Raw genomic sequence first — 115343 nt, 5'->3', positions numbered from 1 at the left:
GAATTTTTACCAGAAGACATATTAAGAGAAAATAATCTGTGTGATAGAATATTTGCAATAGAAAATATACATTTTCCTAAAGATAATAAAAGTTTTTTTATGGCAAGAAAAAGACTAGTTTTTGAAGAATTATTTTTACTACAAACAAAACTTTTACAACTAAAAGGTATTGTAGAGCATAAAAAATGTAATGTAAGTATAAAAAATACAAATATTAATGCTATTTTAGATGTACTACCTTTTAAACTTACAGATTCTCAAGATAAAGTTTTAAAAGATATAATAGAAGATTTAAATAAAAATAAGGCTATGAATAGGCTAATACAAGGAGATGTAGGTTCAGGTAAAACAGTTATTGCCCAAATATTAGCCTATATAACTGTAAATAATGGTTATCAGGCAGCTATAATGGCTCCAACAGATGTTTTAGCAAGCCAACATTTTGAAAGCTTTAAAAATATATTTGATAAGCTAAATATAAAATGTGTATTCTTATCTGGTAGTCAAAAAGCTAAAGAAAAAAAAGAAAACTATGAACTAATACAATCTGGCGAAGCCAAAATAATAATAGGAACTCACGCTATTATACAAGACAAAGTAATATTTAATAATTTAGGAACAGTTATAACAGATGAGCAACATAGATTTGGTGTTAAACAGCGAGAATTTCTATCAAAAAAAGGAGAAACTCCTCATACATTGGTTATGACAGCAACGCCTATTCCTCGAACATTAGCTCTTATTTTATATGGTGATTTAGATATATCTATTATAGATAAACTGCCTCCTGGTAGACAAAAAATAGATACTATTTTTGTAAATTCCACATATTATCCTAGGATATATAATTTTATTAAAAAAAATGCCGATGAAAAAAGGCAATCTTATATTATATGCCCTATGATAGAAGAAAATGAGAAAATGGAGCTTAAAGCCGTTTTATCGTACACACAACAATTAAAAGAAGAGGTATTTTTAAATTATAATATAGAATGTATACACGGTAAAATGAAAAACAATGAAAAACAAGAAATAATGGAAAAATTTTATAAAGGTGAAATAGATGTCTTAGTATCTACAACTGTTATAGAGGTTGGTATAAATGTGCCTAATGCTACAATAATGATTATAGAAAACGCCGAAAGATTTGGTATATCACAGCTTCATCAGCTTAGAGGTCGTGTTGGACGAGGTAGTGATAAATCATATTGTGTATTAATAAGTGATACTAAAAATAAACAGTCTAAAGAAAGATTAGATACTTTAGTAAAATATAGTGATGGATTTGTACTAAGTGAAAAAGACTTACAACTTAGAGGTACAGGTGACTTTTTTGGTACAAGGCAACACGGTTTGCCAGATATGAAAATAGCTAATCTCTATAAAGATATAGAAATCTTAAAACAAGTGCAAAAAGCCTCTATAAATCTATATAAAAAAGACCCTATGCTTTTAAGCGATAAAAATAAGCTTTTAAAAGAAAAAATTGAGCAATTTTTTAATAATATTGAAAATAATATTTCATTGTAGAAAATTAACATAAATTTACATTTGCTATATTGTATTTTTTTGTCTATTTTTTATAAAAATTGTAATTATTTTTATATTTTTTCACTTTACTAATACATAGAAATTAGTTATAATTAAAAAAGAATAATTTATGTTGAAAGGAAAATATATATGAGAGTTATTTCTGGCTCTGCTAGAGGTTTAAAGCTTAAATCTCCACAAGGTTTAAATACTAGACCAACTACTGACAGAATAAAAGAGTCTTTATTTAATATAATTGCTCCTTATCTTTACGATTGTTCTTTTTTAGATTTATTTAGTGGTAGTGGTGCTATAGGTATAGAAGCACTATCTAGAGGGGCAAAAGATGCTAGCTTTGTAGATTCTGACAAAGATAGTATAAATTTAATAAAACAAAATATATCTTTAGCAAAGTTTGAAAAAAAATCTACAATTTACAATTTAACTGCTTTAGATGCAATAAATAAATTTTCTATTAATAATAAAAAATTTGATATAATTTTTTTAGACCCACCCTATGATAAAGGTCTTTTATTACCTGTTTTAAAAAAAATAGAAGATAATGAAATTTTAAAAAATGATGGTTTTATTATTTGTGAACAACATATAAACGAACCAGAAATTATTTTACAAAAACTATATACATATAGAATAAAAGAATATAAAACGACTAAAATGGTTTTTTTAGAGTATAAATGATAAAAGGAGGATAATTTTTTGAACGCTGTTTATCCCGGTAGCTTTGACCCACCTACAAATGGACATTTAGATATAATAACTAGAGCTAGTAAACTAACAGATACACTTATTGTAGCTGTTTTAAACAATCATTCAAAAAATCCAATGTTTTCTACACAAGAAAAAATTGAAATGTTAAAAGAATTAACTAAAAATATACCTAATGTAAGGGTAGAAAGTTTTTCTGGCCTATTGGTAGATTTTTGCAAAAAAATGGATTGTAAAATAGTAATAAGAGGTTTACGAGCATTAACAGATTTTGAATACGAATTTCAAATAGCACTTACTAATAAAACAATGAATAAAGAAATAGAAACTTTGTTTATGCCAACAGATACTCAAAATTTATGGTTAAGTTCTAGTGTAGTTAAAGAAATAGCTATATTTGGTGGTCAATATGATGATATGGTACCAAAAATTGTAAAAGATAAATTAGAAGAAAAAGTCAATAAAGGAGAGTATTAATATGCAAGAATATGCAAAAGTAGATGACTTAATAGATGAATTATTTACATTAATAAACGAAAGTAAAAGTGGTAGTCTTTTTGGTGGAAAAGGTATAGATAAAGATGAAGCTTTTAATATATTAGAAGATATTAGATATAATCTTCCAAGAGAGCTAAAAGAAGCTAAAAAAATAATAGATAATGCTGATAAAATTTTACAAGATGCAAATTTAGAGGCAAATAAAATTATAAAAATGGCAGAAGAAGAAGCTCAAAATATGGTTAGTGAACATAACATAACAAAGCTTGCCAAAATAATGGAAGAAAATAAAAGAAAAGAAATGAAAGAATATGTTACTGAAATGAGAGATGGTGCTATAAGCTATGCCGATAGTTGCCTTTTAGATGTAGAAAAAATTTTACAAGAATCATTAAAAGAAATAAATTATATTAGCAAAAATATAGAAGAAAGATTATCTCAAGAGCTAGAAAGAATTTATCAAAATAGACAAGAAATAAAAATGGAAGATTTATATAATAATTAAAATAGGAGCATAAAAGTATAATAAAAATGGAAAAATATCTTAAAAATAATAAAAAAATAGCACATATAATTACATTAACATTAGTAATAATATCTGCAATATTGCAAACTTTTGTAATACAATCATTTATACAACCTTCTGGATTATTATCAAGTGGTTTTACTGGTATTGCTTTGTTAATAAATAAAATATCTACATCTTTTTTTGGTCACTCTATCTCTGTATCATTTTTGTTAGTAGCTTTAAATATACCTGTTGCTCTTTTATGCTACAGAGCTATTAGTAAACGTTTTGTTTTTTATTCTTTGCTACAAGTATTTATTAGTAGTATGTTATTAAAAGTAGTAAATTTTAAACCATTTTTTGAAAAAAATGACCCTATATTAAATGTTATATTTGGTGGTTTTTTATTTGGTATATCTATTGTACTAGCTTTAAAAGGACGTGCCTCTACTGGTGGTACAGACTTTATTGCATTATATGTATCTAATAAAAAAGGACAATCTATATGGAACTATGTTTTTATGTTTAACGTAGTATTATTATGTATATTTGGTATTTTATTTGGCTGGTCCAAGGCTGGATATTCTATATTATTTCAATATGTAACAACTAGAACTATATCAACATTCCATCAAAGATATGTACGTGTTACATTACAAATGACTACTTGTAAACCAAAAGAAGTAATAGAAGCATATATTAAAAACTTTAGACACGGTCTGTCTTGTGTAGATGCTATTGGTGGCTATAGCAAAAAAAATGTTACAGTAATACACACTGTTGTATCTGCTTATGAAGTACCAGAAATAGTAGAAACTATGCAAATGGTAGACCCATATATAATAATTAACAGCTTTAAAACAGAACAATTTTATGGAAGGTTTTATCAAGCTCCTATCGATTAGATAAATATATTGTTCTATACAATAAAATAAAAAGTATAAAAGTCTTTAAAAGAAAGATTTTTATACTTTTTATTTTTGATTTTATACTCTGTATAAAAATTTTAATAACAAAATATGGCTTTGGCTTAAATTATATAAAAAGCTAGATTTATATAACTTTGTCCTTATGCAAAAATCAACTTTTTTAAAAGGGTGTAGACAAATTCTACACCCTAAAGTCATAAAAAAATATATAAGTTATTTTATTCTATTTTTATTCATTTACATTTTTCTTAAAAATACCTAATAATATAGCTCCAACAATAGAACCAACTATTAAAGCAACTAGATACATAAGAGGGTTGCCAACCACTGGAAAAACAAATATACCACCATGTGGAGCTCTTAAAGAACAATCAAATAACATAGATAATGCTCCAGCAACACCAGAACCTATAGCACAAGCTGGTATAACTCTTAATGGGTCTGATGCTGCAAAAGGAATTGCTCCTTCTGTGATAAAAGATAACCCCATAACAAAGTTAGTAATGCCAGATTCTCTTTCTTTTTTTGTAAATTTATTTTTAAATATAAAAGTAGCTATTGCTATTGCTAAAGGAGGTACCATACCACCAATCATAACTGGAGCCATAATATGATAGTTTCCTTCTGCAATTTGAGCTGTTCCAAAAACATAAGCAGCTTTATTTATAGGCCCACCAAAATCAATTGCCATCATAAGCCCAAGAACTGCTCCAAGTAATACTTTACTACTATTTCCCATATTGCTAAGTAAATTGCTAAGAGAAATGTTAAACCAAGAAACTGGAGGATTAACAATAAATGTTATAATAGCACCCATTAAAAGTATACCTAATACTGGATATAACAAAATAGATTTTATACCATCTAAAGCTTGAGGTAATATATTTAAAGCCTTTTTTAAGAATATTATTAAATATCCTGCAATAAATCCTGATAATAAAGCACCTAAAAATCCTGAACCACCTATGCTAGCTAAATATCCTCCAACAAACCCTACTACAAGAGCTGGTCTATCTCCAATACTCATTGCAATATATCCAGAAAGAACAGGTAACATAAAGGCAAATGCGGCATCACCAGTCTTTTTAAGAAAAGCTGCAAAAGGAGTATTAGAACCAAAATTACTTGGGTCTATTTCAAAATTATCAAATAAAAATGCTAAAGCAATTAATATACCTCCACCAATAACAAATAGCAACATATGAGAAACACCATTCATTAAATCTTTGTATATTTTTCTACCAACTGTTTCTTTTTCTATTTCTTCGCTATTATTTACAACATTTGATGCGTTAAATATAGGTGCATCTCCTGCCATTGCTTTGTCAAGTAATTTTTCAGGATTTTTAATACCTTCAGAAACTCTAACTTGTATTACTTTTTTACCATTAAATCTGTTCATTTCAACTTTTTTATCGGCTGCAACAATAATACATTTTGCATTTTTTATTTCTTCTTCAGTTAAAATATTTTTAGCTCCAGAAGACCCATTTGTTTCTACTTTAACTTTAATTCCCTTTTCTTTAGCCTTATTTTCAAGAGCTTCTGCCGCCATAAAAGTATGTGCTATTCCTGTTGGACAAGCAGTAACACAAAGAACTTCATAATCTCCTAAACTTTGATTATTTTCTTCTTTTTCTTCAAATTTTTCTTGTTCAAATTTATTTATAATATCTAAAATCTCTTGTGGAGATTTAGCAGATAAAATACTATCTTTAAAATTTGGTGTCATAATAAGTGTTGAAAGTTTGCTTAAAACTTGTAAATGTGTATCTCCACCACTAGCTGGAGCCCCTATCATAAATAACAGTTTTGTTTTTTGCCCATCTAAAGCTTCATAATCAACTCCGTCTTTAACAACCATTACAGCAACACCCGCATTTGAAATAGCTTCTGTTTTAGCATGTGGAATAGCTATTTCATCTCCTATACCTGTTGTTGAGCTTTCTTCTCTTTGTAAAATAGCTTGTTTATAGGCTTCTTTGTCTTTAACATTTCCACCTTTAGCCATTAAATTTACGAGCATATCTATAGCATCTATTTTGCTATTTACAGAAGCATTAAGGTCTATAGATTTAATGTTTATTAAACTTGTAATTTTCATAAAAAGTACCTCCTTTATAATTTATTAAATATACTATTTATTGTTTCACTTTCTGCAAGCCATTTAGAAAAGGCCGTTGCACTTCCTGTAGCCACAGAATATTTAAAGGCTTTTTCATAGTCATTATATTTTATAAACCCATATATAAAGCCAGCAACCATAGAATCTCCTGCCCCAACTGAATTTATCAATACTCCCTCAGGTGCATTTAATCTATAAACTTTGTCATTTTCATCTAATAAAAATGCTCCATCTTTGCCTAAAGATACAATAACATTTTTTGCACCATATTCTTTTAGCTTTTTAGAATATGTTAATAAATCATTATCATCTTTTATTTCTACATTAAATATTTCACTAAGTTCATCTTTATTAGGCTTAACTAAAAATGGCTTATATTTTAACGAATTTAGAAGTAAATTTTTAGTTGCATCTACAACTATTTTTATATCTTTATTTTTTAATCTTTCTTGAATTTTTTCATATATATCTGAAGGTAAAGTATTAGGTATAGAACCTGCTAAAACAAGTATACTCCCCTCTTTAATATTATCTAATTTTAAAAATAATTCATCTATCTTATCTTGTGAAATATTAGGTCCTTGAGCATTTATTTCTGTTTCTTCGTTAGATTTAATTTTTATATTTATTCTACTATTTTGTTCTACTTCTATAAAATCACAGTTACAACCCATTTCTTCTAAAGTTTTTGATATTTCTTTTCCTACAAATCCACCACAAAACCCTAAACATTTGCTATCAATTCCTAAATTTTTTAGTACAATAGAAACATTTATACCTTTCCCGCCAATATACATTTCTTCTTTTAAACTTCTATTTGTTTTTCCAAACTCTATATTTTCTATGTTTAATACATAATCAATAGCAGGGTTAAAAGTTACAGTATAAATCATTTTCACACCTCCAAAATTTTAGTTTTATCTTTAAAACTTTTTAAAAAACTAACATCATCAAATTTATTTGTTATAATACAAGCATCTTCTATATTTGCAAATGTAATAGAAGAAACTAAATTAAATTTAGAACTATCACAAAGAACAAAGACCTTATTAGATTTGTTAATTGCTATTTTCTTTATATCGGCTTCTTCTATATCTGGTGTTGTATATGAATTTTTTAAAGAAATTCCATTTGTTCCAAAAAAACCAATAGTAAAATTAAAATTTTTTATACATTCCTTTGCAAATGACCCAACTATAGCTTGGGTGTTAGGCTTTATTTTTCCACCTAATATAAATACATTAAAATTTTTTTCAATCATATTTTGTGCTATAGGAATACTGTTTGTAACATATGTTGCAGATTTTTCTGTTATAAAATTAGTCATTTCATATGTTGTTGTTCCAGAGTCTATATATACAAAATCATTAGGCTTTATTAAAGTAGATGCTTTTTTTGCTATTTCTTTTTTCTCATCTTGATTAATAAATTTTTTATGGTTTAGGCTTTCTTCTTGTGTAACATAAATACTTTTATTAGATATAGCACCACCATGAACTTTTATAAGTTTTTTTTCTTTATCAAGAGTATTTAAATCTCTCCTAACTGTAGATTCTGAAATGTTTAATAAATCTACAATTTCATTAATTGTAATAGACCCTTTACTATTTAATAAATTTAAAATTTTCAAATATCTTTCATTAGCAATCATAACTACACCTCTTTATCTATATAATAGCATAAATTTAATTCAAATTCAATCAAAATACTTCAAAATAAATCAATTTCTTCAATTTAACTGAAATTTAAGGTTAAATTTATATATTTTAAACAAATAAATAATTAAATATATATACAAGCTATATTATAAAAATAAAGTATTATTTAAATATTTAACTTTTAATATATTAAATATTTTGTATAATAATAAAAAATAGTAAAAAAATTTAATATAAAGGTTGATTTTAAGTAAAAAATCTGTTATAATTTGAAATGATGATTTTTAACCTATTAAGGAGGTGTAGTCAATGGCTAAATGTGAAATTTGTGAAAAATCAGTTCGTACTGGACATAGAATTAGCATTAACCGTAGCCAAGTTTCTCGTCGTGCTAATAGAACTTGGAAACCTAATGTTAAAAAAATTAAAATAATTGAAAATGGGACTGTAAAATCTATCAATATTTGTACAAGATGTTTACGTTCTAATAAAGTTACTCGTGCGATATAATATTTAGGCTTTTTGTCAATTGTTTTTACTCTTGACAAAAAGCCTTTTCACTTACTTATATAATATAAAGAGGTATAATATGAAAAAATCACTTATAGTTATTGCCGGACCTACGGCTTGTGGCAAGACAGAATCATCTGTTTTATTAGCTAAAAAAATAAACGGTGAAATAATATCGGCAGATAGTATGCAAGTATATAAATATATGGATATAGGTACGGCCAAAATAAATTCAGATGAAACACAAGGTATAAAACATTATCTTATAAACGAGTTTTATCCAGATGAAGATTTTTCTATTGCTATATTTAAAGAAAAAGCAACTAAGTATATACAAGAAATACAAAGTAAAGGTAAAATACCTATTTTAGTAGGTGGTACTGGATTTTATATAAATTCTGTTATATATAATAATAATTTTACAGAAACTAAAAAAGATGATAAATATAGAAAAGAGTTAGAAGAAATAGCAATAAATAATGGAAATGATTTTCTGCATAATATGTTAAAAAATATAGATGAAAAATCTGCAAATGCTATACATAAAAATAATGTAAAAAAGGTTATTAGAGCATTAGAATATTATAAACTAACTGGAGAAAAAATTTCCACACATAATGAAAATGAAAAAGCAAGAGAGCAAGTATATGATACAACATTTTTTGTTTTAAATATGGATAGAGAAAAACTATATAATAGGATAAATTTAAGAGTAGATATGATGATACAAAATGGTCTTGTAGAAGAAGTTAAATCTTTATTAAATAAAGGCTACTCAAAAAATCTTGTATCTATGCAAGGTCTAGGCTATAAAGAAATTATAAAATATTTAGAAGGAGAATATAGCTTAGATTATGCAATAGAAATAATAAAAAGAGATACAAGACATTTTGCTAAAAGACAAATAACTTGGTTTAAACATCAAACAGAAAATGCTATTTGGATAGATACTAATAATTTTGATAATGCACAAGATTTATCAAATTATATGAAAGATATATTTATAAACAAAGGAGAATAAAATGGATATAGCATATAACTATATAAAAGAAAATTTTAATGTAAATGAAAAAGTTTTAAATTTTTGTAAAAATGCAGAAGATAGTATTAAAGATATATTTGATACAATAGATAAAAATGCAGAAATAAATCAATATAAAGTTTTAAGAGCTATGCAAAAAAATAAACTTAGTGATAGTCATTTTGGTGTAACAACAGGATATGGATATGATGATTTAGGTAGAGATACTTTAGAAGAAATATATAAAGATGTTTTTAATGCTGAAAGTTCTTTAGTAAGACCTCAAATAATATCTGGTACTCACGCTTTAACAATTGCTTTATTTGGGAATTTAAAATATGGAGATGAACTATTCTCTCCAGTAGGTAAACCTTACGACACTTTAGAAGGTGTAATAGGCCACGCTAGAGAAACAAAAGGCTCTTTAAAAGAACACGGAGTATTATATAAAGAGTTAGATTTATTAGAAGATGGTAAAGTAGATTTTGATAATATAGCAAAAAATATAACAAATAAAACAAAAATGGTTACTATACAACGTTCTAAAGGATATAGTTATCGCCCTAGCCTAACGTTAGATGAAATTAAAAAAATAATAAAAATAGTAAAAGAAGTAAGAAAAGATATTATATGTATGGTAGATAATTGTTATGGTGAATTTGTAGACATTATAGAGCCAACAGAAGTAGGAGCCGATTTAGTGGTAGGTTCTTTAATAAAAAATCCAGGTGGTGGGCTTGCTCCTGTAGGAGGATATATAGTAGGTAAAAAAGATTATGTAGATAATTGTGCATATAGGCTAACTGCTCCAGGGCTTGGCAAAGAAGTTGGTCCATCATTAGGTATTAGTGGAGCTTTAATACAAGGGTTATTTTTAGCTCCAACAGTTGTTGCATCTAGCCTAAAAGGTGCTGTATTTTGTTCTAAAATATTTGATGATTTAGGATATGATGTTATGCCTAAACCTTTTGAAAAACGTAGTGATATAGTTCAGGCTATTAAAATGAATGACGCCAATAAAGTTATAGCATTTTGTCAAGGTATACAAAAAGGTGCTCCTGTTGATAGCTTTGTTGTGCCTGAGCCTTGGGATATGCCAGGATATGACTGTCCTGTTATAATGGCTGCTGGTGCTTTTGTTCAAGGTTCTTCCATAGAGCTTAGTGCAGATGCTCCTATAAAACCTCCTTATACGGTTTATATGCAAGGTGGTCTTACGTGGTTTCATAGTAAAATTGGTATAATACTTGCAATAGATGAAATGTATAAAAAAGGTATAAATTTAGGTTTATAAATTTATTTAACAAATATCTTCTTTAATATTAAAACTTTCTAAAATATTTAACTTACACAAATATATACTTAATAAGTTATTTTTATTGTTTATTAAATTTTAAGTAATGCAAATATTAGAATAATTTTATTAATAAAAAATTACTCAAAAAAAGATTAAGTTCTAAAAAATGAATGTTAACTACTATCTAATAAAAAATATGGTTGTTTACTGTTTTTAGTGCTATAAAAAATAGAAAATTACTACTAAAAAATTATAAATTGTATATATGTTTTTATAATAAATATATAAATAAAATACTTAGATACTTATAAATTAAATTATCGTTTAGTTATATTTATAAATTTAAAAAAATTATTACTAATTTTGACAATAAACATTTATACTATAAAAATCATAGAAAAATAATTAATTTTAAGTCTTGGCGTACACTAATAACTTGCTATTAACAAATAATAAAAATAAAACTCTATTGAAATAATTTCAATAGAGTTTTATTTTTATTAGATAAGTTCTATAATAACTTCTTCTGCACCATCACCACGTCTAGTTCCAAGTTTAACTATACGAGTATAACCACCTGGTCTACCAACATATTTTGGAGCAATTTCTTCAAACATTTTTTTAGGCATATCAACAACTTTAGTGTTGTTTCTTTTCTTTCTACCATCTGCCGGTACTTCTGTTACAGGATAAAGTACACTAAGCATTTTTCTTCTAGCATTTAATCTTGAAGGAAGGTCTTTTTTGATAGTTTTATCAACTTCATCAAAAACAGTAACTTTTTTACCGTTTACAACTTCCTTAATTCTTCTACCTTCAGAATCTTTTTTAGCTATTTTAGCTTTAACAGTAACTTCTTCAAAGTTATCTTTTTCTTTAATAGCAAGAGTTATTAACTTTTCAGCTATTCTTCTAATTTCTTTAGCTTTGGCTTCAGTAGTTTTAATTTTGCCGTGATATAAAAGGTTAGTTACTTGATTACGAAGTAACGCCTTACGTTGGCTTGATGTACGCCCAAGTTTTCTGTATCCAGCCATTACTAATCCTCCTTAATAATAAATTATTCATCACTAGGACTTAAAGCAAGTCCAAGCTCTGCCATTTTTCCAAGAACTTCTTCTAAAGACTTACGTCCTAGATTACGCACTTTCATCATATCATCTTCAGTTTTATTTGCAAGGTCTTCAACTGTGTTAATACCTGCACGTTTAAGACAGTTATAAGAACGAACAGAAAGGTCAAGCTCTTCTATACTAAGCTCAAGAACCTTTTCTTTCTTGCCTTCTTCTTTTTCGACCATAATCTCAGTGTTTTTAGCATTATCAGATAAATCAATAAATAAAGCTAAATGTTCATTAAGTACTTTAGCAGCTAAACTTACAGCATCATCTGGGCTAATAGTACCATTAGTCCAAACTTCAAAAGTAAGTTTATCATAGTCTGTTATTTGTCCTACACGAGTATCTTCTACAAGGAAATTAACTCTTTGTACTGGTGTGTATAAAGAATCCACAGGTATTATTCTAACAGATTGGTCTGGTTTTTTATTTTTAGCAGCTTCTACATATCCTCTACCTCTTGTGATAGTCATTTCCATAAAAAGTTTACTTTCACTACCACCACTTAAAGTAGCAATGTGTAAATCTGGATTTACAATTTCAATGTCAGAATCTACCTTAATGTCTGAAGCTTTAACTTCACCTTCACCAGTAAAATCTATATAAGCCATCTTAGGTTCATCACTTGTGCTATTACATTTAATAGCTAAGTTTTTAAGATTTAATATAATTTCTGTAACATCTTCTTTAACACCAGGGATAACACTAAATTCGTGAGGAACACCTTCAATTTTAATATTGCTAATAGCAGCACCTGGTAAAGTAGATAAAAGTATTCTTCTTAAAGAGTTACCAAGTGTAGTTCCATATCCTCTTTCCAAAGGTTGAACAATAAATTTGCCATATCTTTTATCTTCTGATATTTCAGCAATTTCAATGCGAGGTTTTTCAAATCCTAACACTAATTTTAACCTCCCTTATAAATATCTTAAACTATTAATATTTTTTAGGAAAGAAAAAACTCTCCTAAAAAATATTAAATAATTATTTAGAATATAACTCAACGATAAGTGTTTCGTTAACAGGTAAATCAAGTTGTTCTCTAGAAGGCATAGTAACAACATTACCTTTAAGATTTTCTACATCTGCGCTTAACCAAGCAGGTACAACTCTTGAACCTGTAACCTCAAGTACATCTTTAAATCTTTGTAAATCTTTTTTGTTTTCTTTAACTTCGATAACATCACCAACTTTAACTTGATAAGAAGGGATATTAACTTTTTTACCATTTACACGAATTAAATTATGACGAACAATTTGTCTAGCTTCTTTTCTAGTACGACCAAGACCTAATCTATAAACAACGTTATCAAGTCTAAGTTCAAGAAGCATAAGAAGGTTTTCACCAGTAATACCGTGCATATTATCTGCTACTTTATAGTAGTTTCTAAATTGTTTTTCTAAAACACCGTATATAAATTTAACTTTTTGTTTTTCTTTTAATTGAACACCATATTCACTTAATTTTCTCATTGTTCTTTTACGTTTACTAGGTTTTTTAGTAACACCAAGAACAATAGGGTCGATACCAAGGTATCTGCATCTTTTAAGAACAGGACCCATATCTCTAGCCATTCTAAATAGCACCTCCTAATATATAGTAATGATTAAACTCTTCTTCTTTTTGGTGGTCTACAACCATTGTGTGGTACAGGAGTAACGTCTTTAATCATAGTTACATCAAGACCAGCTGCTTGTAAAGCACGAATAGCAGCTTCTCTACCACTACCAGGACCTTTTACAAAAACTTCAACTGTTTTTAAGCCATAATCTTTAGCAGCAAGAGCAGCTTTGTCTGCAGCCATTTGTGCAGCATAAGGAGTAGATTTTCTAGAGCCTCTAAACCCTAATTCACCAGCACTTGCCCAAGAAAGAGCATTACCAGAAGCATCTGTAATAGTTACAATTGTATTATTAAAAGTTGATTGAATATGTGCTTGACCACGCTCAACAACTTTTCTGTCGCGACGTCTACGGCCTGTAGATTTTTTTACTGTCTTTTTAGCCATTTAACTCTAAACCTCCTTCAAAAGATTATTTTTTCTTATTAGCAACAGTTCTTCTAGGACCTTTTCTAGTTCTAGCATTAGTTTTAGTTTTTTGTCCTCTAACAGGAAGACCTTTTCTATGACGGATACCTCTGTAGCATCCAATCTCAACAAGGCGTTTAATGTTAAGAGCTATTTCTCTTCTTAAATCACCTTCAACAGTTTGAGTAGCATCAATTACTTCACGAATTTTAGCTACTTCATCGTCAGATAAATCTCTTACTCTAGTGTTTGGGTCAATACCAGCTTCAGCTAATATTCTGTTAGAGCTAGCTCTACCGATACCATATACATAAGTAAGGCCGATTTCTATACGTTTTTCTCTTGGTAAGTCAACACCCGCAATACGAGCCATTAATTCTTGCACCTCCTGAAAATTAGGTTATAATAACCTCTACAATTTTTATTTATTTTCTCTATCAATATTTATAATATATACTTTAGATATACTAAAGTACTAATACACAGTTTGACTGATTTTTAAAGGTTCTCGTACCTTCAAACACCATATTAACCTTGTTTTTGTTTGTGTTTAGGGTTTTCGCAGATAACTCTGATAGCCCCTTTTCTTTTAATTATTCTGCATTTTTCACACATAGGTTTAACAGATGGTCTAACTTTCATTTTTTAAACTCCTTTCATCATTTATCTCTCCAAGTAATTCTACCTTTAGTCAAATCATAAGGAGACATTTCTATCATAACTTTATCTCCTGGTATAATTCTAATAAAGTTCATACGTAGCTTACCTGATATATGAGCTAGGATTTGATGTCCGTTTTCAAGCTCCACTTTAAAAGTAGCGTTAGGAAGCTTTTCAAGGACAGTACCTTCCACTTCGATAACATCGTTTTTAGACAAGGTATAAAACCTCCTTAATACTATTACAATTAAATTTTAAAAGGCTCTAATGCTTTTCTAATATCTGCATCAAGCAGATAAAGATTTTCATCAAGCTTCTTTTTTATATTATAATCTATTTTGTTAACAATTTGAACATGTTTTTTCTTTTTTTTCTTAGGTTTTTCTAATTTTCTTAGTTCACCATCAACCAAGTATAAAAATTCGTCATCAAGACCAAAAATTATAAAAGGTCGTCTTTTATCACGTCCACATTTAGAATAAACAACTTGACCTTTGGTATACAACCTAATTCACCTCAATATAAAAATCTTAAAGTGTGAGTATATCTGGTTCATCTTCTGTAATAAGAACAGTATTTTCATAATGTGCTGAGAGAGAACCATCTTTTGTAACAACTGTCCAACCATCTTGAAGCACTTTTATATCTCTTGCTCCAACATTTACCATAGGCTCAATAGCTAAAGTCATACCTTTTATAAGTTTAGGTCCTTTTTTATTAAAAGGCCTATAATTAGGTATTTGAGGGTCTTCGTGTAAATTTTTACCTATTCCATGTCCCACATAATCTCTAACTATAGAAAAGCCGTTATCTTCAACATATTTTTGTATGGCACTAGATATATCGTATAAATAATATCCAACTTTTGCAAATTTTATGCCTTCAAAAAAAGACTGTTTAGTAATATCTATTAACTTTTTAGCCTCATCTGATATATTTCCAACTGCAAAAGTTCTAGCTGCATCTGCGTGAAATTTATTTTTATAAGTTCCCACATCTATACTGATAATATCCCCTTCTTTAAGAAGAATATCTGAAGGTATACCATGTATTAATTGATTATTAACAGATGCACATATAGTAGCTGGAAACCCACCATAACCTTTAAATGAAGGTATTGCATCTTTAGATTTAATAAAATCAAAAGCTATTTTGTCAAGCTCTTTTGTAGAAATACCAGGTTTTATATAACTTTCCAAAAGATTTAATACTTCTGAATTTATTTTACCTGCTTCTTTCATATAGTCTATATGCTTTTCATTTTTTATTGTAATAGCCATTATTTAGCCCCTTCTAAAGCATCAATTAATTGCTTACTTATATCATCAATGTTACCCACACCGTTTATCTCTAAAAGGAGTCCTTTATTTTTATAATAATCAATTATAGGTGATGTAGATGTATGGTAAACAAGAAGTCTGTTTTTAACAGTTTCTTCATTATCGTCTTTACGTTGAACAAGCTTTTCACCACATTCATCACAAACGCTCTCTTCTTTAGGTGGATTATATTTTATGTGATACATTTGACCACATTTAGGACAACCACGTCTACCAACCATACGTTCTATAATAAGGTCATCATCAACACTTATTAATACAACTTTATCAATATCACCAACAATAGAAGATAAACCTTCTGCTTGTTCTACATTACGTGGATATCCATCTAATATAAATCCATTTTTACAATCATCTTTTTTGATTCTATTGGAAAGAAGCGACTCTACAATATCATCTGAAACAAGTTTACCAGCATTCATTATATCAATAATTTTTAAACCAAGTTCAGTTTTAAGGTTAATTTCTTCTCTTAATAAATCACCAGTAGAAATGTGTGCTATGTTAAAATGCTTTGATAAAACTTTAGCCTGAGTGCCTTTGCCGGCTCCAGGGCTTCCTATAAGTACAAGTTTCATATTTTACCCTTCTTTCAAATAACGTTTGTTATTTGGTTAATATAGAGAAAGTGCAATGCACTCCCTCGAAATTACCAAATTTTATTAACCTAAAAATCCTTTATAGTTTCTCATTAAAAGTTGAGAATCAAGTTGTTTAACAACCTCTAAAGCAACACCTGTTACAATAAGAAGTGTTGTTCCACCAAAGCCAATATTAATTTTAAAAATCCATTCAAATAATACTGGTACAATAGCTATAAAAGCATAGAAACAAGCACCTATTAAAGAGATTTTATTTACAACATTTTGTATAAAATCGGAAGTAGGTTTTCCTGGTCTAATACCTGGTATAAATCCACCATTTTTCTTCATATTTTCTGCAACCTCAATAGGATTGAATGAAAATGATGTATAGAAAGACGTAAAGCAAAAAATTAAAATAATATATAATATCGCACCTACAGGATTAGTTATATTTAAAATACGTACAACTTCTTGTAACCAACTAGGTGGTGTTTGCCAAAGTTGAGCAATAGTTTGTGGAAATTGAAGTATAGATATTGCAAAGATAATAGACATAACTCCTGCAATATTAACTTTAATAGGTATAAATGTTGATTGTCCACCATACATTTTTCTACCAACCATTTTTTTAGAATATTGTACAGGTATTCTTCTTTCACCGTCTTGAACAAGAATAACAAAAGCAATAAGAAGAACAAATAAAACAACAATAATACCTGCTTTTACATAAGCTGATGTACCACCACCTACTGTATCTACATATATAGTTTTAATAGATTGTGGTAAACTAGCTAAGATATTAGCAAAAATGATAAAAGATGTACCATTACCAATACCTTTTTCTGTAAGTCTTTCACCAAGCCACATAACAAACATAGTACCTGCTACCATAGATAATGCTGCTACAAAATAAACAAAAGCATTTTGATAAACAAAAGCACCTCTTAAAAATAAAATTTGTCCTATTGCTTGCATAAAAGCTAATACAACTGCTAAAACACGTGTATATTTATTTATTATATTTCTACCTTGTTCGCCTTCTTTATTAAGCTGTTCAAGCTTAGGTATAGCAACTGTTAATAGCTGCATAATGATAGATGAAGTAATGTATGGTCCTATACCTAAAGCAAAAATTGTTCCAAAAGCACCACCAGTAATAATACTATATAGTGTACTATTAGTGTTTGTACCTAAATCTGCAATATTAATACCTGGAACTGTAACTTTTGTACCTATTCTTATGACTAAAATCATAAGAACCATAAAAATTATTCTTTTACGAAGTTCTGGTACTTTCCAAGCATTCCTAAAGGTTGAAAACATTAAATCACCTCAGCTTTTCCGCCTGCTGCTTCAATTTTTTCAATAGCTGTTTTGCTAAATAAATTTACTTTTACAGTAATGTTTTTGATACTTAATTCGCCATTACCAAGAATTTTTACACCATCTCTAGGGTTACTTACTAAACCTTTTGATTTAAGAGCATCAATATCAATAGTAGCTCCATCTTCAAAAACATTTAAAAGATTTACGTTAATAGCAACGATTTCTTTATGGTTTCTACAATGGAATCCTCTTTTAGGAATTCTTCTGTAAAGAGGCATTTGTCCACCTTCAAAGCCTGGTCTTACGCCACCACCAGAACGTGCATTTTGACCTTTATGTCCTCTACCTGCAGTTTTACCATTACCAGAACCGTGTCCTCTACCTTTACGAAATACTTTACCTTTTGAACCTTCAGCTGGTCTTAATTCATTTAAATTCATTATAAGGGACACCTCCTTCTACTAGATTTCTTCAACTTTAACTAAATGTTTAACTTGTTGAATCATACCTCTAATAGCTACGTTATCTTCTTTAATAACAAAACTATTAGTTTTTTTAAGTCCTAAAGCTTCAACAGTTTTTTTATGTTTAGGGATAGCACCAATTTTAGATTTAACTAAAGTAATTTTTAAACTCATTTATATGCCCTCCTTAACCTAAAATTTCTTCAACTGTTTTACCACGAAGTCTAGCAACACGCTCAGGAGTAGTAACTCTACTTAAACCTTCAATAGTTGCATTAACAACATTTTTCTTATTATTAGAACCTAAAGATTTTGTTCTAATATTTCTAATACCTGCAAGCTCTAAAACGGCACGAGCAGGACCACCAGCGATTACACCAGTACCTTCTGGAGCTGGTTTTAATAATACAGTTGCACTTCCAAATTTACCTAACATTTCGTGGTAAATACTATCATCTTTATTACGTTCAACATAAATAAGGTTTTTCATAGCATCTTCTTTGCCTTTTCTAATAGCATCTGGTATTTCCATAGCTTTACCAAGACCAACGCCAACGTGTCCGTTTTCATCACCAACTACTACTAATGCTGCAAAACGGAAAGTACGACCACCTTTAACAACCTTAGTAACACGTTTGATAGTAACAACCTTATCTTTTAAATCAAGCGTACTCGCATTAATTTTGTTTCTCAAGATTTTCCCTCCTTACTAAAATTGTAAGCCAGCTTCTCTAGCTGCTTCAGCTAAAGCCATAACTTTGCCTTGATATATATAACCGCCACGGTCAAATACTACTGTATTAATACCTTTAGCGATAGCTTTTTTAGCAACCTCAGTACCAACTACTTTAGCTGCTTCAACATCAGATGTTTTAGAAAGCTTACCTTTAATGTCCGCCTCCATAGTAGATGCAGAAACTATTGTATTACCTACTGTATCATCTATGATTTGAGCATAGATATGTTTATTGCTTCTAAATACTGCCAATCTAGGTTTTTGTGCTGTACCACTTACTTTATTACGGATTCTTAAGTGACGTTTTTCTCTAGCTTCAGCACGTGATGGCTTTCTTATCATAGTGTCCTCACCCCTTTATTATTTTTTACCTGTTTTACCAACTTTACGTCTAATATGTTCAGTAGCATATTTAATACCTTTACCTTTATAAGGTTCTGGTGGACGTTTAGCTCTAATTTCCGCTGCAAACTGTCCAACTTTTTCTTTATCAATACCAGAAACGATAATTTTGTTACTTCCTTCAACAGTAGTAGTAACGCCTTCTGGGTCAATCATTTCAACCGGGTGAGAATAACCTAAAGTAAGATTTAATTTATTACCAGCTTTTGCAGCTCTGTAACCAACCCCGTTTATTTCAAGTTCTTTAGTGTAGCCTTCTGTAACACCTACAACCATATTAAATATAAGTGTTCTAGTAAGACCGTGTAAAGATTTATATCTTTTTAAATCACTAGGTCTAGTAACAACTACTTCGTTGTTTTCAACTGTGATAGTTAAATCGTCAACTAATTTACGAGTTAAAGTACCTTTAGGACCTTTAACAGTAATAACATTGCCTTCCTCAAGCTTTACATCTACACCAGCTGGGATAGCAATAGGTAATCTACCTATACGTGACATTTATTGCACCTCCTGTTTTTTTAATTACCAAACAAAAGCGATAATTTCTCCGCCAACACCAAGTTTTCTAGCTTCTTTATCTGTAACAATACCTTTGTTAGTTGAGATAATAGCAGTACCAAGACCACCTAATACTTTAGGTAACTCTTCTCTGTTAGCATAAACTCTAAGACCAGGCTTAGAAATTCTTTTTATACCAGAAATAACCTTTTCGTTTTTATCTTTTCCATATTTTAACGTGATACGCATAGTCTTTTTCACGCCATCTTCAATTAATTCAAAACCTTGTACGTAACCTTCATTTACTAAAATGTTAGCAATAGCTTCTTTCATTTTAGAAGAAGGTACATCAACAGTATTATGTTTTGCAGTATTTGCATTTCTAATTCTTGTAAGCATATCTGCAATAGGATCACTCATTGACATTGTAAAAATCCTCCTTTCCCAAAATTACCAACTAGCTTTTTTTACTCCCGGGATTTGACCTTTATAGGCTAATTCACGGAAACAAATACGACATATACCAAATTTTCTTAAATAACCATGTGGTCTACCGCAAATTCTACAACGAGTATATGCTTGTGTTGAATGTTTTGGTTTTCTTTGTTGCTTCACGACCATAGATTTTTTAGCCATATCCTTGCTCCTCCCTTATTTTTTAAACGGCATACCGAATAATCTTAATAATTCTCTAGCTTCTTCATCTGTTTTAGCAGTAGTAACAAAAACGATATCCATACCTCTAATTTTATCGATTTTATCGTATCTAATTTCTGGGAACATAAGTTGTTCTTTAACACCTAAAGTGTAGTTACCTCTACCGTCAAATGAGTTAGCACTAACCCCACGGAAGTCACGTACACGAGGTAAAGCTAAATTTATTAATCTATTAGCAAAGCTGTACATTTTTTCGCCTCTAAGTGTAACTTTACAACCAATAGGCATACCTGCACGAAGTTTAAAAGCTGCGATAGATTTTTTAGCTTTAGTAACAACTGGCTTTTGACCTGCTATAATAGCTAAATCTGCAGCAGCGCTTTCAATAGCTTTAGCATTTTCTTTTGCTTCACCAAGACCCATATTAATAACTATTTTTTCAATTTTTGGAACTTCCATTTTATTTTTGTATGAAAACTTTTTCATCATAGCATCAACGATTTCATTTTCATAGTATTCTCTTAAAGCGTTCACAGTAAAATGTACCTCCTTTCTTAATCAATAACTTCTCCAGTTTTTTTGATTATTCTCTTTTTAACTCTTTTACCATTTACTTCTTCAATTTTGTAGCCAAGTCTGCTAGCTTTACCATTGTGTGAGTACATTACGTTAGAAGCATCAATAGGAGCTTCTTTAGTAATTATACCACCAGCATGGTTGATAGCATTAGGTTTTTGGTGTTTTTTAATTTGGTTAACACCTTCAACTACAACTTTGTTATTTTTTCTATCTACAAGAAGAACTTTACCTTCTTTATCTTTATCTTTACCAGCAATAACAACTACCTTGTCGCCTCTTTTAATCTTCACAGTTACACCTCCTTATAATACTTCAGGTGCAAGAGATAATATTTTCATAAATTGTTTTTCTCTAAGCTCTCTAGCAACTGGTCCAAATATACGAGTACCTCTAGGGTTTTTGTCATCTTTAATGATAACAGCAGCGTTTTCATCAAATTTAATGTAAGAACCATCAGGTCTTGAAGCACCTTTCACAGTTCTAACTACAACAGCCTTAACAACGTCACCTTTTTTAACAACGCCACCAGGTGTTGCATCTTTTACAGTAGCAACAATAACGTCACCTATATTTGCATATCTTCTAGTTGAACCGCCTAATACTCTGATACATAATAATTCTTTAGCACCTGAGTTATCGGCAACAACTAATCTTGATTCTTGTTGTATCAACGTAGTTACCTCCTTTCATACAGGAACTATTTAGCTTTTTCTACAATATTAACAAGTCTCCATCTTTTATCTTTTGATAAAGGTCTTGTTTCCATAACTTTAACACGATCACCAATTTTACATTCATTATTTTCATCGTGAGCTTTTAATTTATAAGTAGTCTTCACAATTTTTTTGTATAATGGGTGTCTAACATTGTTTTCAACAGCAACAACGATAGTTTTGTCCATTTTGTCGCTTACAACTTTACCAATTCTTGTTTTACGAAGATTTCTTTCCACTAAGGTTACCTCCTTCCATTATACTAATTACATACCTTTTTGCTTTTGAGTGATTACAGTTTGAATACGAGCAATATTTCTGCGAACTTCTCTAATTCTAGCAGTATTATTTAATTGATTTGTAGCATTTTGAAATCTTAAATTAAATAATTCTTTTTTAGCAGAAACTAATTCAACGTTCAACTCATCAGCAGATTTATTTTTAAGCTCTAATAAATAATCCTTAGTTTTCACTGTTATCACCTTCCATTTCTTGGTCAGCACGTGACACAATTTTACATTTAATAGGTAATTTGTGAATAGCAAGACGAAGAGCTTCACGAGCAACTTCCTCACTTACGCCAGCTATTTCAAACATAATTCTACCTGGTTTAACAACAGCTACCCAATATTCAGGTGAACCTTTACCAGAACCCATCCTTGTTTCAGCAGGTTTTTCAGTAATAGGTTTGTCTGGGAAAATTTTTATCCAAACTTTACCACCACGTTTGATGTATCTAGTCATAGCGATACGGGCAGCTTCTATTTGATTAGAAGTAATCCAGCTTGGTTCACAAGCTTGTATACCAAACTCACCATAAGTAATCTTATTACCACGAGTAGCTTTACCTTTTAAACGTCCTCTAAATTGTTTACGTCTTTTAACTCTTTTAGGCATTAACATTACTCTTCACTCCCTTCCTTAGTAGCTCTTTGAGGAAGAACTTCTCCTTTATATATCCAAACTTTAACACCAATTTTACCATAAGTTGTATCTGCTTCAGCAAATCCATAGTCAATATCAGCTCTTAAAGTTTGAAGAGGAATAGTACCTTCATGATAATGTTCAGTACGAGCCATTTCAGCACCGCCTAAACGTCCAGAACAAGCAGTTTTAATACCTTTAGCACCTAATCTCATTGTTCTTGTCATAGCTTGTTTCATAGCTCTTCTAAATGTTACACGATTTTCTAATTGACGTGCAATATCTTCTGCTACTAATTGAGAATCAAGCTCAGGTTTTTTAATTTCTTCTATGTTAATTAAAACTTTTTGAGAAGTCATTTTTTGAAGCTCATTGCTTAAAGCTTGGATAGCTTCACCTTTTCTACCAATAACATTACCTGGTTTAGCAGTGTGAATAGTTATTTTAACTTTAGCATTATCGTTAGCTCCGTTAACTCTTTCTATTTGAATTTTAGAAACGCTAGAGTCTTTTAATTTATTTTTAATACAAGTTCTAAGTGCGTTATCTTCTACTAAATAGTCAGCATAGTTATGTTTATCTGCATACCATACAGAATCCCAGTCTTTGATAACACCCACTCTTAAACCGTGTGGATTTACTTTTTGACCCATCGTGAACCTCCTTATCTTTCTTTAAGATATATTGAAATATGAGCAGTACGTTTGTTAATTCTATAAGCTCTACCTTGAGCTCTTGGGCGAATTCTTTTAAAAGTTGGCCCTTGATTAGCAACTACCTCATCAACATATAATTTATCAACATCAAATCCTAAGTTATGCTCTGCATTAGCAATAGCAGATTTTAAAACTTTTTCTATAAGTTCAGCAGCATATCTTGGTGAGTAAGCAAGAATTGCTAAAGCTTCAGAAACATTTTTGCCTTTAATTTGGTCTAAAACTATTCTAGCTTTAGTGTTAGAAATTCTAGCATAATTGTGATGAGCTTCAGCTCTTTGTCTTTTAAGCTCTCTAGTAGCCGCATTTCTAACTTTTCTTTTAAACTTACTTCTACTTTTAATCTGTTCAGACATTAAATTAACCTCCTTCCAAAGCCGATTAACGTACTCTTGATTTTTTCTCTGCGTCTTTTCCGTGTCCTCTGTAAGTTCTAGTTAAAGCGAACTCTCCTAATTTGTGTCCAACCATATCTTCAGTAATGTATACAGGCACATGTTTTCTACCATCGTGAACAGCAATTGTGTGTCCAATCATTTCTGGGAAAATAGTAGAACGACGAGACCAAGTTTTTATAACATTTTTTGTATTTACCGCATTTTGAGCATCTACCTTTTTAAGAAGGTGTGCATCACAAAATGGTCCTTTTTTAAGCGATCTAGCCATTTAAACAGCCCTCCTTTTATTTATTTCTACCACGGATAATATATTTATTACTTGCTTTATGTTTCTTTCTAGTTTTGTATCCAAGAGCTGGTTTACCCCAAGGAGTACAAGGAGCTGGTCTACCGATAGGTGCTCTACCTTCACCACCACCGTGAGGGTGATCATTAGGGTTCATAACAGAACCACGAACAGTAGGACGGATACCCATATGACGTTTTTTACCAGCTTTACCAATGTTAATAAGTTCGTGATCAATATTACCAACTTGACCAATTGTAGCTCTACAATCGATAGGTAATAATCTCATTTCACCAGAAGGAAGTCTAACAGTAGCATATTTACCTTCTTTAGCCATTAATTGAGCTACGTTACCAGCAGCACGAACTAATTGTCCACCTGCGCCTGGTTTCATTTCAATATTGTGAATTTCAGAACCAACTGGAATATTTCTCATAGGTAATGCATTACCAATTCTGATTTCTGCATCTGGACCATTTGATAAAACATCTCCAACTTTTAATCCATTAGGTGCAATGATGTAAGATTTAACACCGTCTGCATAGCAGATTAAAGCTATATTAGAAGTTCTGTTTGGGTCATATTCGATAGCAACAACTTTAGCATTGATACCATCTTTATTTCTTTTAAAGTCAATAATTCTATATTTTTTCTTGTGTCCACCACCGTGATGACGAACAGTTATTTTACCCTGATTATTACGCCCAGAAGTTTTTTTGATATGAACAACTAAGCTTTTTTCAGGAGTTTTTTTAGTAATTTCTGAGAAGTCAGAAACAGTCATCTGTCTTCTTGAAGGTGTATAAGGTTTAAATCTCTTAATACCCATTAATTACACTCCTTTCGATTTTCATTACAACGTTTCCGTGTGTTTCATCAATATTAAAACATTATTTAGATTATACTACATTCCTTGGAAGATTTCAATATCTTTGCTATCTTCTTTTAATGTAACAATTGCTTTTTTTCTGTTATTAGTTTTACCAAAAGTATAACCACGTCTTTTAGTTTTACCTGTTAAATTCATAGTATTAACTGAGTCTACTTTAACGCCTTCAAACATTTTTTCTACAGCTTGTTTGATTTGCACTTTAGTAGCTTCAGGGTGTACATAAAAAGCATATTTTCTATCAGCCATAAGCCCCATACTTTTTTCAGTAACAACAGGTTTTAAAATAACGTCATAGTATTTAATATCAGCCATTATTTGTACACCTCCTCAATTTTAGCTAAAGCTTCTTTTGTTACAACAAAGCTTTCATATTTTAATATGTCATATACATTAATTGTATTAACACCAGCAGTTTTTACATTAGGTATGTTTCTAGCAGATAATAATACATTTTTATTATTTTCTTCTAAAACAACTAAACCTTTGTTTACATTTAAGTTATCAAGAACTTTTTTCATTTCTTTAGTTTTAATTTCGTTTAATTTAAGCTCATCTACAACGATAAATTTTTCGTTATTTACTTTAGTAGTAAGAGCAGATTTAAGAGCTAATCTTTTAACTTTTTTATTTAATTTAAAAGAAAAATCTCTTGGTTTTGGAGCGAATACAACGCCACCACCAGTCCATTGAGGAGAACGGATAGAGCCTTGTCTAGCACGACCAGTACCTTTTTGTCTCCAAGGTTTTCTACCACCGCCACGAACTTCAGCACGTGTTTTAGCGCTTTTAGTACCTTGTCTTTGGTTAGCTAAGTATTGAACAACAGCTTGATGCATAACGTGTTCGTTTACTTCAACACCAAATATATTTTCATTTAATTCAATAGAGCCTACTTCGCTTCCGCTCATATTTAAAACTTTTACAGTTATTGCCATTTAGGTTTTCCTCCTTTCGTAAAGATTAATTAAGCCTTTACGCTTTCTTTAATAACAAGAATTGAACCTTTGTTGCCAGGAACAGCACCTTTAACAAGAATTAAATTCTTTTCAGCATCTACTCTAACAACCTCAAGGTTTTGAATAGTAACATTTTCTGCACCCATATGACCAGGCATTTTTTTACCTTTTTTAACTTTACCAGGAGTAGTTGCAGAAGATAAAGAACCAACACCTCTGTGGTATTTAGAACCGTGAGCCATAGGACCTCTGTGTTGATTATGTCTTTTAATAGCGCCTTGGAACCCTTTTCCTTTAGATACGCCACTAACGTCAATTTTGTCACCAGCTTCAAATATGTCTGCTTTGATTAATGCTCCAAGCTCATATTCAGAAGCGTTTTCAAATTTAAATTCTTTTAATAATTTTGTAGCAGCAACACATGCTTTTTCAAAGTGTCCTTTTGTAGGTTTGTTCACTTTGCTTTCTTTAATTTCACCGAAACCTACTTGTATAGCTTCGTATCCATCATTTTCCATTGTTTTCTTTTGAGTAACAACACAAGGACCTGCTTCTAAAACAGTAACTGGAATAAGTATACCATTTTCTGCAAATATTTGTGTCATACCAATTTTTTTAGCAATAATGCCTTTTTTCATAATTAAATTACACCTCCGTAGTCTACAGCGGATTACCCCACTAAATATTTGAGTAATCATTCTAGGCAAATATAAGGCGAACTTATATAAACCAAATTGGATTAATTACATTTATAATTGTTGTAATTATTATTTACGTTATAACCATTTCATAAACAATATTATTGATATTTATTACTAAAAATTATAACATTTTTAAAGTAATATCAACGCCAGCTGGTAAATCAAGACGGCTTAAGCTATCCATAGTTTTTTGAGTTGGCATTAAAATATCAATCAATCTTTTATGAGTTCTAAGCTCAAATTGTTCTCTAGAATCTTTGTACTTATGAACCGCTCTTAAGATAGTAACAACTTCCTTTTTAGTAGGAAGTGGTATAGGACCACTCACTTGAGCACCTGTTTTTTTAGCAGTTTCAATAATTTGTACAGCAGATTGGTCGATTAACTTATGGTCATAAGCTTTAAGACTGATTCTAAGCTTTTGATTAGCCATAAAAAAAGTCCCCTCCTTTTCGCACTTTTAAATTCGTAGTACGACAAGCGGTGACTGCACACATCAATAACACAATAGGCATAATATACCTATTGATAAGTATTTATACAAATAAAAATACTTACAAATATTCGATATACACAGTGACTTGTCGCCCGGTTTCTTGAACTGGACATCGCTCCATAGAAAAACTTACCAATTAAGGTAACAACCTTCTATTTCTTCGCTCTTATGTCACAACAATCAAATTATAGCATATACTAAATATATTTGCAAGTATTTTTTTAAATTTTGTAAAAATTTTAATTTTAATTAAAACTTACTTTATAAAAGGTGCTGTAGGTAATAAAAATAAATAAGGACAAGTTATTATTGCTAATGCTAGTGATACTATTTTCTTTTGTTTATTACTAAGGTTAGTTTCAGTTAAAGTTATCTTTGTGTTATATACGTAAATAAAAATTGAAGATATTATCATACATATTACAACATATGTGAAGCTAAATATATTATCAAATGGATTATAAAATACATTTGAAGTAAATTTATAAACAAAATCCCTATATTTACTTTCAGGTGATACATTAATACTATAACCTAAAATCATAAATATCCCACCTATAATATCTGATATAAATCCAAATATCCAAACTTTATATATAGAAATTTTATAGTTTTTAAATATATCTTCTACTTTTAAAAATTTCATAGCTAATAAAACTACTATTGAGTCTACAATAAAATTTCCTATTGCTGTCGGAATTAAAATTGGTGGAAATATTAACATTAACCAAAACGGAAATATTAAATTATAAAGTATAATATTTTTATTTTTCATAAGTTTTTCTACTTTCTATAATCTTTCTTAACTTTAAAGTATTATTTATATTATATTCTTATAAATTTACTATAATAAATTATTAATAGTTTATTATAAAAATTAAATTACATTAAATGTGTTTCTTCTAATTTTTCTTCAAAAAATTCATTTACTTTTATAAGAGGTTTTCTTAAAAATAAACCTAATATTAATGAAAAAGGTAAAAAGCTAAGTAGCTTTATAATATCTAATTTATAAGCATTTTCATAAATGCCTGCAATAGTTTCTCTCATAGCATTTATTGCATATGTAAATGGTAGATATGGATTTATTTTTTGGAAAAAGTCTGGAGTTACTTCTATTGGGAATGTACCACCGGCTCCCGCTACTTGTATAACAAGTAAAAATACACACATTGCCTTACCAACATCACCAAAAGAAACGACTAATGTATATATTATGTTTATAAATACAATACTTGCAACTATACCAGCTAAAATAAATAATATAGGATTTAAACACTGTACCTTTAGTATTAATAAATCTCCTACACAAACAATTATAGCCTGTATAATTCCTATTGTCATAAATAAAAAATATCTTCCTATATAAGCTTGATATGGTTTTACATTTTTTATTTTATCATCTTCATAAACCCTTGTTTTTAAAAGAGATACTAATAATACTCCACCTACCCAAAATGATAATATAGTATAAAAAGGTGTCATAGCAGAGCCATAATTAGATATTTCATAAAAAGGTATATTTTCTATTTGTACTGGTGCAGATATAAATTTACCTACAACACTTGGGTCATTTTCTAAAATTTTCCCTAGTTCTTTTAACTTTTCATCTGCTTTTATATCTTCAATTTTATTTTTAAGGCTATTAATATCTTTTTGGCTTAATTCTATAGTTTTTGTAGTACTTTCTATAGCTTTTTGTGCCGATTCCAAAGTTTTATATATTCCGTCTAAAATTTTATCTAATTGAGATATTGTTGCTGATGCGTTTTTAGATAATATATTAAAGTCTACTAATGTTTTATACATTTTTTCTGCTTCATAATCTATGCTAGGCTTTATATTATCTCTATATAAATCTTTAGTATTTATTATATCTTTCTTTGCTTGGTCTATTTGATTAGACATACTAGCTCTTAAACTATCTGATATTTCATTTCCACTATTTATTATAGTCTCTATATTTTCACTAGTTGATATAACATTGTTTAAGCCTTTATTAACTGTTTTTAACCTTTCAATAAATTCATCTACTTTTTTTATTCTTATAGGCAATTTATCATTTATATCTGTTAATATTCTAGAAATATCATTATTAATATCAATTATTTTTCTAGCTCTTTTAGATATAAAATCTAATTGAGACTTAATTATATCAATATTTTTTTCATTAACATTAGATATATCTTCCCATGTGTTAATTATATCATTGGCTAAATATTCTGATGATAATAAAAAGTTTTCTACTGTATCAACAATGCTGTTAAAAACTTGACTAGTAGCGTGTATTAATCCATTTATATCATTTGATATGTCTTCTCCATTTTGTGCAATAGATTTACCTGCGGGTAAAACAAGCTTTGTTGTATCAATAAGAACTTTTGTAGAGTTTAACCCTTCATCAAAGCTTTTACCTAAAGTTTTATATTGCTCTAAAGTTTGATTAGCTTGATTTAATGTAGATATCATTCTATCGGCCACTGTCTTTTCTTGTTCTCCAATTTTTTCATATGCAACTTTTAATGCACCTTCAATACCTTTGCTTGCCGTATCTAAAAAGGCTTCATTTACTTGTTGTTGTACAACAGATACACCTTTATCTGTTATTTTTGGAGCAATTGCATTTTTCTTTTGATTAACATAATATTTAAGTTTTGGTGTTTGTATATTATCTGTTAATATACTTGAAAAATTTTCACTAAAATTTTCTGGTATAACAACACCTGCATAATAAGCTCCACCTTTTACCCCTTCTATAGCCTTTTTTTCATCTACAAATTCCCAACCTATGTTGTTATTTCCTTTTAGCTCTTCTACTATTTTTTCTCCTAAGTTTAATTCAGTATCCAATATTTCTGTGCCAATATCATTGTTAGCAACCGCTACTTTTAAGCCATTTGTACTTCCATACGGGTCCCAACTAGCCTTTATATTAAACCATGCATATAAAGCTGGTATAAAACAAGCCCCCAATATAACTGCCAATGCTATTGGATTTTTAATAATATTTTTAAAATCTCTATATGTTATTTTAAAAATATTTTTCATTGATATCACCTTCTTATTTTAAATATAATTATGCACATATATAAATTATACCTAAAAATAAAATTAAATCAATATTAAAAAATAACTGAACAAATTTTTAATAAGATAATAAAATATTGAAGATAATCTTCAATCTAATAATGAAGACAAATTAAAATTTATAAATAAAAGCAAAGACTATAATAATAAATATTTATCATCTTAAATAGTATAAAGGGCTTTGCATATTATACATAAAGCTAGCTTTTTATACAGTAACTCTTATCGCTATAATCTTATTATTGCTAAAAAAGGGTATAGATTTTATCTATACCCTCTAATATTTTAGTATTTTGTTATTTTAAGCCATATACTTCTATTTCATATATCCTTGCTGTAGAATCTGAAGTTTGAGTTGGTTTTAAAGTAGTAAATTTCACATATCTAGCATTAACTGGCTTAAATGCATCTGAGGTAGTTCCTAAAGTATTTTTTTCAACTTCTAATACTTTAGTAAAGTTAACACCATCTTCACTTACTTCAAGCATATATTCTTCTGTGTTCATATCTGGACTTTCTCCTCCAGCCTCTGCGTGATATACATCTAGTCTAGCTATTTGTATTACTTCACCTAAATCTATTGTTATATTATGTTTATCTTGCCCAACTGCACACCATTTTTTAGTTTTATCACCATCTACGGCAAATTGAGGAGCTTCATTTTCATTAACAAAACTAGAAGCCTCTGTTTTAGCATTTAATGCAAAATTTTCTAACCCTTGGCTTGCCTTTGATGTAACAGTAATAAGCTTTTCTGCTACAAATTCATCTTCACCTTTAGAATTTTTAGCTTTTAATTTTACAGTATATGTTCCTTCTTTTTCATATTTAACAACTGGATTTTCATCTGTACTTGTTTCTATATTAGCTCCTTCAAAAGTCCATTCAAAGCTTTCAGATAACTTATTACTCATATTTGTAAATTGCACTTCTTCATTTGGAGCTATTAAAGTTTTATCTGCTTTAAATTTTGCTTTAGGCACAGTATTGTCTGGCCACGTTAATTTTGTGGAAGCACTTTTTCCTCTTATATCATCTTTATTTACTGCCATAACAACAAATTCTGTTTCCATAGTTTCTGGTGTTCTTTGCAAGCTATTTACAAAAAATCTATTATTTAACGTAGCGCCTAATAATGATAAACTACCGTCTGCATTTTTTCTATATATTTCATATGCTTTTAAATCTTTACTGTCTGTAGCCTCCCAAGATAAGTTAACACCTGCTAAAGTATCTTCTTCTTCAAATAAACTATCATCTATTTTAACAGATGTAACATCTGTAACTACTGCTTTTTGTGTGCCATCTTTTATACTTATTCCACCTAGATTGATAGCTACATTTTTATCTTCTGTTGAAGAAATTTTATAGCTAATAGTTTTTATACTTTTACCAACATAAGGAGATAAGTCATAAGAGATAGTTTGCCAATTTTCATTAAGAGTTTTATCCGGCTGAAAAACTGCCTCTTCTTCACCATCATGGAAAGTTAATTTGAGTTCTAGGTTTACTTCACTATCTGCCTTTGCATAAGTTAAAAATTCTGTATTTTCTTCTATTTTTAAATCGGCACTAAATAATTTTATAGTAGAATATTCGTTAGCTTTTAAATCACTTAAAAGTTTAATAGAGTTTCCACTATAATAAGCCGTAGAATAATCTATACTAGCTTTAGTACTGTTTTTATCTTCCTCTATTATCCATCTATATGTTGGCATAACATCTGCTAAGCTTCTATTATTCCAGTCAAGAGAAGATACCTTCTCACCATTTATAAAATAGTTGTATCCATTACCCATACTAAAGTTTGTGTTAAATGGTAAAGAGTTTAATACTGTTTTTTCTGTTATAAATTTAGACATACCTCTCCACTCTGTTCCAGTAGCCTGACTATCTTTAGAAGGGTCTGAAAATTCATTTACATATATTCTAGCTTCTTTATTTTGAAATTGGTCTAAATCGCCATTAGATGAAAAAAATGACCAGCTAGGACAATATAGCCCAATAGATGTTTGAGTATCTTTACCATTTTCTAATAAATCCCATTTAATAGGAGTTGTTGTACCATTAGCTTGCATATCAATACCTGCTAACAAGTTTTTATTTTCATATCCAATAGTTTTTGCATATTCATTAGATTTTTTAAGTAGTTGCTCTGGAGCCAATTTATCTGTCGTCCACCAAAAGTTTAAAAACATATCATCAGAAATTTTATTACCTTTTTCATCTATTATAAAATCTTTATTTTTCTCATTTAATTGGTTTTGCCACTCTACCTTACCTTCATTTGTCATTGCATCATACCATATAATATCAATAGAATTATTAGATTTTTGTTTAAACTGAACTAAAAATTCTTTAAAAAGTGTAGCATATTGTTCTGGTTTCATAGTCTTACTTTGTGCTGGGTCTGTTTCTTGGTTTATAAACCATCCCTCAAAGCCAAATTCAGTAGAAACTTCTATTAATTTATCTATAATAATAAAGTTTCCTTGTTCGTCTTTTTGTAAAAATTGGTCTAACCATTCTACCTTGCCACCATATTCTAAAGGTGGAAAAAATATAGTACCTAATACAGGTACACCATTTTTATGTGCCGAATCTACAACGTCTGGCGTTGGTGGTACAATAATACCTTCTCCAGCAGACCCTCCCCAATATACAAGTTTATCTAAATATTGCCAATAAGAAAATGTATTGGCGTTAAAGTTATTACTGCCATGAGGTATGTTTCCGCTTGTGTTACTGTTCATAATAGACAATGCTACTAATCTTGTGTCTTTATTTTGAGTAGAATTTACAGGGTATATTCTATCTTTGCTAACTCTGTCTTTTAAAGGTATTAAACTTTTGTTATATAAGGCTTTTTCTTTTATATCTTCTTGTAAAAGTTGTTCTGGTGTCCAAGCTGGTGTTGTTGGAGCATTAGGCATTTTAAAATCTACGCCTTCTTCTGTAATAGTGTATGTAATATTATTTTCTACATTTGCAGTATTATTATTTTGATTTTTACACCCAACTAAAGTTGATGATGCTATAAACATTATTGCAATAGTTAAAGCCATAGTTTTTTTAAGATTTAATTTATACTTCATTTTACCCCTCCAAAATATATATAGTAAATTTAAATAAATTTATGCTATTAATATTCTATATTTAATATAAAAATACCAACTTTTTAAATTTATGTCAATATTGTTTTATATATTTTTATTACTTATACTATAATTTTTCCATTATATATATAATTAGTTCACTATATAATAAAATTATTATAATTTCTTAAGTATATATAAAAACTAATTTCTTATACAAATTGCTAAAATCTTTAAAAATCTATCTTTTTACACAATCCAATGTAAATTTGAATATTGTAATTAAATTTTTTATACAAAGTATAAATATGAAAAAATTAATCATAAAATATTTTATCTTCATTATATAAAATTATTATAATTTTTTATATTTTTCTATAATTTTTATTTTATACCTATAAATATTCACCTTTACACTATATTTTAATTAAACTATAATAAGCTTATAAAAATATAAAGTATATTTTATTTTAGGAGTGTGATTATGATGAAATATATAGGCGTAGACTTAGGTGGAACAAATATAGTAGTTGGTCTTATAGACATTGATGGTAATATTATAAAATCTTACACTAGACCAACTTTATCTACTAGAAAAACAGAAGAAATATTTGATGATATTATAGATATGTGTCAAATATTAATAGAAGAATTTAAGCTAGATAAATCATCTTTAAAAGGTATAGGTATGGGTATACCTGGAGAGGTAGATAGTAAAAACGGTATTATAAATTATTCTAATAATATTCCTATAAAAAATTTTAATGTTAAATCTTATATGCAAAATTTATGTAAAAAAGTAAATATGAATATACCTTTCTTTTTTGCTAATGATGCCGACTGTGCTGCCTTAGGAGAATTAGTAGCTGGAGCTGGTAAAGGCTATAGCGATTTAATAATATTAACTTTAGGCACTGGAGTTGGTGGTGGTATAATAATAAATAATAAAATATATTCTGGCTTTTATGCTGGTGGCGCCGAACTAGGTCACCAAACTATCGTCCATAATGGCGAACTTTGTACTTGTGGTAATAAAGGTTGCTTAGAGGCCTATGCTTCTGCTACTGCTCTTATTAGAGATGCTAAAAATGCCGCAAAACAAACCCCTTCTTCTCTTTTAAATAGCCTAACAGAAAATAATTTAGAAAATATGACTGCAAAAATTGTTTTTGATGCCAAAAATCAAAATGATGATGTTGCTATAAAACTAGTAGATGATTATATAGAATATTTATCTGTTGGTGTTGCAAATTTAATTAATATATTTAAACCACAAGTTATACTTCTTAGCGGTGGAATATCTAAACAAGGCGAAAAATTAATAATACCTTTAAAAGAAAAAGTTATGTCTAAAGTTTTTGGTAAAGATTTAAAAACTAAAATAGATATAGCCACTCTTGGCAACAATGCTGGATTAATAGGTGCTGCAATGCTTTCAAAATAATATTTAATAATTGTTAGGGAGATTTATTATGGAAAAACAAATACCACAATCTATGAAAGATTTATTAAATGATGTTTATAAAAAATTAGGCAATGATGAAAAATTAAAAAAAATGTTCGAAAACTGTTACACCAACACATTAGATACTACTGTTAAAAAAATGCCTGATAAAACTACTTATGTAATAACAGGTGATATACCTGCTATGTGGTTAAGAGATTCTGTTTGTCAGTTAAGACCTTATTATTTTTTAGCCGAAAAAGATGAAGAAATAGCTGACCTTATAGAAGGCTTAGTAAAACGTCAAATGCAATATATTTTATTAGACCCATACGCTAATGCATTTAACGAAACTGATAATGGTAAATGTTGGGAAAAAGATGTTACAGAAATGTCTGGTTGGATTTGGGAAAGAAAATATGAAATAGATTCTCTTTGTTTTCCTATTCAAATGGCTTATCTACTTTGGAAAAATACTGGAAAAACATCTCACTTTGACGATACATTTAAAAAAGCTGCTTTTAAAATTATAGAAGTTTGGAGAACAGAGCAAAATCACGAAGAAAACTCTCCTTATTCTTTCATTAGAAAAGACTGCTATTATACAGATACCCTTTCTAGAGATGGCAAAGGTGCTTTGGTTAAATCTAATATAGGTTTAACTTGGTCTGGGTTTAGACCTAGTGATGATGCTTGTCAATATGGATATTTAATACCTTCTAATATGTTTGCAGTAGTAGTATTAAAATATTTAAATGAAATATCTTTAGAAATTCTTAAAGATGAAAAATTGGCAGAAGAAAGTATTAAACTTGCCAAAGAAATAGAAGATGCTATCGAAACTTATGGTGTTATAGAACATTATAAATATGGTAGAATATATGCCTATGAAGTAGATGGTTTTGGACAATATAACCTTATGGATGATGCAAACTTACCAAGCTTACTTTCTATTCCTTATATTGGTTATAGAGATGAAAATGACCAAACTTATAAAAATACAAGAGATTTTATTTTAAGTAATGGTAACCCTTATTATTATGAAGGTGAAAAAGCAAAAGGTATTGGTAGCCCTCACACTCCTATAAACTATATTTGGCATATTTCTTTAGCTATGCAAGGTTTAACAAGTAGCGATAAGGAATATAAAAAACAAATTATAGACTTAATGAAAGCTACTGATGGTAACACAAACTTAATGCACGAAGGCTTTAATGTAAACAACCCTAATGAATTTACTAGAGAATGGTTTTCTTGGGCAAATGCTATGTTTTGCGAATTAGTTTTAGACTATTGTGGTTATAGTGTAAAGAGAAAATAAAAAATAAATATTAAAAAAAAATATTAAAAAAAAATACATCTTAAGCTTGTTTGTTTAAGGTGTATTTTTTATAAATAAATTAAGCTAAAGTTTATAAATTATTATAATTTTTTATTAATTTAGTAATTTTTAATAAAAATCTAGATAAACTTTTAATATATTTTAATAATTGATTAATTTTTCAAAAAGTAGTACACTATTAATTAATAATAATATTTAAAGGAGATGTATTTATGAAAAGTATAAAAATAAAAAGTATTATATTATTATTAATTACTATATTATACATATTTTTAATGCCTAATAAATATAATATTACTACTATAATAGTTAATTTTTATGATTTACCTTCCCTATTAATTGCTATTATTGTTCCTTTAGTATTAATATTAATAAAAAAACAATCTAATAGTTTTATAGAAAATATAAACATACCTATTTCTATACTTTTTGCTATTTATTGGAGTTTTTCTTTATCAAAAGAAAACTTATTTTTAACATTATTACCTATAATATATGGTTTAGCAGTTAGTATATTAATATCTATTATAAATTTACAAAAACATAAATTATCATTTACATTAAAAATAGGACATAGATAAATCTATGTCCTTAATTTATATTCAAAGCCTATAACATTTTTTCATAATAAAATAAGCTATATTTTATATGTTGATAAAATCCTTTAATATACAATTTATATAAAAATTTTAATTGTTTTATTCTTCTGATATATCATTGGCTAAAAGCTCTATCTCCAAAGCATCTTCATCAAAATCTGCTTTAAATTCTGTATCCTCCATAGCTATTTTAACTTCATCATCATCAATAGGTTTAGCCTCTGTGTTAGCTATGCTTTCTTTTATTTCTTCAAGCTCTGGCATTTCATAATGCTTTCTCACGGCATTTTCAATAGTTCTTAATAAATGTGGATTTTCTAAAAGAAACTTTTTAGCGTTTTCTCTACCTTGACCTAATCTAGTTTCTTCATAAGAATACCATGCTCCACCTTTTGTAATAATACCAAGGTCTGCTCCAAGGTCTAAAACATCTCCTACGTGTGATATACCTTGACCATAAATAATATCAAATTCGGCAGTTCTAAAAGGAGGTGCAATTTTATTTTTTGCTATTTTAGCTTTTGTTCTAGCTCCTATTATATCTGTACCATTTTTTATAGGTTCACCTTTTCTAATATCTATCCTAACGCTTGCATAAAATTTTAATGCACGCCCACCTGTTGTTGTTTCTGGGCTACCATAAGATATTCCTATTTTTTCTCTAAGCTGGTTAATAAATACAACTATACATTTGCTTTTTGCTGTAATTGCCGTAAGTTTTCTAAGGGCTTGACTCATTAATCTAGCCTGTACGCCCATATGAGAATCTCCCATTTCGCCATCTATTTCTGATTTTGGCACCAATGCTGCAACAGAGTCTACTATAATAATGTCTATAGCACCAGAACGAACCATTGTTTCTGTAATGTCAAGAGCTTGTTCTCCATCATCTGGTTGAGATATATATAACTCATCTATATTAACTCCTATTTTTTGAGCATATACTGGGTCTAATGCGTGCTCTGCATCTACAAATCCAGCTATACCTCCCGCTTTTTGAACTTCTGCCACCATATGTAATGCCACAGTGGTTTTACCACTAGATTCTGGGCCAAATATTTCTATAATTCTACCTTTTGGAACACCACCAGCACCAAGAGCAACATCTAAGCTTAAAGACCCTGTTGGTATAACCTCCACTGTTTTGTTTGTTGTTTCTCCAAGCTTCATAACAGCACCTTTACCAAATTGTTTTTCAATTTGAGCAATAGCATTTTTTAAGGCTGTTTCTCTTCCTTTAGCTATATTATCCATAACGCTATCTTTAGATTTTTTATCTGCCATCTTAATCCTCCTTTATATCTTTTATTAATTTTAACAAATTAGCTAAACAAATATGAACTGTTTTTTCTCTTATTTTTTGTCTATCACCTTTTAAATTAAGCTTTTTACAAATGGTTTCTTTTCCTTCCATAGATATAGCTATATATACAAGTCCTATTGGCTTATCTTTTGTTCCACCTGTAGGTCCTGCTATACCTGTTGTAGATATACCTATACTAGTATTAGATTTTTTTCTAATACCTTCTGCCATTTGGATAGCTATTTGCTCACTAACAGCACCATATTTTTCTAAATCATCTTTACAAACATTAAGTTCATATAACTTACTTTCATTAGAATAAGATATAACACCATTTAAAAATACTTTAGAAGAAGAGGATACATTTATTATTGTAGATGCTAACAAACCGCCTGTACAAGATTCTGCTGTTGATATTGTCATATTATATTTTATAAGCTTATCTACTAATACACTTTGTAATGTATCGGTATCTTCTCCATATATATAGTCTTTAAAAATATTATATAAATTTTCTACTGTTGGATTTAAAATTTTTATAGCCTCTTCTTGTGTTTTGCCACTAGCTGTAACTCTAAACCTCATTTCATTGTTGCTTGCATATGGAGCTATTGTAGGGTTTTTTGATTGTAACATTAAATCTCTTATTTTCTCAGAGGCCTCGCTTTCCCCTATTCCACAAAGATTAAGACTTTTAGATATTAATATTTTATTTCCCATTTTTTGCAACATAGGTTTTACTTGTTTATCAAACATAGGTATACATTCTTTAGGTGGCCCTGGTAAAATTACTGCTATTTTACCTTTTTCTTCTATAATACAACCTGATGCTGTACCATTTTCATTTAATAAAACTTTACAACCTTCTGGCATATCTGCTTGCTTTAAATTAGATAATGGCATTTTTTCATCTGAAAAATATGTTTTTAAATTTTCTAAACTTTTTTTATCTGTTATTAATTTTTTATTAAAATATTTAGCAAAAGTTTCTTTAGTTAAATCATCATCTGTAGGTCCAAGCCCTCCAGTAGATATTATTATATCTGCTCTTTTATAAGCGTTATCAATTGCCTCTAATATTCTTTGTTCGTTATCTCCAACAGAAGTTTTATAAAAAACATCTATTCCTATATTGGCTAATTCACTAGCTATATATTTTGCATTAGTATCTAATATTTCTCCCAATAAAATTTCTGTACCTACTGAAAAAATTTCTGCGTTCATAAAGACACCTCTTTTAATGTTAAATATATAATTATTTTAACCTTTTATCATTTTTTTAAACTCATCTAAAGGTATAGGCTTACTAAAATAATAGCCCTGTAAATAATCTATACCCATATTTTTTATTATTTCAAATTGTTCTTCTGTCTCTAAGCCTTCTGCTACAACTTCCATATTTAATAAATGGGCTAATTCTTTTATTTGATTTATAATATCAAAATCTAATTTTTTATTTGATTGTAAAAAGCTTTTATCTATCTTTAAAATATCTAATTTATAATTTCTTAAATAATTAAAAGATGAATAGCCTGTTCCAAAATCATCTAAAGCTATTTCTATACCTAAATCTCTAAGTTTATTAATATTTTCTAAAACAAACTCTTTATTATCTAAAAGTACTGTTTCTGTTATTTCAAAACATAATTGCTTGTAATCTATACTATATTTATCTACTATTTCTATTACATTACTTACAAAATCTTTTAACATTAATTGTAATGGTGAAATATTTATACTTATTTGAATTTCTTTTTTTTCAAATTCAAGTTCTTTAATATCTTGACATACTTTTTCTATAATCCAATAACCTACTTCTATAATTTGTCTAGTTTCTTCTAGCTGTTTAATAAATTTATCTGGAGGTATAAACCCTAAATTTCTGTTATTCCAACGTATTAGTGCTTCACATTTTAATATGTTATGGTTTTTATCTATAATAGGTTGATAATTTAAATAAAATTCATTATTGTCTAAAGCTTGTTTAAGCTCCGCCTTTATCTTTTCGTTATATAATAAGTTTTCATATATTTTTTCATTAAAAAAAGTAATTTTTTTACTTACAAAATTCTTTTTATTAATATACATTATAAAATCACTTTTATTAATCAATTCTTCAAAACTTATAGCATCTTTAGGATATATAGCAACACCAGCCGAAAATCCTATTTCTGTTGTCAATTCTTCATTTATCTTTATAGGGCTTGCAAATGCTTTTATAAATTTATTGTTATAAAAATCTAAAAATTCCTTATTATCAGTATATTTTTCATATACAATAATAAATTCATCTCCAGAATATCTTGTAACTATCCCTTTTTCTTTCATTAATTCACTTACTATATTACTAAACTTAATTAAATATTCATCACCTATCATATGTCCAAATATATCATTAATGTATTTAAATCTATTAAGGTCTATAAATACAAGTGCAAATGGTTTATTATCCACAATAAGTTGATTGCAAGTATATTCTAACATTTTTCTATTTGGTAGCCCAGTAAGTTCATCATAATATATTAATTCTTGTATTTTATCATCAAAAGATTTATTAAGTGTATCTGCCAATATTTCTAACTGTCTAAATTCATTTTTATCTTCTATAAAGTAACTATTATTGTTTAACTTTTCTAATATAGATTTTAGCTTATTAATAGACATTAAAGCCGATTTAAAACAAACTCTAATAGCTATAAATAGTAAAATACCAATTGCTATCCCTACTATAGTTAATACATGTTTCATCTTTTTTAAAGATATTTCTGTTACAGACATATTAACTAATGCAGATTTATCAAATATAAAAACTAAATATTCTCCATTATTTAGTATTTCTTTATTTATATAAATATTATATTTACTTTTATCATACTTTAATTTTTTAGTATCTGTATTTGACTTATATATTTCTGTTTTTAATACACCATCATAAAAAGAATTATTAATATAATTTATTAAATCGTCTATATATATATCTAATATAGAAGCACCTATAGGTTTGTTGTCTTTAGCACCATCTTCATTATAAATTAAAGATACTACTGATATTGCTTTTTTGCCAGTATTACTATCAATGTGCTTATTTGTAATTTGTGAGTCTTCATTATAGCCAGAAAAATACTCTTTATCATACCAAGGTGCTTTTGTTAAGTCAAAATTTTCTATTAATTTGCCTTTATAAAATAGCTCTTGTTTTTTTAAATCTACTATACTTATAGAATCTGCAAAACTTATCGTTCCTAATAATTTATCTAATTCATTAATTTCATTTAATACTTTATCTATTCCTTCTAAATTTTTTTCATTGTCATTTGTATCTTCTTTTAAATACTTAATAATAACTTCATTTTCAGTTAAATATTCATTTAAAGATTTTAATAATACTACGTCATTTTTTATCTTAGAAGATACTTGTTCATAATAAACATCACAAACCAATTTCATATTAGAATCTAGTATATACTCTATCATTATACTAAAAAATAAATAAAATATACAAGTAAAACTTATAGATACTAAAATCAATTTTAAGTATGTTTTATTAAAAACATTCATAAAATATTTACTTTTTCCCTTTCAATTTTATCTCTATTAATTTTAATCTTTTAAAACACTTTTATTTTTAATAACATATTCTACTAAAGAATATATAGTTAAAAACACAGATATAGCTATTAAAACATTGCTAATAAATATAAATACTTTATTATCTATATTTAATAATAAAAATATTATCATAAACATTTGAAAAATAGTTTTTAATTTGCCAGAATTACCTGCTGCTATAACTACATTTTTTTCCATAGCAATTGTTCTAAAGCCTGTCATAAAAAATTCTCTTGCTATTATTAATATAACAACCCACGCTTTTAAAGGTACTATTGCATCTTGCATAGATATTAATGCTATCATGGTAGAAGTTACTAAAAGTTTATCTGCAAGAGGGTCCATAAATTTTCCAAAATTAGTAATCAAATTATACTTTCTAGCTATATGCCCATCTAAAGCATCTGTTAAAGATGCTGTTATAAATATAGCTGTTGCTATATATCGTCTTATTTGTATATCTAATGGTATAAAATCAAATAGTATAAATATTAATAAAAAAGGTATTAATATTATTCTAAAAATAGTTAATTTGTTTGGTAAGTTCATTTTATCCCTCCAAATCTTATATTTGTATTTCTCCTATAAGGTCATATTCATATGCATCTGTAATTTTTATATTATAAAAATCACCTGCTATAATTTCCATATCTTCTGGAGCTTTAAAAAATACAAATCCATCTATTTCATAGCAATCTCTGTAGCTTCTTCCACAATAAATATTATCTTCGCCTTCTATTTTGCCTTCCACTATAACTTCTAAGATATTTCCTATAAATTTTCTACATACATTTGAAGAAATATCTTTTTGTAATAACATAAGTTTTTCTTTTCTTTCTTCTTTTATATCTTCATCTATTTGATTATCCATATTATATGCAGGCGTTCCTTCTTCTCTAGAATATGTAAATATACCCAGCCTATCAAATTTCATTTTTTCTGTAAATTCATAAAGATTATTAAAAGCTTCTTCTGTTTCATTAGGAAACCCAACTATAAATGTAGTTCTTATACATATATCTGGCATTTTATTTCTAAGTTTGCTAATAGTTTCTTCCAATTTATCTCTTGTGCTTCGTCTACCCATAAGTTTTAATATTTTATCATCTGCGTGTTGTATAGGCATATCTATATATTTGCAAACTTTTTCATTATTAGCCATTTCTTCTATAAGGTTATCATCTATATGCTCTGGATAACAGTATAAAATTCTTATCCACTTTATATCTTCTATTTCAGATAATTTTTTTAATAATTCTGGTAATTTTTTTTCTCCATATAAATCTGTTCCATATAAAGAAGAGTCTTGAGCAACAAGTATAATTTCTCTAATATCTTGACTAGCTAATAGCTTTGCTTCTTCTACAAGGCTTTCTATGCTACGGCTTCTAAATTTACCTTTTATAGAAGGTATAGTGCAATATGTACATCTTTTATCACAACCCTCTGCTATTTTAAGATAAGCAAATCCACCAGTTGTTGTTACCACTCTTTTAAGAGAATTTTTTTCATCTAAAGGCTTATTATTATCTGTTATAAGTTGTACCTTTTTATGTCCTTGTAATATTTCTTTTATAACATTACCTATATTTTCAAAATCTCCTGTACCTACAACAGCATCAACCTCTGGTAAAGAATCAAATATTTCTTCTTTATATCTTTGAGCCATACACCCTGTAACAATTATTCCTTTACAATTTCCTGTTTCTTTATAGTCTGCTACTCTTAATATATTTTCTATACCCTCTTCACTAGCATCTATCTTAAATCCACAACTATTTATTATTATAATATCTGCTGTTTCTTCTTTTTCTGTTACTATATAGCCTTCTTCTTTTATAAGACCTAACATTATTTCACTGTCCATAAGGTTTTTATCACAGCCTAAAGAAACAAAGGCTATTTTTACTTTATTATCCAAATTAATCCTCCTTTGTATTTATATTATTTTGTATTTTATATGCTATTAAACAATTTTTTATAAGCATTGTTATTGTCATAGGTCCAACACCACCAGGTACTGGTGTAATAAAACTAGCTTTTTTACTACATTCAAAATCTATGTCTCCACATAAGCTTCCGTCTTTTTTTCTATTTATACCAACATCTATAAGTACAACACCATCTTTTATCATATTAGGCTTTAAAAAGTTTGCAACACCTATTGCAACTATAATAATGTCTGCTTGTTTTGTTAAATGTTCTAAATTTTTAGTTTTAGTATGTGCTGTTGTAACTGTTGCATCTTCATTTAAAAGCATCATAGCTAATGGCTTACCTACAATATTGCTTCTTCCTATTATAAGTGCATTTTTACCTTGTATTTCTATATTATTTCTTTTTAAAAGTTCTATACAGCCAGAGGGAGTACAAGATTTTAACTTAGCATTATTGGTAGATAACATACCTATGTTATAAGGGTGAAATCCATCTACATCTTTTAAGGGATTTATTTTTAAGAGTATATTTTTTTCATTTATATGATTTGGTAAAGGTAATTGTACTAATATTCCATTTACATTATTATCATTATTTAATTTTTCTATTAAATTTATTAACTCATTTTCTGTTGTATTAGTATCTAAAAAATATGTATCACTTTTTATACCAACATAATCACAAGCTTTGTTTTTATTTTTAATATATATTTTGCTAGCTTCATTATCACCTACCATAATAACAGCAAGACAAGGCTTTTTACCTTGTATTTTTTCTATATCTTTTTTTATTTCATCTTTTATAATTCTAGCTATTTCAGTACCATTTATTATATTGTTCATACTATACCTTTCTAAATTTTTAAAATTTTTAATAGCTTAATTTATTATATAATTAATAATATTCTTTGTCAAATAAAATAGATTTGTTTTATTTTTCACAAAATTATACTAAAATTAAAGTAAAAAGTCTTATCCATTTTTTAATTATGTATAGTTTTTTTACAAGTATAAATAGTTGTATAAATACAAAACATATTAAAGAATATAAAATAAAATTATTAATATTTATATGTACCTAAATAAAAATAACGTATAGAAAAGAGGTTTTTATATGAAATTAAATAAAAATAAAATAGCTAAAATAATTGGATTGACAGGTATGGCTGTGGTAGCAGGTGCTATTGCTAAAAAGAATTATGATAAAAATAAGCCTGAAAAAACATTAAATCCTCCTTTAGATACAGATAGAAAAGTATATTTTGTTGGTGGTGGTATAGGGTCTTTAGCTGGTGCTGTTTATCTTATAAGAGATTGTAAAATGGACGGCAAAAATATTAACATAATAGAAGGCTTACCTATCATTGGTGGTAGTAATGATGGTAGCGGAGATGTTGAAAATGGATTTTTATGCCGTGGTGGTAGAATGTTAAATGAAGAAACATACGAAAACTTTTGGGAGCTTTTATCTACCATACCTTCTTTAGAGCAAGAAGGTATTAGCGTTACTGAAGAAATCTTAAATTTTGATAAGCACCACCCTACTTGTTCTCAAGCAAGACTTGTTGATAAAGATGGTCATATCTTAAATGTAAAATCTATGGGCTTTAACAATAGTGATAGATTAGCTTTAGCAAAACTTATGAAAACACCTGAAAAAACTTTAGATAACCTTACTATAGAAGATTGGTTTAAAGATACACCTCATTTTTTTGAAACAAACTTTTGGTATATGTGGCAAACTACATTTGCTTTTCAAAAATGGTCTAGCTTGTTCGAATTTAAAAGATATATGGATAGAATGATATTTGAATTTTCTAGAATAGAAACTTTAGAAGGTGTTACAAGAACTAGATATAATCAATATGAATCTGTAATACTACCTTTAAAAAAATATTTAAAAGATAAAGGTGTAAATTTTATAAAAAATCAAATAGTTGTTGATATAGACTTTGAAGATTCTGAAAAAACTATAGCAAAAACAATTTATATAAAAGAAAATAATGAGGATAAACAAATACAACTAACAGAAAAAGATTTATGTATAATAACAAATGGATGTATGACAGATAATGCTACTATTGGTGATTTTAACACTGCTCCAACATATGAACCTAAAAATCCTATGTCTGGTGAGCTTTGGAAAAAAATATCACAAAAAAGAAAAGGTTTTGGTAACCCAAGTCCATTTTTTGATAAACCAGAAGAAACAAATTGGGAAAGTTTCACTGTTACTATGAAAGGTAATAAACTTTTAAAAATGATAGAAAACTTTTCTGGCAATATACCAGGTAGTGGTGCTTTAATGACTTTTAAAGATTCTAATTGGCTTATGAGTATAGTTGTTGCTGCACAACCTCATTTTAAAAATCAACCTATGGATACTACTATATTTTGGGGCTATGGGCTATACACAGACAAGGTAGGTAATTATATTAAAAAACCTATGAGAGAATGTAGTGGTAAAGAAATATTAGAAGAACTTTTATATCATTTACACTTTTTAAATGAAAAAGATGAAATATTAGATACTGTTGTAAATGTTATTCCTTGTATGATGCCTTATATAGATTCTCAATTCCAACCACGAAAAATGTCTGATAGACCTAGTGTTGTACCTAAAAATTCTGTAAATGTGGCTTTTGTAAGTCAGTTTGTAGAAATACCAGAAGATATGGTATTTACAGAAGAATACTCTGTTAGAGCTGCAAGAATAGCTATATATACTCTTATGGGATATAAAGGCAAAAAGATTTGTCCTGTAACACCTTATAAAAAAGACCCTATTGTTATAAAAAATGCTATTAAAACCTCTTTTAGATAATAGCTACAATATTATATAATTATTAAAATAATAGGAGGTATTTTTATGGAAAAAACTATATACTTTGGCGGAGATATAATAACTTTAGAAGATAATCTTTATGTTGAATCGGTATTAGTAGAAGATGGTATTATAAAAGATTTAGGCAAATTTGATGATATTATTAAAAATAATAAAGATGCTACTTTAATTAATCTAGAGGGTAACACTATGTTACCTGCATTTTTAGATTCTCATAGTCATTTATCTGGTTTAGCTTTAACAACAAACTTTGCTAAATTACAAGAGGCTAAAAGTTTTGATGATATAAAAAATATCATACTAAATTTTGTAAAAGAAAATAATATTTCTAAAAATGAATGGATTATTGGTTTTGGATATGACCACAATCATCTTAAAGAAAAAAAACATCCAGATAAATTTGTGTTAGATAGCCTTAAATTAGACAATCCTATTTTATTAACTCATACATCTGGACATATGGGTATTGTAAATCAAAAGGGACTCGATTTATTTAATATAACAGAAAATACTGAGGAAAAACCTGGTGGAAAAATAGGTCGTGTAAAAGATTCTAACGAACCTAATGGATATTTAGAAGAAAATGCTTTTATATCAAAATGTGCAAAAGTATATAAACCTACACCAGATAATACAAAAAAAATGATAAATAAAGCACAAAATATTTATGCAAGTTATGGTATTACTACCGCTCAAGAAGGGCTTTTAACAAATAAAGAACTTAATATGTTACAGTGTGGAGATAATATAATAGATATAATAGGTTATGTTGATATAAAAAATTGTCCAGACTTATTAAAAGATAATCCTAACTATTTTAAAAAATATACTAATGGTATAAAACTTTTAGGGTATAAAGCATTTTTAGATGGTAGCCCTCAAGGAAAAACTGCTTGGCTTACAAAACCATATGAAGATGAAGAAAAATATAAAGGATATCCTATATATGAAGATAAAGTATTAACTAACTTTTTTAAAAAAGCTCTTGTAGAAAATGTACAAATATTAGTTCATTGTAATGGAGATGCAGCTTGTGAACAATTTTTAAGGTGCTATAAACAAGCTAAAGAAGAAACTAACTATAACCAAAATATAAGACCTGTTATGATACACGCTCAAATGCTTAGAAAAGACTTATTACCTATAGTTAAAGAACTTGATATTATTCCATCATATTTTGTAGCTCATACTTTTTATTGGGGAGATATTCATATAAAAAATTTAGGAAAGCGAGCATATAGCATAAGTCCTTTAAATTCTTCTAAAAAGTTAAATATCAAATACACCCTACATCAAGATAGTCCTGTTATTATGCCAAATATGATAGAAACTATTTGGTGTGCTACAAATCGTATTACTAAAAATGGTATATGTCTTGGTGAAGATGAAATAATAGAACCTATAGATGCAATAAAAGCTATTACTATTAATGCTAGTTATCAATATTTTGAAGAAGATATAAAAGGCTCTATAAAAATAGGTAAACAAGCTAATTTTGTAATCTTATCTAAAAATCCATTAAAAATACCTAAAAATGAAATTAAAGATATAAAAATATTAAAAACTATAAAATTAAATAAAATTATTTTTGAAACTTAATATACAAAACGTTGCTTATAAATAAGCAACGTTTTGTATATTAAGTTTTTTTAAATTGTATTTTATTATTGTATACTTTTAACAATTTGTTAGTGTGAGCTTACCAGCAATTTGTATAAAATAAAAGAGCTTTATTATTGTTATTAATTTATTATTTACAAATAAAAAAATATATGTTAGTATTCAAGTATGCTAAATATTGTAAAAATTTGGAAATTATTTAGCATTTAAAACAATAGATTATTTAATATATTTTAGGATTGGAGTGTCTAAAATGAAAAAGAAATTATTTTTACTTATTAGCGGTTTTACATTATGTTTTACTTCTAATACTTATGCCTCTAGGTATAACTATAATGATAGCTTTGGATTATATCAAGGTGAAGTAATACCTTTAAACGTTCATGATACACCTTTAGAAAGTAAAATTCATCAAGTTTACCCTTACCCTTATCCACCCGATACTCATCATGTGGATTATAGAGTTTATAATACCAATGAAGAAAAAGATGATTCTTTTGCTTATTCTATCCAATTTAAACCAAAATCTTATTTAAAAAAAAATAGTCAATTAAAAATTGGATCACTTTCACCAATTGACCCAGATAGTATAAAAATTGTTCAAGGTGGTCAGATTGGAGAAAATAAAACAGTAACATCTCCTCCAGAAATTCTTTATGAAAATGGTAAACTTACTGAGTTAGGAGAAAAATTTTTAGACGTTAATATTTCAAATGAAATAAACCCTGATAGTAAAGATATTAGAACAATTAATATTAAAACTAAAGATTATTTTACATCATTTTTTGTAGATAGGGATAATATAAATTTGCTTAACGCATCAGAAACTAACTTATATGTAATTTTTAAAACTAAGTTTAAACCTGAAGATAAACCTTTTGATTTAGTTTCTATTCAAGCAAAAACCATAAATTTTAATGATAGACAAGTTATAAAAATAGATAAATCAAGGCAAAATTAATGTTAGGTATTTAATATTATTAGAGATAGGAGTGTCTAAAATGAAAAAGAAATTATTTTTACTTATTAGCGGTTTTACATTATGTTTTACTTCTAATGCTTATGCCTCTAGGTATAACTATAATGATAGCTTTGGGCTATATCAAGGTGAAGTAATACCTTTAAATGTTCATGATTTACCTTTAGAAAGTAAAATTCATGAAGTTCACCCTTACCCTTATCCAGCTGGTACTCATCACGTAGATTATAAAGTTTATAACACAAATGAAGAAAATGATAATTCTTTCGCTTATTCTATACAGTTTAAACCAAAAGCTTATTTTAGAAAAAGTAACCAATTAAAAATTAAATCACTTTCAGGAATTGACCCAGATAGTATAAAAATTATTCAAGGTGGTCATGTTGGAAAAGATAAAACAGTAATATCTCCTCCAGAAATTCTCTATGAAAATGGTAAACTTACTGAGTTAGGAGAAAAATTTTTAGAGGTAGAAGTTTCAAACAAAACAAATGGATCCAATGAAAACGAAATTAAAACAATCGATATTAAAATTAAAGATTTTTTTACATCAGTTTTTCTAAATAGAGATAATATGAGTTGGGCTAATGTGTCAGAAGATAAACTATATGTAATTTTTAAAACTAAGTTTAATCATAATAATAAATTTTTTGATTCAGTTCATATTCAAGCAAAAACGATAAATTTTGATGATAGACAAGAAATAGATATAGATAAATCAAGACAAAATTAATGTTAAGTATTTAATATTATTAGAGATGGGAGTGTTTAAAATGAAAAAGAAATTATTTTTACTTATCAGTACATTTACACTATGCTTTACATCTAATGTTTATGCCGATTGGTATCATTATAATACTAAATATAACATGTATGAAGAACAGGTATTACCTTTAAATATAGTTACTGTCCCTATAGAAAGTAGAAAACATGAACTTTCAGCAAATACTACTATTTATGCAGATTATAAAGTTTTTAATACCCTAGAAAAAAATGATGATTCTTTTGCTTACTCTATTCAGTTTAAAGCAAGATCTTATTTTAAAAAAGATAGGTTATTAAAAATTTCAACTCTCTCAAAGTTTGATCCAAAAAGTATAAAAATTATTCAAGGTAGATATGTTGGAAAGGGTAAAAATATCTACTCTACTCCAGAGATTCTTTATGAAAATGGTGAACTTACTCCTTTAGGAAAAGAATTTTTAGATGTAAACTTATCCACTAAAGGAGGAGATGGCCACTACTTACAAGAATTAAAAATTAAAGTGAAAAAAGATTTTGAATTTACCTTTTTTGATAAAGAAAGATTAAATTTATTAAAATTTAATGATATCCCATTACATTCTCGTGATATGGCAGAAGAAAAATTATATGTTATATTTAATACAGATTTTAAAGAACAAAAAGGTAAAGAGACCACAGTTTTTATAGACTCAACTGCAAATTATTGTAAAGATAAACAAACAATAAATTTACCTAAATCAAAACAAAATTAATAATAAATAGGAGTGATTAAAATGAAAAAGAAATTATTTTTACTTATTAGTGGTTTTACATTATGTTTTACTTCTAATGCTTATGCCTCTAGGTATAACTATAATGATAGCTTTGGATTATATCAAAATGATGTAATACCTTTAAATGTTGAGGATTCACCTTTAGAAAGTAAAATTCATGAAGTTCACCCTTACCCTTATCCAGCTGGTACTCATCACGTAGACTATAAAGTTTTTAACACAAATGAAAAAAATGATAATTCTTTTGCTTATTCTATTCAGTTTAAACCAAAAGCTTACTTTAGAAAAAGTAACCAATTAAAAATTAAATCATTTTCAGGAATTGACACAGATAGTATAAAAATTGTTCAAGGTGAACATGTTGGGGAAGGTAAAGTATCACCCTTTACTCCAGAAATTCTTTATGAAAATGGTAAACTTACTGAGTTAGGAGAAAAATTTTTAGACGTAAATGTTATAAATAAATCAGATACGTTCAATAAAGATAATATTACAACAATTAATATTAAAGTTAAAAACTTTTTTACATCAGATTATCTATCTGGGGGTAATATACAGTGGGCTAATGCACCAGAAGATAAACTATATGTAATTTTTAAAACTAAGTTTAATCCTAATAGTAAATCTTTTGATTCAGTTCATATTCAAGCAAAAACGATAAATTTTGATGATAGACAAGAAATAGATATAGATAAATCAAGACAAAATTAATGTTAAGTATTTAATATTATTAGAGATGGGAGTGTTTAAAATGAAAAAGAAACTATTTTTACTTATTAGTGGTTTTACATTATGCTTAACTTCTAACGCTTATGCTAACAATAGCTTTGATAAATATCATGGAGATGTCATACCTTTAAATATAATTAAAACTCCTTTAGAGGATGTAATACACCCAGTAAATCCCCCTTCAAATCGCTATATTGACTATAAAGTTTTTAATACTGTAAAAAGTAAAGATAATGCTTTTGCATATTCAATTCAATTAAGACCAAAAACTTATAGATATAAAAATAGTAATATAAAGATAACTTCATTCGATGAATTTAATCTAGATAGTGTTAAAATTGTTCAAGGTGGACATGTTGGGGAAGATAAAGAAGTAGGTTCTGATCCAGAAATTCTTTACGAAAATGGTAAACTTACTCCTTTAGGAGAACAAATGATAGAAGTAGATTCTTATTTTAGATATTTTCCTAGAAGTACTGAAAAATATCAAGTAATAGATATTCAAGTAAAAAAAGATTTTAAATTTACTTATTTACCTGAAAATGATCCATATTATAATGCTGATGAAGACAAATTATATGTAATATTTGAAAGTAAATTTGAAGAAAATAAAGATTCTCATCATATAATTTCTGTTGAAACAGAATCAAATGGTTTTAAAGATAAACAAAACATAAAAATACTTAAATCAAAACAAAATTAATAATAAATATTTAAGATATATAAATTAATATTTTTAGTCCTAAAATAAATGTGTGTAGAGTTGTTGTTAAATTTATTTTAGGGCTAATTTTTATATAAAAAATATACATAGTAACATTTATATAGTATATAGTTTTAAATTATTAACTAATTTTTTTAATTTTTTAATAATTTCTTCTTCATTGTCTTTCATACCATTTTTTATCCAGTCTAATATAATATCACATAGACCATGAGAAAAATAAACAGAAAAAAATTCTATATATTTTATATCTATTTTTTTATCTCTATCTATTTTATTTATACCTTTAAAAAAAAGATTTTTCACAATATTAAAAAAATAAGATTTAAAATATTTTTCATCACATTTTACTATACATACATAAAAATGCTTTTGTTTTTTCAAAATTTTTAAAGCCTCTAAAAGCTTTTTATCCCAGTTATATAAGGTAGTCTCATTGCTTATATGTAATAAATCATTATCATATATCCATTTTACAAGTTCAAATTTATCTTCAAAATGATAATAAAAAGTTTGTCTATTTAATCCACTTTTTTTGGTTATATCTAATACTTTTATTTTATTAAATGGTTTCTCATATAATAATTGTTTTAAGCTCTTTGACAAAATATTCTTTGTTATGGTAGACGTTGTCATATTATCTCCCCCTTTTTGTAGTATACTATAAATATATTTTTTTGTAAAGTAACCTTGAAAATTCTAATATATAAATATATAATATATTTATTAAAAGTGTAAGGAGATATAAATATGTCTATTTATGAAAATTTTGCAGAAGTGTATGACACTTTTATGGAAAATATACCATATAATGATTGGATTGTATACATACAAAAAATATGGGACAAGTTTGAGCTAAATCCAAAATTAATAGCTGACATTGGTTGCGGTACAGGAAATATAGCTATACCACTAGCAAAAAAAGGCTATGATTTAATAGGAATAGATTCTTCTTTTCAAATGCTTACAAAGGCAAAACAAAAATCTTTAAAAGAAAATGTTAACATTCTGTATCTAGAACAAGATATGAGAGAATTTGAACTATATGGTACAGTAGATTGTATACTTAGTATATGTGACAGTATAAACTATATATTAGAAGAAGATGAATTATTACAAGTTTTTAAATTAGTAAATAACTATTTAGACCCTAAAGGACTTTTTATATTTGATATAAATACTTTATATAAATTTAAAAATATTTTAGCTGATAATACTTTTTGTCAAACTAATGATACTTCGGCCTACACATTAGAAAATTATTTTGATGATGAAGAAATGATAAATGAATTTTATACAAACTTTTTTATACAAGATAAAAAAACAAAACTTTATCATAGATTCGAAGAAATTCACTATGAAAAAGCTTATACTATAAAAAAAATAGAAGAGCTTATAAAAAAATCTGGTCTTGAGCTTTTGGCTGTTTATGATGAGCTTACTTTTGATACACCAAAAGAAAATAGCCAAAGAGTTTTTTTTGTAGCTCGTGAAAATGGAAAATAATATTAATATAAAGGAGATAAAAATGGATTATATTTTAAGAGCAACTGCTGGAGAAGGTAGTGTTAGAGTATTTATAGCTAACACAAAAGAAACTGTACAACAAGCATTTTTACACCATAAGACATCACCTGTTATGTCTGCTGCTTTAGGTAGAGCTTTAACTGCTGTATCAATTATGGGTAGTATGCTAAAATCTGATAATGACCTTATCACTATAAAAATAAATGGTGATGGTATGGGTAAAGGACTATTAGTTACTGGAGATAGCAAGGCTAGAGTTAAAGGCTATCCTTTTAACCCTGTTGTAGACATACCTTTAAAACCTAATGGTAAATTAGATGTACAAGGTGCTTTAGGTGAAGGTAGCCTTACTGTAATAAAAGATATGGGACTTAAGGAGCCTTATGTAGGACAAATACCTCTTGTTTCTGGTGAAATAGCAGAAGATTTAACTTATTATTTTGCAAAATCTGAACAAACACCATCGGCTGTTGGGCTTGGTGTCTTAGTAGATAAAGATTATTCTATAAAACAATCTGGTGGATTTATAATACAAGTTATGCCAGATGCCGATAAGGAAATAATAAATAGTTTAGAAAATAAGCTTGCAACTATGAAGCCTTTTACAACTCTTTTAGAAGAAGGCAATACAATAGAAGATATTTTAAATATCCTTTTAGGAGATTTTGGCGTTAATATATTAGATAAAATACCTGTACAGTTTTATTGTAATTGTTCTAAAGAACGTGTAGAAAAAGCTTTAATAAGTATAGGTAAAAATGAACTAAAAGCAATAATAGAAGAAGATAAAAAAGCAACTTTACATTGTCATTTTTGTAATAAAGACTATCTATTTGATGAAAATGATTTAAAAAGACTTTTAAATGATTGTACAAATTAATTATTAAGTTTTTAATATAATAAAAAGATATAAGTCATATTAAAAGTAAATTCAATATAGCTTATATCTTTTATTTATAATTATCTTTAACTATTTAAAATATTATTAATATTATTATAATTTTCTATAATTTTATTAATTATATTTTTATCTTTAATTTCTGTAATTTTTTTTATAGTATTTTCTAATCCTAAATCTTTAATACAATTTTGTAAAGTTACACTTTGTTCATCACTTTTATTAAAGTAATGTAATGCTCCAGAAATTCCAATTAATAAATTATCAACACTTATATTATATAAAATAGCTGTATTAAGTGGTTTAATTAACCTATCTTGAGAACTTAATTTTCTTAAAGGTTCTCTACCAACTCTTATTAAGTCATCTTCTAAATATTTGTTTTTAAATCTATTTATAATTTTTTCTATGTATTTAAAATGTTCATCTAAATTTAAATTATACTTTAAACAAATTGCTTTACCACTTTCTTGCATAGCACTTCTTACAATTTTTTGAATATTTTCATCTAATATGGCTTCATCAATAGTATTATATCCTTTTATACTACCTAGATATGCTACCATAGCATGTCCTGTATTTAAAGTGAATAATTTTCTTTCTAAAAAAGCTTGCAAATTATCTACAAGGTTCATACCATATATTTTAGGTATTTCTTTTTTAAATTTACCTTTTTCTACATTCCACTCAAAAAACTTTTCAACTGTTACATCTAGTATATTATTATTCTTTATAGGTGGGACAATCCTATCTACTGAGCAATTTGGAAAAGATATAAATTTTTCTATGTACTCTTTCATATCATTATCTGCTAGTTTTAAAATTTCATCTTTAAGAAAATCGGTAGCACCAATCATATTTTCACAAGCAATAATAGTTAAATTTGTATTTATGTTATTTTCTTTTTTTAATTGTAATCCTTTTAAAATACTATTAGTAATTTTAGATAAAACGGTTGGTCCAACAGCTGTTGTTATTATATCACACTCGCTAATAGCCTTTATTACCTCATCACTTAAAGAGTTTAAAGCTAAAATGTTATCAACGCTTTCTTCAAAAGACTCTACATCTCTAATAAATATTTTATACGTCTTATCTTTATTAATAGCATTTAAAATTTCATCATTTATATCTACAAATGTTACCTCGTATCCAGATTTATGCAATAAATATCCTATAAATCCTCTTCCTATATTCCCAGCTCCAAATTGAATTGCTTTTTTCATTTAAAAGCCCCCTTTTATCTAAAAGTATCTACAAATATTTCTTTATTAGTTTCATTTTTTAATCTATCTGTTAGTTCATCATCTAACAAAATTGCAATTTTAGATAATATTTCTAAATGTTCATCTCCAACACCACATATACCTATAACTATATAAGCTTTTTCTCCGTCAAAATCTACCCCTTCTGGGAATTGAAGTAAAACTATAGCCGATTTTTTAACAAATTTTTTTCCTTCATTTGTTCCATGAGGTATTGCAACACCCATTCCCATAAAAGTTGTCATTAACTTTTCTCTTTCTAACATAGTTTCAATATACTCTTTTTCAATATACCCCTTTTCAAATAGCTTTTCTCCTGCAAGTTTAATTGCTTCCTCTTTAGACTTTACTTTTAAATTTAAAAAAATATTTTCTTGTTTTAACATAATATTTATTTTTCTCCTTTTATTAATAGCTTTAAAATGTTAGTTTATTTCTTAAAAAATTTAACATTATATTTTTAAAAAAATTTAAAGTTTTATATTTGTCAGCAAACTTTATTGTATTTATAAAATCTTTATTATTTATTAAATTACAACTTATTTCACTTAAAAGTTCTCTTTTAATGCTGCTAGAATTTTCTGGTAATATTATTACTAAAATATGTTTAATTTTTTTATTTTTATGTTCCACTTCATTTTTTAAATTTATAATACCTATCTCTATGTTTAAAACACTTTTGGATTGACAGTGTAAAAGAAGTAAGTTAATTTCATTAAAATATGGAAAATTTACTTCTAATCTATTTTTAAAGTCATTATATAATGTTTCTTGTTTTAAAATATCATCTACATAAAGTTGTATAACAAAGTTTAATAAACTTTCAAAAGACTTTAAGCTTATGTCTTTAGTAAATTTAAAATTTTTTAAAATATATGATATATCATTTGATAAATCTAATATAGAATATATATCTTCACTATCTTTTTCAGAATAATATTTACTATCTATGTTATTTAATTTATTGTTATAAGCTAACTTTTCTTTAGATATAGAAAATATGAACTTTTTTAAAATTTTTTCAGATTCAAAATCAAATATAGGGTTTAACTTTACAAATTTTAAATTAGTTTCTATATTAGCTGTTGATATAATCAAATCTACATCATTATTTTTTAATAGATAATCATTAATTTTTATTGTAGGTATAATATTTAAAATATTTATATTTTGAAATTTTTGTAATATCTTTTCTGCCAAAACTTTAGATGTACCTATACCTGTTTGACAACATAAAATTACATTAATTTTAATATTTTTGTATAAAAATCTTTCATATGCCACTATAAAATGTAATGTTATATAGGCTATTTCTGCATCTGGAATAAAATCTAAGTTAAACTTATTTTTTATACATGACATATGATTATAAACAATATTATATACATCACTATATTCATTTTTTATATCTTCAAAAAATGGGTTTCTTATTTTCATTCCTATTTTCATTCTATGAATTGATGTATCTAAATGATTTAATAAATCATTAAAAAATGTACTATCTTCTAATAAATTGACATTTAAATCATTTTCAACTAATTTTATTAACTCAGTAACTATTTCTATTATTCTTATATTGTCTATAATATTAAAATTTTGTATTTGTTTTAGTGCTTTAAAATGATTTGAAATAAATATTATTTCATCAAAAGTTATATCTAATTTAAAGTTATTTTGAAGTTCTAAACAAATAGTTTCTATAAATTTAAATTGTTCTATGTTTTTAATGCTATATTTACTATTATTTTTATAAACTATATATTCATTTTGCATAATTCTTTTCATAGATATAATAATTAAAAATATAAACTCCATATAAGACTCATCAGATAAAAATAAATTAAAATAATCAATATTTTTATTAACTATTTCTATAATTTTTATTATTGTATCTTTATTTATAAGCTTCAATATTATATTTGTAACATTATTTTGAAAATTATTTTCCTTTAAAATATCTGTTTTTAATATTTTTATAAAATCTTGGTCTTTATAATACTCAAAAATTAAATTTAAATAAGCATTTCGTAAATTTTGTTCTTCTCCTACTAAATAACAACCTAAACCTTGTTTTTTTATTATTTCAATATTATAATTTTTTAAATAACTTAAAAGCTCATTAAAATCGCTATTAAAAACTGTTTCTGTTATGTTAAAACTTTTTATAAAATAACTAGATTTAATAGGAGAATTTAATAATATTAAATTTGTTAATATTAAAACTTTTCTTTCTAATAGAGAATAGCTATTATCAATATTTATATCTAATAGTTCTATAATATATAGTTTTATATTTTTATCTTCATTTAACATTACACCTATTCCAGGCTTAATGGTAAATGAAAAATCATTTTCTAAAAACCAATTTTCTATCTGCTTAAATTCCCTAACAATAGTTCTTATGCTTAAACTTAATGTATTAGCAATATCTTTCATAGTTATAGGAACTTCACCAGAAGAGCTTGCTATAATATGTATAATTCTTTTTTGTCTTTCAGTTAAAGTTATCATTTTTTATACCTTATATAAACTAATTTTATTGGTTACTTATTCTATGATAAAGTTCATCTAGCAAAGGGTCTTTAAGAAAATTTGAAATAGGAACAATCTCAACATTATTATTTTTCTTCAAAACTCTATCTACTAGATTTTTGTGAGTAACAACTACTTGAGCATCATTTGGTATACTATCAACAGAAGTATTTGTAACACTTATATTTTGGTTTAAACTTTTAATTCTTTCTTTGAATCTTGAAGCCCCCATAGCGCTAGACCCCATACCTGCATCACAAGCAAATATTATATTAGTAATAGTGTTTTTTATTTTTTGTTTATTTATACTATCTGCATTATTTATAATATTTGTATTTTTTAGATTTTTTACTTTTTCCTTACTTTTTTCAAGAGAATCTTCATCATCTTTAGATTTTTTTATTATCGGTATAGATATTAATAAAGACACAACAGTTGCAACAAATATACCTGCAATAACTGGGATTAAACCACCTTTAGGAGCTAATGCTAAAATAGCAAACACACTACCAGGAGATGGTGCTGCTACAAGCCCTGTATTTAATAAAGAAAATGTAAAAACACCTGAGGCTCCACCTAATATTGCCGCTATAATAAGTAAAGGTTTCATTAAAATATAAGGGAAATATATTTCGTGTATACCTCCTAAAAAATGTATAATAACTGCACCTGGAGCAGATTGTTTACTAGAACCTTTTCCAACTAAACAATAAGCTAATAAAATACCTAAACCAGGACCAGGGTTAGATTCTAATAAAAACATAATAGATTTACCAGCTTGCTCTGCTTGAGATATACCAATAGGAGTTAATACTCCGTGGTTAACTGCATTATTTAAAAATAAAACTTTTGCTGGCTCTATAAATACAGAAACTAATGGTAAAATATTTTTTTCAACAATAATTTGAACACATTGTTCAATAAATTGTGTTGCTGTTTGAATAGCTGGTCCTATTGTGTAAAAACCTAAAATAGCTAATATCATACCTAATATACCAATAGAAAAGTTGTTTACAAGCATTTCAAATCCTGTAGGTATCTTTCCATCAACAGCTTTATCAAAAAATTTAATTATTAATCCACCAATAGGTCCCATAATCATACCACCTATTAACATTGGTATATCTGCACCAACTATAACACCCATAGTTGCTATAGCCCCCATAACAGAACCTCTTTTTCCAGCTACAACTCCACCACCAGTATATCCAATTAAAACCGGTAGTAAGTATTTTAATATAGGGTCAACTAAACTTACTAATTGTTCGTTGGGAAACCAACCATCTGGTATAAAAAAACAAGTTATAAATCCCCAAGCTATAAAAGCCCCTATATTAGGCATAACCATACCACTTAAAAATTTTCCAAAATTTTGAATATTATTCTTAAGATTGCTCATATAATAACTTCCTTTCATTAATATTTTTATAACATCTTTTGTTAATCTCATTTTAAGGTAAAGAAGTATATTATACAACAAAAAATAAACCAATTTTTGTCATAATAGATAATGAAATTTTATTAAATCAATTTTTTCGTTTTTAAATTTATTCAATTTTAACAATTTTTTTATCTCTATTTATTTGTTAAAAATGCATAAAAAAGCTATATTGAAAATCTATTCAATATAGCTTTTTAAGTTAAACTTATTTATTTTTTTTAAATAGCGGAAGAGGGATTTGAACCCCCGACACCACGGGTATGAACCGTGTGCTCTAGCCAACTGAGCTATTCCGCCACATATTAAATGGGAACAACAGGGCTCGAACCTGTGACCCCCTGCTTGTAAGGCAGGTGCTCTCCCAGCTGAGCTATGTTCCCATAACATAGCGGAAGAGGGATTTGAACCCCCGACACCACGGGTATGAACCGTGTGCTCTAGCCAACTGAGCTATTCCGCCACATATTAAATGGGAACAACAGGGCTCGAACCTGTGACCCCCTGCTTGTAAGGCAGGTGCTCTCCCAGCTGAGCTATGCTCCCATAATTTAGGAATATCTAACGACAAGATATATTATAGCAATATATTTAAAATATGTCAAGCATTTTATTATAAAAAATAATTTTATGTTAAATTTAATAATTTAATAACTAATATATAATAATTTAATTAAAAGGCTATTTAGTTTTTGTCCCAACTAGCCTTTTAATTGTTATAATTATAAACTATCCATTATATCTTGCATATTATATTTACCTGCTGGCTTATTTACTAAAAATTTACCAGCTTTTAATGCACCTATTGCAAAAACTTCTTTAGAATGTGCAAAATGAGTAAACTCTATTATTTCATCTTTTCCTGCGTATATAACAGAATGTTCTCCTACAATATTTCCACCTCTAATGGAAGATATACCTATTTCTTTATTACTTCTCTTTTCTCTTGTTTTACTTCTATCGTATATATACTCAAACTTATTATCCATAGATTCATTTATGGCATCTGCAAGTAATAATGCTGTACCGCTAGGAGCATCTATTTTTTGGTTATGATGTTTTTCTATTATTTCAATATCAAACCCATTTTCATCTAATATAGCAGAGGCTTTTTTTAACAAACTAGCTATAAGGTTAATACCAAGGCTCATATTAGCCGATTTAAAAACAGGTATATGTTTTGATACTTCATCTATTTTATTAATACTTTGTTCATTAAGTCCCGTTGTACATACAACAACTGGAATTTTTTTATTTAAACAATATTCCATAAGTCTATCTACAGCTATTGCCGTTGAAAAATCTATAACAACATCTGCCTCTATATTGCAATCATTTATATCTGTAAAAGTAGGAAATTTAGCATTTATAGGATTTATATCTACTCCTGCTACAATTTCACAGCTATTGTCTTTTTCTACTAAATTACAAATAGCCTGACCCATCTTACCATTACAACCGTGCATTATTATTTTTATCATATTATCACCTTTTCATTAGTTATTTTATATTTTACTTGATTTATAAAAATTAATAATTCTAATTAAAAATACACCCCAAATATTAAATTTCAAACATTTAGAGTGCACTTCAAAATCTTTAACAAATAAAAATATTTTTTATCTATTTTTTCTTAAAAATGTAGGTATATTTAATTTACCGCCTTCGTGTTCATTGTTATTTTGTCTATTTAAACCATAATTATTATTTTCCTGATTTGTAAAAATAGGTTCTTGAGTATGATTTATCATAGGTTGTTGTTCTGGTTGCACTGTATTAGAAAATCCATTTTGTAAGTGCTGTGGTTGAATATTATATTGTTGATTGTTTATCACTGGATTAATATTTTGATTCATATTACTATTTAATAAAGGTTGTTGCTCTACTTGATTATCACAAACATCTTTAAGATCTGTTGCAACAATAGTAATAATAACTCTATCTTTAAGATTTTCTTCTATAGAAGAACCATATATGATATTAGCAGACACATCAAGCATATCTGTTATACTAGATACACCTCTGTTTATTTCTTTAAGTGCTAAATCTGGGCCACCAGCAACGTTAATAAGAAGACTTTTAGCTCCTTCAATAGATGTTTCTAACAATGGGCTATTTATAGCTTCATTAACAGCATCTTGAATTTTATTTTTACCACTACCCTCACCTACACCAAGATGAGCATATCCTTTGTCTTTCATAATAGTAGTAACATCTGCAAAGTCTACATTTATTTCAGCCGGATTTTTTATAATATTAGCAATACCAGTAACACCTTGTCTTAAAACTTCATCTACTTTATGGAATGCTTCTATCTGAGTAGCATCATCTTCTATAATATCTAATATGCGCTCATTAGGTATAACTATTAATGTATCTACGCTTTCTCTTAATTTTTCTATACCTTCCATAGCATTTAAAGCTCTTTTTTTACCTTCAAAATTAAAAGGTTTTGTAACAACAGCAACAGTTAAAACTCCTTGGCTTTTGGCAATATTTGCTACAACAGCAGCAGCTCCTGTACCTGTTCCACCGCCCATACCAGCAGTTACAAATACCATATCTGCACCTTGTATAGCTTGTGCTATATCATCTTTAGATTCTTCTGCTGCTATTCTACCAACTTCTGGGTTACCACCTGCTCCAAGTCCACGTGTAGATTTTTCACCTATTACAATAGTTTTTTGTGCTAAACTTTTATTAAGCGCTTGTCTATCTGTATTTATAGCAATAAAGTCTATATCTATCGATCCACATTCTACCATTCTATTGACAGCATTGTTACCAGCTCCACCTACGCCTATTACAATTATTTTTTCTTCTTCGTTATTTATATTTTCTAACCCTATCAAATTATAACCCTCCTACGTGATATTCTGTCCTTATTTTTTCTATTATACACTATGTATGTTAATAATTCAAATTTTTTATAATATTATTCTATAACTATAAGTATATCTATTTTAAAAAATTTTTCAAGTGTATTCTTAAATTTATTATTACAATTTTTTAATATAATATATACTAAAAAAGTATTAATACTATTTATTTTTATATTTTAAGTTATATATTTAAAAATTGGTGCCTTATTTACATCATCTATATATAAAAATCCTTTTTCTTGTGGTGTAAAATTTTCAAGTATTTCATTTAATGTATTCATTTTTATATTTAATGTTTCTTTATCTCCTAAAATAATATCTAACTTTTCCATATATAACTGTATATTTTCCAAATCTGATACATCTATTCTTAATATTCCTTTTAAATTTTCTTTATCTTTTATAACATTAGTAATTTCCATAACAACATTAAATGCTTCATCATTTTCAGTTTTTAATTTTTTACCCACTATAAAATTATCAAATTCTAAACCATAAATAAGCGGTAAAGGTTCTTTATAAGTAGAGTTAATATCTACAACTAATCCTGTTTTGTCAATATATATATATTCACTTATATATGGTATATATCCAGCTATTTCACGCTCTTTAATACTAATATTCACAGTATTTGGAAATATCCTATCAACCTCTACACTTTCTATAAAATAATCATACTTTAACCTCATTTTGGCTATAAAACTGTTAAAACTTAGTATATTCGTTGTTTTATCTAATTTTAATTCTCTTATTATATCTGATTTTTCTAATGTTTTAAGCCCTTCTATATGTATATTAGTTATATTAAGCCAAGGTGAGAGCATTAATAGCATAAAAATTAAAACTATTAATGCTACCCCCATTAGAATATAATTATATATTTTTTTCATTAGCTTCACCTAATCTTCTATATATTTTATATCCGCACCTAAAATATTTAGTTTTTTATCTATATTTTCATATCCCCTATTTATATAACAAGCCCCTTCTACAGTGGTTTTACCATTTGCAAAAAGCCCTGCTAATATAAGAGATGCTCCTCCTCTTAAATCTTTTGCAAAGACAGTTTTCCCTTCTAAAGTATCTACTCCATTTATAATAAAAGTGTCATTATCTTCTGCAATATTAGCTCCTAGCTTATTAAGTTCTTTTATATGTTTATTTCTTGCTTCAAATATATTTTCTTTTATAACACTTATGCCTTGAGCAACTGATAAAACACTCATAAGTTGTGGTTGTAAATCTGTTGGAAAATATGGATAAGGTTTTGTTTCTAAAAAGTCTATAGATTTTAAATTTTTTGTTCCTTTTATTTTTATAGAATTATTAGTTTCTATTATGTTACAACCAGTTTTTTCTAAAATCTCAGTTAAAGATTTTAAATAATTAGGATTTATTCCTTTTATTTCTGTATGACCATTAGTTATTGCTGTCATACATAAAAAAGTTCCTGCCTCTATTCTATCTGGCATTATAGTATATTCCACAATATTATTTAATTTTTCTACTCCTGTTATAGTTATCGTTTCTGTTCCTTCTCCAAATATATTAGCACCCATTTTTCTTAAAAATTTTACCATATCTATTATTTCTGGTTCTTTGGCACAATTTTTTATAATAACGCTTCCTTTAACAAAAATAGATGCAAGAATAATGTTTTGAGTAGCTCCAACACTTGCAAAAGGTAATTCTATAATTATAGGTTTTATTTCATTAACACTTGCTTTTATAATATTACTATCATCTTCTATATTTATACCCATTTTTTTAAAAGCCGTCAAATGAAAATCTATTGGTCTTTTTCCAAGGTTACACCCACCTGGATAACATATACTAGCCTCTTTAAACCTAGCTATTATAGCTCCTAAAAATATTATAGATGAACGCATTTTTTTTACTAAATCTTCTTTAACATTTGTTTTATCCATATTTTTGGAATTTACAATTACTGTATTTTCTCCATAGCTAACTTCACAACCTAAGTCTTTTAATATATCTATAGCTACAAATGTATCTAAAAGCATTGGTACATTTTTTAAAATAGATATGCCACCGTTTAAAACTGTTGATGCAAGTATAGGCAAAACAGCATTTTTAGCTCCATTTACAAAAATTTGTCCGTTTAATTTATTTTTGCCTTGTATTATATATTTTCCCATATATAACCCTCCAAAAATTCATATTTTATACTATGAATGGTTATATATTTTGGTTACAATTTTTGCTATGCTTTTTTAAGCTTAGATAAATTTGCCATTAATTTCTTTTCTCCAAAGTTATCAAAATTTATAGTAACTTCATAATCGGCTCCTGCTGGGTCTATTTTTAAAACAGTACCTTGTCCAAACTTAAAGTGTCTAACTTTATCACCTATTTCAAAATCTAAAGATATATTTTTAGGTGTTGGCATTTCTTTTTTTAGATATGCTAAAGGATTAGGCTTATATGTTGGTTTTGGTCTATATTTTCCATTATTTTCTTCTGTATTAAATGAAATTGTTGGTGTTTTTTCTACCTTTTCTTTAATATGTATTAAATTTTTAGGTAACTCTTTAAAAAATGATGATGTAATAGACCCTTCATATCTTCCTTGCTTTAGTCTAGATTTAGCATTTGTTATATAGAGCTTGTTTTTTGCCCTTGTTATACCTACATATAAAAGCCTTCTTTCTTCTTCTACAGCAGATGCATCTTCGCTCATTAAAGCACGATATGACGGAAAAATTCCATCTTCAAATCCTACAATAAATACAATAGGAAACTCTAATCCCTTAGAGCTATGTAAAGTCATTAATGTAACCACATCTTCTTCGTCTTCCATAGAATCTATATCTGCTACTAAAGATATTTCTTCTAAAAATCTTGTAAGAGATTTTTCTTCGTCTTCATTATTTTCATACTCTACTGCTTTATTAATAAATTCTTCTAAATTTGATATTCTTCCTTGTGCTTCGTCTGTACCTTCTTTTTCAAGTTCTTCAATATATCCTGTTTTATCTAAAATATATTTTATTAAATTTGTTACTGCTACTTCTTCACTTTTTTCAATAAAATCTAATATAAGGTTATAAAAATCTATTATAGTTTTAGTTTTTCTTCCCAACTCTGTTATTTCGTCTGCTTTAGATAAAGCTTCAAAAAAAGTTATATTATTTTTATTAGCATATTCACTAATTTTTGAAACACTGGTATCTCCTATACCTCTTTTAGGTACATTTATTATTCTTTTTAATGATATTTCGTCACTAGGGTTTTCTAATATTTTTAAATAACTTATAATATCTTTTATCTCTCTTCTACCATAAAAATTTATTCCTCCATATAGCTTATATGGTATAGATAAAAATACTAACTGTTCTTCTATTACCCTAGATAAATTATTAGCTCTGTACAATATAGCAAAATCTTTGTAGCTGTAACCTTCTTTTATTTTATTTAAAATTTCATTAGCTACAAAAACAGCCTCTTTTCTATCTGAATCACATTTTTCATAGCTAATAAGTCCACCTTGTTCATTTTCTGTCCATAATCTCTTTTCTTTTCTTCCAAAGTTATTTTTTATAACATAATTTGCTGCATCTAATATAGTTTTTGTTGAGCGATAATTTTGCTCTAACTTTATAACTTTTGTATCTTTAAAATCTTTTTCAAAATCTAATATGTTATTTATATCTGCTCCACGCCAACCATATATGCTTTGGTCATCATCTCCTACAACACAAATATTTTTATATTTATTAGATAGCATTTTTATTAATGTATATTGGCTAGTGCTTGTATCTTGATATTCATCTACCATAATATATTTAAAACGCTCTTGATATTTTTCTAAAACGTCTATATGATTTGCAAAAAGTTGAACTGTTTTAAAAATAAGGTCATCAAAATCTAATGCATTGTTAATTTTTAATAGTTTTTCATATTCTAAATATATATCAGATATATTTTTTTTCCTAAAATCTGAACCCACATTTTGAGAATAAATTGTAGCTGTTATAAGCTTATCTTTTTGTCTTCCTATAGTATTTAAAACAGTCTTTGGGCTTAATTTTTCATCATTTATCTTATATTCTTTCATTATTTCTTTTATAAGACGTTCTGCATCATCTGCATCATATATAGTAAATTTATTTGTATATCCTAATTTTTCTATCTCTACTCTTAATATACGAACACACAAAGAATGAAATGTAGATACTAAAACTTGGTTTCCTTCTTGACAAATAGAAGAAACTCTTTCTCTCATTTCTTTCGCCGCTTTATTTGTAAAAGTAATAGCAAGTATATTAAATGGTCTTATACCCTTTTCAATAAGATATGCTATCCTATGCGTTAACACTCTTGTTTTACCAGACCCTGCTCCTGCCAAAAGCAACAAAGCTCCTTCTGTTGTTAAAACGGCCTCTTTTTGCATAGGGTTTAGCTTATTTAATAATTCTTCCATTTTTGTATCTCCTAACCATAAACTTTAAATAAAAATTATAAATATTAAGCTTTTTAATATATTAATTTATATTTTTTTAATATATTTATTTTTAATTGTAAAATAAACACATACTATACTTATCCCCACTGTAGCTCCAAAAAAATCTAGTAAAACATCTTTTACAGAAGATGACCTACCATTAGAATATATTTGTATATACTCATCTATAACAGGTATAAATATAGCAAAAAATAGAGGAAATCCTATTATGCTAAATATTTTATTTGTAAATGCTTCAAAAGTAAGCATAATAAAAAATCCAAATATAAAAAACTCAACAAAATGTGCTAATTTTCTTATAAAATATCCTTCTAGTTTAAAATCTAACCCTATGTTAGCTATTATATCGTTTATAAAATTTAAAACAATTGCACTAGCATTAGATGAGCTTGTTCCATTTTGCATAGAGTTATAAAATATAAATATTACAACTAATACAGTACATATTAAATACACTATTTTTTTTAAGTTTAGTTGCATAGAGCCTCCTTAAAAGTCTTTTTATATTATATTTAAAACTATCATACTTGTAAATATTTTAATATATCTATCTTCATTATATTAATTTTTTATTTTGTATTTTATTAATATCAAATTTATATATTAAAATTAAAAGGTCTAGTTACAAATACTTCTCTTATCCTCATAGTTTTTTCTAAACTTCTTTTAGCTATAATAGCTTGTCTTTTATCTTTAAATATACCAAAAACTGCCGACCCACTACCACTCATAAGACTACCTAAAGCCCCATTTTTTATCATATTCTCTTTTATATCGGCTATAATAGGATATTTTTTTATAGAAACTTCTTCTAAAACGTTACATAAATTTTTACTAATACCCTCTAAATCTTGTTTATTTAAATAATAAATAAATTTTTCTATATCTGGTCGGTTATTGATATTAGCTAAATCCATACTTTGAAAAATAGAAGCTGTAGATATGCTAACATGAGGCTTTGCTATTAATATATGGCAATGTGGAAAAGGTTTTAAAGGTGTTAATTTTTCACCTATACCCTCAGCTAAATAAGTTCCTCTTTTTATACAAAAAGGTACATCTGCTCCAAAATCTTGTCCTATCTTTAATAGTTCTTTGTTAGATATTGGTAAATTAAATAAATTTCTTATACCTATTAATGTTGCTGCACAGTCTGTACTACCACCTGCAAGCCCTGCACATATTGGTATTTTTTTTATAAGCTTTATATCTATGCCATACTTAATGTTATATTCATTTTTTAGATATTCAGCTACTTTATATACTAAATTTTTTTCATCTGTTGGTAACCAGTAAATATTTGTTTCTAGGTTTATGTTATTATTAAAAGTTTTTCTAATATAAATAGTATCTATTAAATTTATAGTTTGCATAACCATTTGTAAGCTATGGTATCCATTTTCTAATTTTCCTACAACATCTAAAATAGGGTTTATCTTTGCCCTTGCATAAAGCTTTATTTTTTCCATATTTTATCCTCTTATATATATTTTCTTTTTATATATTTTAACATATAAATTATAAAATAAAAACAGATTTTAACAAAATTTTAAAGAAAATATATAAAAAAATAGACTAAAAATACTTGACGTTTTTATAAACTAATAATATACTTTGATTATCAAAAGATTTTTTAATCTTTATATATACGGAGGCTATATTATGAAAAAAACTTTAGATACTATTAGCGGTCTTATATCTAGTGTTTTTTATGATATAATAAAGCTAGAAGAATCCTTTTTAAAAAATCATAAATATAAAGACGTGTCTTCTAAAGAGGTAAGGACTATAGAAGCAATAGGTATAAATAAGACAAAAAATATGGGCTATATAGCTAAAACTCTTGATATAACTGTTGGTACTTTAACTGTTTCTATAACAAACCTTGAAAAAAAAGGATATGTTATAAGAGAAAAATGTATTAATGATAAAAGAGTTGTAAATGTTATACTCACAGAAAAAGGCAAAAAACTTTTTAAACTACACAAAAAATTTAAAGAAAATATTATGAAAACAATAGTTATAGACCTTTCTAACCAAGAAAGAGAAATTTTTAATGGTGCTTTAAATAGAGTTAGCCAAATATTACATAAACAATATATAAATATTTAAAAGGAGAAATATATGTTTAGTTCAAAAATAATTGGGTTTGAAAGCTATCTACCAGAAAATATTATAACAAATGACCAGCTTTCAAACATTGTAGAAACGTCTGATGAATGGATATATACACGAACAGGTATATCAAAAAGACATATATCTACAAAAGAAAACACCTCAGATTTTGCAATAAACGTAGGTAAAAAATTAATAGAAAAAAATAACATTTCACCAGAAGATATAGACATAGTTATTGTAGCAACTATCACACCAGACTATTTAACACCTTCTACAGCTTGTATAGTTCAAGGTGCAATAGGTGCTAAAAATGCTTTAGCTTTTGATATAAATGTAGCTTGCTCTGGCTTTGTATACGCTTTATCTATTGCCGATAAATTTTTAAAATCTGGACTATATAAAAATGCTCTTGTTATAGGTTCAGAAACTTTATCAAAAATAATAGATTGGACCGATAGAGGCACTTGTGTATTATTTGGAGATGGTGCTGGTGGAGTTTTATTAACATCTAATAACGACTATAATAGTATTTTAGCAGAAGATTTAAAAGCAGATGGTATGTCTTGGCAGGCTATAACTGGTGGTAAATTAAATTTAAACAATCCTTTTACAGAAAATAAGGAAGAAAATTCTTTTTATCTTCAAATGAATGGTAGAGATGTATTTAATTTTGCTACAAAGACTGTGCCAAAAAGTATAAACCAAGTTTTAGAAAAAGCTAATATTACATTAGACGATATAAAGTATATCGTTCCTCATCAGGCTAATTTACGTATTGTTGAGGTTGTAGCAAAAAAATTAAATGTAAATTTAGATAAATTTTATTTAAATCTACAAAACTATGGCAACACCTCAGCTGCTAGTATCTCAATAGCCTTAGCAGAAATGTCAAAAAATAATTTACTACAAAAAGGTGATAAAATAATAATAACAGGTTTTGGTGCTGGTCTTACTTGGGCTTCTATGCTAATTCAAATATAGGTATATTATGAAAGATAATGATAAAATAAAATTGTTAGTCTTTATTATGGTTGGTATGGCTTTAGGTAGCATATTAGCTATAATATTATATAAATATTTTCATTAAAGTATAAAATAATAAAAATTAAAACTAAAGGTTAAAATGGTGATAAATATGAAATCAAATTTATGTGATATATTAGGTATAAAATATCCTATTTTTCAAGGTGCTATGGCTTGGATATCTGATGGAGAGCTTGCTGCTAGTGTATCTAATGCTGGTGGGCTTGGAATAATTGCTGGTGGCAATGCTCCAGGAGAAGTTGTAAGAGAAGAAATAAAAAAAGCAAAAGCATTAACAGACAAACCTTTTGCCGTAAATATTATGCTTTTATCTCCTTTTGCAGAAGAAGTGGTAAAAGTTGTATGTGAAGAAGGCGTTAAAGTAGTAACAACTGGTGCTGGTAATCCTGCTAAATATATGGACTTATTTAACGAACATAATATTGCAGTAATACCTGTTATCCCATCTGTTGCTCTTGCTCAAAAAATGGAGAAAATAGGTGCAAAAGCTGTTGTTGCTGAAGGTATGGAAGCTGGTGGACATATAGGCAAACTTACTACTATGGCTCTTGTTCCACAAGTAGTAGATGCTGTTAATATCCCTGTTATAGCCGCAGGTGGTATAGCAGATGGTAGAGGTTGTGCGGCAGCTTTTATGCTTGGTGCAGAAGGTGTTCAAGTTGGTACAAGATTTTTATTATCAAACGAATGTAATATACACGAAAACTATAAAGAAAAGGTAGCAAAAGCTAAAGATATAGATACAGTTATTACAGGTCAAATAACAGGACATCCTGTTCGTGTTTTAAGAAATAAACTAGCTAGACTTTATGATACAGTAGAAAAAGAAGAGCTAAAAAAAGATACACCAGACATAGAAAGAATTGAAAAATTAGGTTCTGGTGCTTTACAAAAAGCTGTTAAAGATGGTGATGTAGAAAATGGTTCTGTTATGGCAGGTCAAATTGCTGGTATGGTATCTAAAAGGCAAAGTAGCCACGAAATTATACAAGAACTTGTTAGCGAATTTGATGCTTTAATGGGCAATAAATAATTATTAGTTATATAGGAGAAATAATATGAAAATATGTTTTATATTTAGCGGACAAGGTGCTCAATATAACGGTATGGGTAAAGAGCTTTATGATAATTTTTCTGTATGCAAACAAGTATTTGAAGATGCAAACAATGCTTTAGGCTTTAATATAACAGATATATGTTTTAATGAAGATGAAAAACTTAATCAAACAGAGTATACTCAACCTGCTATATTAACGACAAGTTATGCTATTTTTAAACTTATGGAAGAAAAAGGTGTAAAAGCAGATTATATGGCTGGTCTTAGCCTTGGAGAATATTCTGCTCTTTGTGCTAGTGGTGCTATAAGCTTTAAAGAAGGTGTAGCTCTAGTTAGAAAAAGAGGAAAATATATGACAGAAGCCGTTCCTGTTGGTGTTGGAGCTATGTCTGCCGTTATGAACGCTGATGAAAATATTATAAATGAAGCTTTAAAAGAAGCCTCTACAGATACAGAACTTGCTATGATTGCAAACTATAACGCTCCTGGCCAAATAGTTATAGCAGGGCATACACCTGCAATAGAACGAGCAGAAATAATACTTAAAGAAAAAGGTATAAAAAAGGTAATAAGACTTAACGTAAGCGGACCTTTCCACACTTCTTTATTAAAACCTGCTAGTGATAAATTAGCAACTGAACTTGAAAATATTAGTATAAATACACCTAGTATAGATGTTTTTACAAATCTAACTGGTGAAAAAATAGAAAATATAAAAGATACTTTAATACAACAAGTAATGAGCCCTGTTAAATGGGAACAAACTATAAAAAATCTTATTAATCTTGGTGTAGATACTTTTATAGAGCTAGGACCAGGTAAAACATTATCATCTTTTGTTAAAAAAGTTAGTAAAGAAGTTAATGTTTACAATGTAGAAGACTTATCTAGCTTAGAAAAAACTTGTAAAGGAATAGGTATAGAATAATGTTAAAAGAAAAAACAGTAATTGTTACAGGTGGTGCTAAAGGTATCGGAAAAGCAATAGCAATAGCTTTTGCTAAAGAAGGAGCAAATATAGTTTTAAACTATAGAAGCACAAATCCAGAAGAAGTAGTTAAAGAAATAGAAAGCTTAGGTGTAAAATGCTTAACTGTTCAAGCCGATATAGGCAATTTTGAACAAGCAAAACAATTAGTAGATAAAGCTGTAGAAGAGTTTAAAACTATTGATGTTTTAGTAAATAATGCAGGTATTACTAAAGATAATCTTCTTTTAAAAATGTCTGAAGAAGATTTTGATACAGTTATAAACACAAACCTTAAAGGTGCTTTTAATATGATAAAACACACTAGCAAAATAATGCTTAAGCAAAAAAGTGGAACTATTATAAATATGAGTAGTGTTGTAGGGCTTACTGGTAATATTGGTCAAGTAAATTATTCTGCTAGTAAAGCAGGTATGATAGGTATGACTTTCTCTACTGCTAGAGAGCTTGCATCTCGTGGTATCACTTGTAATGCTATTGCTCCTGGGTTTATAACAACAGATATGACAGATGTTTTATCTGATACTATAAAAGAAAATGTACTTAACACAATACCTTTAAAAAGATTTGGTACAACAGATGAAATAGCTAGTACGGCAATATTTTTAGCTAAAAATAAATATATAACAGGTCAAGTAGTTACCGTAGATGGCGGTATGGTAATGGCCTAAGGAGGTTAATATGGAAAGAAGAGTAGTTGTAACAGGTATGGGCGTAGTAACTCCTGTTGGTAACAATGTAAATGAATTTTGGGAGAGTATAAAAAACGGAAAACACGGTATAGCTCCTATAACTCATTTTGATACATCAGATTCTAAAGTAAAAATTGCTGCAGAACTTAAAAATTTTGAGCCTGAAAAAGTTTTAGATAAAAAAGAAATAAGAAGATTAGAACAATTTAGTATATATGCTTTATATGCAGCTCAAGAGGCAGTGGATAATAGTGGACTTGATTTAGATAAAATAGACCCTTATAGATTTGGTACAATAATAGGCTCTGGTATGGGCGGTATTGGTATGATTGAAGACCAAATGATAAAAATGGTAGACAAAGGTCCTTCAAGACTTGCTCCTTTATTTATCCCAAGTGTTATATCAAATATAGCATCTGGCCACGTAGCTATACGTTTTGGTGCTAAAAGCTCTTGCGAAACAGTTGTAACTGCTTGTGCTACTAGTACAAGTTGTATTGGTATGGCTTATAGAAATATAAAATTTGGCTATGAAGATGTTATTCTTGCCGGTGGTACAGAAAGTACAATTACAAAAGCTGGTATTGGTGGATTTGCGGCATTAAAAGCATTATCTACTTCAGAAGATGTGGACAGAGCTTCTATACCTTTTGATAAAGAAAGAAATGGCTTTGTTATGGGCGAAGGTGCTGGTGTTCTTGTTTTAGAAGAATTAGAACATGCTAAAGCTCGTGGTGCTAAAATATTAGCAGAAATTGTTGGATACGGTGCTACTTGTGATGCTTATCATATGACTGCTCCTTGTGAAGATGGTGATGGTGCTGCTCGTGCTATGATTAAAGCTATGGAAGAAGGCAATGTAAACCCTAACGATATTACATACATAAATGCTCACGGAACTAGCACTCCTGCAAATGATGTGGGCGAAACAAAAGCTATAAAAACAGCGCTTAAAGAAAACGCCTACAATGTTTCTATTAGCTCTACAAAATCTATGACTGGTCATCTTTTAGGTGCAACTGGTGCTGTTGAGGCAATAGCATCTATATTAGCATTAGAAAATAACTTTGTACCTCCAACAATAGGCTATAAAGTTAAAGATGAAGAGTGTGATTTAGACTATACACCAAATGTTGGTAAAGCTCGTGAGATGAAATATGCTTTATCTAATACACTTGGATTTGGTGGACATAATGCCGTGTTATGTCTTAAAAAATGGGAGGACTAATTAAAATGGATTTTGAAAAAATTAAAGATCTTATGCAAAGTCTAGACAATTCTAACCTTATGGACTTTGAGCTTAAGCTAAATGAAGGTTTTTACCTTAGAATGAACAAATATAATAGTCAACCTACTACACAAAATATAAATATTAGCGAACAACCTAATAATACTCAATTACCTACTATAAATAATATTGCAGAAAATATCTCTGAACCTATAACAATTATACCAGAGGCAAAACAAGAAATAAAAGAAGGTAATGTTATAACTAGCCCTATTGTAGGTACATTTTATTCTAGTAGCTCCCCTACTAAACCTGCCTATGTAAAAGTTGGCGACAAGGTAAAAAAAGGTGATGTTTTATGTATTATTGAGGCTATGAAAGTTATGAACGAGATAAAAAGTCAATATGATGGTGAAATAGTTGAAATAATGGTTGAAAATGAAGCTATGGTTGAATATAACCAACCTTTATTTAGAATAGTATAATTATTAGTCTTAATATAAATATACTAAAAATTTAAATATAACTAAAATAATAAAAGTTATTTAAATAATATACTAAACTTTAATTTGTATATATAAAGGTAGGTTTTAACAAAGATTTAGTCTTTTTTTAAACCTACCTTTTTACCATAACAATATTTATATGGTAAAATTTGTAACTCAAAAAATATTTTTAAATTTTATTAATATATAAGGAGATTATTATGAATATTAAAGAAATAATGGAAATTATACCTCATAGATACCCTTTTCTTTTAATAGATAAAGTAGTTGAAATAGAAGAAGGTAAAAAAATAGTAGCTATAAAAAATGTAACAATGAATGAACAGTTTTTTCAAGGTCATTTTCCTGTTGAACCTGTTATGCCTGGGGTATTAATAATAGAAGCTATGGCTCAAGCCGGTGCTTGTGCTATTTTATCTATGGACGAATATAAAGGTAAAATTGCATACTTTGGCGCTATAAATAATGCAAAATTTAGAGATAAAGTAGTGCCTGGAGATACTTTAAGGCTAGAGGTTGAGCTTTTAAAGCTAAAAAAAGTTGCCGGTATTGGCAAAGGCATTGCATATGTTGGTGATAAAAAAGTAGCCGAAGCAGAGTTTACTTTTATGATTGGATAGAGGTGAATTTATGTTTAATAAAATATTAATAGCAAATCGTGGAGAAATAGCCGTTAGAATCATTAAAGCTTGTAGAGAGCTTGGTATATCTACTGTTGCCGTATATTCTGAGGCAGATAAAAATGCTTTACATACTCAACTAGCTGATGAAGCAATTTGTATAGGTGGCAACAAAAGTGCTACTAGCTACCTTAATATGAATAATATTATTAGTGCTGCTTGTCTTACTGGTGCTAATGCTATACACCCTGGATTTGGATTTTTATCTGAAAATTCAAAATTTGCCGATATGTGTAAAGAATGTAACATTAAATTTATAGGTCCAGATGCTAAAACTATTGACCTTATGGGAAATAAAGCTAACGCTAGAAAATTAATGATAGAAGCCGGTGTACCTGTTACTCCAGGTAGTGATGGTATCGTAGAAGATTTTGAAAAAGCTAAAGCTCTTGCTAAAGATTTTGGCTATCCTGTTATGATAAAAGCCTCTGCCGGTGGTGGTGGCCGTGGTATAAGAATTGTTAGAGAAGAAAAAGATTTAGAAGAAGCTTACAACTCAGCAAAAAGTGAGGCAAAAGTTGCTTTTGGTGATGATAGTATCTATATGGAAAAAGTAATAGAAAATGCTAGACATATAGAAATACAAGTATTAGCCGACGAACACGGTAATGCTATCCATTTAGGTGAACGTGATTGCTCTTTACAAAGAAGAAACCAAAAAGTATTAGAAGAAGCTCCATCTGTAGCCCTTGATGAAAAAACAAGAAAAGCTATGGGCGAAGCTGCTTTACGTGCCGTTAAAGCCTCTAACTATAAAAATGCTGGTACAATAGAATTTTTATATGGAAAAGATAATAAATTTTATTTTATGGAAATGAACACACGTATACAAGTAGAACACCCTGTTACTGAAATGATAACAGATATAGATATAGTAAAAGAACAAATAAGAATAGCTTATGGTAAAAAACTTAAATATACTCAAGATAATGTAACTTTTAATGGACATAGTATAGAATGTAGGATAAATGCAGAAGACCCTTATAATAATTTTGCACCTTCTCCTGGTAAAATAGATTACCTTTTCTTACCTAGTGGTTGTAATGGGCTTAGGGTTGATTCTGCGGTATATGCAGGATACACTATACCTACTTTTTATGATTCTATGATAGCTAAAGTTATAACAAAAGGCAAAACAAGAGAAGAAGCTATACAAAAAATGAAAAGAGCTTTAAACGAATTTGTTATAGAAGGTATTAAAACTAACATAGATTTTCATATGGAGCTTTTAGACAATGAAGATTATTTAAAAGGTAATTTTGATACTTCATTTATAGCTAATAAAATTTTAAAATAGCTTTTGAAAGGGAGATGTAAATGGATTTATTTAAAAATAAAAAAAGTCCTAATAATTTAAATAAAAAAACAAATAAACAAAAGCTTTTTACTAAACCAGAGGTACCAACAGGATTATGTGTAAAATGCAGTGGTTGTGGTACTACTATATACCATAAAGAAATTGGGATATATAATATTTGTCCAGAATGTAACTTTTATTTTAGGTTATCGGCTAGAGATAGAATAAAAACTATTGCAGATAAAAATATATTTGTAGAATTTGATAAAGATATGAAAGCTAAAAATCCTCTAAATTATCCAAACTATAACGAAAAAATAGAAGATTTAAAAGAAAAAACTGGGCTAAATGATGCAGTTGTTACTGGAAAATGCCAAATATATGGTAAAGACTGTGTTTTATGTGTAATGGATGCTAACTTTATAATGGGTAGTATGGGGTCTGTTGTAGGTGAAAAAATAACAAGAGCCTTTGAATATGCAACAGAAAATAAATTACCTATAATAATATTTACGGCCTCTGGTGGAGCTAGAATGCAAGAAGGTATAGTATCTTTAATGCAAATGGCAAAAGTTAGTTGTGCCGCCTCTAAACACTCTGAGGCAGGACTTTTATACGTAACAGTTTTAACAGACCCTACAACAGGTGGTGTTACGGCTAGTTTTGCTATGCTTGGAGACATCATACTTGCAGAACCTAACACTCTTATAGGATTTGCCGGCCCTCGAGTTATAGAGCAAACTATAAAACAAAAATTACCAGAAGGATTTCAAAGAGCAGAATTTTTGTTAGAACACGGATTTGTAGATGCAATAGTAGAAAGACAAAATCTTAAAAAGACTTTATCTACTATACTAAAAATACACAAAAAATAAATTTATTATAAGGAGGGGCTAAAATGTCAACTGCTTTTGAAACAGTAAAGTTAGCAAGAAGAGTAACTAGACCAAATGCTAAAGAATATATAGACTATATATTTACAAACTTTATAGAGCTACACGGTGATAGAGCATATAAAGATGATAAGGCCGTTATAGGTGGTATAGCTCTTTTAGACCATCAACCAGTTACTGTTGTTGGTATACAAAAAGGGTCTACAATAGAAGAAAATATAGAACGTAATTTTGGCTCACCACACCCAGAAGGATATAGAAAAGCTTTAAGGCTTATGAAACAAGCAGAAAAATTTAATCGCCCTATTATCACTTTTATTAATACCTCTGGTGCATATTGTGGCATAGGTGCCGAAGAGCGTGGTCAAGGTGAAGCAATAGCTAGAAATCTTTTTGAAATGGCTAATTTAAAAGTTCCTATTATTGCTATTGTTATAGGTGAAGGTGGTAGCGGTGGTGCTTTAGCTCTTGGTGTTGCGGATAAAGTTTGGATGCTTGAAAATTCTGTTTATTCTATCCTATCGCCAGAAGGATTTGCTAGCATTTTATGGAAAGATGCAACAAAAGCACCAGATGCTGCAGAGCTTATGAAAATAACGGCTAAAGACCTTTTATCTCTTGGTATTATAGAAAAAGTTATACCAGAGGTAGATGGTGGCGTTGAAATGGACTTTATGTATACGGCACATATTTTAAAAGAATCACTTATAAAAGAGGTAAATAACCTTTTAAATATAAATAAAATTAAACTTTTAGAAGATAGATATAATCGTTTTAGAAAGTTTGGGGAATTTGAAGAATTTTAATTAAAAAATAAATTATATTGAGGTGGTTTTATGAAAAATCTACTAATTATTGTAGATTATCAATATGATTTTGTTGCAGATGATGGACTTTTAACGGCAGGGGTTCAAGCTCAAAATATAGAAAATAATATATATAATTTGTCTAATATATATATTAAAAATAATGATGATATCATATTTACATTAGATTCTCATATTAGCCAAGAATGGAATATACACCCAGAGAGTAAAAGCTTTAATATACATTGTGAAAAAAGTACTAAAGGATATGAGCCTTTTGGCAAAACAAAAAATATTTTATCATATAAAAATTGTAAAACTTTAGAAAAAAAAGGCTATTGTCCTACAATTAACGATATAAATAATATAATAAACAACTATAAAAATATAGAAATTTGTGGTGTTGTTACAGATATATGTGTTTTACAAACGGCTATATCACTTTATAATGCTTGTGTTAATAGTGGGAAAAAAATTAACTTTAAAGTAAATAGTAATGCTTGTGCTTCTTTTAATTTAGAGGGTCATAAATTTGCCATAGATTATATGAAAAATATACTTGGTTTTGAAGTTATTTAAAATTTTTACAATATATAAATAGAAGAGATAAATATGGAAAATACAAATCAAACAAATGGTAACTTACCTGTATGTAATGGTAACTGTAAAAATTGTACTTGTAAATATAAAGAACAAGGTGAAATTATAAGATATGGTGTAAAAAATGGTATATTAGATGCTTCTTTAAAAATTGCTATTATAGTAATAATACTTTCTTTAATCTTAACTGGTATATCTATTGGTAGTGTATTTTTATCTTTAAAAATATTTTTTAATAGTCTAGTAGATAGCTTTAAAGATATGTTACCTTTTTTGTATTAATACAAAAAGTTCGTTTTATTTTTTAAAACGAACTTTTTTAATGTATTATCCTAATTTTTCTTCTATTAGCTTAGCTAATTTTTTTGCCTCTTCATCTAGTACCTTTTGGTCGTCTCCTTCTATCATAACTCTTACTAAAGGCTCTGTACCAGAAGGTCTAATTAAAACACGACCTTTACCATCAAACATTTTTTCTAGTTTATCTATTGCCTGTTTTATTTCTTCATTTTCAAGATAATTATATTTATTTTTGTTATCTACTTTAGCGTTAACTAATGCTTGAGGTAAAACTTTTATAATTGTTCTAAGCTCAGACAATGACTTTCCTGTTTTTTTCATAACCTCTAAAAGCTTAATAGCTGTAAGTATACCATCACCTGTTGTGTTATAATCTAAATATATAATATGGCCAGACTGTTCTCCACCAAAATTTAAACCTTTTAAAAGCATTTCTTCTAAAACATATCTGTCCCCTACTTTTGTTTTTAAAATATTTATATCGTTCTTTTCACCCATTATAAAAAGACCTAAATTACTCATAATGGTAGCAACTATAGTATTGTCTTTAAGCTTACCTTCTTCTTTAAGATAAGCTCCACATATAGCCATTATTTCATCTCCATCTACTATACTTCCATTTTCATCTACAACAAGACATCTATCTCCATCACCATCAAAAGCTATACCTATATTAGATTTATTAGCTAAAACTTCTTCACATAGTTTTTCCATATGTGTTGAACCACAATTGTCATTTATGTTTGTTCCATTAGGCTCTCTAAAAATAACATTTGTATTAACTTTTAATTGTTCAAAAAGAATTGGTGCAACTTGATATGTAGCCCCATTAGCACAGTCTATTGTAGCACTTATTCCATCAAAAGTTGTACCTACAGCAGATTTTAAAAAGTCAACATAATCTTCTATAGCTTCTTCTTTTATTTCTTTATATCCTATATCTTCACCTATTGCATAAGGTATTTTATCATAGTTATTATCGATATAATTTTCTATTTCTTCTTCTATATTATCACTAAGCTTAAATCCTTTATTATTAAAAAATTTTATACCATTATCTTTAAAGGGATTATGACTAGCGCTAATCATAACACCAGCATCTGCATTATATTTTTTTACAAGATAAGCAACAGCTGAAGTTGGTATAATACCTAGAGATATAACTTTAGCACCAACAGAACACATACCAGATATAAGGCTTGCTTCTAACATATCACCAGATATTCTTGTATCCATACCTACTATTATTGTAGGCTTATGGTTATTTTCTTTATTTAAAACATATGCACCAGCTCTACCTACCTTATAAGCAAGCTCTGGTGTAAGTTCTAAATTGGCAACACCTCTAATACCATCTGTACCAAAATATTTTCCCATTATCTATCCTCCTGATAAATAGCTTTTTTGTTTATTATAACATTTAACTTATTTTTATTCAATAATTATGTTTTTATATTCCGATAAAATCTTATTTTTAAAATTTATTTTATATGTAATATCTATAACTATATTTTGCCATATTTCTTGTGCTTTTAACGCTTGATATATCAACATATTAAATCCATTTACATTTTTAATATAATTATTTTCTGCTATTTGTAAAAGTTTAGTTCTAAAAGGAGTATATATAATATCAAATACAAAATCTATATTATTTATTTTAAAAAAACTATCTTTTAAAGGTGATTTTTCTATATTTTCTCCAAATCCAATAGTTGTTGTATTTATTATTATATTAATATTTTGTAAGTTATCTATATGTTGTAAAGGAACAATCTCTATATTTGCATATTTATAATATTTTAATATATGTTCTTTTAATTTTATACTATTTTCAATAGTTCTATTAGCTATTACTAATTTTTTAGCTTTATTTTTTAAAGCCATAAAACAAGCGGTATATCCACTACCACCTGCCCCTATTATCAATACTTCTTTATCTTTAATGGGTATATCATTTTCTAATAATGTATCTTCCATACCATTTATATCTGTGTTATATCCTATATATCCTTTATCTGTATATTTTAAAGTATTTACTGCACCTATCATTTTAGCTTGTTTATCTATTTTGTATAAATATTTCATTATATCTTTTTTATATGGTGTTGTAACATTTAGTCCTAATATTTTTTTATTTAAAAACTCATCTATAACACAGTTATTTAAATTTTTAACTAACACCTTATCATATTCATTTTTATCTTGTTGCATATCTTTAAAAAATATATTATGTATTAATGGAGAAATGCTATGGTCAACTGGATTACCTATCAAAATATATTTGTTAATATATATCACCTCTTTTAATATTTAATTACTTATTATATCAAAAATTTATTAAAAAATATACTTTATAAATTATTTTTACAACTAAATAAGGATTGAAGAAAATATCTTCAACCCTTATTTTTTTCCGTTCAAGTATTACCCTTAACAAATCACATAAATTATTAACATATTATAAGTCCCCAAATAATAATATATTAATTTTTAATACCTTTTATTAATTGCTAGCAAAAAATTTATAAACCCCAAAATTGAAGGTAGCCTTAAATTTGCATAAAAAAAGTTCTGTATGGCTACCAAACAGAACTTATAAATCGTTTATTAACATACCTATACCTTAGGCATATTAATATTAAAATATATGTCATAATTCAACTTTGGTAACCCAGCCGTCATATGTAAAACATTTAGACCTGTGGCTTTGCGTCCTTATTTTTCAATAAGTTTGCCTTTTTCAATTTTCATTTAAAAAACTACGTTTATAATAAATACTATAATCAACTAAAATTCCCCGTGTTGATTGCTATATAATAATAGCACAAAAAAATGTTTTAGTCAAGAAAAATTTTTACCAATTTTAGTCTTTTTATATTTATTTTTTTGTACAAATTATTCAAAATTTATTAAAAAGCTGGTATTAATGCTCCTTTATAATTATCTTCTATAAACTGTTTTACTTCATCACTTGTTAAAGCACTATATAAAGCTTGTATTTCTGGTTTTGTTTCATCTCCTTGTTTTACTACTAATATATTGCTAAATAAAGAATCATTACCTTCCATAGCTATTGCATCTGACATAGGATTAAATCCTGCTTCAAGCGCATAATTTGTATTTATAACTGACATTTTTACATCATCTAATGCTCTTGGTAAAGCCGCTGCATCCATTTCTATTATATCTACATTTTTTAAATTTTCTTGTATATCAAATATAGTAGCTTTATCTCCCACACCCTCTTTTAGCTTTATAATACCATTTTTTTCTAAAAGAAGTAATGCTCTTGCCCCATTTGTAGCATCATTAGGTATAGCTATTTTATCTCCTTCTGTAAGCTCATCTAAAGATTTAGCTTTTTTAGAATATATTCCCATTGGTTCTGTGTGTATTGGCCCAACAGAAACTAAATTTTCTCCTGTCTCTTCAACATAATTATTTAAATATGACGTATGTTGGAAAAAGTTTGCATCAATTTCACCTGCAGATAAACTTGGGTTTAAAACAGTATATTCAGAAAATTCTTTTATCTCTAAATTAATACCTTCTTCTGCTAAATTATCTACAACATGATTTAATATTTCTGCGTGTGGTACACTTGTAGCACCTACTTTAAGTGTTTTGTCTCCATCATTTTTAGTGTCCGATTTAGGTAAGCCACAAGCTGAAAGCCCAACGCAAACTGTTATGGCTAATAATGTTGTTTTTAAAAATTTCTTCATAATACATCACTCCTTTTATAGTATTATAATATTTATTTTTTATTTAATTTTTTGCTTAATATATTACCGATAGTTTGTACTATTTGCACTAATATAACCATTAATAATACACTTATTATTAATATATCATCTCTATATCTTTGATAACCATATGTAATAGCTACACTACCAAGTCCACCACCACCAATAGTTCCTGCCATTGCAGAATATCCTATAATGCTTATAATAGTTGTAGTAATGGTTGATATAATAGCAGACATACTTTCTGGTATCAAAACTTTATATATAATTTGCCATTCCGTAGCTCCCATAGATATTGATGCTTCTATAACACCTTTATCTATTTCTTTTAAACAAGCTTCTATCATTCTAGCTACAAATGGTATTGCTGCCACTGTTAATGGGACTATTGCTGCCTTAGAGCCTAATGTTGTTCCAACTATAAATTTTGATAATGGAAAAACTGCAATCATTAATATTATAAAAGGTACACTTCTACCAATATTTATTATTAAGCCTAAGATTTTATTTATAATCTTATTTTCTAATATTCCACCTTTTTCTGTTATATATAATATAATACCAATAAATATCCCTAATATAATAGAAAATAAACTAGAAAAAAATACCATATATAAAGTTTCATTAAAAGCAGGTAAAACTATCTTTTTTAATTGCATTAAGTATTCTGTATTAATATTCATAGTGTACCTCCTCTACTAAAACATTATTTTCTTTTAAATAGTTTATTGCATTATTAATATTTTCATCTTCACCAGTTATTTTTATAACAAGAGTACCTATTAATGTGTCATCCATATGTTGAATATTACCAAGTAAGATAGATGCTTCTACGTTATATTTAGTTATCATTTTAGATATATAAGGAGCCGTAGACGTTTCTCCTATAAATATTCCTTTTATAACGATACCGTTACCATCTAATGCCTTTTGATAAATGTCATTTTCTAGCTTAACGTCTACCGAATCAAAAAAGCTTTTTGCTATTTGTGTTTTTGGATTTACAAATACTTCTGATACTAAGCCACATTCGGCTATTTTACCTTTTTCTAATATAGCTACTCTATTGCAAATATGCTTTATAACGTCCATTTCATGAGTTATTATAATAATTGTAATACCTAATTTTTTGTTTATATCTTTTAAAAGGCTTAATATAGCTTTTGTCGTTTCAGGGTCTAAAGCACTTGTTGCTTCATCACATATAATAATATTAGGGTTATTAGCTATTGCTCTAGCTATACCAACTCTTTGTTTTTGCCCACCAGATAACATAGACGGATACATATCTTTTTTATCTAAGAGTCCTACAAGGTCTAAAAGCTCTTTCACTCTTTTATCAATATAATCTTTAGGTTTATTATCTATACGCATTGGAAAAGCTACATTTTCATAAATAGTAGAGTTCATTAAAAGGTTGAAGTGTTGAAAAACCATACCGATTTTTTTTCTAGATTGTCTAAGTTGCTTTTTAGATAGTTTTATTATGTCTTCGCCATCTATTTTTATGCTACCACTTGTAGGTTTTTCTAATAGATTTAAACATCTTACAAGAGAGCTTTTGCCTGCTCCACTAAGTCCTATTATGCCAAAAATTTCTCCTTTTTCTATGTGTAAATCTATTCCTTTTAGTGCATTTACAGCATTTTCTCCCTCACCATATGTTTTAACAAGCTGTTCTATTAAAACCATTTTATCACCTCACTATTTATTTTTTCCATAAATCTAAAAAATTATTTTTTATTATATCATTATATATTTTTTTGTCAAGTTAAACATCATTTTTTCTATTTTGTGATTTAATCACAGATAAAATTAATATATTTTATTATAATATACTCAATCTATATTTCAAGGAGTGTTTTTATGATTAAAAAAAAGGCTAAAGTTTTAAAAGAAGAATGTGTAGCTTGCGGACGTTGCAAAAAAGTTTGCCCCCGAGGTGCTATTTCTATAAAAAGAGGTATGTATTCTCAAGTTGATGAAAATTTATGTGTAGGGTGTAAAAAATGTATTTTTATTTGCCCTGCAAATGTTATAGAATTAATAGAAGTGGAGGTTTAAAAATGAATAAAAGTAAAAAATGGTATGATTATTTATGGATTGTATCTGTTATTTATTTAATTCTAGGATTTTTTAATATTTTATTTGCTTGGTTTGGATTGTTATGTTTTTTTATACCGTTATTAATGTCTATTTTTGGAAAAGAAAAAGGCTATTGCAACAATTATTGTGGTAGAGGACAATTATTTAACCTTTTAGGTACAAAATTAAAATTATCAAGAAATAAACCTATTCCTAAGTTTTTACGTAAAAAATGGTTTAGATACGGCTTTTTAACATTTTTTATGCTAATGTTTATTAATATGTTATTTACAACTTATCTAGTGTTTTCTGGTGCTAATAGTCTAAAACAGTTTGTAACATTGCTCTGGACTATTAAGCTTCCGTGGCACTGGGCTTATAATGCTAATGTTTCTCCTTGGATAGCACAATTTGCATTTGGGTTTTATAGCGTTATGCTAACTTCCTCTGTATTAGGATTTATTACAATGATATTATTTAAGCCTAATTCTTGGTGTGTTTATTGCCCTATGGGGACTATGACACAGCTTATATGTAAAATAAAATATAAAAATGAAGCTTAAATAATTTTAAATCAATTTTTTTAATTTTTCTTTATCAATAATTTTTATAGTGCCACGAGATAATTTTACAATATCTTCTTGTTCAAAATACTTTAACATACGAGATACTACCTCTCTGGCACTTCCAATATATTTTGCTATTTGTTGATGAGTAATTTTTATGTTATTTGTACCTAATTTTGTTGATTCATCTAATAAAAATATAGCAAGACGAGTATCAAATTTCATAAATAAAATTTGTTCTATTGTCCACATTACATTAGAAAATTTATCTACTGTATTTTTTAATATAAAATTTTCTACATATACATTTTTATTTACTAATTCTGAAAATAAAATAGAATTTATAATAATTACCTCTGTATTTTTCTCACAATCGATATAAACATCAAATGTTATATTATTTAGTATACAAGATGATGAAAGAACACAAATATCACCCTCTTTTAAACGATATAATGTTACTTCTTTTCCTTCTTCAGATAAAATATAAGACCTAAGCTCTCCCTTTTTTATTAAAATAATGCCTAAACATTCTTTAGTTGGATTATATATATTTTCATCTTTTTTATATTTTTTATTTATTGATTCTTTTAATATTTGTTCTTGCTCTTCTGGGGTAATTTTACTCCAAAAACTTAATTTTTTTTCTAAATAATTAAAATCATCTTGCTTTAACATATTACACCTCAAAAAATAAATATTAAATACTACATGCTGAAAACAAAATATTTTTGATTAATTTTTTTCATTTTTATACTTTATATAAAAATTTTAATCACAAAACTAGACTTTGCCTGAAATTATGTAAAAAGCTAGATTTCTAGGTTATTTATCCTTTGTATAAATAAACAATCTTTTTTCATACGTTATTTCAAATATTATTTTATGATATTAATAAATGTTTATTACTAAATAAATAGTGATATTTAACACTATTAATAATGCTAAATACCACTAATATATAAATTAATTAAAGTTTTTAATTTCTGTACCAATAAGCTTACCGTCTATATAAAGCTCAAACTGTGCTGGTTTATCTCCTGTTACAGTAATAGATAATGGAAAACTACTTACATTATGGTTGCTAGACCATATAGTAATAGATTGTCCATCAACTATTTTTACAACTTTAACTTCTACATTTTCCACACCTTCTGGTAATGTAGGGTTTATAACTAAGTTTTCAGATTTTAAAACTGGTTGATAAGTTGTTGTTTCTTTATATTCTGACATAGCTTGGGTTGTAATTTCTGTTGATGTATCTTGAACAATTGCTTGAGTTGTACTTTCTGTTGTTTGTTTTTTACCTTTGCTTATAACAATACTTATAGCTGTTCCTTCTGGCACTTCTTTGCCATAGCTTATGCTTTGTTCTATAACATTACCTTCTGGTACAGTATCATTTTCTACTTTGCTAACTTTACCAACAGATAGTCCTTCTTTTTTTATTTTACTCTTAGCTTCGCTTTCGCTAAGTCCTATTAAATATGGCACTGCTACACTTGTTTCATCTTCTTCTTTACCTTTGCTTATATATAATGTTAAATTATCTCCAGGGTTTAAGCTAGTTCCACCTTCTGGTCTTTGTTTTACAACTTTACCTATTGGAATATTGTTATCATATATATATTCTTCTTTAAGCTCTACGCTTAAGTTTTCAACTTTTTTATATACTTCTGATATATCAAGTCCTACAAAATTTTCTACTTCAAATCTTCCGCTACCTAAGCTAAGAGTAACATTTATATTACTACCTTTTTTAACTTTTTGACCGGCTTTTATATCTTGGTCTATAATAGCTCCTTCTTTTATGTTTGGGTCATATTCTTCTTTTGTATTTGTTATATATATTTCTTTATTTTTTGCAATTTCTACGGCTTCTTCCCACGTTTTTCCCTTAAAATCTGGAACTTTAGAGTTGCCATCCGATAATAACCAAACAATTAAAAATCCAGATATTACACCTATAATTAATAAAGATGTTATAATAGCCCATATAGTAACTTTTTTATCTAACGATTTATCGTCTTCTTTATTTATTTTTGGCATAGATATATTTTTAGTGCTTTGCTTTGGAGCTTTTTCCATATTTTTTGCTGGTTGATTAATTTTATCAACTGCTTTATCTTCTTTTACTTTATTATCTATGTTTTTTGACATATTTTTTATTTGCTCTATTTCTTCTGGTTTTATAACAATAGTTGGGCTATCTTCGTCAATACTATTTTCTGTTACAAATTTTCCACTTTCATCTGATAAAGCTTTTTTTAAATCTAAATTAAGCTCTTTAGTAGAAGAATATCTATTGTCTGAATTTTTATTAGTAGCTTTTAAAATAATTTTTTCTAAACTGCTAGATATTTTAGGGTTTAACTCCTTCATATCTGGTAAAGGCTCATTTATATGTTTCATAGCAAGCTGAACAACACCATCACCATCAAAAGGTAGTTTACCTGTTATCATTTCAAACATTATTATACCAAGAGAATATATATCACTTTTAAAGTCTACATATCCTCCTCTTGCTTGCTCTGGCGAAAAATAATGTACACTACCCATTGTGTCTGTTGTTATTGTATTAGAGGTAGTAGCTCTTGCTATACCAAAGTCGGTAACTTTTATTCCACCATCTTTTGTTACTAATATATTTTGTGGCTTTATATCTCTGTGTACAATATTATTGCTATGTGCAACTTCTAAAGCATTTGCTATTTGTATGGATATACCCAAAACTTCTTCATTAGTAAAAGGAGCTTTTGTTTTTATAATATCCTTTAAAGTATAACCATCTACATACTCCATAACAATATAATATATATTACCATCATTACCAACATCATATACATTTGCTATGTTAATATGAGATATTCTTGCTGCAGCTCTAGCCTCTTTACTAAACTTTCCTATAAATTCTTCATCTATAAATTCTTCCTTTAACACTTTAAAGCTAACTTTTCTATCTAGTTTTAAATCTTTAGCGCAGTATACATTTGCCATACCACCCACACCTATTAGCTCTAAAATTTCATATCTATCGCTAACAACTGTTTTTGGCTCTAGTTTCATATTATCACCTCTGTTTCTCTATAACAATAACGGCTATATTGTCTTTTCCGCCATTTTCATTAGCTTTTTGTATAAGGTATTCCACTTTATCTTCTGTTTCTATATCTTTAGATGATATTTCAAAAATTTCATCGTTAGATACCATATCACTTAGACCGTCTGAACACATTATAAATATATCATCTTCAAATACATCACAAAATAAAGCATCTGCTTTTACATTTTTTTCTGTACCTATAGCTCTTGTTAAAATATTAGAATCTTTTGATTGTTCCGCCTCTTCTTTTGATATAATACCTGCTTTAAAAAGGTCCATAGCATAAGTATGGTCTGAGGTCATTTGAACTATTTTATTATTTCTTATTCCATATAACCTACAATCACCTACATGTACTATAAATATTTTATTATTTTTTATAGTTACAGCAAGTAAAGTTGTACCCATATTTTCATATTGCTTGTTTGTCTTTGATAGTTTAAATACTTGTTCATTTGCATAAGCTAATGCAGACACTAATAAATCTAATACTTCATCATCTTCAGTTTCATATATAAACTTTTCAAAAAAATCTATTGCAGATTCACTAGCAACTTCTCCAGCATTATGCCCACCAACTCCGTCTGCAATAATATATAAATTATCGAGGCTACCTATTGGTTCATTATTTATATATACATAATCTTGATTTGTCTTTCTAGTTTTACCCACATTAGTGTTACCAAAGCCTATCATAAAAACACCTCTTTTCTAATATTTATAACTTATTCTAAGTTGGCCACAAGCCGCATTTATATCGCTACCTAACTCTCTTCTTATAGTTGTTTCTATCCCTGCTTTTATAAGTGTGTCTGCAAACTTTCTTATTTGATTTTTAGAACTTTTAATATAGTTTCTTTCTTTAACATCATTTACTGGTATAAGGTTTATATGAGAAAGACTACCTTTTAAAAGTTTTATTATCTCTTTAGCATCTTGCTCCGAATCATTAACACCTGCTATAAGTGCATATTCATATGTTACTCGCCTTTTTGTAGTATTAGCAAAATATTTACAAGCCTCTATTATTTCTTTAATACTATATTTTTTAGCAATAGGCATAATGTTTTTTCTTCCTTCATCTGTTGGTGAATGTAAAGATAACGCAAGATTTATTTGCATTTTTTTATCTGCAAGCTCATATATTTTAGGTACAATACCACAAGTAGAAACAGTTATATGCCTTTGCCCTATATTTAAACCATCTTTATGGTTTATTATTTCTATAAATTTTAAAAAGTTGTCAAAGTTATCAAATGGTTCTCCACTGCCCATAAGCACAATACTTCTTATTTTTTCTTTGCTATCTTTTTGTATCTCATATATTTGAGACAACATTTCAGCTGTTGTTAAGCTTCTTTCAAGTCCATCTAATGTAGAAGCGCAAAAAGTACAACCCATTCTACAACCTACTTGAGAAGATATACAAACAGCATTTCCATAGCTGTATTTCATTAATACACTTTCTATAATGTGATTATTTTCTAACTTAAATAAATATTTGGTAGTTTTATCTATACTAGATATAAGTTTGTCTACAATCTCAATTTTTGTTATTTTAAATCTATCATTTAATTTTTGTTTAAATTCTTTAGATAAGTTGGTCATTTCATCAAATGAAAAAACATTTTTTTTATGCAACCATTCAAAAATTTGCTTTGCTCTAAACTTTGCTTCACCTATATTTATTATTTCTTGTTCTAGCTCTTCTAAGCTAAGGTTTTTTATATCTATTTTTTCCATAAATTACCTTTCTAATTTATTCTTTTTAACTTTGCAATAAAAAATCCGTCTGTATTAAACATATTAGGTAAAATAGTTATATATCCCTTTTGTAAATATTCTATTTTTAAATTTGTATTAATATTACAAAGTTCAAATCCATAATTTTTACAAAACCATTTTATGTTTTCTTCGTTTTCTTCTTTAAATAATGTACAGGTACTATATATAAGTGTACCACCTTTTTTAACATATTTATAAGATGATTTTAATATATCTCTTTGTATTTCTACAAGCTCTTTTATATCATCTTCTGTTTTAGTATATTTTATGTCTGGTTTTTTTCTTACTATACCAAACCCCGAACAAGTAGCATCTATAATTAATTTATCTGCTATCTCCTCATTTTCTTTATAAAATTTTGTAGCATCTTTTAGCTCTAATGTTATATTTTTTATATTAAGTCTTTTTACAGAATCTTTCATAATATCTATTTTATGGTTGTGTATATCTCTAGAAAAAATTTGTCCTGTATTTTTCATAAGATATGAACAATAAAAAGACTTACCTCCTGGTGCTGAGCATACATCTATTATGGTTTCATTTTCTTTAGGATTTAATATATCTACTAACAACATAGAGCTTTCGTCCATAATATGAAAAAGACCATTTTTAAAGGCATTGCTTTCTGCTATATTTTTTGTTTTTGTTATATATAAACTATTGTTTGTTATTTTACCTTCTTCTACGTTCATACCTTCATTTTTAAGTAAATCTTTTAATTCATTTTTTGTAGTTTTATTTGTGTTTATACATATACATACTTTAGGAGATAATATATTTGTTTCACATATTTTCTTTGTTTGTTCATAGCCAAATTGTGCTATCCATTTTTCAATTACCCATTTTTGATAAGAATATTTTATAGCTAAAAATTCTATTGGCTCATTTTTTTCATCTGGCAAAACTATATTATCTATATTTCTTGCAATATTTCTTAAAACACCATTTACAAATCCAGTAAGACCATTAAATTTTTTCTTTTTAGTAAATATTACCGCCTCATTACATATTGCAGAAACAGGTATTTTATCCATAAATTTCATTTGATATACAGATATTCTTAATATATTTAATATAAGTGGTTTCATTTTTTTAGTTTTTGTATTAGAAAAACTATTTATTATATAGTCTATATAAATAATATTTCTTAATGTACCATTTACAAGTTCTGTTATAAAAGCTCTGTCTTGTGGGCTTATATTTTTATTATCATTAAAAAGTTTTTTTAATGTTAAATTATTATAAGATTGTTGTTCCAATATATCTATAAGTGCATATACTGCAATTTCTCTAGCGTTCATTTTTTCACCTAAACTTTTATTTTTATCTATATTTATACAAAATATAACATTATAATTTTATATTAAAAAAGAATAATTTTCAAGCATTTTTAAATGTTCTACAATAAATATTATAGAACATTTACAAAAACACTTGAAAATTATAAGATATTATAATAGGTTGTAGACAAAATCTACAACCTTTCAAAAAAAATAACAATATTATTTTTTGAAATAATATATAAAAAATCTAGTTTCTTGGTACAAAAGCTAAACCATCTAAAATCTATTTTATATAATTTAAGACAAAGCTATATGTTGCAACTAGAATTTTTATAACTTTCATAATTTTTTATGTAATACATAAAAATTAAAAAAATTAGTCTAAAATATAGTATATTTAGTCTACATTATACATTATTAATTATTGAAATTTTTCCCAATATTCTTCTATATTATTACTATCTACTGCATAATAATATTCATCTGCTATATCAAATATTTCGCTTTCATCATCTATTAAATAAAATGTATTACCTTTTTCTACTTTTAAATTTTTCTTTTTTATTTTATCATCTTTAAGCCAAGCTAAAAATCTTTCTTCCCATTTTTTTGCATGTTCTTCTCCTAGCTCTTCATAGCTTAAAATTTCATCTTTTACTTCAAATATAAAATCTTCTATATCAAGTTTTATCATAAATAGTTTCTCCTTTTATAATGTTTAGATATAAACATACCAATTATTATACCGCAAATACCACCTATAATATGCGTTAATTGTGATATATTATCATTAATAAAAATACCGTAATATATCTCTTTTCCTATATACATTGTAGCAATAAGCACTGTAGTTATAGGTATTCTACCATCTTCAACATTAGTAAAAGATGTTAAAATAATAAGCATAAAAGCTATCCCACTAGCTCCTAAAAGTGCATCTTTTGATATAACTATTTGTACAATTCCTGTTATAAAAGCTGTTATAACAATAAGTAATAATATTAGCTTACTTCCATATTTTTCTTCTAGCATAGGTCCTACTATAAGTATTATTAAAAAGTTATTAAAAAAATGTTGAAAATTAAAATGCCCTAATATATGAGTAAAAACTCTTATATATGATAATGGGTCTACAAGGCTTGAACGATATACACAAAAAAACTTTGTTGTAGTATATCCACTTGTTACATAACCTAATACTAATATTACTAAACATATTAAAGCAAAAGTTAATATAACTGGTGAATTATATTTTAATTTCTTTAAATATTGCATATTTATTAAAATCTATTCATATCTAAGTGCTTCTATTGGGTTTAGCTTAGCTGCCTTGCCTGCTGGATAAACACCAAATATAACACCAACTATTGTAGAAATAAGCATAGCTCCTATAGCTACTGGCATAGATATAGACGGTGTTACAAGCTCTACTCCTAATATTTTAGTAAAATGATCTTTTAAAGCACTTCCTAAAATAATACTAGCTAAATATCCTATCACTATACCAAAAATTCCTCCTAAAGTACATATAAATATAGATTCTATTAAAAACTGTATTTTTATGCTACTATTAGTTGCACCTAATGATTTTCTTATACCTATCTCTCTTGTTCTTTCTGTTACTGTTACAAGCATTATATTCATAACACCTATACCACCTACTAAAAGAGAAATACCTGCTACAAAACCTATAAATACTGTAAACATTTTTATAACTTTTTCTATATTTTTAACTTGTTCAATATTAGCTATAGCCATATATTTATCATCTGTTGTATTGTGATTAGCTGCTAATATTCTTATTATTTCATTTTTAGATCTAGTTAAATTTTCTGTATTATTTAGCTCTACATATATTAAATCTATTTGTTTAGTATCATATATATCTAAAGCTGTATTAATAGGTATAGGTATAATAGTTCCCATTTGCTTAGCATTTTTGTTATCTGTTACCCCTACAACTTTAAACTTATAATCTTTTTTATTTATATATAATTTTACTTCTTCACCCACAACATCTGCTCTACCAAAAACTTTTCTAGCCATATCTTCATCTATAATACAAACTCTAGCTTTATTTCTATTTTCTTGTTCAGTAAAAACTCGACCATATTTTATCCTAAAAAAGTTTTTTTGCATACGAGAAAAGTCTACATCTGACCCAAACATAGATACAACTTCTTGTTCTTCAGGATTTTTTAAAGTTATGCTACCTCTTACCTCTTTATAGCCAGATATATATTTTATGTTAGGGTGTTTTCCTACAACTTCTACATCACCTATAACAACTTTATCTTTTGGTGTAGTACTAGCACTCCAATTTTGCATAACTTGTATAGACTTAGAATTTAATACATCAAAAACACTTTTAATAGTTTTTTCAACACCTTTACCAAGTGCTGTTATTGTTATAACAGATGATACTCCTATTATAATTCCTATCATAGTAAGAAATGTTCTCATTTTGTTAGAAAAAACACTAGATATAGCAGCAGATATATTTTCAAATATACTCATATTATCACACTCCTTTATTCATATCTAAGCGCTTCTATTGGGTCTAACTTTGCTGCCTTACCAGCTGGATAAACACCAAATATTATACCTATCATACTAGATGTTATAACTGCACCTAAAACAACTGGGATAGAAACATCTGGTTTTAGTTTAGCTCCTACTATAGTAGCTATTTTACCTATAGAAAAACTACCTAAATATCCAAATAGTATTCCTATAACCCCACCTAATAAAGCAACAGTTATAGCCTCTATTAAAAACTGCATTTTTATATTATTATTAGTAGCCCCTAATGACTTTCTTATTCCTATTTCTCTTGTTCTTTCTGTTACTGTTACAAGCATTATGTTCATAACACCTATACCACCTACTAAAAGAGAAATACCTGCTACAAGACCAATAAATAATGTAAATATTTGAACAGTACCTGACATAGACTTAACTAACTCAAGATTACCTTGCACTCCATATTTTTTTTCTTCATTGTTATGATTTGCATTTAAAACTTTTATTATTTCTCTTTTAGTCTGTTCAAACTTATTACTATTTACAAGCTTTAAATCAATGCCTTCAAATGTTTGTGAAGGGTTATCTAAAAACTCCATAGCTGTTTCTACTGGATAATATATATTAGGTGTATAAAATCCTGTATTTTCTACTGAATTTATACCTATTATTTCTAAATTTGTACTTTTTATTTTTCCAACAACAGTTTCTATAGATATTGTTTCTCCTACTGCATCTTCTCTCCCAAATATTTCTCTTGCAAGATTATTATCTATAACACAAACTTTAGCTTTTGATTGTCTATCTTTTTCATCTATAAATCTTCCATATTTCATTTTTATTTTTTTTAAATTTTTTGCATCTTCATTTACACCATAAATAAAACAACTTTTTAAATTAGATGGGTCTTTTAACTTTACAGATACATTAGTAGAATATGATGGCATAACTGTATCTACATTTTTAATATCTTTTAGCCTATCTAAATCTTTTAAGACAAATTTATCTTTATCTCTTATTGTTTCGTCATATGCTGTAGTTACTGATATAGTACCTGTATCTATATCTGAAAATGTACTATTTACATTATTTTTAAACCCTTTACCTATGGCTGTTATAATAATAACTGACGTTATACCTATAATTATACCAAGCGTTGTAAGAAAAGTTCTCATTTTACTAGAAAGAATATTAAATATAGCCGACTTAAAATTCTCTATAATATTCATTAGTCTTCACCTACAATCTTTTGTGGTTGATTAAAATAATCTTCTAAAACAACTCCATCTTTAAAGCGAATTATTCTTTTTGTATATTCTGCAACATCTGGTTCGTGAGTAACCATAACTATTGTTACACCATTATTATTTAATTTTTGAAAAATTTCTATAATTTCAAATGTAGACTTAGAGTCTAAGTTACCTGTCGGTTCATCTGCCAATATTATAGCTGGGTCGTTTACAAGACTTCTAGCTATAGCAACTCTTTGCCTTTGCCCACCAGACATTTCGTTTGGCTTATGATGTTCTCGTCCTGATAAACCTACTATCTCTAAAGAATGTAGTGCTTTTTTTCTTCTTTCTTCTCTGCCAATACCAGCATATACCATAGGTAACTCTACATTTTGTAACGCCGATAATTTAGGTAAAAGATTAAAAGATTGAAAAACAAACCCTATTTTTTTATTTCTAACAAAAGCAAGGCGTTTGCCAGATATTTTGCTAACATCTTCACCATCTAATATGTAACTTCCTGATGTAAGTGTGTCTAAACACCCTAATATATTCATCATTGTAGATTTACCACATCCAGAAGACCCCATTATAGAAACAAATTCGCCTTTTTCAACACTAAAATTTATTCCTTTTAAAGCTTCTACCTCTATCTTACCATTTCTGTATACTTTTTTTACATCTTTTATTTCTAATATACTCATAAACTAGCACCTCCATTACATAATAATAGGACTAGCACCTTGTTCAGATTTACCTTGTGGTTGTACTGGTTGGTCTGTTGGTATAATTTTCATACCTTCTTTCATATTTTCTGTTGGCGAAAATACAACTTTTTCTCCTTCAGAAAGACCTTCTACTGATGCAACAGAGTTTTTAATAGTTTTTACTTTTACAGTTCTTTTTTCTAACGTTCCATCTTCTTTAACAACAAATACATATTCAGAGTTTTTATCATTTACTTTTTCTGACATATAAGACATAATAGGTATAACTAAGGCATTATCATCTATTTTTGTTGTAATAGTTAGATTTGTTGTATATCCTGTTTTTAAAGGTGTATTATTTGGCATAGATATTTCTACTTTTACTACACTTTTTTCACTACCGCCAATATTTTTAAGCTCTGCTAAAGGATATATTTTTGTTATTTTCCCTTTATATTCACCTTCTATACTTTCACTTTTTATAAGCACATCTTGACCTACTGCTACGCCTTCCATATCATATTCTGGTATGTTAGCTTCTATAATAACATCATTTAAATTTCCTACTTCCGCAACTATTTTACCTTCTGTTACCGCCTCACCATCTACAACGTGTAATTTTACTAATGTACCTGTTATAGGAGATATAGAAGCTGTTTCAAAATCATTTATATCTTTTGTAAGTTGATTTACTTTTAACTGTGCTTGTTCTACCATAACTTTTTGGCTATCTATTTTATTTTTTGTATTAGGGTCTGAAGCTTTATTTTTAGTGTTTTCATATTGAGCCTTATTTGCCTCTAATTGTTTTTTTGCAGCATCTAAGCTATTTTGATACCCTATTTTTTGATTTTTTAAAGTAGTAAGAGAAGTTTCAAATTTATCAAACTCAGACTTAGATATAGCTCCTTGAGAATATAATATATTAGCTCCATCTAAATCTGTTTGGGCTTTATTTATATCTTTATCTACTTGTATAAGATTATTTTCTAAATCTAATATATTTTTTTCAGATTGACTAATTTGAGATTCTAATTGTTTTAATTGACTTTCATCTGCTGGTAACATAAGCCCTTGTAATGTTAAGTTAGCCGATTGTAAAGAAAGCTTTGCATCTTCTAATTGTCTTTTTAATGTTTTTAAAGATGATTGGTCATACTGAACTAAAACATCACCTTTATTTACTGGGTCTCCCTCTTTTATAGGTCTACTGCTTACTTTACCTGAATTTTTAGCATACACTGATACTTTATCTCTAAAAGCAACTGTACCTTTCGCTTCTACAGTTGTTATCATTTGTTGAGTTTTAACATTATCCACTTGCACTGTTGGAATTGTTTCTACTTTTTTAGGCTTGATAACTGATTTTCCAACAGTTATCCCTGCTATACCTAGTATTATAACTCCCGCTATTATAGCAACTTTCTTTTTCATATTTCTGTCCTCCTAAATCTTCCTAAATCTTTTATATTATAATAATACGAGTGTTTTTTAAAAAAGTATTATTATTTGTCAAATTTTATCCCAAAATGTTTGTAACCTGTTTTTGTTATCTCTCTTCCTCGTGGTGTTCTTTTTATAAACCCTAATTGTATAAGGTATGGTTCATACACTTCTTCTATTGTATCACTTTCTTCACCAATAGACACTGCAAGGTTGTCTATCCCAACTGGTCCCCCTGAAAATTTTTCTATAATAGTTTTTAATATTTTTTGGTCTATCGGGTCAAGTCCTAGCTTATCCACATCTAATAAATTTAGTGTTTCATCTGCAACAAGCTTAGTTATTTTTCCGTCATATCTAACTTGTGCAAAATCTCTTACCCTTTTTAAAAGTCTATTAGCTATCCTTGGTGTACCTCTAGAGCGTCTAGCTATTTCTAATGCTCCTTCATCATCTATTTCTATGCCTAAAACATTAGCCGAACGTTTTATTATATGCTTTAGTTCTTCTTCATTATACATTTCCAAACGACTTATAACACCAAATCTATCTCTTAATGGATTTGTTAAAAGTCCTATTCTTGTTGTTGCTCCTATAAGAGTAAATTTAGGCAAATCTACCCTTATACTTTTACTTGTTGGTCCTTTGCCTATCATTATATCAAGAGAAAAATCTTCCATAGCTGGATATAACACTTCTTCTATTGTCCTATTAAGCCTATGTATCTCATCTATAAATAAAATATCTCCTTCATTTAAAGAATTTAATATAGCCGCCATATCTCCTGCTCTTTCTATTGCTGGTCCTGAGGTTGTTTTTATATTAACGCCCATTTCATTTGCTATAATATTAGACAATGTTGTTTTACCAAGCCCTGGTGGGCCATATAATAAAACGTGGTCTAAAGGTTCATTTCTCATTTTAGAAGCCTCTATATATACTTTTAAAGTTTCTTTTACCTTTTTTTGCCCTATATATGTATCTATAGATTGTGGACGGAGTTTTGTTTCTATCTCTATGTCTTCTTGCTTAAAATCTGATGTAATTATCCTATCTTTTATATTAATCACTCCCTCCTACTTAGATAATATTTTAAGACATAAACTTATCATTTTATCTACAGATATGTTTTTATCTTCTACATTATTTATTGCCTTTAATATTTCTTGTTTTGTAAATCCAAGTGCCGATAAAGCCTCTAATGTTTCTTTTGTAGTATCATTTTCTTCTATATCACTTACTACTTGTGGTTCTATGTTTATAGCCTCTAATATATCAACTTTATCTTTAAGCTCTAAAGCTATTCTCTGTGCTATTTTTTTTCCTATACCTTGTCCACTAGATAAAGCTTTTATATCTGATGTTATAATAGCTGATACTATTTCTTGTGGGCTCATTATGCTTAAAAGAGCTATTGCTCCTTTTGGCCCTACTCCAGATACTGTTATAAGTTTTTCAAAAATTTCTAACTCTTCTAAGGTTAAAAATCCAAAAAGAGAAATATCTCCCTCTTTTACATTCATAAATATATATAATTTTATATTTTCTCTATTTTTATATAGATAACTATATAATTTTTCAGAAACATTTATTTTATAGCCTATTCCATTATTTTCTATTATTATTAAGCCTTCTCTTAATATTTCTATATTTCCTTTTATAAAATTAATCATTTTTACACCTAAGCCTTAAACTGATTTTCATTAGCTATATATTTATAACCTATGTTAAAAAGTTTTTCTTCTATTTCTTGTTTGTCTACGTTATAGCTTTCACAAAAACTATCTAAGCTATCAAAATCATCTCTTAATTTTGTATTTATAAAGCTTAATAACATATATGGTTCTTTTGGTATATTCATAATTATTGCTCCTTAAAATGTTTTATATTTAATCTTCTTCTAAAATAGGTAAAATAGAATATCCTTTATCTTCTATTTTATCTCCTAGTTTAAATTTTACTTTTTCTTTAAATATAGGACCATCAGATGCAAAAGTATGATATTCTCCATTTTCGCCACATACATCTGCACCTTCTTTTTCTATTTCTTCACATACCTCTTTTGTCATAGTCATACCTAAAAATCTATCATCTAATAGTTTAGTATTTATAACAGTAAAAGTTGATGTAAACCCACTTTCTAAAAATTCATATACTAATTTTTTTCTATCTTCTAACCAAAGTGGAAAACAAGCTTCAAGCCCTACATTTTCACATCTTTCAGAACACCAGTCAAAATGTCCTTGTAAATCTATATCTCCAAATATACAAACCTCTGCACCTTCTTGTTTTGCTCTTGTAAGTGCTGTTTCAAAATTTTTAGCATATTCTTCTCCTGTTGTTTCTATAAGCCATACTGGTATATCTAAAGAATTAGAAACACTATCTAACACACCTTTAGGCACTCCGTGAAACCAAGATACATTTTTATCTTTATTATATGTTATTATCAAACATACTGGTTTAAGCCCTGCTTTTATAGCTCTATATATAGATAACATACTATCTTTACCACCACTATAAGATGCTACGAACTTTTTGCCTTTTAATTGCTCTTTTATCATTTTATCACCTTTCCTATTTTTTCTATTGCACTTATTAATTTTTTATTTTGTTCTTCTTTATATATTCCTATTCTAAAATATTCATCTGTAAGATTAGTATAATTATTACAATTTCTTATACAAATATTATATTCTTCATATAATATTTTATCAAAACCTTTATATGCCTTAAAAAATATATAATTTGCATTACTTCCTATTATCTTAACCCCTATTTTTATAAGACTATTTATTATTTTTTCTTTTTCTTTTTGTATATATGCTAAACTTTTTTGTAAATAAATACCACAATCTTTAATACAATATATACCCATTTCTTGTGCAAATATAGAAACAGGCCAGTCTGCCCCATAAAAATATAAGTTATCTATTGTTTTTAGATTAGATGTAAGACAATATCCTAACCTAAATCCTGCTAGTGCAAATATTTTCGTAAAAGCCTTTAAAATAATTAAATTTTTATAAGTTTCTATAAATTTTTTACTTGAATATTCATCATTTTTTTCTATAAAATCCATAAAACATTCGTCTATAAAAACATAACCTTTAGTAGATTTTAAAATTTCTTCTATAATGTTATTTTTTATTAATTGTCCTGTTGGATTATTAGGGTTACATAAAAATATTATGTCAAAATTTTCTTTTTTTACAATATCTATTATATTGTCTTTTAAATTAAATTCATCTTTTTCTAATAAAATATGCTTATATATTTCACAATCAACTGTTTTTAATGCTCTTTCGTAATCGGAAAAGGTTGGAGCTAATATTAAAGCTTTTTTAGGCTTTAAATATGATACTATTCTAAAAATTATATCTGATGCACCATTACTACAAAAAATATAATCTTTTTTTACATTTTCATATTGCTCAATAGCTATTCTTAGTCTTGTAGAAAAATTATCTGGATAAAAAATACTTTTATCTAAAGCATTTTTTAATATATCTAAGCTATTTTCTTTTAATCCCAAAGGATTTATATTTGCTGAAAAATCTATTATATCTTTATTTTTAAAAATTTCATTTCCACCGTGTTCATATTTATACATATTATCACCATATTAAAAATATTATTATTAACCCCAAAATACAAATTATTGTTGAAATATACATAAGTTTATTTGCTAAAACTATATCATACATATTTGCTTCTTTAATGCTATCACCTATTGTCTTTTTTTCTACAACCTTACCTTTGTATGTGCTTGTCCCACCTAGCTGTATACCTAAAGCTCCAGCACATACTGCCTCTGTATGCGCAGAATTTGGGCTTAAATGGTTATATCTATCTCTTATATAAATTTTTATTGCATTTTTAAAATCTAACCTAGCTATAAAACTTGCTATTATCATTAATATAGCAGATATTCTAGCTGGTATAAAGTTTACAACATCATCTAACTTTGCAGAAAATCTTCCAAAATATATAAATTTTTCATTTTTATAGCCTATCATAGAATCTAAAGTATTAATAGCTTTATATAACATACCTAAAGGGACTCCACCTAAAGCTAAAAATATTAAAGGTGCTATTACGCCATCAGATAAATTTTCAGATATAGTTTCTATAGTTGCCTTAACTATCTTTTCTTCAGATAAATTTTCTGTATCTCTCCCAACTATGTAAGATAAATATAATCTTGCATTTTGTATGTTGTCGTTTTTTAATTCTCTATATATTTTCATACTTTCTGTATAAAGACATTTTGGGGCAATTATAAAATAACACATTATAGCTTCAAATATAAATCCTAAATAAAAATTTATATTATAAAAAGTTTCAACTAAAAATTTAAACAATAAAAATACAAAAGAAACTATAAATATATTCATAATCATACCATATAAAAATTGTATTTTAGGTTTATTTATATTTAATTTATCATATATTTTTATACCTATATTATTTAAATATCCTAAAAACCTTATAGGGTGAAAAGGATTTTGTGGGTCACCCAAAATACAATCTATTACAAACCCAAGTATTATAGCATAGTTAACAACCATATCCACCTCTTATAATAAGCTATTTAAAAAATTATATACTTCTTTATCATCATAAAAAACATAATCTGCACTAGCTATTATTTTATCACTTAAACTTCTACATCCTCCAAATGCTATACCAACATTTGCTATTTTTAACATTTCTATATCATTATCTCCATCACCAATAGCTACAAATTTAAAATTAAAATTTTCAACTACATTTTTTTTATTAATAATGTTAGTTATTTTATATATTTTATCATTTTTAACTATTGCTTTACTAGAAAAATAGTTTTTTTCCATATTAAGTCTTTTTAAAATAGGCTTTATTATTATATCTAAGTTACTTGTTACAATAAAACATTTTTCTTTATTTTCTAAAATAAATTTTTCTATATATTCATTTAATTTAATATTTTCTACTATTTTATTAATAATGGGTATAGGGACACTTTTTAACATATTAATTCTATTTATAAAATTTTCTTCAAAATTTTCTTCACCTTTCATAGCTTTTTCTGTTAAAATTTGGATTTGTTCATATATCCCTATTTCATTAGCTATTATAGGTAAAATTTCTTGTTTTGTTATAGTAGAATCTAAATCAAATATAAATCTATAATCTGACATAAAGCTTACTTATTTTTCTATTCCAACACGAGCCATAACACCTTGTTTATAATAATGCTTTATTTCTTTCATTTCTGTAACTAAATCTGCTTTTTCTTTTACACTATCTAAAGCATATCTACCTGTTAATATAAGCTCAGCATTGGTAGGTTTTATATCTATTAAGTCTAATATTTGTTTTTCTGTTAAAATTTCCATATATACAGCTACATTTATTTCATCAAATATATAAATATCATATTCATTTTGTTTTAAAACTTCTATTGCTCTGTCATATCCATTATTTCCACAAGTTATATCATATTCTTTTAAGTTACCTTTTTTTGCAAATCCTTTTCCTGTTCCATATTGTTCAACAGTAACATTAGGTAAAAATTCTCTTATTGCTTTTATTTCGCTATATTCATCATCTTTCATAAATTGACCTATATATATTTTTTTGCCTGCTCCAGATGCTCTTAAAGTTAAGCCTAACATACAAGTTGTTTTACCTTTTCCATTTCCTGTATAAACTTGTAAATATCCTCTTTCCATAATTCTCCTCCTTTATTATCAATTTTATCTTTTTAAAAGGTTATAGACAAAATATTTTATGTGTAATTTTTTTATTTTTATGCTTTGCATAAAAAATTTATGCAAGGCATAAAATTTCTAATCACAATATGGGGCTTTGCCTCGTATTGTGTAAAAAGCTAGATTTATAGGAGCTTTAGCCCTTATGCGAATAAATCAGCTTTTTTTCATACAGTATTTCAAAAAAATAACAAGATTATTTTTTTGAAAGGTTGTAGACTTTGTCTACAACCTAAGGCTGTAGATAAAATCTACAGCCTCAGACAAGAATATTATCTTGACTTATATACTTTATTTTAATTCTCAATTGTTATATTTATACCATTTTTTTTGAAAAACTTTAAAATAATATCCTCCCATATTTTATCTTCTTTTTTATCTAAAGAAAATATCTTTTGACTAGTGCCTGTTGTACCAGTTATTGTGTTATTTTGATATATAATATTCAAAAACATAGCATTAGCATTCTCACAAAGTCCATTTACACTATTATCGTCTAAAGAAAATACTATTTTAAAGAATTTCGGCTTAATATTGCCCTTTATAAGACTTACAATATATGGTTTTAGCTCTTTCCATTTAACAAAATATCTTTCTTCATCTTCTTTTAAATAATCTTTATTTATATTTCCTAAAATATCATATTTTACAATAGTTTCTAAAGATATATTTCTAACTTCTAGTTTATCAAAACTATCTTCTTTTAAAAGTTTTTGCATAAAAATTTTTACTTCATCATTTTCAATAGAAAAAACTAACATATATTTCACCTCTAAACTATTATAGCAAAAAATAGCATATATAACAAGTATATATACTATTTTAATTGGTATTATCCTTCTAATAATTTTATTGCTTTAAAAGCCGCTTCTTGCTCTGCGTCCTTTTTACTTTTGCCTTGTCCTATTCCAAGTTGTTTATTGTTATGTGTTACTTTAACAGTAAAAATTTTATTATGAGCTGGTCCTTCTTCGTTTATTATCTCATATTTTATAGGCTCCGTACTATTTTTTTGTATAATTTCTTGTAAATATGTTTTACAATCGTTCATTTCAAATGTTTTTCTTTTTTCTGTTATTATATCTTCCATTTGTGTTAAAATAAATTTTTGCGCTTCTAATATATCATCTGAATCTATATATATAGCACCTATAATAGCTTCAAAAGCATCTGCTAATATAGAATCTCGTTCTCTACCACCTGTGAGCTCTTCGCCTTTACCAATCATAATATTTTGTCCTATATTTATATCTCTAGCTTTTTTAGCTAAAGACCCTTCACATACTATACTTGCTCTAAGTTTAGTAAGCTCTCCTTCAGATAATTCGCTAAATCTTGTAAAAATATGTTTGCTTATAACTACCTCTAAAACAGCATCTCCTAAAAATTCTAATCTTTCGTTGTTTTCTATTTTGTATTTTTTTTCGTGGCTAAATGATGTATGTGTTAATGCTGTTTTTAATAAATTTTTATCTTTAAAATCATACCCTATCTTTAAATCCATTTCTCCTCCTGTAATAAATCTTTCTTAAAAATAAATACACTATAAACTTTCATTAATAAACCTATAAAATATATTATTATTATTTATATTTAACAAAAATTTATTCTTTTATTATTACATAATTAAAGTGAGCCTAAACCATAAAAATTTAAGGTATAGCTCACCATTAAAATAATAAAATTATTTTGCAGCTTCTATATAATTCACTGCATCTCCAACTGTTTTGATTTTTTCTGCATCTTCGTTTTGAAACTCAATACCAAAGCTATCTTCTAAATCTGATATAATTTGGAATAAGTCTAAAGAATCCGCACCTAAATCATCAGCAAAAGTAGTTTCTAAAGTGATTTCATCTTCAGATATACTCATTTGTTCTGCAATGATTTCTCTAACTTTTTCAAATACCATATTGCATTTACCTCCTTATATTTTTTAACACATATAAATATACTAAATAAAATTAAATTTTACAAGTGTTTTTTTAAAAAAATTTTTTTAATTATTATCGTCTTCAATAGCTTTTTCTATTTTTTGAACAATATCTGATTGTATAAACTTATAGCATTGGTTAATAGCACTTTTAATTGCCTTTGCGTTAGAGCTACCATGTGCTTTAACAACAAGGGATTTAAGACCTAAAAATGGTGCTCCCCCAACCTCTGCATAATCAAACTTTTTCTTAACATTTTTAAAAGCTCCTTTAGATAAAGCCCCTCCAATAGAATATAAAATATTAGATGTTATTTCTTTTTTTACTATTTTTGAAAATGTTTTAACAATACCTTCAGATAATTTTAATATAACATTGCCAACAAATCCATCACATACAACTACGTCCGCATCACCTTCTGGTATTTCTCTTCCCTCTATATTGCCAATAAAATTTATATTTTTAGTTTGTTCTAAAAGCTCATATGCTTCTTTTGTAAATGTATCACCTTTTTCTTTTTCTTCTCCAACATTTACAATAGCAACTTTAGGATTAGATATATTCATTATATTTTCCATATATATTTTACCCATCTTAGCAAAATTAGGAAGATAACTAGGTTTACAATCCATATTAGCTCCTGCATCTATTAAAAAAGTATAACCATTATTAGCATTTGGTATAAGAGTAGCTAAAGCTGGCCTTTCAATACCTTTTATACGTTTTATAATAACTGTTGCACCTGTAAGTAAAGCTCCAGTGCTACCAGCAGATACAAAAGCACTAGCTTTTCCTTCTTTTAAAAGCTTTAAGCCCACAACAATTGAAGAATCTTTCTTTTCTCTAATAGCAGATGTAGGGCTTTCTGTTGTTTGTATCACTTGTGTTGCATTTTGTATCATTATTTGTTCTTTGTTATATTGATATTTAGAAAGCTCACTATTAATAATATCTTCTTTACCTACTAATATAAGTTTTATATCTTTATTATCATTAATAGCATCTATGCTACCTTTTATTATATCTTGAGGAGCATTATCTCCTCCCATTGCATCTATAGCTATTATATAATCTTTCATATTATCACCCAATATCCTTGTACTTTATTAACTATCAATATAAATTATACATTTTTAAATATAAAATATCAAGTATTAAGTTTTTATTATACTATAATATATTTTTCTAATAAGACTAAGTTTTAAATATAACCTACATAAAACTATTTACCACTCTCTTTTAAGCTCTAAGTTCCAATCTATATTGTAAATACTATCTGGTTGACTTTTTAGGTCTAGATATATTTTTATACGTTGGCTAGCATCTGATAATGGGTTACACATAAGCTCTTGGCTCCAATATTGATAGCCATCTAAATAGTTAAAAATTAGCTCATCCCAATTATTAAATTTAGCTTGTAACTTTTTACAAAGTTCTAATGCCATACTTAAAGCCTCTTCATAAGAAAGATAATCTACTACATATCCCTCGTGACATAAATATATTGCTCTAGAAAAATCCCAAGCAATAATAGGCTCATCACCATATTTTTTATTTTTTTGCCAAATATCATACATTATTAAAAATAAATTATGACTTTCTTCTTTATATTGTGGTAATATTTTTAAAATAAATTCATCTTTTGATTTACACTCTTTAATGCCCAACTGTTCAATAGTTTCTAAAAAATCATTATTATGTAAGCCATTTTTTAATTTTTCTATCATTTCTAATAAATCTTTACGGTTATATATACCCCACCATTTTTCAATAAGATCTTTTACTATTTTTTTATTTTTATCATTTTTTTCATAACCACTTATTACTCTTACATCTTGATGGTTTATCGTTGTTAAAATAGCATATGTTGCATTTTGCCAATATATAACATCAGAGATATTTTTTTCATTATAGTTGCTTTTATTATTATTTCTTTTAAAGTTAAATAATTTTTTAAATAAAGACATAAAGACCTCCTATTAATAATATACTGTTATATTTTATCATAGTCACTTTTAGCATTTTCTTCATCACCCAAAATTTCATAAACCCCTCCTCTAGCTTTATAAAATTCTGCATTATTAGGACTTAGCTCTATTGCTTTAGTAAAATCTTCTATTGCCTTATCATATTTCTCTATTTCAGTATAAACAATCCCTCTTTTATAATAATAAATTTCTTTATCACTTGGTATCATTTCTATTACTTTTGTAAGGTCTTCTATGGCTTTTTCATATTCTCCTAACCTTTTATACATAACGGACCTATTAATATATGCGTTATAGTCGTCCTTCATATCCATAAATTTTGTGTAATCTTCTATGGCTTTTTCCTCAAACCCATCTAGTGCATAATAACAATTTCCCCTCACAAAATAAAATTCTGCATTATTAGGGTTTAATTCTATTGCTTTAGTACAACTTTCAATTGCTTCTTCATATTTTCCTTGATTTAGATAAAAATTACCACTTTTAAAATAAACATATTCATCTAAATTTAGTTTTTTGGCTTTTTCATAATATTCTAAAACCTTAGAATACTCTCCTTTTTTATAATAGACATACCCTATGCTATAATAAACTTGTCCATTATTAGGATTTAAATCTATAGCTTTTTCATAGTCTTGTATAGCTTTTTCAAACTCGTTTCTTTCATTGTAAATATCTGCTCTTTTTATATAAGATTCTACGTCATTAGGATTTTTATTTAAAATTTCTGTATATTTTTTAATATCATCTTTTTGTTCTTGTATTTTTAAATACATTTTTATTTTTGGATAACAGTTTTCTTCATTTTCTCGGTCTAACTCTATTACCTTTAAATAATCTTTTCTAGCATTTTCATAATCATCTAAATTTTCATAACAAATTGCCCTCAAATGATAAAAAGTTTTACTTTTGTCATACATATTAATAGCAGATGTTAAACTTTTTATAGCTTCTTCATATTTATCTATATTAAAATATGTAACTCCTAATAAGTAATATACATCTGGACGTTCTTGTTTGCTTAAATATGTTTTTAAATCTTCAATAGACTTTTCATATTCACTGTTAAAAAAATAACTTTTGGCTCTATAATAATAACTTTCTTCATCATTAGGCTCAATCTGGATAGATTTTGTTAAATATTCTATACTTTCGTCATATTTTTCTAACATTTGATAAATATTACCTATCATATAATGGGTTGAATAGCTCTCGAAATTTAAACTTATTGCTTTTTTATAATACTTTAAACTTTCTTCATACTCTTCTAATTCATAATATGCACTTCCTATCATATGATATGTTAAATAATTATTAGGATTTAATTTTATAGCTTTTGTATAATTATCTATAGCTTCTTCATATTCTTCTCTATCAAAATACATATTACCTACATTGTAATAATCTTCATCATTAAAACTTGTACCCATAAATTACTCCTTTAATTATAATATAGTAAATTTTTAAATACACTATAAAACAAATTCACAATATAATATTAATTTTAATAAAAATACTTATCTTTTAATTAAATATATATAAAAATAAAACTAGATCTTAATTATATTTACTAAAAAGGCTAAAGACAATAAAGTCTTTAGCCTTAAAATATTAAGCTTCAATTATAGTTCTTTTATTGTAAGAACCACAAGATTTACATACTCTGTGACGTAACATTAAATCTCCACATTTTCCACATTTTACTAATGTTGGAGTAGAAATTTTCCAGCTTTGAGCTCTTCTTTTATCTCTTTTAGATTTAGACATTTTCCCTTTAGGACAAATAGACATAATTATACCTCCTTATTTTTAAAAAGATGTAAAAATTTTTCAAACCTAGGGTCAATATAATCCCTATCGCAACCACAGTCGCTATCATTAAGGTTATGTCCACATATATGACATAAGCCTTTACAGTTCTCGGAACATAAAGCTTTCATAGGTAAATTGAGCAAAAGATTTACTTTGATAGGTTCTTCTAGGCTTATGATGTTATCCTTGCTAGAAAACTGCCAAATTTCATCATCTTTTGTATCTTTACAAAAAATTTCTACCATATCAAACTCTATTTTTTTATGAAATTCTTTAAGACAAGAATTACAATTAAATGTTACTTTAGCTACAATACTACCTTCAAATGTATATTTACCATATGAATTAGTAATAGTACCTTTGCCTTGTACATATGCCTCTTGGTGATAGACTAAAGACTTAGGTAAGGTAATATTACCATCAAATTCAACCTCTTTGCTAAACCCATTATTAAGACTATCAACATTAATATTCATAAAAACACTCCTGTTCCATAACGAACAATAAAGATGGTTAAAAATAACCATTTATCAATAAAACACAACCTATATTATAAATGTTTATTTATTATTTGTCAAGAAGTTCTTTTGTATCTCTAGCTATAACAAGCTCTTCATTTGTAGGAATAACTAACACTTTAATTTTAGAATTAGGTACAGATATTACTAACTCTTGACCTCTTTTAGAATTTTGTTCTTCATCAAGCTCTATACCAAGCCAAGATAAATAGCTACAAATTTCTTTTCTACTATCTTTACTATTTTCACCAAGACCAGCTGTAAATACTATTGCATCTACACCATTTAAAGTAGATGTATATTCACCAATATATTTTGCTACTTTATAGTGGAATGTATCTAAAGCTATTTGTGCTCTTTTATTTCCTTGCTCTGCTGCACCTTCTATGTCTCTAAAGTCACTAGAAACTCCAGATAAACCAAGTACACCAGATTTTTTATTCATAAGCTCATCTACTTGTTTGTTGTTTAAACCTTCTTTTTCCATAATAAAAGATACAACAGCTGGGTCTATATCTCCACATCTAGTACCCATAACAAGACCTTCTAAAGGTGTAAAGCCCATACTAGTGTCCATACATTTACCACCATTTATAGCTGCAACACTACCACCATTACCTAAATGGCAAGTAATTATTTTAAGGTCTTTTATATCTTTGCCTAAAACACTTGCTGCTCTTTCAGATACATATTTGTGGCTTGTACCGTGGAAGCCATATCTACGGATTTTATATTTTTCATATAATTCATAAGGTATACCATAAAGATATGCTTTTTCTGGCATAGTTTGATGGAATGCTGTATCAAAAACTGCTACTTGAGAAACACCAGGTATTAAACTTTCACAAGCTCTAATACCCATAAGATTAGCTGGATTATGAAGAGGTGCTAAATCTATACAATCTTCAATAGCTTTAATAACTTCATCTGTTATAATAACAGATTTTGCAAAGTGTTCACCACCGTGAACAACACGATGACCTACTGCATTTATTTCTTTAATATCTGATATAACACCGTGTTTTTCATCTAATAAAGCATCTATAACCATTTTGATTGCATCTTCGTGGTTTTTCATCTCTTTTTCTACTTCATATACTTCTTTACCTTTATGTTTAAGTCTACCATCAATTCCTATTCTTTCACATAAACCAGATGCTAAAGGAGTTTCTGTCGTCATATCAATTAATTGATATTTTAAAGATGAACTCCCACAATTTAATACTAAAACTTTCATTTTTATACCTCCAAAATATTAATTATTATTTTTGTTGTTGTGCTTGAACAGCTGTAAGTGCAACAACCCCAACTATATCTTTATCGCTACACCCTCTAGATAAGTCGTTTACTGGTTTTGCAAGACCTTGAGTCATAGGACCATAAGCATCTGCTTTTGCAAATCTTTGAACTAATTTATATCCTATATTACCTGCATCTAAATCTGGGAATATAAGAACATTAGCTGTTCCTGCTACTTCACTATCTGGTGCTTTAGTTTTTGCAATTTCTGGCACAATAGCAGAGTCTAATTGGAATTCTCCATCTATGATAAGGTCTGGATGTTCTCTTTTAGCAATTTCTAAAGCTTTTAATACTTTATCTACGTCTGGGTGGCTTGCGCTACCTTTTGTAGAATGTGATAATAACGCAACTCTTGGTTCTTTACCAGTAAAGTTTTTAAAAGATTGTGCTGAGCTTTTAGCTATTGCACTTAATTCTTCGCTTGTAGGGTTTTGGCATAATCCACAGTCACCAAATACAAATACACCGTTTTCGCCATATTCACAATTTGGTACTATCATTAAGAAAAATGCTGATACAGTTTTAACACCTTCTGCAGTTTTTATTATCTGTAATGATGGTCTTAAAACATTTGCAGTAGAATTAATAGCACCAGCAACCATACCATCTGCTAAATCACATTTTACTAATAATACACCAAAATATAAAGGGTCATTTAAAAGTATTTCTTTAGCTTTAGCTTCGTCAATACCTTTAGATTTTCTAAGTTCTACAAACTTATCTATTAATACGTCTATTTTTTCATAGTTATTTGGGTCTATAATAGTTGCCCCTGATATATCTAAATCTCCGGCTTTAGCTAATATTTCATCTTTATTACCTACTAATATAATATTAGCAATATCTTCTTTAATAATACTTTGTGTTGCCTCTAATGTTCTTATCTCTAAAGACTCTGGCAAAACAATTGTCTTTTTATTATTTTTAGCAATTTTTTTGATATTTTCTAAAAAATCCATTTTAATCCTCCTTGTGTAAAAACATATTTATGTCGCTATATGTCATTTTATAATACGATATAAAATATATTATAATGCTTTTTGCATATATATACAACATAAATTTTAATTATTTTAAATATTTTCCATTATTAATTTAGGTATATTTTCTAAAGAAGCTTGTAATAAAACTCCTCCTATGTCATTTGCTGCCTTAGGCATACCATAAACAACACAACTTTCTTTGTCTTGACCGATTGTAAATCCACCTTTATTTCTTATATTTAATATTCCTAAAGCTCCGTCATTGCCCATACCAGTTAATATGGTAGCTACAACATTAGGGGCATATTCTGCAACACTTTCAAATAAAACATCAACAGAAGGCATATGCCCATTTACTTTTTCTTCTTTTTTACAAGATATATACATATTTTTGTTACGTTTTATAACTCTCATATGATGTCCTCCAGGAGCTATATATGCCACACCATATCTTAATATGTCACCATCTTCTGCTTCTTTAACTTTCATTTTGCAAATTTCATTTAGCCTACTAGAATACATTTTTGTAAATCCTGGTGGCATATGTATGACAATTAATACAGGCGGTATATCTTGATTTAAAGTTGTTAGTATAGATTGGACTGCCTCTGTTCCACCAGTTGATGCACCAATAGCTATTATTTTATTAAAACTTTTATTTGATTCAACTTTTTTTATCTTCGAGTTTATTATATTTGCTATCTCTACTGACTGATTTATTTTTGTTATTAAAGATTTTATAAATACTTTATATTCTGTACTTGTGGGTTTTTGCTTCAAAATAATATTAGCCATAGCTCCTTTTGTCATAGCAAAAAAGTTTATATTACTATCTTGCCCAACACAAATCCAATTAACCTTAATTTCATAAAAAAAATTTATTATATCGTATGAGCGTTCTTTGTTTTGATGTGGTATTTGTACAATAAAAATTTCATTTTTAGAATTAGTATATTTTTTAACTTGAGATAAACTGTTTATACATTCTTTAATATTTAACTTATATAATTCTAAACTTTTTTTTGTAACATTTAAAAATTGTATAGATTCTGAAAATAAAACAATCTTCGGTTGTCGCAAAATATCACCTCATTAAATAATTATATATTTATTTTATTATTTAAGCTCTGATAAAGTTAATATTTGCTTCATCAGAGCTCCCTTTTTAACAATATAAAAATTTATCAAGGTCTAATAAAAGTTGTACTTCATCGTTCATTTTGCCAATTGCTTTTATAAATTTATTTTGATATTTTAACTTTGCATTAGGTGGTGAAGATATAAAGTTTCTAGGTATATATAATACTTCATTTACTGTATCTACAATAATACCTATTTGATTATCTTCATATTCTATAATTATTATACAAGTAAACTCATCATACGGTCTTTCTTCTTTATTAAATCTTATTCTTACATCTATAACTGGTATAATAGACCCTCTAAGATTAATTATACCTTTTATAGCTTCTGGATTTTCTGGCATCCAAGTTATAGCTGGTACTGGTATTATTTCTATAACGTGACTTATATCAATACCAAAAATTTCATCTTCTATAATGAATGTTAAATATTTATTTTTAGTAGTATCATTTTGTGATTCATTCTGATATAATTCATTTTCCATTTTTCTATCCCCCTATATTAGTTATCATAAAATCCTGCAACATCTACTATTAAAGAAATATCACCATTTCCAAGAAGAGTACAGCCACTTATTCCTTTTACTTTTTTAATATACTTAGGTATACTTTTTACAACAACTTGTTGCTCTCCTATAAGCTCGTCAACAAATAAACATACTGTTCTACCTTCCATTTCAAGCCTAATAACCACACCTTCTTCAATATCTTTAATATCTGTTGGCGCATTAAAAAAGTCATATAATCTAACTAAGTTGAAAACATCATCTCTAAGAGTTATCATTTCATTACCATCTGGGTCTAAGAAAATATTTTCTTTTTTAGTTTTAAATGTTTCTTGTATAGCTGCAATTGGTATAGTATATTTAGCACCACCCATACTAATAAGCATACCTTCAATAATAGCAAGAGTTAAAGGTATTTTAAGTATAGTAGTAGTACCGTATCCTTGTTCACTTTCTACAATAATACTACCTCCAACAGCTTCTATATTAGCAGTAACAACGTCCATACCAACTCCACGTCCAGAATAGCTTGTAACGGCTTCTTTTGTTGATAAGCCTGCGTGGAAGATAAGTTGATATATTTCTCTATCTGTATATTCTTCTTCTGGTTTTTTAAGTATTCCGGCAGATTTAGCTTTTGCCATAACTTTTTCTTTGTTTATACCAGCTCCATCATCTTTAACACTTATTAATATTTCGCCACCAGAGTTTCTAGCTTCTAATTTTATTACACCTTTTTCATCTTTACCTGCTTTTATTCTATCTTCTGGTAATTCTACACCGTGGTCAACAGAGTTTCTTATTATGTGCATAAGAGGGTCTGCTATATGTTCAATAATATTTTTATCTACTTCTGTGTCTCTACCTTCAATGATAAGCTCAATATTTTTACCAAGTGCTTTACACATATCTCTAACTATTCTTTGCATTTTAAAGAATGTTGCATCTAATGTTACCATACGCATACTCATAACACTATCTTGAACATCTTTTATAATTTTTCTAAGTTGTCTAGCAGATTTATTAAAGTTTTCAAGCTCTAATCCATCAAGGTCTGGATTTTGTGTTGTCATAGCTTCAGATATAACAAGCTCACCCATAAGGTTTAAAAGTTGGTCTAATTTACCGATGCTAACACTTATCATTTGAGATGAACCTTGTTTTTTATTAGCTTCTTTGCCCTTGTCACCATCTTTTGCCTTTTTAGGTTGTTTTTTAGGCTCTTCTTTAGGTTGTTCTTGTGCTTTTTCTTTAGGTTGTTCTTGTACTTCTTGTTTATCTTCTTGTTTAGGTTCTTCTTCCATTTCCATTTCTTCAAGATATAAAGTTTTTAAAAACACTGTTTGGCTAAGCATTTCGTGCACTTCTTCATATTCTTTATTTATGCAAAATGTAATTTTAAATCCTTTATCTCTAATTATTTCTATAGAATCTTCTGATATAACATCACTTGGCTCGTGAGTGATATTTTCTGCAATAGCTTGTAAATTGTGTACGATAGTATATGAACGAATATTTTCCATTTCACAACCATCATCAAAATATATTGTAGCTTTATATTTTTTAAGTACATAAGGC

At 27.5% G+C, this 115343-nt stretch carries 128 protein-coding genes, 4 tRNA genes and 1 riboswitch (2 of these 133 only partly in view); of the genes, 35 read left to right on the top strand and 97 right to left on the bottom strand.

Annotated elements, in window-relative coordinates; translation table 11 throughout:
- From recG to NBW53_RS01640, 5 genes are all read left to right on the top strand, one after another.
- On the top strand, positions 1-1530 hold the 3' portion of the coding sequence (gene recG / locus NBW53_RS01660; protein ID WP_250278393.1) for an ATP-dependent DNA helicase RecG. 525 nt of this gene lie to the left of the window's left edge; only the last 1530 of its 2055 coding nucleotides appear in the window; the start codon falls outside the window, past its left edge; the stop codon is at positions 1528-1530.
- Positions 1531-1680: 150 nt separating this feature from the next.
- Complete coding sequence (gene rsmD / locus NBW53_RS01655) at positions 1681-2229, top strand: 16S rRNA (guanine(966)-N(2))-methyltransferase RsmD (protein WP_250278392.1); 549 nt, start codon at positions 1681-1683, stop codon at positions 2227-2229.
- An 18-nt stretch (positions 2230-2247) separates the two neighbouring features.
- Positions 2248-2733 carry a pantetheine-phosphate adenylyltransferase gene (gene coaD, locus NBW53_RS01650; protein ID WP_250278391.1) on the top strand — a complete coding sequence of 162 codons (486 nt, stop codon included), beginning with the start codon at positions 2248-2250 and terminating at the stop codon, positions 2731-2733.
- A 1-nt stretch (position 2734) separates the two neighbouring features.
- Positions 2735-3259, top strand: a complete 525-nt coding sequence (locus tag NBW53_RS01645) for a hypothetical protein (RefSeq protein WP_250278390.1) — start codon at positions 2735-2737, stop codon at positions 3257-3259.
- Between the two features lie 26 nt (positions 3260-3285).
- Complete coding sequence (locus NBW53_RS01640) at positions 3286-4167, top strand: YitT family protein (protein ID WP_250278389.1); 882 nt, start codon at positions 3286-3288, stop codon at positions 4165-4167.
- A gap of 253 nt (positions 4168-4420) precedes the next feature.
- Here NBW53_RS01640 and NBW53_RS01635 read toward each other — a convergent pair whose 3' ends face one another.
- The 3 genes from NBW53_RS01635 to NBW53_RS01625 are packed head-to-tail and all read right to left on the bottom strand — an operon-like array spanning position 4421 to position 7967.
- Positions 4421-6295 carry a PTS fructose transporter subunit IIABC gene (locus NBW53_RS01635; protein ID WP_250278388.1) on the bottom strand — a complete coding sequence of 625 codons (1875 nt, stop codon included), beginning with the start codon at positions 6293-6295 and terminating at the stop codon, positions 4421-4423.
- A 14-nt stretch (positions 6296-6309) separates the two neighbouring features.
- Entirely contained in the window at positions 6310-7209 is a 900-nt protein-coding gene (gene pfkB, locus NBW53_RS01630; RefSeq protein ID WP_250278387.1) for a 1-phosphofructokinase, read from the bottom strand.
- 2 nt (positions 7210-7211) lie between these two features.
- Complete coding sequence (locus NBW53_RS01625; RefSeq protein WP_250278386.1) at positions 7212-7967, bottom strand: DeoR/GlpR family DNA-binding transcription regulator; 756 nt, start codon at positions 7965-7967, stop codon at positions 7212-7214.
- A gap of 316 nt (positions 7968-8283) precedes the next feature.
- On the opposite strand from NBW53_RS01625, the gene rpmB reads away from it, so the two are divergent.
- The 3 genes from rpmB to NBW53_RS01610 all read left to right on the top strand — a co-directional run bounded on the left by rpmB (position 8284) and on the right by NBW53_RS01610 (position 10799).
- Positions 8284-8484, top strand: a complete 201-nt coding sequence (gene rpmB / locus NBW53_RS01620) for a 50S ribosomal protein L28 (RefSeq protein ID WP_250278385.1) — start codon at positions 8284-8286, stop codon at positions 8482-8484.
- 79 nt (positions 8485-8563) lie between these two features.
- Positions 8564-9505, top strand: a complete 942-nt coding sequence (gene miaA / locus NBW53_RS01615; RefSeq protein ID WP_250278384.1) for a tRNA (adenosine(37)-N6)-dimethylallyltransferase MiaA — start codon at positions 8564-8566, stop codon at positions 9503-9505.
- A 1-nt stretch (position 9506) separates the two neighbouring features.
- Positions 9507-10799: a methionine gamma-lyase family protein gene (locus NBW53_RS01610; protein ID WP_250278383.1), complete on the top strand. Its 1293-nt coding sequence runs from the start codon at positions 9507-9509 to the stop codon at positions 10797-10799.
- Between the two features lie 503 nt (positions 10800-11302).
- Here the strand turns inward: NBW53_RS01610 and NBW53_RS01605 are convergent.
- The 35 genes from NBW53_RS01605 to NBW53_RS01435 form a co-directional block, all read right to left on the bottom strand.
- Complete coding sequence (locus NBW53_RS01605) at positions 11303-11839, bottom strand: bL17 family ribosomal protein (RefSeq protein WP_250278382.1); 537 nt, start codon at positions 11837-11839, stop codon at positions 11303-11305.
- 23 nt (positions 11840-11862) lie between these two features.
- A complete protein-coding gene (locus NBW53_RS01600; protein ID WP_250278381.1) occupies positions 11863-12822 on the bottom strand; it encodes a DNA-directed RNA polymerase subunit alpha in 960 nt (319 codons plus the stop codon).
- A gap of 82 nt (positions 12823-12904) precedes the next feature.
- Complete coding sequence (gene rpsD, locus NBW53_RS01595) at positions 12905-13495, bottom strand: 30S ribosomal protein S4 (protein ID WP_250278380.1); 591 nt, start codon at positions 13493-13495, stop codon at positions 12905-12907.
- Positions 13496-13527: 32 nt separating this feature from the next.
- The gene (gene rpsK / locus NBW53_RS01590; protein ID WP_250278379.1) at positions 13528-13929 is read right to left on the bottom strand and encodes a 30S ribosomal protein S11; all 402 of its coding nucleotides are present in this window, start codon (positions 13927-13929) and stop codon (positions 13528-13530) included.
- 25 nt (positions 13930-13954) lie between these two features.
- Positions 13955-14323 (bottom strand): 30S ribosomal protein S13, encoded by a 369-nt coding sequence (rpsM, locus tag NBW53_RS01585; RefSeq protein ID WP_250278378.1) that lies wholly within the window; start codon positions 14321-14323, stop codon positions 13955-13957.
- 155 nt (positions 14324-14478) lie between these two features.
- The gene (gene rpmJ / locus NBW53_RS01580; protein ID WP_250278377.1) at positions 14479-14592 is read right to left on the bottom strand and encodes a 50S ribosomal protein L36; all 114 of its coding nucleotides are present in this window, start codon (positions 14590-14592) and stop codon (positions 14479-14481) included.
- Positions 14593-14609: 17 nt separating this feature from the next.
- Positions 14610-14828: a translation initiation factor IF-1 gene (gene infA, locus NBW53_RS01575; RefSeq protein WP_250278376.1), complete on the bottom strand. Its 219-nt coding sequence runs from the start codon at positions 14826-14828 to the stop codon at positions 14610-14612.
- 29 nt (positions 14829-14857) lie between these two features.
- Positions 14858-15115, bottom strand: coding sequence for a KOW domain-containing RNA-binding protein (locus NBW53_RS01570; RefSeq protein WP_250278375.1), 258 nt, complete (start codon positions 15113-15115; stop codon positions 14858-14860).
- Positions 15116-15140: 25 nt separating this feature from the next.
- Entirely contained in the window at positions 15141-15890 is a 750-nt protein-coding gene (gene map / locus NBW53_RS01565; RefSeq protein WP_250278374.1) for a type I methionyl aminopeptidase, read from the bottom strand.
- Complete coding sequence (locus NBW53_RS01560; RefSeq protein ID WP_250278373.1) at positions 15890-16528, bottom strand: adenylate kinase; 639 nt, start codon at positions 16526-16528, stop codon at positions 15890-15892. Before NBW53_RS01560 ends, map begins: the two co-directional genes overlap by 1 nt.
- An 84-nt stretch (positions 16529-16612) precedes the next feature.
- Positions 16613-17857 carry a preprotein translocase subunit SecY gene (gene secY / locus NBW53_RS01555; protein WP_250278372.1) on the bottom strand — a complete coding sequence of 415 codons (1245 nt, stop codon included), beginning with the start codon at positions 17855-17857 and terminating at the stop codon, positions 16613-16615.
- A complete protein-coding gene (gene rplO / locus NBW53_RS01550) occupies positions 17857-18300 on the bottom strand; it encodes a 50S ribosomal protein L15 (protein ID WP_250278371.1) in 444 nt (147 codons plus the stop codon). Before rplO ends, secY begins: the two co-directional genes overlap by 1 nt.
- Before the next feature lie 21 nt (positions 18301-18321).
- Positions 18322-18498, bottom strand: coding sequence for a 50S ribosomal protein L30 (rpmD, locus tag NBW53_RS01545; protein ID WP_250278370.1), 177 nt, complete (start codon positions 18496-18498; stop codon positions 18322-18324).
- 13 nt (positions 18499-18511) lie between these two features.
- Complete coding sequence (gene rpsE, locus NBW53_RS01540) at positions 18512-19021, bottom strand: 30S ribosomal protein S5 (RefSeq protein WP_284345835.1); 510 nt, start codon at positions 19019-19021, stop codon at positions 18512-18514.
- A 12-nt stretch (positions 19022-19033) separates the two neighbouring features.
- Positions 19034-19402 (bottom strand): 50S ribosomal protein L18, encoded by a 369-nt coding sequence (gene rplR, locus NBW53_RS01535; protein ID WP_250278368.1) that lies wholly within the window; start codon positions 19400-19402, stop codon positions 19034-19036.
- Positions 19403-19420: 18 nt separating this feature from the next.
- Complete coding sequence (gene rplF, locus NBW53_RS01530) at positions 19421-19963, bottom strand: 50S ribosomal protein L6 (RefSeq protein ID WP_250278367.1); 543 nt, start codon at positions 19961-19963, stop codon at positions 19421-19423.
- A gap of 24 nt (positions 19964-19987) precedes the next feature.
- Positions 19988-20389 (bottom strand): 30S ribosomal protein S8, encoded by a 402-nt coding sequence (rpsH, locus tag NBW53_RS01525; RefSeq protein ID WP_250278366.1) that lies wholly within the window; start codon positions 20387-20389, stop codon positions 19988-19990.
- A 24-nt stretch (positions 20390-20413) separates the two neighbouring features.
- Positions 20414-20599, bottom strand: a complete 186-nt coding sequence (locus NBW53_RS01520; RefSeq protein WP_250278365.1) for a type Z 30S ribosomal protein S14 — start codon at positions 20597-20599, stop codon at positions 20414-20416.
- Positions 20600-20614: 15 nt separating this feature from the next.
- On the bottom strand, positions 20615-21109 hold the full coding sequence (rplE, locus tag NBW53_RS01515; protein WP_408647043.1) for a 50S ribosomal protein L5: 495 nt from the start codon (positions 21107-21109) through the stop codon (positions 20615-20617).
- 65 nt (positions 21110-21174) lie between these two features.
- A complete protein-coding gene (rplX, locus tag NBW53_RS01510; protein WP_250278363.1) occupies positions 21175-21489 on the bottom strand; it encodes a 50S ribosomal protein L24 in 315 nt (104 codons plus the stop codon).
- A gap of 12 nt (positions 21490-21501) precedes the next feature.
- Complete coding sequence (gene rplN / locus NBW53_RS01505; RefSeq protein ID WP_250278362.1) at positions 21502-21870, bottom strand: 50S ribosomal protein L14; 369 nt, start codon at positions 21868-21870, stop codon at positions 21502-21504.
- Between the two features lie 26 nt (positions 21871-21896).
- A complete protein-coding gene (gene rpsQ / locus NBW53_RS01500) occupies positions 21897-22151 on the bottom strand; it encodes a 30S ribosomal protein S17 (RefSeq protein ID WP_284345824.1) in 255 nt (84 codons plus the stop codon).
- Between the two features lie 27 nt (positions 22152-22178).
- Positions 22179-22385: a 50S ribosomal protein L29 gene (gene rpmC / locus NBW53_RS01495; protein WP_250278361.1), complete on the bottom strand. Its 207-nt coding sequence runs from the start codon at positions 22383-22385 to the stop codon at positions 22179-22181.
- Entirely contained in the window at positions 22375-22815 is a 441-nt protein-coding gene (gene rplP, locus NBW53_RS01490; RefSeq protein WP_250278360.1) for a 50S ribosomal protein L16, read from the bottom strand. The genes rpmC and rplP overlap by 11 nt, the downstream gene beginning before the upstream one ends.
- On the bottom strand, positions 22815-23489 hold the full coding sequence (rpsC, locus tag NBW53_RS01485; protein ID WP_250278359.1) for a 30S ribosomal protein S3: 675 nt from the start codon (positions 23487-23489) through the stop codon (positions 22815-22817). The genes rplP and rpsC overlap by 1 nt, the downstream gene beginning before the upstream one ends.
- An 11-nt stretch (positions 23490-23500) precedes the next feature.
- Entirely contained in the window at positions 23501-23908 is a 408-nt protein-coding gene (rplV, locus tag NBW53_RS01480) for a 50S ribosomal protein L22 (RefSeq protein WP_250278358.1), read from the bottom strand.
- A gap of 25 nt (positions 23909-23933) precedes the next feature.
- Complete coding sequence (gene rpsS, locus NBW53_RS01475) at positions 23934-24218, bottom strand: 30S ribosomal protein S19 (RefSeq protein WP_250278357.1); 285 nt, start codon at positions 24216-24218, stop codon at positions 23934-23936.
- Between the two features lie 16 nt (positions 24219-24234).
- Positions 24235-25065, bottom strand: coding sequence for a 50S ribosomal protein L2 (gene rplB, locus NBW53_RS01470; RefSeq protein ID WP_250278356.1), 831 nt, complete (start codon positions 25063-25065; stop codon positions 24235-24237).
- Between the two features lie 75 nt (positions 25066-25140).
- On the bottom strand, positions 25141-25440 hold the full coding sequence (gene rplW, locus NBW53_RS01465) for a 50S ribosomal protein L23 (protein WP_250278355.1): 300 nt from the start codon (positions 25438-25440) through the stop codon (positions 25141-25143).
- Entirely contained in the window at positions 25440-26063 is a 624-nt protein-coding gene (rplD, locus tag NBW53_RS01460; protein ID WP_250278354.1) for a 50S ribosomal protein L4, read from the bottom strand. Before rplD ends, rplW begins: the two co-directional genes overlap by 1 nt.
- A 29-nt stretch (positions 26064-26092) precedes the next feature.
- Complete coding sequence (gene rplC / locus NBW53_RS01455) at positions 26093-26722, bottom strand: 50S ribosomal protein L3 (RefSeq protein WP_250278353.1); 630 nt, start codon at positions 26720-26722, stop codon at positions 26093-26095.
- 184 nt (positions 26723-26906) lie between these two features.
- Positions 26907-27218, bottom strand: a complete 312-nt coding sequence (rpsJ, locus tag NBW53_RS01450; RefSeq protein WP_250278352.1) for a 30S ribosomal protein S10 — start codon at positions 27216-27218, stop codon at positions 26907-26909.
- Between the two features lie 319 nt (positions 27219-27537).
- On the bottom strand, positions 27538-28056 hold the full coding sequence (locus NBW53_RS01445; protein ID WP_250278351.1) for a hypothetical protein: 519 nt from the start codon (positions 28054-28056) through the stop codon (positions 27538-27540).
- Between the two features lie 107 nt (positions 28057-28163).
- Entirely contained in the window at positions 28164-30329 is a 2166-nt protein-coding gene (locus NBW53_RS01440; protein WP_250278350.1) for a YhgE/Pip domain-containing protein, read from the bottom strand.
- A 335-nt stretch (positions 30330-30664) separates the two neighbouring features.
- On the bottom strand, positions 30665-33463 hold the full coding sequence (locus NBW53_RS01435; RefSeq protein ID WP_250278349.1) for an endo-beta-N-acetylglucosaminidase: 2799 nt from the start codon (positions 33461-33463) through the stop codon (positions 30665-30667).
- 484 nt (positions 33464-33947) lie between these two features.
- Between NBW53_RS01435 and NBW53_RS01430 the strand changes: the two genes are divergently transcribed.
- From NBW53_RS01430 to NBW53_RS01420, 3 genes are all read left to right on the top strand, one after another.
- A complete protein-coding gene (locus tag NBW53_RS01430; protein WP_250278348.1) occupies positions 33948-34907 on the top strand; it encodes an ROK family protein in 960 nt (319 codons plus the stop codon).
- Between the two features lie 28 nt (positions 34908-34935).
- The gene (locus NBW53_RS01425) at positions 34936-36228 is read left to right on the top strand and encodes a glycoside hydrolase family 125 protein (RefSeq protein WP_250278347.1); all 1293 of its coding nucleotides are present in this window, start codon (positions 34936-34938) and stop codon (positions 36226-36228) included.
- Positions 36229-36461: 233 nt separating this feature from the next.
- A complete protein-coding gene (locus NBW53_RS01420) occupies positions 36462-36830 on the top strand; it encodes a hypothetical protein (RefSeq protein ID WP_250278346.1) in 369 nt (122 codons plus the stop codon).
- Positions 36831-36947: 117 nt separating this feature from the next.
- Here NBW53_RS01420 and recA read toward each other — a convergent pair whose 3' ends face one another.
- From recA to folD, 6 genes are all read right to left on the bottom strand, one after another.
- Positions 36948-38132: a recombinase RecA gene (recA, locus tag NBW53_RS01415; protein ID WP_284345823.1), complete on the bottom strand. Its 1185-nt coding sequence runs from the start codon at positions 38130-38132 to the stop codon at positions 36948-36950.
- A 1-nt stretch (position 38133) separates the two neighbouring features.
- Positions 38134-39375, bottom strand: a complete 1242-nt coding sequence (locus NBW53_RS01410; protein WP_250278345.1) for a competence/damage-inducible protein A — start codon at positions 39373-39375, stop codon at positions 38134-38136.
- Between the two features lie 36 nt (positions 39376-39411).
- Complete coding sequence (locus tag NBW53_RS01405) at positions 39412-41625, bottom strand: bifunctional diguanylate cyclase/phosphodiesterase (RefSeq protein ID WP_250278344.1); 2214 nt, start codon at positions 41623-41625, stop codon at positions 39412-39414.
- A 126-nt stretch (positions 41626-41751) separates the two neighbouring features.
- Positions 41752-42309, bottom strand: a complete 558-nt coding sequence (pgsA, locus tag NBW53_RS01400) for a CDP-diacylglycerol--glycerol-3-phosphate 3-phosphatidyltransferase (protein ID WP_250278343.1) — start codon at positions 42307-42309, stop codon at positions 41752-41754.
- Between the two features lie 16 nt (positions 42310-42325).
- Positions 42326-43627: a 30S ribosomal protein S12 methylthiotransferase RimO gene (gene rimO, locus NBW53_RS01395; RefSeq protein WP_250278988.1), complete on the bottom strand. Its 1302-nt coding sequence runs from the start codon at positions 43625-43627 to the stop codon at positions 42326-42328.
- A gap of 55 nt (positions 43628-43682) precedes the next feature.
- On the bottom strand, positions 43683-44540 hold the full coding sequence (folD, locus tag NBW53_RS01390; protein WP_250278342.1) for a bifunctional methylenetetrahydrofolate dehydrogenase/methenyltetrahydrofolate cyclohydrolase FolD: 858 nt from the start codon (positions 44538-44540) through the stop codon (positions 43683-43685).
- A 271-nt stretch (positions 44541-44811) separates the two neighbouring features.
- On the opposite strand from folD, the gene NBW53_RS01385 reads away from it, so the two are divergent.
- The 7 genes from NBW53_RS01385 (at position 44812) to NBW53_RS01355 (ending at position 52090) form a co-directional block, all read left to right on the top strand.
- Positions 44812-46521 (top strand): oleate hydratase, encoded by a 1710-nt coding sequence (locus tag NBW53_RS01385; protein WP_250278341.1) that lies wholly within the window; start codon positions 44812-44814, stop codon positions 46519-46521.
- Positions 46522-46566: 45 nt separating this feature from the next.
- On the top strand, positions 46567-48141 hold the full coding sequence (locus tag NBW53_RS01380; RefSeq protein WP_250278340.1) for an amidohydrolase: 1575 nt from the start codon (positions 46567-46569) through the stop codon (positions 48139-48141).
- Between the two features lie 274 nt (positions 48142-48415).
- Complete coding sequence (locus tag NBW53_RS01375) at positions 48416-49123, top strand: hypothetical protein (protein ID WP_250278339.1); 708 nt, start codon at positions 48416-48418, stop codon at positions 49121-49123.
- A 40-nt stretch (positions 49124-49163) separates the two neighbouring features.
- Entirely contained in the window at positions 49164-49874 is a 711-nt protein-coding gene (locus tag NBW53_RS01370) for a hypothetical protein (protein ID WP_250278338.1), read from the top strand.
- Positions 49875-49914: 40 nt separating this feature from the next.
- Entirely contained in the window at positions 49915-50637 is a 723-nt protein-coding gene (locus NBW53_RS01365) for a hypothetical protein (RefSeq protein WP_250278337.1), read from the top strand.
- Positions 50638-50658: 21 nt separating this feature from the next.
- Positions 50659-51369 carry a hypothetical protein gene (locus NBW53_RS01360; RefSeq protein WP_250278336.1) on the top strand — a complete coding sequence of 237 codons (711 nt, stop codon included), beginning with the start codon at positions 50659-50661 and terminating at the stop codon, positions 51367-51369.
- A 40-nt stretch (positions 51370-51409) separates the two neighbouring features.
- Positions 51410-52090 (top strand): hypothetical protein, encoded by a 681-nt coding sequence (locus NBW53_RS01355; protein WP_250278335.1) that lies wholly within the window; start codon positions 51410-51412, stop codon positions 52088-52090.
- Positions 52091-52207: 117 nt separating this feature from the next.
- Here NBW53_RS01355 and NBW53_RS01350 read toward each other — a convergent pair whose 3' ends face one another.
- Positions 52208-52747: a TetR/AcrR family transcriptional regulator C-terminal domain-containing protein gene (locus NBW53_RS01350; protein ID WP_250278334.1), complete on the bottom strand. Its 540-nt coding sequence runs from the start codon at positions 52745-52747 to the stop codon at positions 52208-52210.
- 114 nt (positions 52748-52861) lie between these two features.
- Here NBW53_RS01350 and NBW53_RS01345 point away from each other — a divergent pair, with 114 nt between their 5' ends.
- Entirely contained in the window at positions 52862-53617 is a 756-nt protein-coding gene (locus tag NBW53_RS01345; protein WP_250278333.1) for a class I SAM-dependent DNA methyltransferase, read from the top strand.
- A 22-nt stretch (positions 53618-53639) separates the two neighbouring features.
- Positions 53640-54518: an Hsp33 family molecular chaperone HslO gene (hslO, locus tag NBW53_RS01340; protein ID WP_250278332.1), complete on the top strand. Its 879-nt coding sequence runs from the start codon at positions 53640-53642 to the stop codon at positions 54516-54518.
- 86 nt (positions 54519-54604) lie between these two features.
- Here the strand turns inward: hslO and NBW53_RS01335 are convergent, their stop codons facing one another.
- The 15 genes from NBW53_RS01335 to ispE all read right to left on the bottom strand — a co-directional run bounded on the left by NBW53_RS01335 (position 54605) and on the right by ispE (position 68608).
- Positions 54605-55762: a mannitol-1-phosphate 5-dehydrogenase gene (locus NBW53_RS01335; RefSeq protein ID WP_250278331.1), complete on the bottom strand. Its 1158-nt coding sequence runs from the start codon at positions 55760-55762 to the stop codon at positions 54605-54607.
- 14 nt (positions 55763-55776) lie between these two features.
- On the bottom strand, positions 55777-56187 hold the full coding sequence (locus NBW53_RS01330; RefSeq protein WP_250278330.1) for a PTS sugar transporter subunit IIA: 411 nt from the start codon (positions 56185-56187) through the stop codon (positions 55777-55779).
- Positions 56188-56218: 31 nt separating this feature from the next.
- On the bottom strand, positions 56219-58312 hold the full coding sequence (locus tag NBW53_RS01325) for a BglG family transcription antiterminator (protein ID WP_250278329.1): 2094 nt from the start codon (positions 58310-58312) through the stop codon (positions 56219-56221).
- A gap of 25 nt (positions 58313-58337) precedes the next feature.
- Entirely contained in the window at positions 58338-59732 is a 1395-nt protein-coding gene (locus NBW53_RS01320) for a PTS mannitol transporter subunit IICB (protein WP_250278328.1), read from the bottom strand.
- 265 nt (positions 59733-59997) lie between these two features.
- A tRNA-Met gene (locus NBW53_RS01315) sits at positions 59998-60071 on the bottom strand.
- A gap of 10 nt (positions 60072-60081) precedes the next feature.
- Positions 60082-60154, bottom strand: a tRNA-Val gene (locus NBW53_RS01310).
- 6 nt (positions 60155-60160) lie between these two features.
- Positions 60161-60234: transfer RNA gene (locus tag NBW53_RS01305), tRNA-Met, on the bottom strand.
- 10 nt (positions 60235-60244) lie between these two features.
- A tRNA-Val gene (locus NBW53_RS01300) sits at positions 60245-60317 on the bottom strand.
- 176 nt (positions 60318-60493) lie between these two features.
- Positions 60494-61252, bottom strand: a complete 759-nt coding sequence (gene dapB, locus NBW53_RS01295) for a 4-hydroxy-tetrahydrodipicolinate reductase (RefSeq protein ID WP_250278327.1) — start codon at positions 61250-61252, stop codon at positions 60494-60496.
- A gap of 138 nt (positions 61253-61390) precedes the next feature.
- The gene (gene ftsZ / locus NBW53_RS01290; protein WP_250278326.1) at positions 61391-62623 is read right to left on the bottom strand and encodes a cell division protein FtsZ; all 1233 of its coding nucleotides are present in this window, start codon (positions 62621-62623) and stop codon (positions 61391-61393) included.
- Between the two features lie 206 nt (positions 62624-62829).
- Positions 62830-63543, bottom strand: coding sequence for a cell division protein FtsQ/DivIB (locus NBW53_RS01285; protein ID WP_250278325.1), 714 nt, complete (start codon positions 63541-63543; stop codon positions 62830-62832).
- A 9-nt stretch (positions 63544-63552) separates the two neighbouring features.
- Complete coding sequence (gene murA, locus NBW53_RS01280; protein WP_250278324.1) at positions 63553-64812, bottom strand: UDP-N-acetylglucosamine 1-carboxyvinyltransferase; 1260 nt, start codon at positions 64810-64812, stop codon at positions 63553-63555.
- Positions 64813-64877: 65 nt separating this feature from the next.
- On the bottom strand, positions 64878-67097 hold the full coding sequence (locus NBW53_RS01275) for an ATP-dependent helicase (protein ID WP_250278323.1): 2220 nt from the start codon (positions 67095-67097) through the stop codon (positions 64878-64880).
- 66 nt (positions 67098-67163) lie between these two features.
- Positions 67164-67619, bottom strand: a complete 456-nt coding sequence (locus NBW53_RS01270; RefSeq protein WP_250278322.1) for a VanZ family protein — start codon at positions 67617-67619, stop codon at positions 67164-67166.
- 116 nt (positions 67620-67735) lie between these two features.
- Positions 67736-68608 carry a 4-(cytidine 5'-diphospho)-2-C-methyl-D-erythritol kinase gene (gene ispE, locus NBW53_RS01265; RefSeq protein ID WP_250278321.1) on the bottom strand — a complete coding sequence of 291 codons (873 nt, stop codon included), beginning with the start codon at positions 68606-68608 and terminating at the stop codon, positions 67736-67738.
- Between the two features lie 193 nt (positions 68609-68801).
- Here ispE and NBW53_RS01260 point away from each other — a divergent pair, with 193 nt between their 5' ends.
- The 13 genes from NBW53_RS01260 (at position 68802) to NBW53_RS01200 (ending at position 79330) form a co-directional block, all read left to right on the top strand.
- Positions 68802-69251, top strand: coding sequence for a MarR family winged helix-turn-helix transcriptional regulator (locus tag NBW53_RS01260; protein ID WP_250278320.1), 450 nt, complete (start codon positions 68802-68804; stop codon positions 69249-69251).
- Between the two features lie 12 nt (positions 69252-69263).
- A complete protein-coding gene (locus NBW53_RS01255) occupies positions 69264-70238 on the top strand; it encodes a beta-ketoacyl-ACP synthase III (RefSeq protein WP_250278318.1) in 975 nt (324 codons plus the stop codon).
- Positions 70239-70392: 154 nt separating this feature from the next.
- Positions 70393-71334 (top strand): enoyl-[acyl-carrier-protein] reductase FabK, encoded by a 942-nt coding sequence (fabK, locus tag NBW53_RS01250; RefSeq protein ID WP_250278317.1) that lies wholly within the window; start codon positions 70393-70395, stop codon positions 71332-71334.
- Between the two features lie 25 nt (positions 71335-71359).
- Positions 71360-72286 (top strand): ACP S-malonyltransferase, encoded by a 927-nt coding sequence (gene fabD, locus NBW53_RS01245; protein WP_250278316.1) that lies wholly within the window; start codon positions 71360-71362, stop codon positions 72284-72286.
- On the top strand, positions 72286-73017 hold the full coding sequence (gene fabG / locus NBW53_RS01240) for a 3-oxoacyl-[acyl-carrier-protein] reductase (protein WP_250278315.1): 732 nt from the start codon (positions 72286-72288) through the stop codon (positions 73015-73017). The genes fabD and fabG overlap by 1 nt, the downstream gene beginning before the upstream one ends.
- Before the next feature lie 10 nt (positions 73018-73027).
- Entirely contained in the window at positions 73028-74266 is a 1239-nt protein-coding gene (fabF, locus tag NBW53_RS01235) for a beta-ketoacyl-ACP synthase II (RefSeq protein ID WP_250278313.1), read from the top strand.
- A 5-nt stretch (positions 74267-74271) separates the two neighbouring features.
- Positions 74272-74751, top strand: coding sequence for an acetyl-CoA carboxylase biotin carboxyl carrier protein (accB, locus tag NBW53_RS01230; protein WP_250278312.1), 480 nt, complete (start codon positions 74272-74274; stop codon positions 74749-74751).
- 215 nt (positions 74752-74966) lie between these two features.
- On the top strand, positions 74967-75392 hold the full coding sequence (fabZ, locus tag NBW53_RS01225) for a 3-hydroxyacyl-ACP dehydratase FabZ (protein WP_334302891.1): 426 nt from the start codon (positions 74967-74969) through the stop codon (positions 75390-75392).
- Positions 75393-75402: 10 nt separating this feature from the next.
- Positions 75403-76749: an acetyl-CoA carboxylase biotin carboxylase subunit gene (locus NBW53_RS01220; protein ID WP_250278310.1), complete on the top strand. Its 1347-nt coding sequence runs from the start codon at positions 75403-75405 to the stop codon at positions 76747-76749.
- Positions 76750-76769: 20 nt separating this feature from the next.
- The gene (gene accD / locus NBW53_RS01215) at positions 76770-77624 is read left to right on the top strand and encodes an acetyl-CoA carboxylase, carboxyltransferase subunit beta (protein WP_250278309.1); all 855 of its coding nucleotides are present in this window, start codon (positions 76770-76772) and stop codon (positions 77622-77624) included.
- 23 nt (positions 77625-77647) lie between these two features.
- Positions 77648-78448 carry an acetyl-CoA carboxylase carboxyltransferase subunit alpha gene (locus NBW53_RS01210; RefSeq protein ID WP_250278308.1) on the top strand — a complete coding sequence of 267 codons (801 nt, stop codon included), beginning with the start codon at positions 77648-77650 and terminating at the stop codon, positions 78446-78448.
- Between the two features lie 30 nt (positions 78449-78478).
- Positions 78479-79027, top strand: coding sequence for an isochorismatase family protein (locus NBW53_RS01205; RefSeq protein WP_250278307.1), 549 nt, complete (start codon positions 78479-78481; stop codon positions 79025-79027).
- Between the two features lie 33 nt (positions 79028-79060).
- The gene (locus tag NBW53_RS01200; protein WP_250278306.1) at positions 79061-79330 is read left to right on the top strand and encodes a hypothetical protein; all 270 of its coding nucleotides are present in this window, start codon (positions 79061-79063) and stop codon (positions 79328-79330) included.
- 45 nt (positions 79331-79375) lie between these two features.
- Here NBW53_RS01200 and glmM read toward each other — a convergent pair whose 3' ends face one another.
- From glmM to NBW53_RS01175, 5 genes are all read right to left on the bottom strand, one after another.
- Positions 79376-80725, bottom strand: coding sequence for a phosphoglucosamine mutase (gene glmM / locus NBW53_RS01195; protein ID WP_250278305.1), 1350 nt, complete (start codon positions 80723-80725; stop codon positions 79376-79378).
- Between the two features lie 54 nt (positions 80726-80779).
- Positions 80780-81625: a shikimate dehydrogenase gene (gene aroE, locus NBW53_RS01190; RefSeq protein ID WP_250278304.1), complete on the bottom strand. Its 846-nt coding sequence runs from the start codon at positions 81623-81625 to the stop codon at positions 80780-80782.
- Positions 81626-82013: 388 nt separating this feature from the next.
- Positions 82014-82097, bottom strand: a riboswitch (cyclic di-GMP riboswitch).
- A gap of 163 nt (positions 82098-82260) precedes the next feature.
- Positions 82261-83076, bottom strand: a complete 816-nt coding sequence (locus tag NBW53_RS01185; RefSeq protein ID WP_250278303.1) for a MetQ/NlpA family ABC transporter substrate-binding protein — start codon at positions 83074-83076, stop codon at positions 82261-82263.
- 32 nt (positions 83077-83108) lie between these two features.
- The gene (locus tag NBW53_RS01180; RefSeq protein ID WP_250278302.1) at positions 83109-83780 is read right to left on the bottom strand and encodes a methionine ABC transporter permease; all 672 of its coding nucleotides are present in this window, start codon (positions 83778-83780) and stop codon (positions 83109-83111) included.
- Complete coding sequence (locus tag NBW53_RS01175; protein ID WP_250278301.1) at positions 83770-84789, bottom strand: methionine ABC transporter ATP-binding protein; 1020 nt, start codon at positions 84787-84789, stop codon at positions 83770-83772. The genes NBW53_RS01180 and NBW53_RS01175 overlap by 11 nt, the downstream gene beginning before the upstream one ends.
- 174 nt (positions 84790-84963) lie before the next feature.
- Here NBW53_RS01175 and NBW53_RS01170 point away from each other — a divergent pair, with 174 nt between their 5' ends.
- Together NBW53_RS01170 and NBW53_RS01165 are read left to right on the top strand one after the other, a co-directional pair.
- Entirely contained in the window at positions 84964-85161 is a 198-nt protein-coding gene (locus NBW53_RS01170; RefSeq protein WP_250278300.1) for an ATP-binding protein, read from the top strand.
- Between the two features lie 2 nt (positions 85162-85163).
- Positions 85164-85745, top strand: coding sequence for a 4Fe-4S binding protein (locus tag NBW53_RS01165; protein ID WP_250278299.1), 582 nt, complete (start codon positions 85164-85166; stop codon positions 85743-85745).
- A gap of 6 nt (positions 85746-85751) precedes the next feature.
- Here the strand turns inward: NBW53_RS01165 and NBW53_RS01160 are convergent, their stop codons facing one another.
- The 32 genes from NBW53_RS01160 to NBW53_RS01005 all read right to left on the bottom strand — a co-directional run.
- Positions 85752-86426, bottom strand: coding sequence for a Crp/Fnr family transcriptional regulator (locus tag NBW53_RS01160; RefSeq protein WP_250278298.1), 675 nt, complete (start codon positions 86424-86426; stop codon positions 85752-85754).
- A gap of 288 nt (positions 86427-86714) precedes the next feature.
- Positions 86715-88814, bottom strand: a complete 2100-nt coding sequence (gene pknB, locus NBW53_RS01155) for a Stk1 family PASTA domain-containing Ser/Thr kinase (RefSeq protein WP_250278297.1) — start codon at positions 88812-88814, stop codon at positions 86715-86717.
- A gap of 4 nt (positions 88815-88818) precedes the next feature.
- Positions 88819-89547, bottom strand: coding sequence for a Stp1/IreP family PP2C-type Ser/Thr phosphatase (locus NBW53_RS01150; protein ID WP_250278296.1), 729 nt, complete (start codon positions 89545-89547; stop codon positions 88819-88821).
- 15 nt (positions 89548-89562) lie between these two features.
- The gene (rlmN, locus tag NBW53_RS01145; RefSeq protein ID WP_250278295.1) at positions 89563-90594 is read right to left on the bottom strand and encodes a 23S rRNA (adenine(2503)-C(2))-methyltransferase RlmN; all 1032 of its coding nucleotides are present in this window, start codon (positions 90592-90594) and stop codon (positions 89563-89565) included.
- Between the two features lie 11 nt (positions 90595-90605).
- Positions 90606-91937, bottom strand: a complete 1332-nt coding sequence (rsmB, locus tag NBW53_RS01140; RefSeq protein ID WP_250278294.1) for a 16S rRNA (cytosine(967)-C(5))-methyltransferase RsmB — start codon at positions 91935-91937, stop codon at positions 90606-90608.
- 403 nt (positions 91938-92340) lie between these two features.
- On the bottom strand, positions 92341-92613 hold the full coding sequence (locus NBW53_RS01135; protein WP_250278293.1) for a hypothetical protein: 273 nt from the start codon (positions 92611-92613) through the stop codon (positions 92341-92343).
- Complete coding sequence (locus NBW53_RS01130; RefSeq protein ID WP_250278291.1) at positions 92610-93194, bottom strand: rhomboid family intramembrane serine protease; 585 nt, start codon at positions 93192-93194, stop codon at positions 92610-92612. The genes NBW53_RS01135 and NBW53_RS01130 overlap by 4 nt, the downstream gene beginning before the upstream one ends.
- Before the next feature lie 12 nt (positions 93195-93206).
- Positions 93207-94436, bottom strand: coding sequence for an ABC transporter permease (locus NBW53_RS01125; RefSeq protein ID WP_250278290.1), 1230 nt, complete (start codon positions 94434-94436; stop codon positions 93207-93209).
- Between the two features lie 14 nt (positions 94437-94450).
- The gene (locus NBW53_RS01120; RefSeq protein ID WP_250278289.1) at positions 94451-95671 is read right to left on the bottom strand and encodes an ABC transporter permease; all 1221 of its coding nucleotides are present in this window, start codon (positions 95669-95671) and stop codon (positions 94451-94453) included.
- Positions 95671-96378 carry an ABC transporter ATP-binding protein gene (locus tag NBW53_RS01115; protein ID WP_284345821.1) on the bottom strand — a complete coding sequence of 236 codons (708 nt, stop codon included), beginning with the start codon at positions 96376-96378 and terminating at the stop codon, positions 95671-95673. Before NBW53_RS01115 ends, NBW53_RS01120 begins: the two co-directional genes overlap by 1 nt.
- Before the next feature lie 15 nt (positions 96379-96393).
- On the bottom strand, positions 96394-97815 hold the full coding sequence (locus NBW53_RS01110) for an efflux RND transporter periplasmic adaptor subunit (RefSeq protein ID WP_250278288.1): 1422 nt from the start codon (positions 97813-97815) through the stop codon (positions 96394-96396).
- Positions 97816-97886: 71 nt separating this feature from the next.
- Positions 97887-98885: a Holliday junction branch migration DNA helicase RuvB gene (ruvB, locus tag NBW53_RS01105; protein WP_250278986.1), complete on the bottom strand. Its 999-nt coding sequence runs from the start codon at positions 98883-98885 to the stop codon at positions 97887-97889.
- A 15-nt stretch (positions 98886-98900) separates the two neighbouring features.
- Positions 98901-99497: a Holliday junction branch migration protein RuvA gene (gene ruvA / locus NBW53_RS01100; protein WP_250278287.1), complete on the bottom strand. Its 597-nt coding sequence runs from the start codon at positions 99495-99497 to the stop codon at positions 98901-98903.
- A gap of 8 nt (positions 99498-99505) precedes the next feature.
- Positions 99506-99685 carry a DUF4250 domain-containing protein gene (locus tag NBW53_RS01095; protein ID WP_250278286.1) on the bottom strand — a complete coding sequence of 60 codons (180 nt, stop codon included), beginning with the start codon at positions 99683-99685 and terminating at the stop codon, positions 99506-99508.
- Between the two features lie 28 nt (positions 99686-99713).
- Positions 99714-100388 carry a Dph6-related ATP pyrophosphatase gene (locus NBW53_RS01090; RefSeq protein ID WP_250278285.1) on the bottom strand — a complete coding sequence of 225 codons (675 nt, stop codon included), beginning with the start codon at positions 100386-100388 and terminating at the stop codon, positions 99714-99716.
- Positions 100385-101437, bottom strand: coding sequence for a pyridoxal phosphate-dependent aminotransferase (locus tag NBW53_RS01085; protein WP_250278284.1), 1053 nt, complete (start codon positions 101435-101437; stop codon positions 100385-100387). The genes NBW53_RS01090 and NBW53_RS01085 overlap by 4 nt, the downstream gene beginning before the upstream one ends.
- Before the next feature lie 4 nt (positions 101438-101441).
- Complete coding sequence (gene cbiB / locus NBW53_RS01080) at positions 101442-102395, bottom strand: adenosylcobinamide-phosphate synthase CbiB (RefSeq protein ID WP_250278283.1); 954 nt, start codon at positions 102393-102395, stop codon at positions 101442-101444.
- Between the two features lie 9 nt (positions 102396-102404).
- Positions 102405-103007: an HAD-IB family phosphatase gene (locus NBW53_RS01075; RefSeq protein WP_250278282.1), complete on the bottom strand. Its 603-nt coding sequence runs from the start codon at positions 103005-103007 to the stop codon at positions 102405-102407.
- A gap of 9 nt (positions 103008-103016) precedes the next feature.
- Positions 103017-103541 carry a cob(I)yrinic acid a,c-diamide adenosyltransferase gene (locus NBW53_RS01070; protein WP_250278281.1) on the bottom strand — a complete coding sequence of 175 codons (525 nt, stop codon included), beginning with the start codon at positions 103539-103541 and terminating at the stop codon, positions 103017-103019.
- Positions 103542-103876: 335 nt separating this feature from the next.
- On the bottom strand, positions 103877-104341 hold the full coding sequence (locus NBW53_RS01065; protein WP_250278280.1) for a DUF5721 family protein: 465 nt from the start codon (positions 104339-104341) through the stop codon (positions 103877-103879).
- 71 nt (positions 104342-104412) lie between these two features.
- Positions 104413-105084 carry a ribonuclease III gene (rnc, locus tag NBW53_RS01060; protein ID WP_250278279.1) on the bottom strand — a complete coding sequence of 224 codons (672 nt, stop codon included), beginning with the start codon at positions 105082-105084 and terminating at the stop codon, positions 104413-104415.
- Positions 105085-105264: 180 nt separating this feature from the next.
- On the bottom strand, positions 105265-105492 hold the full coding sequence (gene acpP, locus NBW53_RS01055; protein ID WP_250278278.1) for an acyl carrier protein: 228 nt from the start codon (positions 105490-105492) through the stop codon (positions 105265-105267).
- An 87-nt stretch (positions 105493-105579) separates the two neighbouring features.
- A complete protein-coding gene (gene plsX, locus NBW53_RS01050) occupies positions 105580-106593 on the bottom strand; it encodes a phosphate acyltransferase PlsX (RefSeq protein WP_250278277.1) in 1014 nt (337 codons plus the stop codon).
- A 147-nt stretch (positions 106594-106740) separates the two neighbouring features.
- Complete coding sequence (locus NBW53_RS01045; RefSeq protein WP_250278276.1) at positions 106741-107481, bottom strand: DUF1266 domain-containing protein; 741 nt, start codon at positions 107479-107481, stop codon at positions 106741-106743.
- 26 nt (positions 107482-107507) lie between these two features.
- Positions 107508-108932, bottom strand: coding sequence for a tetratricopeptide repeat protein (locus NBW53_RS01040; RefSeq protein WP_250278275.1), 1425 nt, complete (start codon positions 108930-108932; stop codon positions 107508-107510).
- 181 nt (positions 108933-109113) lie between these two features.
- The gene (gene rpmF / locus NBW53_RS01035) at positions 109114-109293 is read right to left on the bottom strand and encodes a 50S ribosomal protein L32 (RefSeq protein ID WP_250278274.1); all 180 of its coding nucleotides are present in this window, start codon (positions 109291-109293) and stop codon (positions 109114-109116) included.
- 2 nt (positions 109294-109295) lie between these two features.
- Positions 109296-109790 carry a YceD family protein gene (locus NBW53_RS01030; protein WP_250278273.1) on the bottom strand — a complete coding sequence of 165 codons (495 nt, stop codon included), beginning with the start codon at positions 109788-109790 and terminating at the stop codon, positions 109296-109298.
- Positions 109791-109881: 91 nt separating this feature from the next.
- Positions 109882-111069: an acetate/propionate family kinase gene (locus tag NBW53_RS01025; RefSeq protein WP_250278272.1), complete on the bottom strand. Its 1188-nt coding sequence runs from the start codon at positions 111067-111069 to the stop codon at positions 109882-109884.
- Between the two features lie 25 nt (positions 111070-111094).
- Positions 111095-112093 (bottom strand): phosphate acetyltransferase, encoded by a 999-nt coding sequence (pta, locus tag NBW53_RS01020; RefSeq protein ID WP_250278271.1) that lies wholly within the window; start codon positions 112091-112093, stop codon positions 111095-111097.
- A 114-nt stretch (positions 112094-112207) separates the two neighbouring features.
- Positions 112208-113197, bottom strand: a complete 990-nt coding sequence (locus NBW53_RS01015; RefSeq protein WP_250278270.1) for a CheB methylesterase domain-containing protein — start codon at positions 113195-113197, stop codon at positions 112208-112210.
- A gap of 85 nt (positions 113198-113282) precedes the next feature.
- Positions 113283-113744: a chemotaxis protein CheW gene (locus NBW53_RS01010; protein ID WP_250278269.1), complete on the bottom strand. Its 462-nt coding sequence runs from the start codon at positions 113742-113744 to the stop codon at positions 113283-113285.
- Positions 113745-113761: 17 nt separating this feature from the next.
- Positions 113762-115343, bottom strand: partial view of a chemotaxis protein CheW gene (locus tag NBW53_RS01005; RefSeq protein ID WP_250278268.1) — the 3' portion only. 752 nt of this gene lie beyond the right edge of the window; the window shows 1582 of its 2334 coding nt (coding positions 753-2334); its start codon lies beyond the right edge, outside the window — the gene reads right to left on this strand; it ends in the stop codon at positions 113762-113764.

Source organism: [Clostridium] colinum (assembly GCF_940677205.1).
In the GTDB taxonomy this organism is placed as follows: domain Bacteria; phylum Bacillota; class Clostridia; order Lachnospirales; family CAG-274; genus Tyzzerella; species Tyzzerella colina.
Note: the sequence above shows the minus strand (reverse complement) of the source record. Positions and strands in the feature narration are given on the sequence as shown.

Bases quoted from the DNA above. Each gene is read 5' to 3' on its own strand.
- ispE (WP_250278321.1), bottom strand. From the start codon at position 68,608: ATGGAAAAAATAAAGCTTTATGCAAGGGCAAAGATAAACCCTATTTTA.
- NBW53_RS01610 (WP_250278383.1), top strand. From the start codon at position 9,507: ATGGATATAGCATATAACTATATAAAAGAAAATTTTAATGTAAATGAA.
- rpmJ (WP_250278377.1), bottom strand. From the start codon at position 14,592: ATGAAAGTTAGACCATCTGTTAAACCTATGTGTGAAAAATGCAGAATA.
- NBW53_RS01120 (WP_250278289.1), bottom strand. From the start codon at position 95,671: ATGAATATTATAGAGAATTTTAAGTCGGCTATATTTAATATTCTTTCT.
- NBW53_RS01030 (WP_250278273.1), bottom strand. From the start codon at position 109,790: ATGAATATTAATGTTGATAGTCTTAATAATGGGTTTAGCAAAGAGGTT.
- accD (WP_250278309.1), top strand. From the start codon at position 76,770: ATGGATTTATTTAAAAATAAAAAAAGTCCTAATAATTTAAATAAAAAA.
- NBW53_RS01220 (WP_250278310.1), top strand. From the start codon at position 75,403: ATGTTTAATAAAATATTAATAGCAAATCGTGGAGAAATAGCCGTTAGA.
- NBW53_RS01430 (WP_250278348.1), top strand. From the start codon at position 33,948: ATGATGAAATATATAGGCGTAGACTTAGGTGGAACAAATATAGTAGTT.
- NBW53_RS01025 (WP_250278272.1), bottom strand. From the start codon at position 111,069: ATGAAAGTTTTAGTATTAAATTGTGGGAGTTCATCTTTAAAATATCAA.
- pgsA (WP_250278343.1), bottom strand. From the start codon at position 42,309: ATGAACTTACCAAACAAATTAACTATTTTTAGAATAATATTAATACCT.
- NBW53_RS01370 (WP_250278338.1), top strand. From the start codon at position 49,164: ATGAAAAAGAAATTATTTTTACTTATTAGCGGTTTTACATTATGTTTT.
- rsmD (WP_250278392.1), top strand. From the start codon at position 1,681: ATGAGAGTTATTTCTGGCTCTGCTAGAGGTTTAAAGCTTAAATCTCCA.
- rplD (WP_250278354.1), bottom strand. From the start codon at position 26,063: ATGGCAATAACTGTAAAAGTTTTAAATATGAGCGGAAGCGAAGTAGGC.
- hslO (WP_250278332.1), top strand. From the start codon at position 53,640: ATGGATTATATTTTAAGAGCAACTGCTGGAGAAGGTAGTGTTAGAGTA.
- rpsJ (WP_250278352.1), bottom strand. From the start codon at position 27,218: ATGGCTAATCAAAAGCTTAGAATCAGTCTTAAAGCTTATGACCATAAG.
- NBW53_RS01360 (WP_250278336.1), top strand. From the start codon at position 50,659: ATGAAAAAGAAATTATTTTTACTTATTAGTGGTTTTACATTATGTTTT.
- acpP (WP_250278278.1), bottom strand. From the start codon at position 105,492: ATGGTATTTGAAAAAGTTAGAGAAATCATTGCAGAACAAATGAGTATA.
- NBW53_RS01520 (WP_250278365.1), bottom strand. From the start codon at position 20,599: ATGGCTAAAAAATCTATGGTCGTGAAGCAACAAAGAAAACCAAAACAT.
- rpsS (WP_250278357.1), bottom strand. From the start codon at position 24,218: ATGGCTAGATCGCTTAAAAAAGGACCATTTTGTGATGCACACCTTCTT.
- NBW53_RS01365 (WP_250278337.1), top strand. From the start codon at position 49,915: ATGAAAAAGAAATTATTTTTACTTATCAGTACATTTACACTATGCTTT.
- NBW53_RS01200 (WP_250278306.1), top strand. From the start codon at position 79,061: ATGGAAAATACAAATCAAACAAATGGTAACTTACCTGTATGTAATGGT.
- NBW53_RS01355 (WP_250278335.1), top strand. From the start codon at position 51,410: ATGAAAAAGAAACTATTTTTACTTATTAGTGGTTTTACATTATGCTTA.
- NBW53_RS01170 (WP_250278300.1), top strand. From the start codon at position 84,964: ATGATTAAAAAAAAGGCTAAAGTTTTAAAAGAAGAATGTGTAGCTTGC.
- NBW53_RS01125 (WP_250278290.1), bottom strand. From the start codon at position 94,436: ATGAGTATATTTGAAAATATATCTGCTGCTATATCTAGTGTTTTTTCT.
- glmM (WP_250278305.1), bottom strand. From the start codon at position 80,725: ATGGGAAAATATTTTGGTACAGATGGTATTAGAGGTGTTGCCAATTTA.
- NBW53_RS01435 (WP_250278349.1), bottom strand. From the start codon at position 33,463: ATGAAGTATAAATTAAATCTTAAAAAAACTATGGCTTTAACTATTGCA.
- NBW53_RS01260 (WP_250278320.1), top strand. From the start codon at position 68,802: ATGAAAAAAACTTTAGATACTATTAGCGGTCTTATATCTAGTGTTTTT.
- plsX (WP_250278277.1), bottom strand. From the start codon at position 106,593: ATGAAAGATTATATAATAGCTATAGATGCAATGGGAGGAGATAATGCT.
- NBW53_RS01085 (WP_250278284.1), bottom strand. From the start codon at position 101,437: ATGTATAAATATGAACACGGTGGAAATGAAATTTTTAAAAATAAAGAT.
- NBW53_RS01285 (WP_250278325.1), bottom strand. From the start codon at position 63,543: ATGAAAAAAATATATAATTATATTCTAATGGGGGTAGCATTAATAGTT.
- rplO (WP_250278371.1), bottom strand. From the start codon at position 18,300: ATGAATTTAAATGAATTAAGACCAGCTGAAGGTTCAAAAGGTAAAGTA.
- NBW53_RS01165 (WP_250278299.1), top strand. From the start codon at position 85,164: ATGAATAAAAGTAAAAAATGGTATGATTATTTATGGATTGTATCTGTT.
- rplW (WP_250278355.1), bottom strand. From the start codon at position 25,440: ATGGCTGATATTAAATACTATGACGTTATTTTAAAACCTGTTGTTACT.
- NBW53_RS01160 (WP_250278298.1), bottom strand. From the start codon at position 86,426: ATGTTAAAGCAAGATGATTTTAATTATTTAGAAAAAAAATTAAGTTTT.
- NBW53_RS01405 (WP_250278344.1), bottom strand. From the start codon at position 41,625: ATGATAGAGTATATACTAGATTCTAATATGAAATTGGTTTGTGATGTT.
- rpsK (WP_250278379.1), bottom strand. From the start codon at position 13,929: ATGGCTAAAAAGACAGTAAAAAAATCTACAGGCCGTAGACGTCGCGAC.
- rplP (WP_250278360.1), bottom strand. From the start codon at position 22,815: ATGTTAATGCCTAAAAGAGTTAAAAGACGTAAACAATTTAGAGGACGT.
- ruvA (WP_250278287.1), bottom strand. From the start codon at position 99,497: ATGATTAATTTTATAAAAGGAAATATAGAAATATTAAGAGAAGGCTTA.
- rpmB (WP_250278385.1), top strand. From the start codon at position 8,284: ATGGCTAAATGTGAAATTTGTGAAAAATCAGTTCGTACTGGACATAGA.
- NBW53_RS01075 (WP_250278282.1), bottom strand. From the start codon at position 103,007: ATGTCAGATTATAGATTTATATTTGATTTAGATTCTACTATAACAAAA.
- NBW53_RS01045 (WP_250278276.1), bottom strand. From the start codon at position 107,481: ATGTCTTTATTTAAAAAATTATTTAACTTTAAAAGAAATAATAATAAA.
- NBW53_RS01375 (WP_250278339.1), top strand. From the start codon at position 48,416: ATGAAAAAGAAATTATTTTTACTTATTAGCGGTTTTACATTATGTTTT.
- NBW53_RS01180 (WP_250278302.1), bottom strand. From the start codon at position 83,780: ATGAATATTAATACAGAATACTTAATGCAATTAAAAAAGATAGTTTTA.
- folD (WP_250278342.1), bottom strand. From the start codon at position 44,540: ATGAACAATATAATAAATGGTACTGAAATAGCTAGAATTATAAAAGAT.
- fabD (WP_250278316.1), top strand. From the start codon at position 71,360: ATGAAAATATGTTTTATATTTAGCGGACAAGGTGCTCAATATAACGGT.
- NBW53_RS01605 (WP_250278382.1), bottom strand. From the start codon at position 11,839: ATGGCTGGATACAGAAAACTTGGGCGTACATCAAGCCAACGTAAGGCG.
- pknB (WP_250278297.1), bottom strand. From the start codon at position 88,814: ATGAAACTAGAGCCAAAAACAGTTGTTAGCGATAGATATGAAATTTTA.
- recA (WP_284345823.1), bottom strand. From the start codon at position 38,132: ATGGCAGATAAAAAATCTAAAGATAGCGTTATGGATAATATAGCTAAA.
- NBW53_RS01635 (WP_250278388.1), bottom strand. From the start codon at position 6,295: ATGAAAATTACAAGTTTAATAAACATTAAATCTATAGACCTTAATGCT.
- NBW53_RS01560 (WP_250278373.1), bottom strand. From the start codon at position 16,528: ATGAAACTTGTACTTATAGGAAGCCCTGGAGCCGGCAAAGGCACTCAG.
- cbiB (WP_250278283.1), bottom strand. From the start codon at position 102,395: ATGGTTGTTAACTATGCTATAATACTTGGGTTTGTAATAGATTGTATT.
- NBW53_RS01275 (WP_250278323.1), bottom strand. From the start codon at position 67,097: ATGGAAGAATTATTAAATAAGCTAAACCCTATGCAAAAAGAGGCCGTT.
- rpmF (WP_250278274.1), bottom strand. From the start codon at position 109,293: ATGTCTATTTGTCCTAAAGGGAAAATGTCTAAATCTAAAAGAGATAAA.
- dapB (WP_250278327.1), bottom strand. From the start codon at position 61,252: ATGATAAAAATAATAATGCACGGTTGTAATGGTAAGATGGGTCAGGCT.
- rlmN (WP_250278295.1), bottom strand. From the start codon at position 90,594: ATGGAAAAAATAGATATAAAAAACCTTAGCTTAGAAGAGCTAGAACAA.
- NBW53_RS01110 (WP_250278288.1), bottom strand. From the start codon at position 97,815: ATGAAAAAGAAAGTTGCTATAATAGCGGGAGTTATAATACTAGGTATA.
- NBW53_RS01185 (WP_250278303.1), bottom strand. From the start codon at position 83,076: ATGAAGAAATTTTTAAAAACAACATTATTAGCCATAACAGTTTGCGTT.
- fabG (WP_250278315.1), top strand. From the start codon at position 72,286: ATGTTAAAAGAAAAAACAGTAATTGTTACAGGTGGTGCTAAAGGTATC.
- rpsC (WP_250278359.1), bottom strand. From the start codon at position 23,489: ATGGGTCAAAAAGTAAATCCACACGGTTTAAGAGTGGGTGTTATCAAA.
- NBW53_RS01070 (WP_250278281.1), bottom strand. From the start codon at position 103,541: ATGGAAAGAGGATATTTACAAGTTTATACAGGAAATGGAAAAGGTAAA.
- NBW53_RS01130 (WP_250278291.1), bottom strand. From the start codon at position 93,194: ATGCAATATTTAAAGAAATTAAAATATAATTCACCAGTTATATTAACT.
- NBW53_RS01330 (WP_250278330.1), bottom strand. From the start codon at position 56,187: ATGTTAAAACAAGAAAATATTTTTTTAAATTTAAAAGTAAAGTCTAAA.
- NBW53_RS01325 (WP_250278329.1), bottom strand. From the start codon at position 58,312: ATGATAACTTTAACTGAAAGACAAAAAAGAATTATACATATTATAGCA.
- secY (WP_250278372.1), bottom strand. From the start codon at position 17,857: ATGTTTTCAACCTTTAGGAATGCTTGGAAAGTACCAGAACTTCGTAAA.
- pta (WP_250278271.1), bottom strand. From the start codon at position 112,093: ATGGATTTTTTAGAAAATATCAAAAAAATTGCTAAAAATAATAAAAAG.
- rplR (WP_250278368.1), bottom strand. From the start codon at position 19,402: ATGATAAGAAAGCCATCACGTGCTGAAGCTAGAGAAAAACGTCACTTA.
- murA (WP_250278324.1), bottom strand. From the start codon at position 64,812: ATGGGAAAATATATAATACAAGGCAAAAATAAATTAAACGGACAAATT.
- NBW53_RS01425 (WP_250278347.1), top strand. From the start codon at position 34,936: ATGGAAAAACAAATACCACAATCTATGAAAGATTTATTAAATGATGTT.
- NBW53_RS01335 (WP_250278331.1), bottom strand. From the start codon at position 55,762: ATGAAAAAAGCAATTCAATTTGGAGCTGGGAATATAGGAAGAGGATTT.
- NBW53_RS01410 (WP_250278345.1), bottom strand. From the start codon at position 39,375: ATGAACGCAGAAATTTTTTCAGTAGGTACAGAAATTTTATTGGGAGAA.
- NBW53_RS01010 (WP_250278269.1), bottom strand. From the start codon at position 113,744: ATGGAAAATGAATTATATCAGAATGAATCACAAAATGATACTACTAAA.
- rplB (WP_250278356.1), bottom strand. From the start codon at position 25,065: ATGGGTATTAAGAGATTTAAACCTTATACACCTTCAAGAAGACAGATG.
- NBW53_RS01095 (WP_250278286.1), bottom strand. From the start codon at position 99,685: ATGAATATACCAAAAGAACCATATATGTTATTAAGCTTTATAAATACA.
- rnc (WP_250278279.1), bottom strand. From the start codon at position 105,084: ATGGATTTAAAGATAGGGTATGATTTTAAAGATAAAAATTTATTAAAA.
- NBW53_RS01385 (WP_250278341.1), top strand. From the start codon at position 44,812: ATGAAATTAAATAAAAATAAAATAGCTAAAATAATTGGATTGACAGGT.
- accB (WP_250278312.1), top strand. From the start codon at position 74,272: ATGGATTTTGAAAAAATTAAAGATCTTATGCAAAGTCTAGACAATTCT.
- NBW53_RS01320 (WP_250278328.1), bottom strand. From the start codon at position 59,732: ATGAGCAATCTTAAGAATAATATTCAAAATTTTGGAAAATTTTTAAGT.
- NBW53_RS01115 (WP_284345821.1), bottom strand. From the start codon at position 96,378: ATGAGTATATTAGAAATAAAAGATGTAAAAAAAGTATACAGAAATGGT.
- rimO (WP_250278988.1), bottom strand. From the start codon at position 43,627: ATGGACAGTGAAATAATGTTAGGTCTTATAAAAGAAGAAGGCTATATA.
- rpsH (WP_250278366.1), bottom strand. From the start codon at position 20,389: ATGTCAATGAGTGATCCTATTGCAGATATGCTTACAAGAATTAGAAAT.
- rplE (WP_408647043.1), bottom strand. From the start codon at position 21,109: ATGATGAAAAAGTTTTCATACAAAAATAAAATGGAAGTTCCAAAAATT.
- NBW53_RS01135 (WP_250278293.1), bottom strand. From the start codon at position 92,613: ATGATAAAACTTGATATAGAAGATTTTATATTTGAAGTAAAAGATGAA.
- rplV (WP_250278358.1), bottom strand. From the start codon at position 23,908: ATGTCTGAACAGATTAAAAGTAGAAGTAAGTTTAAAAGAAAAGTTAGA.
- fabK (WP_250278317.1), top strand. From the start codon at position 70,393: ATGAAATCAAATTTATGTGATATATTAGGTATAAAATATCCTATTTTT.
- NBW53_RS01255 (WP_250278318.1), top strand. From the start codon at position 69,264: ATGTTTAGTTCAAAAATAATTGGGTTTGAAAGCTATCTACCAGAAAAT.
- map (WP_250278374.1), bottom strand. From the start codon at position 15,890: ATGGCTATTACAATAAAAAATGAAAAGCATATAGACTATATGAAAGAA.
- NBW53_RS01440 (WP_250278350.1), bottom strand. From the start codon at position 30,329: ATGAAAAATATTTTTAAAATAACATATAGAGATTTTAAAAATATTATT.
- NBW53_RS01350 (WP_250278334.1), bottom strand. From the start codon at position 52,747: ATGACAACGTCTACCATAACAAAGAATATTTTGTCAAAGAGCTTAAAA.
- NBW53_RS01090 (WP_250278285.1), bottom strand. From the start codon at position 100,388: ATGATAAAAGAGCAATTAAAAGGCAAAAAGTTCGTAGCATCTTATAGT.
- rpsD (WP_250278380.1), bottom strand. From the start codon at position 13,495: ATGGCTAGAGATATGGGTCCTGTTCTTAAAAGATGCAGATACCTTGGT.
- NBW53_RS01150 (WP_250278296.1), bottom strand. From the start codon at position 89,547: ATGATAGGCTTTGGTAACACTAATGTGGGTAAAACTAGAAAGACAAAT.
- NBW53_RS01065 (WP_250278280.1), bottom strand. From the start codon at position 104,341: ATGTTAGTTTTTTCTATTGAAAATGATGAAGTAAAAATTTTTATGCAA.
- NBW53_RS01445 (WP_250278351.1), bottom strand. From the start codon at position 28,056: ATGAAAAATAAAAATATTATACTTTATAATTTAATATTTCCGTTTTGG.
- pfkB (WP_250278387.1), bottom strand. From the start codon at position 7,209: ATGATTTATACTGTAACTTTTAACCCTGCTATTGATTATGTATTAAAC.
- NBW53_RS01380 (WP_250278340.1), top strand. From the start codon at position 46,567: ATGGAAAAAACTATATACTTTGGCGGAGATATAATAACTTTAGAAGAT.
- NBW53_RS01625 (WP_250278386.1), bottom strand. From the start codon at position 7,967: ATGATTGCTAATGAAAGATATTTGAAAATTTTAAATTTATTAAATAGT.
- NBW53_RS01175 (WP_250278301.1), bottom strand. From the start codon at position 84,789: ATGGTTTTAATAGAACAGCTTGTTAAAACATATGGTGAGGGAGAAAAT.
- NBW53_RS01205 (WP_250278307.1), top strand. From the start codon at position 78,479: ATGAAAAATCTACTAATTATTGTAGATTATCAATATGATTTTGTTGCA.
- rplC (WP_250278353.1), bottom strand. From the start codon at position 26,722: ATGAAAAAAGGCATTATTGCTAAAAAAATTGGTATGACACAAATATTT.
- NBW53_RS01645 (WP_250278390.1), top strand. From the start codon at position 2,735: ATGCAAGAATATGCAAAAGTAGATGACTTAATAGATGAATTATTTACA.
- rplF (WP_250278367.1), bottom strand. From the start codon at position 19,963: ATGTCACGTATAGGTAGATTACCTATTGCTATCCCAGCTGGTGTAGAT.
- NBW53_RS01420 (WP_250278346.1), top strand. From the start codon at position 36,462: ATGAAAAGTATAAAAATAAAAAGTATTATATTATTATTAATTACTATA.
- rpsM (WP_250278378.1), bottom strand. From the start codon at position 14,323: ATGGCTCGTATTGCGGGTGTTGACTTACCAAGAGAAAAACGTATAGAA.
- NBW53_RS01040 (WP_250278275.1), bottom strand. From the start codon at position 108,932: ATGGGTACAAGTTTTAATGATGAAGATTATTACAATGTAGGTAATATG.
- miaA (WP_250278384.1), top strand. From the start codon at position 8,564: ATGAAAAAATCACTTATAGTTATTGCCGGACCTACGGCTTGTGGCAAG.
- NBW53_RS01345 (WP_250278333.1), top strand. From the start codon at position 52,862: ATGTCTATTTATGAAAATTTTGCAGAAGTGTATGACACTTTTATGGAA.
- fabF (WP_250278313.1), top strand. From the start codon at position 73,028: ATGGAAAGAAGAGTAGTTGTAACAGGTATGGGCGTAGTAACTCCTGTT.
- NBW53_RS01210 (WP_250278308.1), top strand. From the start codon at position 77,648: ATGTCAACTGCTTTTGAAACAGTAAAGTTAGCAAGAAGAGTAACTAGA.
- NBW53_RS01640 (WP_250278389.1), top strand. From the start codon at position 3,286: ATGGAAAAATATCTTAAAAATAATAAAAAAATAGCACATATAATTACA.
- rsmB (WP_250278294.1), bottom strand. From the start codon at position 91,937: ATGAACGCTAGAGAAATTGCAGTATATGCACTTATAGATATATTGGAA.
- NBW53_RS01270 (WP_250278322.1), bottom strand. From the start codon at position 67,619: ATGCAACTAAACTTAAAAAAAATAGTGTATTTAATATGTACTGTATTA.
- rpmD (WP_250278370.1), bottom strand. From the start codon at position 18,498: ATGAGTTTAAAAATTACTTTAGTTAAATCTAAAATTGGTGCTATCCCT.